Source organism: Pseudomonas sp. DY-1, assembly GCF_003626975.1.
Classification (GTDB): domain Bacteria; phylum Pseudomonadota; class Gammaproteobacteria; order Pseudomonadales; family Pseudomonadaceae; genus Metapseudomonas.
The window spans coordinates 2,367,519-2,479,486 of sequence record NZ_CP032616.1; the positions used below are offsets into that span (position 1 = coordinate 2,367,519).

General features: G+C 63.6%; 102 protein-coding genes and 3 pseudogenes (1 of these 105 only partly in view). 46 read left to right on the forward strand and 59 right to left on the reverse strand.

Going from position 1 to position 111,968, the window contains the following annotated elements; translation table 11 throughout:
• Positions 1-13: 13 nt before the first annotated feature.
• Together D6Z43_RS11275 and D6Z43_RS11280 are read right to left on the reverse strand one after the other, a co-directional pair.
• Positions 14-1,543: a serine/threonine-protein kinase gene (locus D6Z43_RS11275; RefSeq protein WP_120652118.1), complete on the reverse strand. Its 1,530-nt coding sequence runs from the start codon at positions 1,541-1,543 to the stop codon at positions 14-16.
• Between the two features lie 2 nt (positions 1,544-1,545).
• A complete protein-coding gene (locus D6Z43_RS11280; RefSeq protein ID WP_120652120.1) occupies positions 1,546-2,313 on the reverse strand; it encodes a PP2C family serine/threonine-protein phosphatase in 768 nt (255 codons plus the stop codon).
• Positions 2,314-2,564: 251 nt separating this feature from the next.
• Here D6Z43_RS11280 and D6Z43_RS28340 point away from each other — a divergent pair, with 251 nt between their 5' ends.
• On the forward strand, positions 2,565-2,696 hold the full coding sequence (locus D6Z43_RS28340; protein ID WP_256660989.1) for a hypothetical protein: 132 nt from the start codon (positions 2,565-2,567) through the stop codon (positions 2,694-2,696).
• 57 nt (positions 2,697-2,753) lie between these two features.
• On the opposite strand, the gene D6Z43_RS11285 is transcribed toward D6Z43_RS28340, so the two are convergent.
• A complete protein-coding gene (locus tag D6Z43_RS11285) occupies positions 2,754-3,623 on the reverse strand; it encodes a universal stress protein (RefSeq protein WP_120652122.1) in 870 nt (289 codons plus the stop codon).
• A 263-nt stretch (positions 3,624-3,886) separates the two neighbouring features.
• Positions 3,887-4,645, reverse strand: a complete 759-nt coding sequence (locus tag D6Z43_RS11290) for an SDR family NAD(P)-dependent oxidoreductase (RefSeq protein WP_120652124.1) — start codon at positions 4,643-4,645, stop codon at positions 3,887-3,889.
• A 129-nt stretch (positions 4,646-4,774) separates the two neighbouring features.
• On the opposite strand from D6Z43_RS11290, the gene D6Z43_RS11295 reads away from it, so the two are divergent.
• Complete coding sequence (locus D6Z43_RS11295; protein WP_120652125.1) at positions 4,775-5,683, forward strand: LysR family transcriptional regulator; 909 nt, start codon at positions 4,775-4,777, stop codon at positions 5,681-5,683.
• On the opposite strand, the gene D6Z43_RS11300 is transcribed toward D6Z43_RS11295, so the two are convergent.
• Positions 5,671-5,997 (reverse strand): diguanylate cyclase domain-containing protein, encoded by a 327-nt coding sequence (locus D6Z43_RS11300; protein ID WP_256660990.1) that lies wholly within the window; start codon positions 5,995-5,997, stop codon positions 5,671-5,673. The two genes, D6Z43_RS11295 and D6Z43_RS11300, sit on opposite strands and share 13 nt — an antisense overlap.
• A gap of 177 nt (positions 5,998-6,174) precedes the next feature.
• Between D6Z43_RS11300 and D6Z43_RS11305 the strand changes: the two genes are divergently transcribed.
• From D6Z43_RS11305 to D6Z43_RS11320, 4 genes are all read left to right on the forward strand, one after another.
• The gene (locus D6Z43_RS11305) at positions 6,175-6,681 is read left to right on the forward strand and encodes a cytochrome C (protein ID WP_256660991.1); all 507 of its coding nucleotides are present in this window, start codon (positions 6,175-6,177) and stop codon (positions 6,679-6,681) included.
• A gap of 277 nt (positions 6,682-6,958) precedes the next feature.
• Positions 6,959-7,168, forward strand: coding sequence for a cold-shock protein (locus tag D6Z43_RS11310; protein ID WP_120652128.1), 210 nt, complete (start codon positions 6,959-6,961; stop codon positions 7,166-7,168).
• 94 nt (positions 7,169-7,262) lie between these two features.
• Positions 7,263-7,442: a hypothetical protein gene (locus tag D6Z43_RS11315; RefSeq protein WP_028626729.1), complete on the forward strand. Its 180-nt coding sequence runs from the start codon at positions 7,263-7,265 to the stop codon at positions 7,440-7,442.
• A 186-nt stretch (positions 7,443-7,628) separates the two neighbouring features.
• The gene (locus D6Z43_RS11320; protein WP_120652130.1) at positions 7,629-8,183 is read left to right on the forward strand and encodes a magnesium transporter; all 555 of its coding nucleotides are present in this window, start codon (positions 7,629-7,631) and stop codon (positions 8,181-8,183) included.
• Between the two features lie 61 nt (positions 8,184-8,244).
• On the opposite strand, the gene D6Z43_RS11325 is transcribed toward D6Z43_RS11320, so the two are convergent.
• A complete protein-coding gene (locus D6Z43_RS11325) occupies positions 8,245-9,168 on the reverse strand; it encodes a LysR substrate-binding domain-containing protein (protein WP_120652132.1) in 924 nt (307 codons plus the stop codon).
• Between the two features lie 127 nt (positions 9,169-9,295).
• Between D6Z43_RS11325 and D6Z43_RS11330 the strand changes: the two genes are divergently transcribed.
• Complete coding sequence (locus D6Z43_RS11330) at positions 9,296-10,231, forward strand: DMT family transporter (protein ID WP_120652134.1); 936 nt, start codon at positions 9,296-9,298, stop codon at positions 10,229-10,231.
• 32 nt (positions 10,232-10,263) lie between these two features.
• Here the strand turns inward: D6Z43_RS11330 and D6Z43_RS11335 are convergent, their stop codons facing one another.
• Entirely contained in the window at positions 10,264-11,178 is a 915-nt protein-coding gene (locus D6Z43_RS11335; protein WP_120652135.1) for a c-type cytochrome domain-containing protein, read from the reverse strand.
• A 284-nt stretch (positions 11,179-11,462) separates the two neighbouring features.
• Between D6Z43_RS11335 and D6Z43_RS11340 the strand changes: the two genes are divergently transcribed.
• Positions 11,463-11,786 (forward strand): hypothetical protein, encoded by a 324-nt coding sequence (locus D6Z43_RS11340; protein ID WP_120652138.1) that lies wholly within the window; start codon positions 11,463-11,465, stop codon positions 11,784-11,786.
• Between the two features lie 46 nt (positions 11,787-11,832).
• Here D6Z43_RS11340 and D6Z43_RS11345 read toward each other — a convergent pair whose 3' ends face one another.
• Both D6Z43_RS11345 and D6Z43_RS11350 read right to left on the reverse strand, forming a co-directional pair.
• Positions 11,833-12,093 (reverse strand): DUF3509 domain-containing protein, encoded by a 261-nt coding sequence (locus D6Z43_RS11345; RefSeq protein WP_120652140.1) that lies wholly within the window; start codon positions 12,091-12,093, stop codon positions 11,833-11,835.
• A gap of 256 nt (positions 12,094-12,349) precedes the next feature.
• A complete protein-coding gene (locus tag D6Z43_RS11350) occupies positions 12,350-13,186 on the reverse strand; it encodes a S1 RNA-binding domain-containing protein (RefSeq protein WP_120652142.1) in 837 nt (278 codons plus the stop codon).
• A 268-nt stretch (positions 13,187-13,454) separates the two neighbouring features.
• On the opposite strand from D6Z43_RS11350, the gene D6Z43_RS11355 reads away from it, so the two are divergent.
• The gene (locus D6Z43_RS11355; protein ID WP_120652144.1) at positions 13,455-15,788 is read left to right on the forward strand and encodes an LTA synthase family protein; all 2,334 of its coding nucleotides are present in this window, start codon (positions 13,455-13,457) and stop codon (positions 15,786-15,788) included.
• Between the two features lie 68 nt (positions 15,789-15,856).
• On the opposite strand, the gene D6Z43_RS11360 is transcribed toward D6Z43_RS11355, so the two are convergent.
• Positions 15,857-16,525 (reverse strand): TetR/AcrR family transcriptional regulator, encoded by a 669-nt coding sequence (locus tag D6Z43_RS11360; protein WP_120652146.1) that lies wholly within the window; start codon positions 16,523-16,525, stop codon positions 15,857-15,859.
• A gap of 81 nt (positions 16,526-16,606) precedes the next feature.
• Here D6Z43_RS11360 and D6Z43_RS11365 point away from each other — a divergent pair, with 81 nt between their 5' ends.
• Positions 16,607-17,710, forward strand: coding sequence for a DUF2855 family protein (locus tag D6Z43_RS11365; protein WP_120652147.1), 1,104 nt, complete (start codon positions 16,607-16,609; stop codon positions 17,708-17,710).
• Positions 17,711-17,716: 6 nt separating this feature from the next.
• Here the strand turns inward: D6Z43_RS11365 and D6Z43_RS11370 are convergent, their stop codons facing one another.
• Together D6Z43_RS11370 and D6Z43_RS11375 are read right to left on the reverse strand one after the other, a co-directional pair.
• Positions 17,717-19,009, reverse strand: a complete 1,293-nt coding sequence (locus D6Z43_RS11370) for a phospholipase (protein ID WP_120652149.1) — start codon at positions 19,007-19,009, stop codon at positions 17,717-17,719.
• A 178-nt stretch (positions 19,010-19,187) separates the two neighbouring features.
• On the reverse strand, positions 19,188-20,225 hold the full coding sequence (locus D6Z43_RS11375; RefSeq protein WP_371924417.1) for a haloacid dehalogenase-like hydrolase: 1,038 nt from the start codon (positions 20,223-20,225) through the stop codon (positions 19,188-19,190).
• 238 nt (positions 20,226-20,463) lie between these two features.
• Here D6Z43_RS11375 and D6Z43_RS11380 point away from each other — a divergent pair, with 238 nt between their 5' ends.
• Positions 20,464-21,441, forward strand: coding sequence for a zinc-dependent alcohol dehydrogenase family protein (locus D6Z43_RS11380; RefSeq protein WP_120652153.1), 978 nt, complete (start codon positions 20,464-20,466; stop codon positions 21,439-21,441).
• A 164-nt stretch (positions 21,442-21,605) separates the two neighbouring features.
• Here D6Z43_RS11380 and D6Z43_RS28345 read toward each other — a convergent pair.
• The 3 genes and pseudogenes from D6Z43_RS28345 to D6Z43_RS11390 form a co-directional block, all read right to left on the reverse strand.
• Positions 21,606-21,857: pseudogene (locus D6Z43_RS28345) on the reverse strand (DUF1294 domain-containing protein); the annotation flags it as partial.
• Between the two features lie 105 nt (positions 21,858-21,962).
• Positions 21,963-22,067, reverse strand: a pseudogene (locus D6Z43_RS28350) (DUF4124 domain-containing protein); the annotation flags it as partial.
• 2 nt (positions 22,068-22,069) lie between these two features.
• On the reverse strand, positions 22,070-23,401 hold the full coding sequence (locus D6Z43_RS11390) for a DEAD/DEAH box helicase (RefSeq protein WP_120652157.1): 1,332 nt from the start codon (positions 23,399-23,401) through the stop codon (positions 22,070-22,072).
• Positions 23,402-23,539: 138 nt separating this feature from the next.
• On the opposite strand from D6Z43_RS11390, the gene D6Z43_RS11395 reads away from it, so the two are divergent.
• Positions 23,540-24,085 carry a dihydrofolate reductase family protein gene (locus tag D6Z43_RS11395; RefSeq protein ID WP_120652159.1) on the forward strand — a complete coding sequence of 182 codons (546 nt, stop codon included), beginning with the start codon at positions 23,540-23,542 and terminating at the stop codon, positions 24,083-24,085.
• Complete coding sequence (locus tag D6Z43_RS11400) at positions 24,082-24,483, forward strand: NUDIX domain-containing protein (RefSeq protein ID WP_120652161.1); 402 nt, start codon at positions 24,082-24,084, stop codon at positions 24,481-24,483. The genes D6Z43_RS11395 and D6Z43_RS11400 overlap by 4 nt, the downstream gene beginning before the upstream one ends.
• Here D6Z43_RS11400 and rarD read toward each other — a convergent pair.
• The 3 genes from rarD to D6Z43_RS11415 form a co-directional block, all read right to left on the reverse strand.
• Complete coding sequence (rarD, locus tag D6Z43_RS11405) at positions 24,454-25,350, reverse strand: EamA family transporter RarD (protein WP_120652163.1); 897 nt, start codon at positions 25,348-25,350, stop codon at positions 24,454-24,456. The genes D6Z43_RS11400 and rarD overlap by 30 nt on opposite strands.
• 314 nt (positions 25,351-25,664) lie before the next feature.
• Positions 25,665-26,264 carry an FMN-dependent NADH-azoreductase gene (locus D6Z43_RS11410; RefSeq protein ID WP_120652165.1) on the reverse strand — a complete coding sequence of 200 codons (600 nt, stop codon included), beginning with the start codon at positions 26,262-26,264 and terminating at the stop codon, positions 25,665-25,667.
• Positions 26,265-26,426: 162 nt separating this feature from the next.
• Positions 26,427-26,741 (reverse strand): 3-phosphoglycerate kinase, encoded by a 315-nt coding sequence (locus D6Z43_RS11415; RefSeq protein ID WP_120652167.1) that lies wholly within the window; start codon positions 26,739-26,741, stop codon positions 26,427-26,429.
• 109 nt (positions 26,742-26,850) lie between these two features.
• On the opposite strand from D6Z43_RS11415, the gene D6Z43_RS11420 reads away from it, so the two are divergent.
• The 6 genes from D6Z43_RS11420 (at position 26,851) to D6Z43_RS11445 (ending at position 31,981) form a co-directional block, all read left to right on the forward strand.
• Positions 26,851-27,777: a LysR family transcriptional regulator gene (locus tag D6Z43_RS11420; RefSeq protein WP_120652169.1), complete on the forward strand. Its 927-nt coding sequence runs from the start codon at positions 26,851-26,853 to the stop codon at positions 27,775-27,777.
• Positions 27,778-27,790: 13 nt separating this feature from the next.
• Positions 27,791-28,600 (forward strand): alpha/beta fold hydrolase, encoded by an 810-nt coding sequence (locus tag D6Z43_RS11425; protein WP_120652171.1) that lies wholly within the window; start codon positions 27,791-27,793, stop codon positions 28,598-28,600.
• Entirely contained in the window at positions 28,594-29,148 is a 555-nt protein-coding gene (locus tag D6Z43_RS11430; RefSeq protein WP_120652173.1) for a peptidylprolyl isomerase, read from the forward strand. The genes D6Z43_RS11425 and D6Z43_RS11430 overlap by 7 nt, the downstream gene beginning before the upstream one ends.
• 58 nt (positions 29,149-29,206) lie before the next feature.
• A complete protein-coding gene (locus tag D6Z43_RS11435; protein ID WP_120652175.1) occupies positions 29,207-31,039 on the forward strand; it encodes an ABC transporter ATP-binding protein in 1,833 nt (610 codons plus the stop codon).
• 141 nt (positions 31,040-31,180) lie between these two features.
• Complete coding sequence (locus D6Z43_RS11440; RefSeq protein ID WP_120652177.1) at positions 31,181-31,447, forward strand: DUF2790 domain-containing protein; 267 nt, start codon at positions 31,181-31,183, stop codon at positions 31,445-31,447.
• 249 nt (positions 31,448-31,696) lie between these two features.
• Positions 31,697-31,981: a DUF2790 domain-containing protein gene (locus tag D6Z43_RS11445; RefSeq protein WP_120652179.1), complete on the forward strand. Its 285-nt coding sequence runs from the start codon at positions 31,697-31,699 to the stop codon at positions 31,979-31,981.
• On the opposite strand, the gene D6Z43_RS11450 is transcribed toward D6Z43_RS11445, so the two are convergent.
• The 5 genes from D6Z43_RS11450 to D6Z43_RS11460 form a co-directional block, all read right to left on the reverse strand.
• Positions 31,982-33,109, reverse strand: a complete 1,128-nt coding sequence (locus D6Z43_RS11450; protein WP_120652181.1) for a GNAT family N-acetyltransferase — start codon at positions 33,107-33,109, stop codon at positions 31,982-31,984.
• Between the two features lie 102 nt (positions 33,110-33,211).
• Positions 33,212-33,328: a cytochrome c oxidase subunit CcoM gene (gene ccoM / locus D6Z43_RS28560; protein ID WP_280359762.1), complete on the reverse strand. Its 117-nt coding sequence runs from the start codon at positions 33,326-33,328 to the stop codon at positions 33,212-33,214.
• Positions 33,329-33,567: 239 nt separating this feature from the next.
• Positions 33,568-33,723 carry a hypothetical protein gene (locus tag D6Z43_RS27905; RefSeq protein WP_162945836.1) on the reverse strand — a complete coding sequence of 52 codons (156 nt, stop codon included), beginning with the start codon at positions 33,721-33,723 and terminating at the stop codon, positions 33,568-33,570.
• Positions 33,723-34,316 (reverse strand): alpha-ketoglutarate-dependent dioxygenase AlkB, encoded by a 594-nt coding sequence (locus D6Z43_RS11455; protein ID WP_120652183.1) that lies wholly within the window; start codon positions 34,314-34,316, stop codon positions 33,723-33,725. The genes D6Z43_RS27905 and D6Z43_RS11455 overlap by 1 nt, the downstream gene beginning before the upstream one ends.
• A gap of 42 nt (positions 34,317-34,358) precedes the next feature.
• A complete protein-coding gene (locus D6Z43_RS11460) occupies positions 34,359-34,655 on the reverse strand; it encodes an aspartate-semialdehyde dehydrogenase (RefSeq protein ID WP_120652185.1) in 297 nt (98 codons plus the stop codon).
• 155 nt (positions 34,656-34,810) lie between these two features.
• Here D6Z43_RS11460 and rapA point away from each other — a divergent pair, with 155 nt between their 5' ends.
• On the forward strand, positions 34,811-37,660 hold the full coding sequence (rapA, locus tag D6Z43_RS11465) for an RNA polymerase-associated protein RapA (protein WP_120652187.1): 2,850 nt from the start codon (positions 34,811-34,813) through the stop codon (positions 37,658-37,660).
• 85 nt (positions 37,661-37,745) lie between these two features.
• On the opposite strand, the gene D6Z43_RS11470 is transcribed toward rapA, so the two are convergent.
• Complete coding sequence (locus D6Z43_RS11470) at positions 37,746-39,074, reverse strand: MFS transporter (protein ID WP_120652189.1); 1,329 nt, start codon at positions 39,072-39,074, stop codon at positions 37,746-37,748.
• A gap of 288 nt (positions 39,075-39,362) precedes the next feature.
• Between D6Z43_RS11470 and D6Z43_RS11475 the strand changes: the two genes are divergently transcribed.
• Positions 39,363-41,564: a bifunctional diguanylate cyclase/phosphodiesterase gene (locus D6Z43_RS11475; protein ID WP_120652191.1), complete on the forward strand. Its 2,202-nt coding sequence runs from the start codon at positions 39,363-39,365 to the stop codon at positions 41,562-41,564.
• Positions 41,565-41,572: 8 nt separating this feature from the next.
• On the opposite strand, the gene mnmH is transcribed toward D6Z43_RS11475, so the two are convergent.
• From mnmH to D6Z43_RS11495, 4 genes are all read right to left on the reverse strand, one after another.
• Positions 41,573-42,679: a tRNA 2-selenouridine(34) synthase MnmH gene (mnmH, locus tag D6Z43_RS11480; RefSeq protein WP_120652193.1), complete on the reverse strand. Its 1,107-nt coding sequence runs from the start codon at positions 42,677-42,679 to the stop codon at positions 41,573-41,575.
• Complete coding sequence (gene selD, locus D6Z43_RS11485) at positions 42,679-43,713, reverse strand: selenide, water dikinase SelD (protein WP_120652195.1); 1,035 nt, start codon at positions 43,711-43,713, stop codon at positions 42,679-42,681. Before selD ends, mnmH begins: the two co-directional genes overlap by 1 nt.
• 161 nt (positions 43,714-43,874) lie before the next feature.
• Positions 43,875-44,660: a hydroxypyruvate isomerase family protein gene (locus tag D6Z43_RS11490; RefSeq protein WP_120652197.1), complete on the reverse strand. Its 786-nt coding sequence runs from the start codon at positions 44,658-44,660 to the stop codon at positions 43,875-43,877.
• On the reverse strand, positions 44,660-45,547 hold the full coding sequence (locus D6Z43_RS11495) for an NAD(P)-dependent oxidoreductase (RefSeq protein ID WP_120652199.1): 888 nt from the start codon (positions 45,545-45,547) through the stop codon (positions 44,660-44,662). The genes D6Z43_RS11490 and D6Z43_RS11495 overlap by 1 nt, the downstream gene beginning before the upstream one ends.
• A 125-nt stretch (positions 45,548-45,672) precedes the next feature.
• Between D6Z43_RS11495 and D6Z43_RS11500 the strand changes: the two genes are divergently transcribed.
• From D6Z43_RS11500 to phnE, 4 genes are read left to right on the forward strand one after another with little or no spacing between them, the layout of a single operon-like run.
• A complete protein-coding gene (locus D6Z43_RS11500) occupies positions 45,673-46,524 on the forward strand; it encodes a putative selenate ABC transporter substrate-binding protein (RefSeq protein WP_120652201.1) in 852 nt (283 codons plus the stop codon).
• Positions 46,521-47,327, forward strand: coding sequence for a phosphonate ABC transporter ATP-binding protein (locus D6Z43_RS11505; RefSeq protein ID WP_120652203.1), 807 nt, complete (start codon positions 46,521-46,523; stop codon positions 47,325-47,327). Before D6Z43_RS11500 ends, D6Z43_RS11505 begins: the two co-directional genes overlap by 4 nt.
• A complete protein-coding gene (locus tag D6Z43_RS11510) occupies positions 47,321-48,148 on the forward strand; it encodes an ABC transporter permease (RefSeq protein WP_120652204.1) in 828 nt (275 codons plus the stop codon). Before D6Z43_RS11505 ends, D6Z43_RS11510 begins: the two co-directional genes overlap by 7 nt.
• Positions 48,145-48,909 (forward strand): phosphonate ABC transporter, permease protein PhnE, encoded by a 765-nt coding sequence (phnE, locus tag D6Z43_RS11515; protein WP_120652206.1) that lies wholly within the window; start codon positions 48,145-48,147, stop codon positions 48,907-48,909. Before D6Z43_RS11510 ends, phnE begins: the two co-directional genes overlap by 4 nt.
• Positions 48,910-49,035: 126 nt before the next feature.
• On the opposite strand, the gene D6Z43_RS11520 is transcribed toward phnE, so the two are convergent.
• Together D6Z43_RS11520 and D6Z43_RS11525 are read right to left on the reverse strand one after the other, a co-directional pair.
• Complete coding sequence (locus D6Z43_RS11520) at positions 49,036-49,404, reverse strand: DUF5064 family protein (protein WP_120652208.1); 369 nt, start codon at positions 49,402-49,404, stop codon at positions 49,036-49,038.
• A 147-nt stretch (positions 49,405-49,551) separates the two neighbouring features.
• Positions 49,552-49,869 carry a DUF2288 domain-containing protein gene (locus tag D6Z43_RS11525; RefSeq protein WP_028626688.1) on the reverse strand — a complete coding sequence of 106 codons (318 nt, stop codon included), beginning with the start codon at positions 49,867-49,869 and terminating at the stop codon, positions 49,552-49,554.
• A gap of 306 nt (positions 49,870-50,175) precedes the next feature.
• On the opposite strand from D6Z43_RS11525, the gene D6Z43_RS11530 reads away from it, so the two are divergent.
• From D6Z43_RS11530 to D6Z43_RS11560, 7 genes are all read left to right on the forward strand, one after another.
• Positions 50,176-51,297 carry a branched-chain amino acid ABC transporter substrate-binding protein gene (locus D6Z43_RS11530; RefSeq protein WP_120652209.1) on the forward strand — a complete coding sequence of 374 codons (1,122 nt, stop codon included), beginning with the start codon at positions 50,176-50,178 and terminating at the stop codon, positions 51,295-51,297.
• A 115-nt stretch (positions 51,298-51,412) separates the two neighbouring features.
• Complete coding sequence (gene livH / locus D6Z43_RS11535) at positions 51,413-52,336, forward strand: high-affinity branched-chain amino acid ABC transporter permease LivH (protein WP_120652212.1); 924 nt, start codon at positions 51,413-51,415, stop codon at positions 52,334-52,336.
• Positions 52,333-53,589 (forward strand): high-affinity branched-chain amino acid ABC transporter permease LivM, encoded by a 1,257-nt coding sequence (locus D6Z43_RS11540; RefSeq protein ID WP_120652214.1) that lies wholly within the window; start codon positions 52,333-52,335, stop codon positions 53,587-53,589. The genes livH and D6Z43_RS11540 overlap by 4 nt, the downstream gene beginning before the upstream one ends.
• Complete coding sequence (livG, locus tag D6Z43_RS11545; RefSeq protein WP_120652215.1) at positions 53,586-54,353, forward strand: high-affinity branched-chain amino acid ABC transporter ATP-binding protein LivG; 768 nt, start codon at positions 53,586-53,588, stop codon at positions 54,351-54,353. The genes D6Z43_RS11540 and livG overlap by 4 nt, the downstream gene beginning before the upstream one ends.
• A 3-nt stretch (positions 54,354-54,356) precedes the next feature.
• On the forward strand, positions 54,357-55,058 hold the full coding sequence (locus D6Z43_RS11550) for an ABC transporter ATP-binding protein (protein ID WP_120652217.1): 702 nt from the start codon (positions 54,357-54,359) through the stop codon (positions 55,056-55,058).
• Positions 55,059-55,421: 363 nt separating this feature from the next.
• On the forward strand, positions 55,422-55,910 hold the full coding sequence (locus tag D6Z43_RS11555; RefSeq protein ID WP_120652219.1) for a phage infection protein: 489 nt from the start codon (positions 55,422-55,424) through the stop codon (positions 55,908-55,910).
• 268 nt (positions 55,911-56,178) lie between these two features.
• Positions 56,179-57,792, forward strand: a complete 1,614-nt coding sequence (locus D6Z43_RS11560) for an FMN-binding glutamate synthase family protein (RefSeq protein WP_120652221.1) — start codon at positions 56,179-56,181, stop codon at positions 57,790-57,792.
• 111 nt (positions 57,793-57,903) lie between these two features.
• Here D6Z43_RS11560 and D6Z43_RS11565 read toward each other — a convergent pair whose 3' ends face one another.
• The 6 genes from D6Z43_RS11565 to D6Z43_RS11590 form a co-directional block, all read right to left on the reverse strand.
• Complete coding sequence (locus D6Z43_RS11565) at positions 57,904-58,686, reverse strand: SDR family oxidoreductase (RefSeq protein ID WP_120652223.1); 783 nt, start codon at positions 58,684-58,686, stop codon at positions 57,904-57,906.
• Positions 58,687-58,768: 82 nt separating this feature from the next.
• Positions 58,769-59,824 (reverse strand): ABC transporter ATP-binding protein, encoded by a 1,056-nt coding sequence (locus D6Z43_RS11570; protein ID WP_120652225.1) that lies wholly within the window; start codon positions 59,822-59,824, stop codon positions 58,769-58,771.
• 13 nt (positions 59,825-59,837) lie between these two features.
• Positions 59,838-60,683: an ABC transporter permease gene (locus tag D6Z43_RS11575; protein ID WP_120652227.1), complete on the reverse strand. Its 846-nt coding sequence runs from the start codon at positions 60,681-60,683 to the stop codon at positions 59,838-59,840.
• Entirely contained in the window at positions 60,680-61,588 is a 909-nt protein-coding gene (locus D6Z43_RS11580; RefSeq protein ID WP_120652229.1) for an ABC transporter permease, read from the reverse strand. Before D6Z43_RS11580 ends, D6Z43_RS11575 begins: the two co-directional genes overlap by 4 nt.
• A 95-nt stretch (positions 61,589-61,683) precedes the next feature.
• Positions 61,684-62,787, reverse strand: coding sequence for a PotD/PotF family extracellular solute-binding protein (locus D6Z43_RS11585; RefSeq protein WP_120652230.1), 1,104 nt, complete (start codon positions 62,785-62,787; stop codon positions 61,684-61,686).
• Between the two features lie 342 nt (positions 62,788-63,129).
• Complete coding sequence (locus D6Z43_RS11590; RefSeq protein WP_120652232.1) at positions 63,130-64,593, reverse strand: aldehyde dehydrogenase family protein; 1,464 nt, start codon at positions 64,591-64,593, stop codon at positions 63,130-63,132.
• Positions 64,594-64,779: 186 nt separating this feature from the next.
• Here D6Z43_RS11590 and D6Z43_RS11595 point away from each other — a divergent pair, with 186 nt between their 5' ends.
• The 3 genes from D6Z43_RS11595 (at position 64,780) to D6Z43_RS11605 (ending at position 66,775) form a co-directional block, all read left to right on the forward strand.
• On the forward strand, positions 64,780-65,667 hold the full coding sequence (locus D6Z43_RS11595) for a LysR substrate-binding domain-containing protein (RefSeq protein ID WP_120655242.1): 888 nt from the start codon (positions 64,780-64,782) through the stop codon (positions 65,665-65,667).
• 443 nt (positions 65,668-66,110) lie between these two features.
• The gene (locus tag D6Z43_RS11600) at positions 66,111-66,392 is read left to right on the forward strand and encodes a peptidylprolyl isomerase (RefSeq protein WP_120652233.1); all 282 of its coding nucleotides are present in this window, start codon (positions 66,111-66,113) and stop codon (positions 66,390-66,392) included.
• Between the two features lie 170 nt (positions 66,393-66,562).
• Positions 66,563-66,775 (forward strand): DUF4287 domain-containing protein, encoded by a 213-nt coding sequence (locus D6Z43_RS11605; protein WP_120652235.1) that lies wholly within the window; start codon positions 66,563-66,565, stop codon positions 66,773-66,775.
• Positions 66,776-66,848: 73 nt separating this feature from the next.
• Here the strand turns inward: D6Z43_RS11605 and D6Z43_RS11610 are convergent, their stop codons facing one another.
• A complete protein-coding gene (locus tag D6Z43_RS11610; RefSeq protein WP_120652237.1) occupies positions 66,849-67,214 on the reverse strand; it encodes a hypothetical protein in 366 nt (121 codons plus the stop codon).
• Between the two features lie 558 nt (positions 67,215-67,772).
• Here D6Z43_RS11610 and D6Z43_RS11615 point away from each other — a divergent pair.
• Together D6Z43_RS11615 and D6Z43_RS11620 are read left to right on the forward strand one after the other, a co-directional pair.
• Entirely contained in the window at positions 67,773-68,060 is a 288-nt protein-coding gene (locus tag D6Z43_RS11615) for a hypothetical protein (protein WP_120652239.1), read from the forward strand.
• The gene (locus D6Z43_RS11620) at positions 68,057-68,611 is read left to right on the forward strand and encodes a LasR-specific antiactivator QslA (RefSeq protein WP_120652241.1); all 555 of its coding nucleotides are present in this window, start codon (positions 68,057-68,059) and stop codon (positions 68,609-68,611) included. The genes D6Z43_RS11615 and D6Z43_RS11620 overlap by 4 nt, the downstream gene beginning before the upstream one ends.
• A gap of 72 nt (positions 68,612-68,683) precedes the next feature.
• Here the strand turns inward: D6Z43_RS11620 and D6Z43_RS11625 are convergent, their stop codons facing one another.
• Positions 68,684-69,112, reverse strand: a complete 429-nt coding sequence (locus D6Z43_RS11625; RefSeq protein ID WP_120652243.1) for a hypothetical protein — start codon at positions 69,110-69,112, stop codon at positions 68,684-68,686.
• Positions 69,113-69,783: 671 nt separating this feature from the next.
• Between D6Z43_RS11625 and D6Z43_RS11630 the strand changes: the two genes are divergently transcribed.
• Positions 69,784-70,440 carry a hypothetical protein gene (locus tag D6Z43_RS11630; RefSeq protein WP_120652245.1) on the forward strand — a complete coding sequence of 219 codons (657 nt, stop codon included), beginning with the start codon at positions 69,784-69,786 and terminating at the stop codon, positions 70,438-70,440.
• A 137-nt stretch (positions 70,441-70,577) separates the two neighbouring features.
• Here D6Z43_RS11630 and D6Z43_RS11635 read toward each other — a convergent pair whose 3' ends face one another.
• Both D6Z43_RS11635 and D6Z43_RS11640 read right to left on the reverse strand, forming a co-directional pair.
• The gene (locus D6Z43_RS11635) at positions 70,578-71,468 is read right to left on the reverse strand and encodes a DUF2950 domain-containing protein (protein ID WP_120652247.1); all 891 of its coding nucleotides are present in this window, start codon (positions 71,466-71,468) and stop codon (positions 70,578-70,580) included.
• Positions 71,469-71,481: 13 nt separating this feature from the next.
• Positions 71,482-72,990 carry a DUF3300 domain-containing protein gene (locus D6Z43_RS11640; protein WP_120652249.1) on the reverse strand — a complete coding sequence of 503 codons (1,509 nt, stop codon included), beginning with the start codon at positions 72,988-72,990 and terminating at the stop codon, positions 71,482-71,484.
• Positions 72,991-73,167: 177 nt separating this feature from the next.
• Between D6Z43_RS11640 and D6Z43_RS28355 the strand changes: the two are divergent.
• A pseudogene (locus D6Z43_RS28355) lies at positions 73,168-73,304 on the forward strand (cytochrome c); the annotation flags it as partial.
• A gap of 317 nt (positions 73,305-73,621) precedes the next feature.
• Here the strand turns inward: D6Z43_RS28355 and D6Z43_RS11650 are convergent.
• From D6Z43_RS11650 to D6Z43_RS11720, 15 genes are all read right to left on the reverse strand, one after another.
• Positions 73,622-75,115, reverse strand: coding sequence for a TolC family protein (locus tag D6Z43_RS11650; protein WP_120652250.1), 1,494 nt, complete (start codon positions 75,113-75,115; stop codon positions 73,622-73,624).
• A gap of 52 nt (positions 75,116-75,167) precedes the next feature.
• Positions 75,168-87,815 carry an Ig-like domain-containing protein gene (locus D6Z43_RS11655; protein WP_120652252.1) on the reverse strand — a complete coding sequence of 4,216 codons (12,648 nt, stop codon included), beginning with the start codon at positions 87,813-87,815 and terminating at the stop codon, positions 75,168-75,170.
• Positions 87,816-87,914: 99 nt separating this feature from the next.
• Positions 87,915-88,526 carry a phage tail protein gene (locus tag D6Z43_RS11660; protein ID WP_120652254.1) on the reverse strand — a complete coding sequence of 204 codons (612 nt, stop codon included), beginning with the start codon at positions 88,524-88,526 and terminating at the stop codon, positions 87,915-87,917.
• A gap of 78 nt (positions 88,527-88,604) precedes the next feature.
• Complete coding sequence (locus D6Z43_RS11665; RefSeq protein WP_120652256.1) at positions 88,605-88,916, reverse strand: hypothetical protein; 312 nt, start codon at positions 88,914-88,916, stop codon at positions 88,605-88,607.
• Entirely contained in the window at positions 88,913-89,416 is a 504-nt protein-coding gene (locus tag D6Z43_RS11670) for a GNAT family N-acetyltransferase (RefSeq protein ID WP_120652257.1), read from the reverse strand. The genes D6Z43_RS11665 and D6Z43_RS11670 overlap by 4 nt, the downstream gene beginning before the upstream one ends.
• A 137-nt stretch (positions 89,417-89,553) precedes the next feature.
• Positions 89,554-90,561 (reverse strand): sulfotransferase family protein, encoded by a 1,008-nt coding sequence (locus D6Z43_RS11675; protein ID WP_120652259.1) that lies wholly within the window; start codon positions 90,559-90,561, stop codon positions 89,554-89,556.
• Positions 90,549-91,349 (reverse strand): aspartyl/asparaginyl beta-hydroxylase domain-containing protein, encoded by an 801-nt coding sequence (locus D6Z43_RS11680; RefSeq protein ID WP_120652261.1) that lies wholly within the window; start codon positions 91,347-91,349, stop codon positions 90,549-90,551. The genes D6Z43_RS11675 and D6Z43_RS11680 overlap by 13 nt, the downstream gene beginning before the upstream one ends.
• 24 nt (positions 91,350-91,373) lie before the next feature.
• Positions 91,374-93,470, reverse strand: a complete 2,097-nt coding sequence (locus D6Z43_RS11685; RefSeq protein WP_174235603.1) for an efflux RND transporter periplasmic adaptor subunit — start codon at positions 93,468-93,470, stop codon at positions 91,374-91,376.
• Positions 93,467-94,786, reverse strand: a complete 1,320-nt coding sequence (locus D6Z43_RS11690; RefSeq protein ID WP_120652263.1) for an efflux RND transporter periplasmic adaptor subunit — start codon at positions 94,784-94,786, stop codon at positions 93,467-93,469. Before D6Z43_RS11690 ends, D6Z43_RS11685 begins: the two co-directional genes overlap by 4 nt.
• The gene (locus D6Z43_RS11695) at positions 94,783-95,535 is read right to left on the reverse strand and encodes an efflux RND transporter periplasmic adaptor subunit (RefSeq protein WP_371924418.1); all 753 of its coding nucleotides are present in this window, start codon (positions 95,533-95,535) and stop codon (positions 94,783-94,785) included. The genes D6Z43_RS11690 and D6Z43_RS11695 overlap by 4 nt, the downstream gene beginning before the upstream one ends.
• 273 nt (positions 95,536-95,808) lie before the next feature.
• On the reverse strand, positions 95,809-96,630 hold the full coding sequence (locus tag D6Z43_RS11700; protein WP_120652265.1) for an aldo/keto reductase: 822 nt from the start codon (positions 96,628-96,630) through the stop codon (positions 95,809-95,811).
• Positions 96,631-96,707: 77 nt separating this feature from the next.
• Positions 96,708-97,115 (reverse strand): VOC family protein, encoded by a 408-nt coding sequence (locus D6Z43_RS11705; protein ID WP_120652266.1) that lies wholly within the window; start codon positions 97,113-97,115, stop codon positions 96,708-96,710.
• Between the two features lie 77 nt (positions 97,116-97,192).
• Positions 97,193-97,846 (reverse strand): hypothetical protein, encoded by a 654-nt coding sequence (locus D6Z43_RS11710; protein ID WP_120652267.1) that lies wholly within the window; start codon positions 97,844-97,846, stop codon positions 97,193-97,195.
• A 134-nt stretch (positions 97,847-97,980) separates the two neighbouring features.
• Complete coding sequence (locus tag D6Z43_RS11715; protein ID WP_120652268.1) at positions 97,981-99,381, reverse strand: amino acid permease; 1,401 nt, start codon at positions 99,379-99,381, stop codon at positions 97,981-97,983.
• A gap of 305 nt (positions 99,382-99,686) precedes the next feature.
• On the reverse strand, positions 99,687-100,355 hold the full coding sequence (locus D6Z43_RS11720; RefSeq protein WP_120652270.1) for a bifunctional 2-polyprenyl-6-hydroxyphenol methylase/3-demethylubiquinol 3-O-methyltransferase UbiG: 669 nt from the start codon (positions 100,353-100,355) through the stop codon (positions 99,687-99,689).
• 97 nt (positions 100,356-100,452) lie between these two features.
• Here D6Z43_RS11720 and D6Z43_RS11725 point away from each other — a divergent pair, with 97 nt between their 5' ends.
• A complete protein-coding gene (locus tag D6Z43_RS11725) occupies positions 100,453-103,560 on the forward strand; it encodes a transglycosylase domain-containing protein (protein ID WP_120652272.1) in 3,108 nt (1,035 codons plus the stop codon).
• A 231-nt stretch (positions 103,561-103,791) separates the two neighbouring features.
• Here D6Z43_RS11725 and D6Z43_RS11730 read toward each other — a convergent pair whose 3' ends face one another.
• Together D6Z43_RS11730 and D6Z43_RS11735 are read right to left on the reverse strand one after the other, a co-directional pair.
• Positions 103,792-104,097: a multidrug efflux SMR transporter gene (locus D6Z43_RS11730; RefSeq protein WP_120652274.1), complete on the reverse strand. Its 306-nt coding sequence runs from the start codon at positions 104,095-104,097 to the stop codon at positions 103,792-103,794.
• 10 nt (positions 104,098-104,107) lie between these two features.
• Positions 104,108-104,746: an FMN-dependent NADH-azoreductase gene (locus D6Z43_RS11735; RefSeq protein WP_120652276.1), complete on the reverse strand. Its 639-nt coding sequence runs from the start codon at positions 104,744-104,746 to the stop codon at positions 104,108-104,110.
• Between the two features lie 137 nt (positions 104,747-104,883).
• On the opposite strand from D6Z43_RS11735, the gene D6Z43_RS11740 reads away from it, so the two are divergent.
• The 3 genes from D6Z43_RS11740 (at position 104,884) to mdtI (ending at position 106,823) form a co-directional block, all read left to right on the forward strand.
• A complete protein-coding gene (locus D6Z43_RS11740; protein ID WP_120652278.1) occupies positions 104,884-105,765 on the forward strand; it encodes a LysR substrate-binding domain-containing protein in 882 nt (293 codons plus the stop codon).
• A gap of 375 nt (positions 105,766-106,140) precedes the next feature.
• A complete protein-coding gene (locus D6Z43_RS11745) occupies positions 106,141-106,497 on the forward strand; it encodes a multidrug/spermidine efflux SMR transporter subunit MdtJ (RefSeq protein ID WP_120652280.1) in 357 nt (118 codons plus the stop codon).
• Complete coding sequence (gene mdtI, locus D6Z43_RS11750) at positions 106,494-106,823, forward strand: multidrug/spermidine efflux SMR transporter subunit MdtI (protein ID WP_120652282.1); 330 nt, start codon at positions 106,494-106,496, stop codon at positions 106,821-106,823. Before D6Z43_RS11745 ends, mdtI begins: the two co-directional genes overlap by 4 nt.
• A gap of 297 nt (positions 106,824-107,120) precedes the next feature.
• Here mdtI and D6Z43_RS11755 read toward each other — a convergent pair whose 3' ends face one another.
• Positions 107,121-108,680 carry a sigma-54-dependent transcriptional regulator gene (locus D6Z43_RS11755; protein ID WP_120652283.1) on the reverse strand — a complete coding sequence of 520 codons (1,560 nt, stop codon included), beginning with the start codon at positions 108,678-108,680 and terminating at the stop codon, positions 107,121-107,123.
• 259 nt (positions 108,681-108,939) lie between these two features.
• Between D6Z43_RS11755 and phhA the strand changes: the two genes are divergently transcribed.
• The 3 genes from phhA to D6Z43_RS11770 all read left to right on the forward strand — a co-directional run bounded on the left by phhA (position 108,940) and on the right by D6Z43_RS11770 (position 111,386).
• Entirely contained in the window at positions 108,940-109,731 is a 792-nt protein-coding gene (gene phhA / locus D6Z43_RS11760) for a phenylalanine 4-monooxygenase (RefSeq protein ID WP_120652285.1), read from the forward strand.
• A gap of 108 nt (positions 109,732-109,839) precedes the next feature.
• Complete coding sequence (locus tag D6Z43_RS11765) at positions 109,840-110,196, forward strand: 4a-hydroxytetrahydrobiopterin dehydratase (protein ID WP_120652287.1); 357 nt, start codon at positions 109,840-109,842, stop codon at positions 110,194-110,196.
• On the forward strand, positions 110,193-111,386 hold the full coding sequence (locus D6Z43_RS11770; protein ID WP_120652289.1) for an amino acid aminotransferase: 1,194 nt from the start codon (positions 110,193-110,195) through the stop codon (positions 111,384-111,386). The genes D6Z43_RS11765 and D6Z43_RS11770 overlap by 4 nt, the downstream gene beginning before the upstream one ends.
• Before the next feature lie 116 nt (positions 111,387-111,502).
• Here D6Z43_RS11770 and D6Z43_RS11775 read toward each other — a convergent pair whose 3' ends face one another.
• Positions 111,503-111,968: the 3' portion of an IclR family transcriptional regulator gene (locus D6Z43_RS11775; protein WP_120652291.1), read on the reverse strand. Its footprint extends 323 nt past the window's final position; the window shows 466 of its 789 coding nt (coding positions 324-789); its start codon lies beyond the right edge, outside the window; its stop codon occupies positions 111,503-111,505.

Consider the following 111,968-nt stretch of genomic DNA (forward strand, 5'->3'; position numbering starts at 1 on the left):
CTGGAGTTGGCAGTTAGTTGAAAAGACGGTTCCAGAACTTCTTGATGGGGTTGCTCTCTTCCTGCTGGCGCGCCTGCTGTTGCGGCCGGGTCTGGCGGCTCGCGGCCACACGAGCTGCCTTGGCCTTGCGCACGCGTTGGTCGTGAACGGCACGCAACTCCAGCAGCGTCGGGTTCGTCGGCGCGACCTGCAGTCCGGCATCGATGTATTCCAGCGCGAGGGCGAACTCACGTCGCTGGTAGGCTTCTTCGCTGTGATCGACGAAGCGCTGTGCGACCTTCTCCAGCCCAGCCAGCGCCTGTTCGTTGCCGGGAGCCAAAGTCAGCACCTGCTGGTAATAGAACACCGCGTTATCCTGCTCGGGTTGCACCAGTTGGTCCTCGGCCAGGCGCTGCTCGGCCAGGGCCAGGATGTTGGCGACGCGCGCGGCAAGCACACGCTGCAGGCCGTCACCGGCCTTGGCATTGTCGTTGTCCAGGCGCAGCACTTCATGGAAGTAGAAGTCGGCGTTGTCGGCCGTCGGCTCCATCAGCTTGCCTTCGGCCAGTCGCTGCTCCCCCAGCTCCAGCAGGTCGGCGATCTTCATGCGCAGAACGACGTAATAACCGCCCCCCGTGGAGACTACCAGCAGCATGAGGCCGGCCAGCCCCCAGAGCAGGCCGCGGTAGCGCTGGCGTGCTGCTGACTTTTTCGCAGATGCGCCTACGGATACAACGGGTGCAATGCGGGTGAAATCGAGGTCGAGATCGCACAGTTCGGTCAGGCTTTCCAGCAACACCCGGCAGTCGGCGAAACGCTCTTCCGGGTCCTTGGCGAGCATGCGATCGATCAGGTGCTGGTAGTCGGACAGCCCCCGGCGCAGCAATGGCGGGTCCATCTGCACGTGGTTGAGCACGGTATCGGCGTAGCTTGCGCCGCGATACGGGTTCTCTCCGGTCAGCAGCTCCAGGAGGATCACGCCCAGGCTGTAGATATCGCTGCGAGCGTCCAGCGGCTGGCACTGGGCCTGCTCCGGGCTGCTGTAGGCAGGGCTACCGACGGCGACGTTGAACTGGGTCAGCTCGGTATCCAGCTCGAGGTCCTTGGCGATACCGAAATCGGTGAGCACCGCCGTGCCATCGTCGCGAAAGAGGATGTTGGCCGGCTTGATGTCGCGGTGTACCAGCCCCTTGTCGTGGACGACCGCCAGGGCGCCGGCGATCTGTCGGACGATGCGCAGGGCCTCCAGGGGCTCCAGCTCGTGCCCCTTGTGGCGGCCGAGTTCGCCACCGGCAAGGAACTCCATGGCGAGATAGGGCCGGCCATCGGGCAGGTGGTCGATATCGTGGATGGTGACGATGGACGGATGGCGCAGGGAGGCCAGCATGCGCGCCTCCCTGACGAAGCGATCAACCAGGGCTTCGTCGTCCAGCCGGTCCAGTACTTTCACCGCAACCTTGCGATTGAGGGACTCCTGGGTGGCGAGGTAGACCTCGGCCATCCCACCTTTGCCCAGGCGTCCGTGCACAAGATAGCCGGGGATATCGAGAAGATTGTCAGTCATGTTCAGGGTCTTCGGGATTTGAGCAACCGGCTCAGGAACGAATTGGACCTGCTTGCAGGCAAAGAGGTTTCCGGCGGCATCAGGCCGATCACGATGCAGGAGATATTATCCCGACCACCGGCATCGCACGCCTGCTCCAGCAATTGCGCGACCAGTTCGTCGAGGGTTTCGGCGTGGGCGCATCGGGCCTGGATCTGTTCGTCGTCCAGTTCGCCGCTCAGGCCGTCGCTGCACAGCAGCAGCAATTCGCCGGGCGCCAACGTGCCCAGCACGCGACCGACTTCAAGATCCTGGTGCACCTGGCCCAGACATTGAGTCACGACATTGCGCCGAGGATGCTGGCGAGCCTGCTGTACGGTCAGTTCGCCGGCGTCCACCAGCGCCTGCACCAGGCTATGGTCGTGACTCAGCCGCACGATTCCGGCAGCGCTCACCCGGTAGGCGCGGCTATCGCCGGCCCAGACCAGGTCGAATGCCGTTCCGTCGAATTTCACTGCGACCAGGGTGGTACCCATGCCAGAACCGCCAGCTGCCGCCACGACGGCGGCGTGGGCGAGCTGCACCGCAGCCTCCAGGTCCTGCCCGGCGGAGGTTGCGTCCCGCAACGTGGAAACCGCCACGGCGCTGGCCACTTCGCCGCGCTGGTGGCCGCCCATACCATCGGCGACGGCCCAGAGCCCCAGCTCCGGGGCGCAAAGCAGTGCATCTTCGTTGTGTTCACGCACGCAGCCGGTGATGGACTGCGCGGCGTATCCCAGTCGTTCGGACATTGGGCTCTCGGTTGCCGGCAAGCGTTGGTCCCGCATGATGCGGCGGCGGCCGGTCGATGTCACCGCCCGGTAGATGAAGTGTTAAGCAGTCGAACATTTTCCAAGGCATGCAGCCGAGTGCCAGGCGGCTATGCTGTTTTCATCGGTTCCGTAAACCAACCGGCTCGTGCAGCCCAGGAGGTGGTAATGGCCATTGAGCGCTTCAAGGCAGGGATGCGCTGATCCATTCACCCTCTCGCGGAGTAACCATCATGAGCAAAGGTCTCGATGCAAAACGCGCGGCGAAGAAAAAGCCGCAAAAGACCCTTCTGGAAAAACGCTCTGCCAAGCGCAGCAAGAAATCCGGTGCCGGCCTGCTCGGCAGTCATGCGCCGAATCCTTGAACCCTCCAGCGCAACGAAGACGCCCTCCTGATGGAGGGCGTCGTTTTATGGGTTGGGTCAGGCTGCGCGATGGCCGTCGGGCGCCGCCTCCTCCAACGCAGCCTCTGGCTTGATCACCAGCAGATCGCCCTCCAACCGATCGAGCACGGCCTCCGCCGTGTTGCCCACCAGCGCGCCTGCCAGCCCCTGACGGGCGACGGTGCCCAGCACGGTAAGCCCCGCCTCGAGTTGGTGGGCAATCTGCGGAATCAATGTTCGGGCCGGGCCTTCGCCAAGATGCAGGCAATGCTCGGGCAGCTCGTATTCCTCCATGAACCAGCGGCACTGCTCATGGCAATGGCGGGCGATGACCTGGTCGAGGGTCTGCTCCGGGTCGGCCTGGGGCAGCCTGGCCGGCGAATAGGCGCTCACCACATGCAAGGCGGCACCGAACAGGCCGCGGAGGAAGTTGGCGTGTTCCATTACATTGCCCTGCAACGCGACGTGTGCCGCGTCCTGGTGCTCGACATCCATGCCAGCGAGAACGGTGCCGCCTTCCCAGACGCGTCCCCCCCGGATCAGGAGCAGCGGTGTGGGTACCTGGCGCAACAGCTGCCAATCATCGGGAGTCATCAGCAGTTGGCTCAGGCGTCCAGCGGAACGGTGTTGCTTGATTACCAGGTCGCACGATTGGGTGCGACAGGCTTCCAGGATGGCGTTACTCGCACGATCAAAATCTACCCGTGCCACCGTACCTCGCGCATGCACGCCCGAGCGCAGGAGCCCGACCAGGTATTGGTCGAGTACCCCGGAGGAGCTATCGCTCGGATCGCAAAGCAGAAGGTTGAGGGTTGCGTCAAGCTTCTGAGCAATCTGCAGTCCCCGCTCGAGGGCTTCGGACTCGGAATCGAGGGGGATGACGACCAGGATTTTCTTAACCGAACGCATGGCAATCGTCCTCCGGTTGCGGAAACGCCAGTGCGGGCTGATCTCTATTGCCGAGTCATGGGACGAACGCCCGGCAGCCGGGGCTGCCGACGTCCTCAGTGGTCAGGAGTATGGCCTCCCTGCCTCGCCGGGCAAGGCAGGTCATCGCGGGGTAAAGTCCGATTGATTCCTGATCAAGGCCCGGAAGGAATAAGCACGCATTGAGCCGATTCAAGTTGCCGGGCGAGGCCTTCTCCCGTGATGAGCCGCTGCGCCGCACGCCCTCAGAGGAACATCCCACCCGACGCTTCCACCCGCTGCCCATTGATCCAGCGTCCCGCGTCAGAGAGCAGCATGGCCACGGCTGCGCCAATGTCTTCCGGCAGGCCGACGCGGCCGAGAGCAGTATTGCCGGCGATGAAGGCATTGACCTGGGAGTTGTCGCGCACCACGCCGCCGCCGAAGTCGGTCTCGATGGCGCCGGGGGCCAGCACGTTCACGGAAATCCCACGCGCGCCCAGCTCCTTGGCCTGGTAGCGGGTCAGCACTTCGATGCCGCCCTTCATCGCCGCGTAGGCGGCATAGCCCGGCAGCGCGAAGCGCGCCAGCCCCGTGGAAATATTCAGGATGCGTCCACCGTCGGCGATCAGAGGCAGGAGCTTCTGGGTGAGGAAGAACGGCCCCTTGAGCTGGACGTTCACCAGTTGGTCGAACTGTTCCTCGGTGGTTTCGGCAAAGCTGGCATGGATGCCGATGCCCGCGTTGTTCACCAGGAAGTCGAAATTGTCGCGGCCGAACTCGGTCTTCAGCAAGCGCCCCAGGCTGGCGGTGAAGGTTTCGAAGGTGGCGCTCTTGCTCACGTCCAGCTGGAGCATGGCGGCGTGTCCGCCGAGGTCCATGATCTCGCGGCTGAGGGATTCGGCGTCCTCCAGCTTGCTGTGGTAGGTGCCGATGATGTCGATACCCTGGGCCGCCAGGTGCTGCGCCATGCTTTTGCCGAGGCCTCGGCTGGCTCCGGTGATGAGTGCAATCTTGCGGGTCATTGCAGTGCTCCTGGTTGCAGGTGGTGGATGTGGTGAGGAGCTTATTGTCCGGCTTACATGCGATAAATAATCCGCTATCGGAATCACTGAGCGGCAAACCCGAATAATCCGGAAAGAGGCGCCACACGGATGAACAAGCTGGAGCTACTGAGAACCTTCGTACGGGTCAGCGAACTGTCAAGTTTTACCCAGGCCGCAGACAGCCTTGGCCTGCCCCGTTCCACCGTGTCTGACCAGATACAGGCGCTGGAAGAACTCCTGGGCACGCGCTTGCTGCAACGCACCACACGCAAGGTCCGGGCGACCCAGGACGGTCTTCTGCTGCATGAACGCAGTCGCGAGCTGCTGGCGCAGATGGACGAACTGGAGGGCTTGTTCCGCCAGGACGCCACAGCATTATCTGGCCGTATCCGGGTGGACATGCCCACTGTTCTTGCACGCAAGGTGGTGATGCCGCGCCTGGTCGAGTTCACCGACCTGCATCCGGGAGTCGAGCTGGAAGTCAGCAGTACCGACCGCCGGGTGGACCTTGTGCGCGAAGGCTTCGACCTGGTGCTGCGAGTCGGGCCTCTGCTGGACACATCGCTGGTAGCGCGCCCTCTGGGAGCCTTCCCGGTGGTGAATGTCGCCAGCCGTGCCTACCTCGCCACCCATGGCGTACCGCACTCGCTGGAAGATCTCGCCGGCCATCGGCTGGTGCATTACGTGTCGATATTGGGCAGTCGGCCCCCGGGCTTCGAGTACCTCGCCAGTGGCAGGGTCCACTACCTGCCCATGGCCGGCAGCCTGACGGTGAACAACGCTGAAGCTTACAGCGCCGCCTGCCTGGGCGGGCTGGGGCTGATCCAGGTGCCGCGGCATGGTGTGCGCGAATTCCTGGAAAGCGGCGAACTGGTAGCGTTCCTGCCGGAATTCCAGGCGCCGCCACTGGAAGTGACCCTGCTCTACGCCCACCGCCGGCTCCCCCGGCGCGTGCGCGCGTTCATGGAGTGGCTGGAACTGGTGGTTCAGGAACAGGCCGCGCCTCAGGGGGCGTAGGTAAAGCGGTTGCGACCGTTGTGCTTGGAGTCGTAGAGGGTCTGGTCGGCCTTGATGAGCGCCTGATTGAGGCTGTCGCCGGCGTCCAGCCTGCCCACGCCGACACTAATCATCACCGGGTTGGCTGCCGGTGCTTCCCGCACCGTCGTCAGGAGCACCTGCATGCGCCTCTGGACCTCTTCATGCGTGATGTCCCAGAGGTTGACACCAAACCCTTCACCGCCGAGGCGGGCGAATTCGAACTCTCCAAGCGCTTCGCGAACAATGAATCTGAAGTTGTTGTGCGGCAGCTCTGAGGCGAAGAAGAAGACCACGCAAGAAGCGCTAAGGGTCAGCCAGAGCGGCTACAGGTCATCGGGAATGCCCTCGATCAGCCAAGGCCCGATTGCCTTGATGCGGATCAAGCAACCCGCCCGGTGCGATGCCGTCCATCGCAACCACATCGGTGCTGCTATCGTTTTCGGGGTCGCTTTTCTCCTGTGGATGCCATCATGTCCCTGCCCTTCGCCACTCCCTGGGCGCAGTTCGGCGCCTTGGGCGTTCGTCTCATTAGATGGTTCGCCACCGCGCTCGCCTTCCTGGTGTTTCCGACCATGGCCGAGAGCGATGACGTCGCTCGCGGGCGCTACCTGATCCAGGTTTCCGGCTGCAACGACTGCCATACGGCAGGCTGGATGGAATCGTCCGGGCAAGTGGCCGAAGGCCAGTGGCTGACCGGTAGCCCACTGGGCTGGCGCGGTCCCTGGGGCACCACCTATGCGTCCAACCTGCGCCTGGTGGCGCAGAATCTCAGCGAGGCACAGTGGCTGGAACATGCCCGGCGGGAATGGCGACCTCCGATGCCCTGGTTCAACCTGCGCCGGATGGAGGACCGCGACCTCACGGCGATCTTCCATTACATCCGCAACCTGGGCCCGGCCGGCAGCGTGGCGCCGGCCTACGTGCCACCAGGGCACGCACCGCAGATGCCCTACGCAGAGTTCCCCGGAGTGGAGTGACGGATTTGCGACACCTGCGGATGTTGTGCCATTCGTCGATCGATCCTTGCGTGTTCGCAGAAGGGTTGCCTGGGCGACCTGATCAGACGGCTGGCGAATAAAAGGTTAGGCATTCCTCGAAAGCACAGGTATTGTGTCGAGCGCTGTGATGCATGTGTCACCGGGAAACGGTCTGTACTTTAGCGGTCCCTTCTTCATCGGTTGCCGACTCTCTGCACTCAGTGACAGGCTGGAACGGTCCAGCCCAGCAATAACTCAGTTTCTAGGAGACATTCCAATGTCCGAGCGCCAAACCGGTACCGTCAAGTGGTTCAACGATGAAAAGGGCTTCGGCTTCATTACCACCGATAACGGTCCGGACCTGTTCGTTCACTACCGTTCTATCCAAAGCGCCGGTTTCAAAAGCCTGAAGGAAGGCCAGAAGGTCTCCTTCATCGCTGTGCAGGGCCAAAAAGGCATGCAAGCCGACGAAGTGCAAGTGCTGTAAGCACAAGCCGATAAAAGAACCGGCCTTCGGGCCGGTTTTTTTTTCAGTCGTTCCGAATGGCCAACCATCGGCCACCACGTACAGAGAAAGTGAAATGCGCATCAAGACCTCCCATAGCAGCACCCCCAAGCCGCCGGCAGCAACCACCAGCAGCGAAGCCCTGGAAGCTCAGATTGCCGCCTTCCTGAACAAGGGTGGCGAGATCCAGGAAATCGCCAAGGGTGTCAGCGCCCAGGTCGCGCCGAGCCGCCATATCCGCATCGGCAACAAGTAAGACCCTCTGGGCGCCCCGGGGCGGACAGGTGCAAGACCTTCCGCCCGGCGCCACCGCCCTGCCGATGGGCGGATGCCGCTTGCAGCAAGACTCACCCGACTAAACTTCCAGACAGGCCGGCAGCGGCCGGAAACCGGGGGTAACGGTCGGACGGGGGCCCGGCGCCAGCCAGATGGGAGGTGTCCCATGCAGCGGCACTACTACATCAGCGACAACCTCAAGGACCTGGAAAAGGTCGAAGACGAGCTCGAGGCCCAGGGCATCGACCACGAGCAGATCCACGTGCTCAGCGAACGCGATGCCGACCTGGAGCATTACCACTTGCACGATGTCTCCTCCGTGATGAAGCGTGACATGGTGCACTCCGGCCTGATTGGTGTCGGCATCGGCCTCGCACTTGCGGCCCTGGTGATGCTGGTGGCCTGGCTCAGTGGCTGGACCGGTACGGCGGCCGGGTGGATTCCCTTCATCTTCCTCGCGATCGCGCTGTTCGGCTTCAGTGTCTGGGAAGGCAGCCTGTTCGGAATACAGACACCCAATGCCGTGGTTAAGCGCTTCCAGCGCACGCTGGACGAAGGCAAGCATGTGTTCTTCGTCGACGTGAAACCCACCCAGGAGCCCATCCTCGCCCGCGTCGTCAGCCACCACCCGATGCTCAGGACCGCTGGCACGGGCCAGGCCACGCCGGATTGGGCCGAGGTTCTGCAACACCGTCTGCATCAGTTGCGCAAGATGATGTAAACCTTCCTCGCGACGGCGGATGCAACGCTCGGCGTCATCCGCCGCTTCAATCCTTATCCCTTCAGCCCTGATCCGGCACCGTGCTGGCGCGCGCTTCCGCCAGTAGCCAGTCGATCAGGCGCCGCACCTTTTCCGCCGGTGGCGACCGGCGACTCCACGCCAGCCGATAGGCCCAGGGCGTCGGCAAGCGCCCCCTCTCGCCGAAAGGCAGTACCAGCCGCCCGTTGGCGATATCGTCGCAAGCCAGGGCAGTTGACCCCAGGGCGAATCCCTGGCCACTCACTGCTCCCTGGATGGCGTGGCCGATCAGGCCGAATCGCATTCCCCCCTTGATCGGCCCCGGCTCGCCAACATACGTGGAGAACCAGTCTTCCCAACTGGGCAGATGCAGATTGGCGGAGTTTTTCCAGTGGGTGTGGATAAGCCTTGCACCCAGCATGTCTCGAGGCTCGCGTATCGGGCCGAACTGCTCCAGGTAAGCCGGGCTGCAGACGGGGAAGAATTCTTCGAGAAACAGCAACTCGCTGGCGGGCATGGGCATATCGGTGGAGGTGAAGCGGATGGCCAGGGTGGCCTCGCCGCGCTCCAGGTCCACCAGTTGCTCGGTAGCCTCCAGGCTGAGGGTGATGTCCGGATTGCTGGCGGCAAACTGGTTGAGTCGACGCATCAACCAGTGGCTGGCGATGGACGGCGCACAGGTGATGTGGATGGGGCCTTCGTCCTGGCCGCGCAGCTCGTCCGCGCCACGGGTGAGCAACTCGAACGCCTGGGTGACCGTGGCGGCCAAGCGGTGTCCATTGTCATTGAGCGTGACGGTATTGCGCGTGCGGTCGAACAGGCTCACGCCCAGCTCACTCTCCAGCAGCCGGATCTGTCGGCTCACCGCTCCCGGCGTTACGGAAAGCTCCTGGGCGGCCTCAGTGAAATTGCGGCTTCGCGCGGCGACCTCGAAGGTGCGCAAGGCGATGAGCGAGGGGAGACGCATGGCGGCTTCGCTTTGAGTTCAAGTCAAAGCATGATGACAAATCATCGTTTGAATGCAAGGCGCCCGAGGACCGATCCTGCGCCCATTGGCGGCCTCTGCCGTGCCCCTTTGCCTTGTGAGTCGAACGATGAAACCCTCCCGCCTTCCCCTGGACTGGTTCGCCTGTGGACTGATGTTCGTCCTTTGCATCTGCTGGGGTTTCCAGCAGGTGGCGATCAAGCTGACCCTGGACGACGTTCCCTCCATCCTGCAGTTGGCCGTCCGCTCCGGCGGTGCTGCCCTGGTGCTGGGCGCGCTGGTGTTGTGGAAAGAAGGTCGCGGCGCCTTCACCGATGGAACCCTGCTGCCCGGAATCGCGGTTGGCACGCTGTTCGCCTTGGAATTCCTGTTCATTGGCGAGGGGCTCAACCACACCAGCGCCTCGCACCTGTCGGTGTTCCTCTATACGGCCCCCATGTTCGCCGCCCTCGGCCTGCATCTGATGCTGCCGGAGGAACGCCTCTCCCCCTTACAGTGGCTCGGCGTGATGGTGGCCTTCGGCGGCATCGCCACGGCCTTCCTCGGCCAGCCATCCGGAGCCCCCGGCAACGTATTGCTGGGTGATGCGTATGCGCTGTGTGGAGCCGTCGCCTGGGGTGCCACGACCCTGGTGATCCGTGGTTCGTCGCTTTCCGAGGCCAACCCGGTAAAAACACTCTTCTACCAATTGTTCGGCGCAGTCCTGTTGCTCACTGTCGTGGCCTTCAGTACGGGCAAGACCGATCTGCAACTGACCCATAAGGCAGTCATCAGCCTGGCGTTCCAAGTGGTGGTTATCGCGCTGGTGAGCTACTTGGCCTGGTTCTGGCTGCTTCGCCGCTACCTGGCGACCCGCCTGTCGGTGCTGTCCTTCATGACCCCGCTGTTCGGCGTGACCTTCGGCGTGCTGGTACTAGGGGAGACGATCGACCTGTCCTTCGCCATTGGCGCCACCCTGGTGCTGGGTGGCATCGTGCTGGTCAGTGGCGCCGAGTTGCTACGCGGTCGCCGGCAGCGCAAGGCGTTGGCCACTTCCGAGGCCTGACTGCCGCTGGGAAAGCGGCTTCGAGACGGCGTTCAGCGCCGACGGATGCGTTCCACCAGCACCTGGCCGTCCTGCCCCAGACGCCCGCGCACTTCCACGAAGTCCCCGACACCTGGCGACTTGTCGATACGAGTGCCAGGTCCGACGACCAGTTGCAAAGAATCCAGGGTCCAACCCTCTCCCAGCACGCCCTGCAGCCGCACCCGCGAACCCACCGGGCTGGGTGCCGGCTGGCCGTTGGTATCGCGGGCACCCTGGTCGATCCAGTCGACGATCAACTGGATTTCCTCATCGCTGAGAAAGGGCGGCCCGTCGTAGGGCATCTGTGGTTGCGACTGGCCACGAACCCGCCGTACCAGCTCACTGGCTCCCGAGGCGCCTGGTACCACGCGCAAGCGCTCGTGACGATCGAGGATGGCGGCGTAGGAGTTCAGTAGCAGGCCTTCCGGGGCAGAGCCCATCAGGCCGTAGGGGGAATGACACTTGACGCAGCGGCTGGCGAAGATCGGTGCCACATGTTCGTAGGTCACCGGCCGCCCTTCGGACGGACGCTGCAATGGCGCGGGCTCGACCATCGAATCCGCCGGCCGGCTTCCAGGCTGCAACCCGCCGACGATCCAGCCCTCGACCAGCGCAATCTCGCCGTCACTCAGGAAAGGCGGCCCGGTCATCGGCATGCGCGGCTGGCTCTGCCCCTTGAGGCGGCGGATCAGTTCGCTGCCTGCCGGATCGCCACTGACTACCACCTGCCGACTTTTGCTGCCCTTGAGCAGTTCTTCCAGGCTTGTCAGGCGCAGGCCGAGCGGAGCTCCATCGCCGGAATGGCACATCACGCAGCGCGCCTGGAGGATGGGCTGGATATCGTCGAAGCTCACCTCCTGTGCCTGGGCCAGGAGCGGAGCCAGCATCAGCGAGCAGAACTTGACCAGCCCCAGGACCTTGCCCATCTCGACCGAGCCTCAGCGTTGGTTGCCTCGCTAAGCCTAGTGAAACAACCCACTTTGCGCTGCCGCGTGGAACCCCGACCCAATCCGCCGGTCAGTCTATTCGAGGCCGGCGTGTGCCGACCCCAAGCCCCGGGCTCTAATCAGTCGCCGCTGTGGACCCCGGGGCTTTCCCCTGCGCGAAAGGTCAGAAACGTCCGTATACAGATTCGCCCGGTCCGCTAGTTTCCTCAGAGCGTGCCGTAGGCAATGATGGCCGCCGCGTGTCGCAATTGGAGAAACATCGCATGAAACCTGCCCCCCGCCTCACCGCCCTGCTGCTCGGTGCCGGACTTCTGGTCAGCCTCGCCGGCTGCGAGCTGGCCGAGGAGTCGGCCAACAAGTTGGCGGAGAAAGCCGAGGCAGCCGCCCAGGAAATCGCCCGGGAAGCCATCGGCGAAGCGGTCAACGAATTGAACAAGCAAGTGGACGAAGCCCAGGCCTCGGCAAAGGAGTTGCTGGGTGAACCGAAGAAGGACGAAGCCCGCGAAGAGCAACCGCGTGCGCCATCGAACAAGAATGAGGGCAAGGAAGAGGACGCCATGTTGCCACCCTCCGGCGTCGAGACCTGATCCCTGGCGAATCCGGCCGCGATTTCCCTGTCGCGGCCTACCGGCCTCAAGCGCGCAGGTAGCGCGGCAAGGGCTTCCTATGAAGTACCTTCAGTGACTCCACCGGCGGAACTTCACCATGCTCCAGCGCCAGGTCGCGCCGGAGCGTACTGACCAGCCAATCCAGTTGCGCCGTTGCCGCCACCACGCGCTGGAAAAATTTCCCCTCGCGCTCCAGCGTCAGCACAAAGCCCCCATCTGGCCGAGGCTTGGTGCTCAATTCGTATTCCGGAAAGGCGCCGATCAGCTTGTCAAAATCCAGATCCATGTCTTCTCTCCCAGAAAAAATGATTGCTCCTGCACCCAGTTTGCAGCGTGCATGCCAGCGCTATGACAACGGAAACACGAAATAAATCAGTCGGTTGCAATTTTTTTGAACAGTTTTTTCCATGCATTGCGCACGATTCGGGGGGATTTCAGCGTGCAATTTGCAAGACCCTTGAAATGCAAAGCCCCCGACAGAAGCGAACTCCTGACCGGGGGCTTTGTATTCAAGGCCGCTGCAAGCGCGGCCTCCGGGTAATTCAGAGCAACTCGATACGGTCGTCTTCGATGCGGATCAGACCCTGCTTGTAAAGGCCGCCGATGGCCTTCTTGAAATTGCCCTTGCTGGCGCCGAAACGCTGGCTGATCAGTTCCGGCGGACTCTTGTCGGAAAGCTTCAGCACCCCACCCTCCGCGCGCAGCGCGGCGATGATCTGCTCACCGAGGCCACTGACCGCCTCCACGCCCACCGGTTGCAGGCTCAGGCTGATCTTGCCATCGGGACGGACCTCCCGGATGTAGCCCTTCTCACGCATGCCATTGCGCACGAACTTGAAGACTTCGTTCTTGTGCAGCAGGCCCCAGTGCTTGCCGTCGATGATGGCCTTGTAGCCCAGGTCGGTCTTCTCGACCACCAGCAGGTCAACTTCCTGGCCAGGCTTGTAGTGTGGCGGGGTGATGTCCAGGTAGCGATCCAGGCGGGCGGTTGCGGTGATGCGGCGGGTACGCTTGTCGAGGTAGACGTGTACCACGCAGTAGTCGCCAACCTGCAGCGGGCGCTTCTCTTCCGAGTGGGGCAGCAGCAAGTCCTTGGGCAGACCCCAGTCGAGGAACAGGCCTATGCGATTGATCTCGGCCACCTTGAGGCTGGCGAAACCGCCGACCTGCACCTTGGGCTTGAGGGTGGTGGCTACCGGGCGGTCTTCGCTATCCAGATAAAGGAAGACATTCAACCAGTCACCCACTTCGGTGGGTTGGTCCTTGGGCACGTAGCGTTTGGGCAGCAGGATTTCGCCGTCCGGGCCGCCATCCAGGTACAGCCCGAAGTCGGTGTGCTTGGCCACCTGAAGTGAATTGAAACGCCCGATAAGTGCCATCTTCGCAACCTCTGTAAGTCGAGGCGGCATTCTACCTGCTGGCCGGCCGCCGGACCACGAGTGGCGTAGTCTGGAGCAGACACCACGAAGCCAGGCAAAACAGCCTTTCATCGCCCGATGCGTCGTAGAAAGCTCCCTGAATTTTCATTCTGCAAAACTGTCTACTGGTCGCTAGCACAACGATGTTTCAAAATCGTGTCGTCGCAAGCGCGACCATGTATTCCGGCATCACTAGACGGATTCTCACTGTCACATCTCAGGAGTTCCTGTGCGCCCATTCAGCCGTTGGCTGTCGCAATCCCTTTCGCTCGCAACACTTGGCGTGCTTTTTCTGGTGATTCCCCTCGCCAGCCGCTACTGGCTGGGCTGGTCCAATCCCTTCGGCTATCTCTCCGACCTCGCGTTCGGCAGCTTCCTGATCGTGCTGCTCTATGGCCGTTCACTGTTGCTGGCACTCCCGTTGATGCTGTTCTGGTGCATGCTGATCCTCGGCAATGCCGAGTTGATCGGCGCCGTTGGGCGCATGCCGGAAACGAGCGACCTCAAATACCTGCTCGACCCGCAGTTCGTCAGTCACTCCACCCAGGGCGGCGGTATCACCCACCCGTACCTGGGCCTTGCGCTGGGTGCCAGCCTGCTGGCCTGCCTATTGTGCTGGCGACGCGGGCACCGCCCGCTGAACTGGAAGTGGTTCGCCACGCCAGCGGCCTTGCTGATGGGGCACGTCGCCCTGCAATCCGTGCAGCCCAGCGACGCCGACCAGTGGAAACAATTCAACCTGCCGCACAAGCTCATGGCCAGTGCGGTGAATGTCGGCCAGCTTGCCGTCGAGGACTGGCTCGATGGCGACAAGCCCGACGTTCCGCCGGACATCGCCGGGCTGGCGCGCCTGGACCTGGGCGGCACGCCGCTGCTCTCAGGCCCCGGTCGTGCGCGCAACGTGCTGGTGATCACCCTGGAAGGCATCCCCGGCACCTACATCGCTGCCAACCGTGCCGCGATCAACAGCAGCTACCAGGATTCGCTGATGCCCAAGCTCAGCGCCTGGGCCGAACGCGCCATGACCACGCCGGACTATGTGCTGCACAGCCACCAGACCATCCGCGGTCTGTACGCCATGCTCTGCGGCGACTACAGCAAACTGGACTCGGGCACGCCCAAGGGCCTGGAGCTGCTGAACAACCCGGCCCGGGCCAAGGCCTGCCTGCCCGCGCAAATGCACCAGCACGGCTTCAGCACCCACTTCCTCCAGGGGGCCGGTCTGCGCTTCATGGCCAAAGACAAGATCATGCCGCAGATGGGCTTCGACAAGACTCTGGGGCGCGACTGGTTCCGCAACAAGGCCTATCTGGAATTCCCCTGGGGCATGGACGACAAGGCCTTCTTCGAAGGCGCGCAGACTTACGTGAAGCAACTGCGCCAGCAGAAGAAGCCGTGGATGCTCACCCTGCTTACCGTCGGCACCCACCAGCCCTACTCCGCCCCGGCCGAATACCTCATGCGCTATCCGGACGCCAAGAAGGCGGCGATCGCCTACCTGGACGACGCAGTGGATGCATTCCTCACAGGTCTGGAGAAACAGGGTGTCCTGAAGAACACCCTGGTGATCGTCACCTCGGATGAATCCCACGGCATCGAGAACGTTCGCCTCGCCTCGGCGTGGGGTTTCAACCTGGTGCTGGCTCCCGAGCAGGCCTCGCTACCGCCAATCAAGAGCGGCGTGTACGGGCATGTCGACCTGACCGCCTCGATTCTCGACTACTTCGGCTACCGGGTACCGCAGAACCTCTCCGGTCGCTCGCTCTTCCGCGACTACGAGACAGGCCGCGAGATCATGTCCTACACCAACGGCAAGCTGCGCTACCACGACGGCAAGCAGACCTTCACCGAGTGCGACTTCCGTCAGGTCTGCCGACGCTACCAGAGCGAGGGTTTCATCGCCGACGAGGCCCGCTACCAGGGCAGCTACAGCGGCAAGAAGGCCCGCCTGATTTCCCAGCGCGCGACAATGCTTGACCAGTCGCTGCAAGGCGGCAACCTCGGACAGGAATACCAGTTCGCGACCCGCGAACGGATTCGCCTGAAAGAGAAGGCCAAGGATGACTGGGCCGACAACCTGATCGGCGCCCAGTACATGGAATTGCCGAAGGACAGCCGCACCAGCGTGCAGATGACAATCAAGGTGCTGCGCATGGACAAGCAGGGAGCCCAGTTGCGCCTGAAGGCCAAGGAGTTCGAGCGCGACGTGGCCTTGCCGATCCCGGAAATGCCCCTGCTGAAACAGGGTAAGCCGCTGAAGGTCAATTTCGCCTTCGACAACCCCGAAGCGCGCAAGGCCTTCTCCTTCCACCTGCTGGCCGAAGGCCGGGGCGTGATCGAGATCAGCGACTTCCGGGTCAGCACCGAACCGCTGCCGCCGCCCACCCAAGCCGCCGAAAGCAACGGTCAAGTGGCACAGAAGCGCCCGCTGCACCCCATTACCACCCTCTTCGGCCTGCTTGCACGCCAACAGGATGCGATGGAGAGCGAGCTGGAGACTCCGGGTGAGGAGCGCGCGGTGCTGCCGGAAAGCACCGAACTGCGATTGCAGCAGTATCACTGAGTTGCGGAATCGGGCTCACAGGAAGGGCGGCTTGGCTGCCCTTTTTTCATGCTGATTGCCGCCTGAACTCAGAACGAAACCTGTGGCGCTGAATCCGACTCGGCACGGGCCGTTTCCATCAGGATGCGCGCGCAGCAGAGTTCTTCCATTTCCACCAACCAGGCCTCCACCTGCTGCGCCGTAAGCTGTGCAGTGAGACCGTAACGACGCCCGCCCCACACGGCTACGAACAGCGCATCAATGCTTTCCGGACGCGGTTGGCGCGGCATGTCGGAGCAGGCCGCCACCGCTTCGCGCCACTTGCCCGCCAGCTCCTGGTAAACGCGCTGGTGGTGCCAGGGTTCGGCGATGAGGCGCTCCAACTCCATCAGCTCGTTATCGAAGAATGGCCTCGCCTGCTCCTGCGAATGGCCACAAGAAAGTCGTACCAGACGTCGCACGCGGGTCTGCCAGTCGACGCCCGTTGCCAGCACCACTTCCCGCTCCAGACGCTGCAACAGCAGGTCGAGCTGGTGGCGGACATAGCCGGAAAGCAGGGCTTCCTTACTGGGGAAATAGTCGTAGAGCGTGCCTACGGCAACGCCGGTTTCCAGCGCGACTGCGCGGGTGGTCACGCCACTCCAGCCGCGTTGGCGAAGAATCCGAACGAAGGCTTCGTAGATGGCCTCAACCGTGAATCGGGCGCGTGCTTGCGAGGGCCGCTTGAGCGGCTTATTGCGGGGCTTTGCGGACTCCATGGGGATCTCTTGCGGTTTCCGAACCCGAGCCTGGAAGGCTCTTGCTAGCCTGTTCCAACCCCACCAACGCTGGAGCCGGAAATGTCGAATCGCAGCACAGTATCACGCCTGTTCACCCGTAAGGGTGCACTTGATCAGACACGCCTCGTGCAAAAGGAAGAAAGCCTGGAAGCGGCCGATGGCGAGATCGTCCTGCGCCTGGGCCTCTTCTCCCTCACCACCAACAACATCACCTACGCCGCCTTTGGCGACTCCATGCAGTACTGGCAGTTCTTCCCCACACATGAAGAAGGCTGGGGTCACATGCCGGTGTGGGGTTTTGCCGACGTGCTGGACTCAAAAGCAGCGGGCATCGAAATCGGCGAGCGCTTCTATGGATACTTCCCCATCGCCAGCCATGTCCGCATGCAGCCGGAACGGGTTACGCCGCGGGGTTTCTACGATGGTGCAGAACACCGCCGCAACCTCACCTCGGCCTACAACCAGTACACGCGCTGCAGTTGGGATAGCTATTACAGCCCAGAGACCGAGGCGCTGCAGATACTGCTCAAGCCGCTGTTCCTGACCTCGTCCATGCTGGCGGACTTCCTCGGCGACAACGATCTGTTCGGCGCCCGTCAGGTGGTGTTTTCCAGCGCCTCCAGCAAGACCGCCTATGGCACCGCCGCCTGCCTTGGACACCACGCCGGTCGCCAGTTGGTAGCCATGACGTCACCACGCAACAGCGACTTCGTGAACGCCCTCGGCTGTTACCAGCAGAGTTGCACCTATGACCAACTGGAGAGCCTGACGACGGACCAGCCCACCCTTTACGTCGACTTTTCCGGCGACCTCGCACTGCGCGCCCGGGTACACCGGCACTTTGGATCGAGCCTCGTATACAGCTGCTTCGCAGGCTCCGCCCAGACTCCGGAAGCCAACGCACTGAGTTGCCCCGTTGGCCCACAGCCGGAGTTCTTCTTCGCCCCGGTACAGATCCGCAAACGCAATGCGGAGTGGGGGCCGGAACAGGTCAGCCGGCACATCGGCGAGGGGCTGCTGAACTTCTACGAGCAGGTCAGTCGCTCGCCCCGCCCCTGGCTACGGGTGGTCGAGGGCCAGGGCTACGAAGCGGCTCAGGAGCTGATCGGCAACCTCTTCCACGGCCGGGTGGCCGCCGACGAAGGCCATGTGATCCGCCTCTGAGGTGGATCAGGGCAAGGTCGCGCGAGTGGCATTGCGGCTGTGCGCTCCGAAGTGGCGGATCAGCCGCACAAGCGCCTGGTTGAGCTGGACGTCCTCGGGCAGGGGCGCGAGCTGGTTGCCCTGGCTGAACCCGGACTGCGCCTGGCCACTCGCCAGCCAGTGACCAATGCGCTCATCGAAGTCATCGGCAGCATCGTAGGATTCCTGGGACACCACCAACCGCAGCGACTCTCCATCGAAGGGCGGGTAGTCATCGTCGGTACGGTTGTCGGCATAGGCGCGCAGCAACGGATTGTCGTTGCTGCCTTCGCGCAGCAGTTTACGCAGCCAGTCGGCCTGGTACTGCTCCACCTGGGTATGCCGGTTGGCCACCTGCTCGATGGCCGCCAGCTTGTCGCTGTCCAGACCCACCGCAGCCTTCAGGGCGATCCAGAACAGACGGGGCGTACCGTGCCCCGGCAATGCCTTGGCGTGATAGGGCTGGGTGAGATCCTGAATGTAATGCAGGCCCCAGCCGAGGAAGCGATAGCCCCAGTACGGGTGGCCGCTCTCGAAGGCGAAGCGCGCCAGTCCGAGGTACTGGTAGACCCGCACCTCGGGGTAGGTGCGCGACAGGTACGGCGCGGCCCGATAGATGAGTTCATCCTCGTGGTAATAACCGATGTGGAACGGCGCCTGGGACGAGTATTCGAAACGGGCATCGCCGAACGGCTGCTTGCCGAAGTTGTAGCGGGCGCCGACTTCACCGGGGTTGTCGCTGAACAGGTTGATGTCGTGACCGTAGTCCGGTTCATCGGCAGCACTGGCGACCACCGCCAGGGCCGGCAGGGTTTCGCCGGGCTGCACCTGGTAGAAACGCCATTCGCGCCACAGGCTGAGCTTGCGGAATACCAGCACGTCAGAGGCATCGAGGGACGTCCGACCGCTCCAGTCCATGCCCGGCAGGGCCTGGACAAAGTACGCCAGCTTGATCTCCGGGTTCACCCGCAGCGCCATCAGGAAGGCCTTGCGATGGTCGCCTCCGTGGGTTGGGATCCAGCGCAGGTCGTCGGGCCGAGCCGGGTAGTCCGGCAGGTTTTCCCGGAAGAACTCCTCCTGCTCGTCCAGCAGTTGCTCCAGGGCAACGCCCTCCTCTTCCAGGAAAGACTCCAGGCTTTCCACCTGCACCGGCGGCGCGTCCATGACCTGCGGCAAGCCGGCCAGCGCCAGAGCGGTGCCAAGGGCATGGTTGGACCAGGCCATGGCGGTGGATGGCAAGCCGAGGAGGCTCAGGCTGAGCGCGAGCGCCAGGTACTTCATCGATCACTCCGTGACTGGATTTCGAGCAAGGCCCGGCAGGGTAGCAGCCATGCCACACGGCTTCACTGTCCAGGCAGGACAGGCGGATTCACCAATCAAGCCGACAGGAGTGACTCTAGTGCATGAAACGAAGCGGCCGCCCGAAGGCGGCCGCTGCAGAATGATCGTGAACTGGCTGTCACTGGATCTCTTCGGGCACCACCACTACCCAGTTCTTGTCCGCCGTCACCGGCAGCCCTTGCTTGGCCTGGGCCTCGGCATTGCGCTTCTGCATCGCAGTGATCTGGTCCATGTACTTGGCCTTGCGATTGATCCAGAGGTTGATGCCGCCTTTGGCCACGTCAGTGCCGTGGAACATCATGTAGCCGTCGCTGATCGGCGTGTCGCCAGCGACCAGGATGGGTTTCTTCCACTCGTCGATGTAACTGAGGATGGCCGCGTACTTGCCAGACATCCAGGTAGCAGGAGTCCAGAGATACGGGGTCAGTTCCAGGTCTAGGTTGGCTTTCTCGTCATACTTGCCATCGGTGATCTGCATGCGGCTGGTGGTCACGGCACCACTCTTGCGGTCCTTCAACAGGGTGGTGACGCCGATGACGTTCTGCGGTTTGACGTTGTAGCCGTACTTCGGGTCCGAGGCGACCATGCGCACCAGCTCTTCGAGGGCCGCAGTCATGATGTATACCTCGATGCCGTTCTCGCTGAGCTTGTTCATCAACTCCTTCTGCCCGGTGAATATCTTCGGCGGGTTGATCTCGATGGACTTCACCTCATCCCCTTCGTAATAAGTGGAGGGAATCGGCTTGCCATAGGCCATCAGCTCATCGACGTACCCCTTCAGTTCACGCAGGGTGAAACCGGAGAACACTTGGGCGACCCAGGGATAGCAGACCAGATCGTCCACTTCGCAGAGCCGGTAGTAGTAGCTGTTCAGGCTTTCCTTGTGGCCCTTCACGTCCTTGAAAGGGATCAGCTTGAGCGAAGGATCGAGCTTTTCGCGGGTGAGCACGCCCTTCATCTCCAGGAACGGAAGCAGGGACTCCTCCAGGTCGTAGCGATAGCTCGTGTTGTCCATGTCGAACACGGCGAAGTTGCCTTGGTTGGCATGCTTGGCGATCAGTGCATCCAACTGCTTGGCGGCCGGCTCCGGCCAGTGCTTCAACTCGGTGGCGGCCTGGGCGGCTCCAGCCAGGCCTATGGACAGCACAACGGACATCAGTGTCTTGGCGATCTTCATCTTCTTGTTCCCTCGATGATTTGCGTGAGCGTGAGGAAGCCCCGAATCCTGCTTCGCCGCCGAACCTAGCAAAGGCGCTGCCTGTGGCCAGCCTCAGAACGACCTCCAGCGTCTTCATCGCGCCATCCAATCAGCCGTGGGAATAATGCTGGATTCAGTCGCCCTCGCCCGCCTGCGGCTAGACTCAACCTCCCCTCAAGCCGCCAGGAGAAGCGTCATGCTCAAAGCCGAATACAAGACCCGTGGCCCGGTGCCTCAGGATGTGATCGAGGCAGTGGAACTGGAACTCCCGCCGGTGGCCGCCGGCCAGGCGCTGGTGAAAGTACTGGCAGCCCCCATCAACCCGTCCGACGTGCTCACCCTCACTGGGGAATACGGCATGCTGCCACCACTGCCCGCCATCGGCGGTAACGAAGGCGTTGGCGAAGTGCTCGAAGTGGCCGCCGACGTGACGGGCCTCAAGCCCGGCCAGACCGTGCTGCTGCCGGTGGGCTGCGGCACCTGGCGCACGCATCTGGTCGCCGACGCCAAACAACTGATCCCGTTGCCCAGTGCCGATCCGCAGCAACTGGCGATGCTCACCGTCAATCCGCCCACCGCCTACCTGATGCTGCGCGACTTCGTCGACCTGCAGCCGGGCGACTGGGTGATCCAGAACGCCGCAAACTCGGGAGTGGGTAGCTACCTGGTCCAGTTGGCTAAGATTCGCGGATTGAAAACCATCAACGTGGTACGCCGCGAATCGGCGGTGGCCGGCGTGCAGGCCGAAGGCGGTGACGTGGTGCTGGTGGACGGCCCCGACCTGCCCAAGCGCGTCCGTGAAGCCACGAGCGGCGCACCGGTGAAACTGGGCATCGACGCGGTAGGCGGCGCCTCCACGGACCACCTCGCGGCCAGCCTGGCCGAAGGCGGCGTGCTGGTGAACTACGGTCGCATGAGTGGCGAGCCCTGCCAGGTGAACCCCGGTTCCTTCGTGTTCCGTGATGTGACCCTGAAGGGCTTCTGGCTGGCTCGCTGGTTCCGCCAGGCGACCCCGCAGCAGCAGATGCAGTTGTTCGGCGAACTGATCCAGCTAATAGCCACCGGCAAGCTCAAGGCGCGAATTGCCGCGACCTACGACATCAGCCGGATCAAGGAAGCCGTTGCCGCAGCAGCCGCGGGCGAACGAGACGGGAAGATCGTGCTGGTGCCCTAAGACGCCCCCTCGCCCAAGCCCTCTCCCCACTAGTGGGCGAGGGCGCGGTACGTGCCTTACCCGCACCTCGACGCTTTGCTTGTAGGGGCCAATTCATTCGCCAAGCGGGCCGCAGGTCCGCCGGGCTCGCCTCAATGCAACGCCCAGCACCCCAGCAATCCCAGATGCAAGGCCACGATCAGCCAGAACTTCACCTGGTAGGCGACCTTGCGGTTCTTGTGGCGGATCAACCTCTGGGCCAGCAGGCCGCCCGGCCAGCCGCCGAGGAGTTCGTACAGGTGAAGGCGGAATTCGGGAGTGCGTTGCGCTCCGGCCCTGGCGAATCGCTTGTCGCGCCAATAGGCAACGAAGCAGACCAGACTCATGAGCGCGTAGGTGAGCAGTAGCAGCTGCCACAGGCTGAGGCCATCCAGCCATGGAACAACCTGGCGAACGCTGGATTCGGCATGCTGCAGCAATCCCGTTACAGCTCCCGGATCGCCGCTCGCCAAGGGTTGCGAAGCATCTAGAGAAGCGCAGCCACGATCGGTGTACTGCACCACCCCATCAGGCTGTACGCAGCGATAGACCTCAGCCGATGCCGGGATCGCCGCGGGCAGCGAAGCCAAGGCGGCGACCCTACGCATCGTTACTCCGCAGCCGGTTTCTTGCGCTTGAGCGGCGCCAGACCGTCGTTGCTGACCACGCGAGATTCCTCGCGAGGCTTGCTCGGCTTGCGCTTGGGCGCGGCGGCTTTGGCAGGCGCTTTCTTGTCGCCCTTCTTGTCGGTCTTTTTCTTCTTGACGCCAGCGGCCTTGCCGGATGCCTTGACCTTCTTCGGACCGGTGTAGGTGCCTTTCAGCTCCTTGATGACCCGTCGCTCGAAAGTCTGCTTGAGGTAACGCTCGACGCTGGACATCAGGTTCCAGTCGTTGTGACAGATCAGCGAGATCGCCAGGCCCTCGCCACCGGCACGACCGGTACGGCCAACACGGTGTACGTACTCGTCGCCGGAGCGCGGCATGTCGAAGTTGATCACCAGGTCCAGGCCTTCGATGTCCAGGCCACGGGCGGCGACATCCGTCGCCACCAGCACCTTGGTGCCGCCCTGCTTCACGCGGTCGATGGCCAGCTTGCGGTCCTTCTGGTCCTTGTCGCCATGGAGCACGAAGGCCTTGTAACCGCCAGCCACCAAATGGCCGTACAGGCGATCGGCCTGGACGCGGGTGTTGGTGAAAATGATTGCCTTCTGGTAGGTCTCGTTGGCCAGCAGCCAGCGCGCCAGCTGTTCCTTGTGCTCAGGATGGTCGGCCGTGATGATCTGATGACGAGTGCCTTCGCTGAGCTGGTCGATGCTGTTCAGGCGCAGGTGCAGCGGATCGCGCAGCACCTTGTTGGCCACTTCGCGCAGGGCGTTGCCGCCGGTGGTGGCGGAGAACAGCAGGGTCTGGTCGCGGTTGCTGCACAGCTCGGTGATGCGCTGCATGTCTTCGGCGAAGCCCATGTCGAGCATGCGGTCAGCCTCGTCCAGTACCAGCACTTCCACTTCACGCAAGTCGAGGCTACCGGCATTGAGGTGCTCGATCAGGCGCCCAGGGGTGGAAATCAGGACGTCCGGCAGCTTGCGCAACAGCGCGGCCTGCACCTTGAAGTCTTCGCCGCCGGTAACCAGGGCGGACTTGATGAAGGTGAACTGGGAGAAACGCTCCACTTCCTTCAAGGTCTGCTGGGCCAACTCGCGGGTCGGCAGCAGGATCAGCGAGCGGATGCGTTCGCGCGGCTTGGCCTCGCCGATCAGTCGGTTGAGCAACGGCAGGACGAAGGCGGCGGTCTTGCCGCTACCGGTCTGGGCAGTCACCCGCAGGTCGCGCCCTTCCAGGGCAGGCGGAATGGCCGCCACCTGCACCGGAGTCGGCTCGACGAATTTGAGTTCGGCAACGGCCTTGAGCAGACGTTCGTGCAGGGCGAATTGGGAAAACACAGGACTACCTCGATCGAAAGCGTAAACAGCTGCATAGGTTACCCGGAGTTGCGAGCAAACGCCCGATTTCCGAGCGATACAGCGACGGAATCGCCAAGCGGGCATAGGCTTTTCCCACCTGTTTTCCGGAGCCTCGTCATGCGCGCAGCGCTGATCTACTACGTAGCCGCCAGCCTTGACGGATATATTGCCCGTCCCGATGGCAGCGTCGACTGGCTGGAACCGATCGAGGCCTCGGGAGACGACCACGGCTTCCAGGCGTTCTACGACAGCGTCGACGGCCTGCTGATGGGACGAGCAACCTACGAAACCATCCTGGCCTTCGGCGGTGACTGGCCCTACCCGAGCAAGCCCTGCATCGTGCTGACCCGTAGCGACATGTCTCCCGCAGCGCCAGCGGTGCAGATCAGCCACGACACGCCAGCCCAGGCCATCGAGCAACTGACCACCGCCGGCTGCAAACGAATCTGGCTGGTGGGAGGTGGTTCGCTGGCGGGGACCTGCTACTCTGCCGGGCTGCTCGACGAACTGGTGGTCAGCTTCATACCGCTGCTTCTGGGCGCGGGTATCCCGATGTTCGCCACCGGCCTCGGGCGCCGCCTCCAGCTTCGCGAGCAGCGCAGCTTTCCCACCGGCGTGGTGCAGCTGCACTACCAACTCCTGCCGGAAGCCGAGACACCATGACCACCCTGAATATCGCCGCCGCATGCCTGCTGGACCCACAAGACCGCCTGCTGCTGGTGCGCAAGCGTGGCACCCATGCGTTCATGTTGCCGGGCGGCAAGCGCGAGGACGGCGAAAGTCCGCTGCAGGCGCTGCAGCGTGAACTATGGGAAGAGCTGCAATTGCGACTTGACGCATCAGCCCTGAATCCACTGGGCCGTTTCCACGCGCCAGCCGCCAACGAAGCGAACACCTGGGTGGACGCAGAAATCTTCGTCGCCCGTCTGCCCCACGGCGTGGAAGCGGCGGCCGAACTGGAAGAACTGGCCTGGTTCGAACCCGGCGAGCCTCAACCGGAGAACCTCGCCCCACTGCTGCGGGACCACGTGCTACAGGCCTTGTCGGGCCTGCTTGCGTAACAGCTTGGCGCTATCCCAGCCAATCAGCAGCACTGCCAGCCAGATCGGCAGGTAGGTCCAGAGCTGTGCGGGATTGAACGGTTCACCGAGGAAGGCCACTGCCACCGCGAACAGCAGCACCGGTTCCACGTAACTGAGAATCCCGAACAATCCAAGCGGGAGAAGTCGACTGGACGCCATCATCGCCGCAAAAGCCAGGGTGCCCAGTAACCCCAGACCGGGAATGAGCCACCAGAGTTGCGGCGCCTGGCTGAAAGCACCCGGCGGTGAGAAGTTCAGGATCAGCCAGATGGCCAGTGGCGCCAGCACCGCCATTTCCAGGATGAAACCGGACAATGCATCCAGCTTCATCCAGCGACGCAGCATGAAATACGGCGGATAACCCAGGGCGGTGACCAGGGTCAGCCAGGAAAACGCTCGCGTCAGCCAGAACTCGTGCAGCACCCCGATCAACGCAAAGATCACCGCCAGCAACTGCAGCGGCCGAAGGTGCTCGGCATAGAACACTCGCCCTGCCACCACCATCGCCAGGGGCAACAGGAAATAGCCAAGGGAAACCTCCAGCATCCGCCCCTGCAGGGGCGCCCAGAGGAAAAGCCCCCATTGCAGGCCGATCAGCACCGCCGCGAGCGGCAACGACGCCAACAGCAAGGGTTCACGACGCAGACGCCCGAGCACGTTGACAAAGGTGGACCACTGGCGCGTCAGCGCCAGCATCAGGAGCACTACCGGAATCGACCAGAGCACGCGCTGGGCGAAAATCTGCACGCCATCGAGCGGCGCCAGCTCCCGCACGTATCCGGGCATCAGGGCAAACAGGACGGACGCCGTCAGCGACAGCGCAACACCTCGACCGGACAGCCTCATGGCCGCCTCAGCAGGCAGGAAAGGGAGTGGAGCGAAATCATCTGGGGCCTCGCAAAGCAGCCGGCGAACATACGCCTTCCTTGCCGCGAGCGGAAGCTTATCAAGGGCGAAATCTGACCATCCGGGCAGGGCCGCCGCCCGCATTGTTGAAAACGGCATTGCGCCCTACCGGTGGAGGCGAACTCATTCGCCATCGAGGCCGACGACCTCCCCCAGACACCAACAAAAAAGCCCGACCTGTATCAGGCCGGGCAGGCAAGGTGCGCGCACGGAGCGTCAGCGCACCTGGAGGGAGCGAGGAGCGACGCGGTGAATCAGGCCACCTGGGCCAGTTGCGCCTTGGCCGAAGCCAGGCCTTTCTCCTGGAACTCGTTGCCCATGTTCAGCCCTTCGGCATGGATGAAGATCACGTCATGGATCCCGATGAAGCTCATGGCTTGGCGCAGATAGGGCTCCTGATGGTCCAGGGGGCTGCCGGAGTAGATGCCACCGCGAGCAGTCAGGACGAAAGCGCGTTTGCCGGTGAGCAGGCCTTTCGGGCCGGTTTCGGTGTACTTGAAAGTAACGCCAGCGCGCAGCACATGATCCAGCCAGGACTTCAGAGTGCTGGGGATGGCGAAGTTGTACATGGGAGCGGCCATTACCAGTACGTCGGCAGCCAGGAGTTCCTCGGTCAGCAGGTTGGAGCGCTGCAGGGAGGCTTTCTCACTGTCGCTCTGCTGGTCCGCGGGCTTCATCCAGCCACCCAGCAGGTCGGCGTCCAGGTGCGGTACCTGATCGACGGCGAGGTCGCGAACGGTAATTTCATCGGCCGGATGGGCGGCTTGCCAATTGGCGATGAAGTCCTGGGTGAGTTGGCGGGAAACGGAACCTTGCTGACGGGCGCTGCTTTCGATGACGAGTACACGGGACATTTGGGGCTACCTCCATCGGGGGGTTGATTGCGTCGATGGGGCGCAGATTATTTCGACAAGAATCGATTAAAAAGCGTAAATATCCGCTTCTAAGTATCAAGAAATTTGATTTGTAGCAGGAAGGGCACTAGGCTGCTTGCTGTGCCCGAATCCGCGCCCCGACTACTTGGGATTGCAGGTCAGCTTGATCCGCAGCTTGATAATCGCGCGGTTGAAGTTGGCCGTCAGGTAGGCGCTTTTGCCACTCTCGATGACAGCCTTGCGCACTTTGGGAGTCTCGGGTCCGTTGACGAACACCACCTTGCACTCTGCCGTGGTTCCACCGACGTTCTGGATGTTGATGGCGGCCAGGTTGTTGTCGATGTCCGTGGTGTCGTAGACGAGCTCGGCGCCGTTGTACTGCTTCTCCACTTCGATGGGGTAAGCGAAAGCCAGGGTTGGCAACACGACGAGCAAGGCACAGCACAGTTTTTTCATGGGCGATCTCCAGTGCAGAGAACGCCAGCTTAACAGAGCGCCGCAAGCGGAATCAGCGCCATGAGCGCGCGCAATCTGCCGGCATAAGCAGCTAGAGGAGCAGCTCCGCATGAAAGCCCCGCGCGTGACACTGGACCAGTGGCGAACCCTGCAAGCGGTCGTGGACCACGGCGGCTTCGCCCAGGCAGCCGAAGCGACCCACCGCTCGCAATCCTCGGTCAGCTATACCGTTGCGCGGATGCAGGAGCAGTTGGGTGTGCCCCTGTTGCGCATCGAAGGGCGCAAGGCGGTGCTGACCGAAGCCGGCGAAGTGCTGCTGCGCCGCTCGCGGCAACTGGTCAAGCAAGCCAGCCAGCTCGAAGAACTCGCCCACCATATGGAGCAGGGCTGGGAAGCCGAAGTGCGCCTGGTGGTGGACGCAGCGTATCCCAACGCCCGCCTGGTGCGTGCCCTCACCGCTTTCATGCCGCAAAGCCGGGGCTGCCGCGTGCGCCTGCGCGAGGAAGTACTGTCCGGCGTCGAGGAAGTGCTGCTGGAAGGCTCAGCCGACCTCGCAATCACCACGCTGGATATCCAGGGCTACCTGGGGGCCGGACTCTGCTCGGTGGAGTTCGTCGCCGTCGCTCACCCAGACCACCCTCTGCATCGTTTGCAGCGGGAGATCAGCTTCCAGGACCTGGAAAGCCAGTTGCAGGTGGTAATCCGCGACACCGGCCGCACCCAGCCGCGCAACGTCGGCTGGCTGGGCGCGGAACAGCGCTGGACGGTTGGCAGCCTGTCCACGGCCGCCAACTTCGTCAGCAGCGGACTGGGTTTCGCCTGGCTGCCACGACATCTCATCGAACGGGAAATAAAGGAAGGGCAGCTCAAGCCGCTTCCCATGGAACAGGGCGGTAGCCGCCACCCCGCGTTCTATCTATATGCCAACAAGGACAAGGCCCTGGGGCCGGCGTCGCAGATCCTGGTCGAACTGATCAAGACCTTCGACTCCGCGCCGCTGGACGCCCCCTTCGCCGCGCCACTTTCCAGCGTCTGACAGGAGTCCACGCATGTCCTACTTCGATAACGACGGTTGCCAACTGCACTACGAGGACTACGGCCGCGGCATGCCGGTCTTGCTGATTCACGGTCTCGGCTCCAGCACCCGCGATTGGGAATACCAGGTCCCTGCCCTGGCCGCCCACTATCGGGTAATCGTCATCGATGTGCGCGGCCACGGCCGCTCCGACAAGCCCAATGAGCGCTACAGCATCGCCGCCTTCGCCGATGACGTGACGGCGCTGATCGAGCACCTCAAGCTGATCGACGTGCATCTGGTCGGCATCAGCATGGGCGGGATGATCGGTTTCCAGCTCGCCGTCGATCACCCGGAACTGCTGCGCAGCCTGACCATCGTCAACAGCGGTCCCGAGGTGAAACCCCACTCGCCGAAGGAGTACCTGGAAATCGCCAAGCGCTGGACCCTTTCGCGCCTGCTCAGCCTCGATAGCATCGCCAAGGCTCTCGGCGGCCTGTTGTTCCCGTTGCCCGAGCAGGCTGACCTGCGCCGCAAGATCGAAGAACGCTGGCCGCAGAACGACAAACGCGCCTACCTTTCCGCGCTGAACGCCATCATTGGCTGGGGCGTACGCGATCGCCTGCAGCGCATCAAGTGCCCAACACTGGTGATCACCGCCGACCGTGACTACACCCCGGTCGCCAAGAAAGAGACGTATGTGAAGGAACTACCGAACGCGCGCCTGGTGGTCATCAAGAATTCCCGCCATGCCACCCCACTCGATCAACCCGAACGTTTCAACACCACCCTGCTCGACTTCATTGCTGAAGTGGAGCGCAAAAAGGACCAAATCCCATGCTGAAGAAACTCGTCCTGGGCGCCTGCGCCCTGTTCGTCTCCCTGAGCCTGATGGCCGCCGACAAGCCCCATGTGCTTCTGACCACCAGTGCTGGGGAAATCGAGGTGGAACTGGAAGCCGACAAGGCCCCTGTCAGCGTGAAGAATTTCCTCGACTACGTGGATGCCGGGTTCTACAACGGCACCGTGTTCCATCGCGTGATCCCTGGTTTCATGATCCAGGGTGGCGGCTTCGATACCGACATGAGCCAGAAGGACACCCGTGACCCGATCAAGAACGAAGCCGACAACGGCCTGCGCAACCTGCGTGGCACCCTCGCCATGGCTCGTACCCAGGCGGTGAATTCGGCCACCAGCCAGTTCTTCATCAACCACAACGACAACGCCTTCCTCGACCACGGCAGCCGCGACTTTGGCTATGCGGTGTTCGGCAAGGTAGTGCGTGGTATGGATGTAGTGGACCAGATCGCCAATGTGCCCACCGGCAATCGCGGCATGTTCCAGAACGTACCGCTGCAGCCGGTAGTGATTCTCTCCGCCAAGCGGCTCTGACGCTCTCGACCCGGGAAGGAAGCCCGGGTCGACCGCTTATCCTTCGGATGGATTCGCCATGCTATTCCAACGCTTCGAGCGTCTGATCGACGTCTTTCGTCAGGCGCCAGACGAAATGCCGCCGCGCAGCGTCCTGCGCTTCTACGTCTATTACCTGCGCCAGGTATGGCCGATCTTCAGCGCCCTGCTGCTGGTGGGGCTGATCGTTGCCCTGATCGAAGTGGCACTGTTCAGCTTCCTCGGCCGCCTCGTCGACCTGGTCCAGGCCACGCCGGTGGGAGAACTCTTCCAGCGGCATGGTGCAGAACTGGCCTGGATGGCCGTGGTGACACTGATCCTGCGACCGCTGTTCAACAGCCTGCACGATCTGCTGGTGCACCAGAGCATCACGCCCGGGCTGACCAACCTGATCCGCTGGCAGAACCACCGCTACGTGCTGAAACAGAGCCTAGGCTTCTTCCAGAACGACTTCGCCGGGCGCATCGCCCAGCGCATCATGCAGACCGGCAACTCCCTGCGCGACTCGGCGGTGCAAGCGGTGGACGCCCTCTGGCACGTGCTGATCTATGCGATCAGTTCCCTGGTGTTGTTCGCCGAGGCCGACTGGCGCCTGATGATTCCCCTGGTGCTGTGGATAGCCAGCTACCTCTATGCGCTCTACTACTTCGTGCCGCGAGTGAAGCAGCGCTCCGTGGAATCCTCCGATTCCCGCTCGCGGCTGATGGGGCGCATTGTCGACGGCTACACCAACATCGCCACCCTCAAGCTCTTCGCCCATACCCGCGAGGAAGAGGACTACGCCCGAGAAGCCATCGGCGACCAAACCCGGAAGAGCCAGGCGATGGCGCGAGTGATCACCGCCATGGACGCCACCGTGACCATCATGGGCGGCCTGCTGATCGTCAGCACCTGCGGCCTGGCCCTGTGGCTTTGTAACCAGGGTCTGATCAGCGTCGGCGCCATTGCCCTGGCCACCGGGCTGGTGATCCGCATCATCAGCATGTCCGGCTGGATCATGTGGGTGGTCACCGGCATCTTCGACAACATCGGCCAGGTACAGGACGGCATGCAGACCATCGCCGTGCCGCGCCAGGTGACCGACCACCCGAACGCTGCACCGCTGCGGGTAGAGCGAGGCGAAGTGCGTTTCGAGCACATCGCCTTCCACTACGGCAAGGGCAGCGGAGTGATCGAGGGCCTGGACCTGGTGGTGCGGCCTGGCGAGAAGATCGGTCTGGTCGGCCCCTCCGGTGCCGGCAAGTCGACCCTGGTCAACCTGCTGCTGCGACTTTACGACCTGGAAAGCGGACGCATCCTCATCGACGGCCAAGACATCGCCCAGGTAACCCAGGAAAGCCTGCGGGCTCAGATCGGCATGGTCACCCAGGACACCTCGCTGCTGCACCGTTCGATCCGCGACAACCTGCTCTATGGCCGCCCCGGCGCCAGCGATGCCGAACTGCTGGATGCGGTGCAAAAGGCCCGCGCCGGCGAATTCGTCCCACAGCTTTCGGACGCCAACGGTCGGCGCGGCTTCGACGCCCATGTCGGCGAACGCGGCGTAAAGCTCTCCGGCGGCCAGCGCCAGCGCATCGCCATTGCCCGCGTGCTGCTCAAGGACGCCCCCATCCTGATCCTCGACGAGGCCACCTCTGCACTGGACTCTGAAGTGGAAGCCGCCATTCAGGAAAGTCTGGAAACGCTCATGCACGGCAAGACGGTCATCGCCATCGCCCACCGTCTGTCCACCATCGCGCGCATGGATCGCCTGGTGGTGCTGGACAAGGGGCGAATAGTGGAAAGCGGCAGTCACTCGCAGTTGCTGGAGTGCGGTGGTCTCTACGCGCGGCTCTGGCAGCACCAGACCGGAGGGTTCGTCGGCGTGGAATGAGTACCAGCCGCGTCGCTCCATCGACGCGGCTGATCTCTAATACAAGGCGCTTCGATTTCAACCTGGCGCATCTGGCTGGTCATATGGACCCCGTATCCGGTTTCACCTCAAACCCACCATGGAACCCGAGAGGATCAGCCCATGAAGATCGCATCCGCCGTCAGCGCCGTGCTCGCCAGCCTCGCTCCAAGTGTGTTCGCCCAGGACCACCATCGTGACGTAGGCGCCGGCATTCCCGCAGTCGACTATCACTACGGCATGGAACTGGACGTGCAGCGCGTCCTTTATCGCACCGACGCAACACAGCGTGCAGGCGTGGTTCCGGTAACCATGGTCTACGAGGACAGCCAGGGCGACCTGCACAAGGTTCGTTTCCTCGAATGGGGCAGCCATACCAGCAACAGCTGAGAAAAATGAGCCGGGCGCCCCTTCTCCGGGTACCCGGCTTCTCGTACATGGCACCGCGGTACGAGGTAGACCACGATCAATTTTTTCAGGAACTGCGACAAACGGTCGCAACCCCTCAAGCTTGGGCAATTGCGAATGATCAAAAAACGCTCAGACGAGGCACTCGGATCGTGGGCGCTGAACTAACCGTTTTCAGTCGGTCAGATTAAGTCCCTTGTAAGCGAAACCCAACAGAGGAAAACAAGCCTTATGAAAATGGCCTCGGTTGTAAGCGCCCTGCTCACTAGCCTCGCGCCCAGCGTATTCGCCCAGGATGGCCCCCAGAATCAAGGCTCCGGCATCGCGCCGGTGGATTACCACTACGGGATGGAAGTCGATATCCAGAAAGTGCTGCACCGCACCGACACCTCCCAGAAGACCGGTGTAGTGCCCGTCACGCTCGTCTACGAAGACAGCGAGGGCGAAGTCCACAAGCTCCGCTTCCTCGAGTGGGGTGGCAGCACCGCCACTCCCGACCTCCCCCAGATCGGCTGATCAATCCTGCCGATATGGCAGCAAGCCTCGCGCCTCCTCGGCGTAGGCCAGCACGCCAACCCGCTCCTGCACTAGGAAATCACCCACAGCAGCCCGCAAGCCGGGGTGGGCGAGCCAGTGCCAGGAGCGGGTGATCACTGGCTCGAATCCCCGAATCAATTTGTGCTCGCCCTGAGCACCCGCATCGAAGCGCTGCAGACCCGTGGCTATCGCCTGATCGATTCCCTGGTAGAAACAGGTTTCGAAATGCAGCCTGTCGAACTCCGCCAGACAACCCCAATATCGCCCGTAGAGGGTGTCTCCGCCCTGTAGCGAAAATGCCATGGCCACTGGCCGGCCTGCCTGCAGCGCCAACACCACGTGAATGGCTTGCGGCATCCGCTCCGCCAGCAGGCTGAAGAAGGTTCGCGTCAGGTATGGCGCCTGGCCCCGCACCCGGTAGGTGTTGGCATAGCAGGCGTAAACGAAATCCCAATCCGCTTCATCCAACTCCCGGCCTTGGCGCCACTGGAACTCGATCCCCTGCCCCGCTACTTGTTCGCGCTCTTTGCGGATCTGCTTGCGCTTGCGTGAACTCAACGCGTCGAGGAAATCCTGGAAATCCCGGTACCCGTGGTTGCGCCAGTGAAACTGGCAACCCAAGCGCTCCAACCAGCCTTCGCGCCCGCGCAAATGGTGGTCGGCAAAAGAGTCGGTGAAGTTGATATGCAGTCCGGACAAATTGTCAGTGGCTACATCGACGACTACCGCATCAAGCAGTTCGCTCGCTGCGGCGTCATTCACCGCCAGCACGCGCGCGCCTCCCACCGGGGTAAAGGGCACGGCCGCTAACAACTTGGGGTAATAGGGGATGCCCGCGCGCTGGCAGGCATCGGCCCAGGCCCAGTCGAATACGTATTCGCCATAGGAATGGCTCTTCAGGTAAGCCGGCAACGCGGCACGCAACTCGCCCTTCGATCCGCGCAGCAAGTGGTGGGCAGGATGCCATCCGCTGCGACCACCCACGCTGCCGCTTTCTTCAAGGGTGGATAAAAAGGCGTGGCGCACGAATGGCTGATCGTCCGGCAGAAGGGCATCCCACTGCTGCGGGTCGAGTTCATTGAGGCGGGAAAGGGGCTGGATCGACATGGCGCCAGTCTGGCGCGGGCTGCGGAGGAAGAAAAGTGGGGACAAAAAAATGGGCGACCGAAGTCGCCCGAGGTGCCTTGCGTGCCTGTAAACCCAGAAAACTCAACGCGGCTTGCGTTTGTGCGAGTCCTTCCAGATGAAGTAACCAACACCGGCGAAGAAAGCGACCATGAGACCGACGGTGCCTATACCGGCGAGAACCACTGTATCGACGAACATGATCTGCCTCCTGCGTTGTGGCGTTGTTGCTTCGATGGGTTCAAGTTACCCGCACGGCAGGGAGGAGAAATTGATCTGGATCAATAGCCCTGGAGCGCCCGCGGCAAGCCTGCCAGGGCACTGATCCAAGTCAATTTTCGGAGCATCTGGCAGGAAGCGGGAGGGGCAAAACGAACAGTGGGAGCGAATTCATTCGCGAATGAATTCGCTCCCACAATGGGCAGGAAAAGGAGCGGTTCTCAGCGTTTCTTCGGTTTCTTCGGCTTCTTGCCCTTGGACAGTGGCATGGCTTGTTCGAAGGCCTTGCGCATGTCGTTCAGACGCTTGTCGTGGACGTCATGGATGCGCTTGTCGCGCTCGGCGCCGAAATCGATCAGGTTGTCGTCGTTGCTCATCAGCGAATCCATCGGAAGGTGAGGTTGAGACGGGGGGCGCAAGCGGTACGGGTCTTCGCCACCTGGTGCTGCCAATGATGCTGTGTCGGCCCACTCATGACCAGTAGTGCGCCATGGCCAAGTTCCAGGGAATGTTCGATGCGATTGCCACCCTTGCGCCGCAGGTCGAAGCGACGGGTGCCGCCCAGGTTGAGCGAGGCGACCAACGGATTGCGGCCAAGCTCGGGCTCGTCATCGCTGTGCCAGCCCATGGAGTCCTGACCGTCACGATAGTAGTTGAGCAGCACGCCATTCAGGGGCTGCCCCACCGCCGCCACGATCCGCGCGCGAATCTCCGCCAGCAACGGCGTCCAGGGCAGCGGCTCGTGGGTCAGGCCGGAATAGCGGTAGCTGGCCTCGGCATCACCGTACCAGGCCACCAATCGGGGAACCGGATAAAAGCGGCCATGCAGATGAACCTGTGGCTGCTCCCAGGCAGTCTCGGCCACCAAACGCGCCAGCCAGTCACTGGCCACGTCCGGAGAAAGGAAGTGTGGCTCGTAGTGCAGCTCGGCGTTTGGCAACTGAAGGGGAATATCGTCGAACAGATCCACCGGTATAGGCTTCAGGAATCAAGACGCCTCATTTTGCGCGCCTCAGACCTCCACATCCACCCATAGCCCCTGACGTGGCAGCTCCTGGAGAACGGCCTGATCTTCCTCGGCGACCTCTCCGGCCGCCAGTTCCTGGGGCGAATAACCTCTCCGCTGACGACGACGCTGCTCTTCGCGCAGCAGTTCCTCGGCCTCCTGGGGATGGCGCTTGTCCAGGCCCACGGCGCTTTCCTGCGCACTCTCCTGCATGGGAGTGACGGGCGCGATGTCAGGACGCGGCTTGACCACGTCCTGTTGGGCCGTGACGGGGACCAGGCCCTGCGGAATGGGTGGCAACATGATCGCGCCCTCCTTTGGTCAGTCTGTCGGCCACTTGGGGGGTTTCTTTACCGGCGCTCGCTAAACTTCTGCGGATATACGGCCCGTATCCGGCGTCGCCCTGCGCCTTCGGTTCCGTTAACATACGCGGCTTTTTTCAATTCAGGGAGACACGCATGGCGCAGCAGTATCAACCGGGGCAACGCTGGATCAGTGACAGCGAAGCAGAGCTTGGGCTCGGAACCATCCTGACATCGGATGGCCGGCTGCTCACCGTGCTCTACCCGGCCACTGGCGAGACCCGCCAGTACGCGCTGCGCAATGCGCCGCTGACCCGCGTGCGCTTCGCTCCGGGCGACGAGATCACCCACTTCGACGGCTGGAAGCTCAATGTCCAGGAAGTCGAAGATATCGATGGGCTGTTGATCTATCACGGCATCACTGCCCAGAACGAACCTCGCATCCTCCCGGAAACCCAGCTGAACAACTTCATCCAGTTCCGCCTGGCCAACGATCGCCTGTTCGCCGGGCAGATCGACCCGCACAAGTGGTTCGCCCTGCGCTACCACACGCTGGAACACCGCTCGCGCCTGCTGCAATCCTCCCTCTGGGGTCTGTCCGGCGCCCGCGCCCAGCCGATCGCCCACCAGTTGCACATTGCTCGTGAGGTAGCCGACCGCGTTGCGCCGCGCGTACTGCTGGCCGACGAAGTAGGCCTGGGCAAGACCATCGAAGCCGGCCTCGTCATCCACCGCCAGCTCATCTCCGGCCGCGCCAGCCGGGTACTGATCCTGGTACCGGAGAACCTCCAGCACCAATGGCTGGTAGAAATGCGCCGTCGCTTCAACCTGCAGGTCGCCCTGTTCGATGCCGAACGCTTCGCCGAGAGCGATGCCAGCAACCCCTTCGAAGACAGCCAGTTGGCTCTCGTGTCCCTGGAGTGGCTCAAGAGCAGCGACCGCGCCCAGGATGCAGCCTTTGCCGCCGGCTGGGACCTGCTGGTCGTCGACGAAGCGCACCACCTGGTGTGGCATCCGGAGCAGGCCAGCCCTGAGTACCGTCTTGTGGAGCAATTGGCCGAGGTCATCCCCGGTGTCCTGCTGCTCACCGCCACCCCGGAACAGCTGGGTCTGGAAAGCCACTTCGCGCGCCTGAGACTGCTGGACCCGAGCCGTTTCCACGACCTGGAGGCCTTCCGTGCGGAAAGCGCCAACTATCGCCAGGTGGCCGAAGCCGTCCAGGAACTGCTGGACCAGGGCCGCCTGAGCGCCAAGGCCGAAGCAACCATCAAGGGCTTCCTCGGCGAAGAAGGCGAAGGTCTGCTGCACGCCCTTGCCGGTGGCGACGAAGAAGCCGCACCACGCCTGGTGCGCGAGTTGCTCGACCGTCATGGCACTGGCCGCGTGCTGTTCCGCAACACCCGCGCCGCCGTGCAGGGCTTCCCCGAGCGCCAGCTGCACCCCTACCCGCTGCCCAACCCGGTCGAGTACATGGAGCTGCCTATCGGCGAGCACCCTGATCTCTACCCGGAAGTCAGCTTCCAGTCCCAGCAGGACAACAGCGACGAAACCGAACGCTGGTGGCGCTTCGATCCGCGCGTCGAATGGCTCATCGACACCCTGAAGATGCTGAAGAAGTTCAAGGTGCTGGTGATCTGTGCCCACGCGGAAACCGCCCTGGACCTGGAAGACGCGCTGCGCGTGCGCTCCGGCATCCCGGCTACCGTATTCCACGAAGGCATGAGTATCCTCGAGCGCGATCGCGCCGCCGCCTACTTCGCGGACGAGGAATTCGGTGCCCAGGTGCTGATCTGCTCTGAAATCGGCTCCGAGGGCCGCAACTTCCAGTTCGCCCATCATCTGGTGCTGTTCGACCTGCCGGCCCATCCGGACCTGCTGGAACAACGCATCGGCCGCCTCGACCGGATCGGCCAGAAACACACCATCCAACTCCATGTGCCCTATCTGGAAACCAGTCCGCAGGAGCGCCTGTTCCAGTGGTACCACCAGGCATTGAACGCCTTCCTCGCCACCTGCCCTACCGGCAGCGCCATCCAGCACAAGTTCGGACCGCGTCTGCTGCCGATGCTCGAAGGGGGTGATGACAGCGCCTGGGATGCCCTGGTGAGCGAAGCCGAAGCCGAGCGCAAACGCCTGGAAGGTGAAATGCACAACGGCCGCGACCGCTTGCTGGAACTCAACTCCGGTGGTGCCGGCGAAGGCGAGCGCCTGGTCGAGGACATTCTCGACCAGGACGACCAGTTCGCCCTGCCTCTTTATATGGAGTCTCTGTTCGAAGCCTTCGGTGTCGACAGTGAAGACCACTCCGAGAATGCTCTGGTGCTCAAGCCTGGCGAGAAGATGCTGGACGCCGGCTTCCCCCTCGGCGACGACGAAGGCGTGACCGTCACCTACGACCGCGACCAGGCCCTGTCCCGCGAGGACATGCAATTCCTCACCTGGGAACATCCCATGGTGCAGGGCGGCATGGACCTGGTGCTCTCCGGCTCCATGGGCAACACCGCGGTGGCGCTGATCAAGAACAAGGCGCTCAAGCCCGGCACCGTGCTGCTGGAACTGCTCTATGTCAGCGAAGCCGTCGCCCCGCGTGCCCTGCAACTGAGCCGCTTCCTGCCACCCAAGGCCCTGCGCTGCCTGCTGGATGGCAACGGTAACGACCTGGCGTCCAAGGTGGCCTTCGACACCCTCAACGACCAATTGGAAAGCGTGCCGCGCGGCAGCGCCAACAAATTCGTCCAGGCCCAGCGCGACGTGCTCGCAGCGCAAATCAACGCCGCCGAAGCCAAGATCGCCCCGCGCCATGCCGAGCGCGTTGCCGAAGCCAAGCGCCGTCTGAAGGCCGAACTGGACGAAGAACTGGCCCGCCTCACCGCACTTCGGGCGGTCAACCCGAGTGTGCGCGACAGCGAGCTGGAAGCCGTCCGCCACCAGCGTGACGAAGGCCAGCAACTGCTGGACAAGGCCGCGCTGCGATTGGAGTCGATCCGGGTGCTGGTAGCGGGGTAATTGGCCGGTCCACTCCCCCACAGGAGAGAACCCCACTAACAAGAAGGCCCGTAGAAATGCGGGCCTTCTTGCTTACGGAGTACTGTCAGGCCGCGGCTGCCACCATCCCCTGGCGCATGTTCGCCGCATCGCGCACGAAGCAGCGTGCCGCCTGGCACAGCGCCAGCATGGTCAGGGTGAGTGCCACCGGCACCAGGAACATTGCGTTATGCAGCCCCACGGCCTTGAACGTCTCGTTCATTTCGCTGGCACCGGCCGCCAGCATCGCCGCCTGGGAGTAATGGTCCGACAGCAGCCCCACCACTACCGGGCCGAGACCGCCGCCGAGCAGGTAGAGACCGGCAAAGAACAGCGCCATCGCGGTAGCCCGCAGGCGCGGCTCCACCACATCCTGGATGGCGGTGTAGACGCAGGTATAGAAGTTGTAGGCGAACAGCCAGCCCAGGCTGAACACTCCTACGAACAGGCCGATCTCGATGCGTCCGGCGAACAGGGCATAGCCAGTGCAGACAGCCGCCACCGCCATGCTGAATGCCGCCAGCAGAAGACGGCCACGTTCAGACTTCTGATGCACTTTATCCGCCACCCAGCCCCCCAGGGTCAGGCCAACCAATCCGGTCAGGCCGGTAATGATGCCGGTGGCGACTGCCGCCTGCTCGAGGGGCATCAGGAAGTAGCGCTGCAGCATCGGCACCATGAAGGAGTTGGTGGCGTAAGTGGCGAAGTTGTAGGTCAGGCCCGCAACGGTCAGCCACCAGAATGTGCGGATCGCCAGCACCCGGCGTAGCGGCTTGTCCATTGGGGTTGCAGTGGACACCTGCACAGCCTCGGCGGCGCCACGGGCAGGTTCCTTGATGAAGAACATGAAGATCGCCAGGATGATCCCTGGCACAGCGGCGATGAAGAACGGCGCACGCCAACTGTCGAAGGCCTTCACCATCGCACCGATGGTAAAGAACGCCAGCACCAGCCCCAGCGGCAAGCCCAGCATGAAGATGCCCATGGCACGGGCACGCTTGTGGGCGGGGAAAAGATCACCGATCAACGAGTTGGCAGCCGGCGCGTAGCTGGCCTCGCCAATGCCCACCCCCATGCGTACCAGCAGGAAGCTCCAGAAGTTCCAGGCCAGGCCGTTCACGGCCGTCAGGCCGCTCCACACCGCCAGGCCCCAGCCCATGATCTTCCTCCGCGCGCCAGTGTCGGCCATGCGTCCAAGCGGCACGCCAGCTATCGCATAAACCAGGGTGAAGGCAGTGCCGATCAAGCCCAGCTGGAAATCGCTCAGGCTCCACTCGTGGCGCACCGGCTCGATGATGATGGCCGGGATGGTCCGGTCGAAGAAATTGAAGAGGTTGGCCAGAAAAAGCAGGAAGAGCACGCGCCAGGCATTGGCCGCTTGAAGAGATTGCTGCATGAGTCGGTCTCGTTGTTGTTGTAAGGCGCCCGGATAACCGCAAGCCGGGGTCCAGGCTGCAATCTAGAGCGTGCGGCCGGCCACTGTCTGCGAAAATTCGTGGGATTTATGTAACCCGATGCTGCCGGGACGAACAGCCCTGCTGGCCGGTCATCCCTCGCGAACTACCGTTCAGCGCCAAGGTACGATCGTCTCAGGAAGCGGCCAACCGCTGGCTATACTGAAGGCACGGTGCCAGCAAGCACTCCCTCCCCCGAATATTCAATAGTCTGCATGGGAACGCCCTCTATGGACTGGCTGGGTCTGCGCTTCGGTACCGATCTTCCTGCGGACGGCCAGATCCTCCTGGCTTGCACCCATAACAGCTGGTTGGTGTTGCTGGCCTTCCTCGTCGCCTCAGGCGCCGGTTACTGCGCGTTCGACATGGCTGAACGAGTGGCCCATGCGCAGCAACCGGAAACCCGGCGGCGCTGGTGCTGGCTTGGGGCCTGGTGCCTTGGGGGCGGCATCTGGGCGATGCACTTCATCGCCATGCTGGCCTTCGAAGCGCCTATCACCATCGACTACGACATCCCCACCACCACGCTCTCGCTGGTCATGGTGGTTTCCGCCTCACTGGTGGGCATGTACACCCTCGGCCGGACCAACGTCGAACCCCGCCACTACCTCGCGGCGGCACTGGCAATCGGCCTTGGCATCACCCTAATGCACTACAGCGGCATGGCCGCGATCCGCTCGGTGGCGACCCAGTACTATCACCCCGTCATGGTCGTCGTATCTGTGGGTGTAGCCGTGGCCGCCAGCCTGGCTGCCATGCTGCTTTCCGCATTCTTCCGTGAGCGCAGCGAAGGCCACCAACTGCTGAAGATTCCCGCCAGCCTGGCCATGGGCGGCGCCATCTGCAGCATGCACTTCACCGGCATGCTGGCCCTGCAACTGGCGGTTCCCGCGGGCACCGAACTTCACCTCAAACAAGCCGACAATGCCTTACAGCTCGGCCTCAGCCTCGCGGTGATCGCTGGCATGGTGCTGGTGTTCGCCCTGTGCGTGGCCTGGGCCGACAAGAAGCTGCAACGCAAGGAACGTGACCTGCAACACGTCAACAACCTGCTGCGGGAACTGGAGCAGGTTAAGGTCAAACTGCAGAACGTCGCCCATTACGACGCCCTCACCAACCTGCCCAACCGTCGTGCATTCAACGATTTCTTCGTCGAGAAGCTTCAACAGCACGCCCAGTACAAGCAACCGCTGGCCGTAATGTTCCTGGACGTGGACCATTTCAAACGCGTCAACGACAGCCTCGGCCACGACGCCGGAGACGAGTTGCTCAAGGTCGTGGCAGAGCGGGTACGCAGCGTACTGCGCCGGGAGGATGTCATCGCGCGCCTGGGAGGAGATGAGTTCTGCGTGCTGGCCAGCCTCGGTAGCCTGATGGAAGCCAAGGCGCTGTCCCAACGCATCATGCACCGCATGAAGGAGCCCATCACCCTGGCCGGGCGCAATGTCACCATGACCACCAGCATCGGCATCAGCCTCTTTCCGGATGATGGCGAGACCTGCGAGGAACTGCTCAAGCACGCCGACCTCGCGCTCTACCAGGCCAAGAGCAGCGGTCGCAACAACCTCCACTTCTTCAGCCACCACCTGAAGCACAAGGCGACATTCGAGCTGCAACTGGAGGAAGAACTGCACCTGGCGCTGGCCAGGGATCAGGGCCTGTTCCTCAACTACCAGCCCATCCTGGACCTGAACAGCGGCCAGGTAACCAAGCTGGAAGCCCTGGTGCGCTGGCAGCATCCACAACTTGGCCTGCTCTCTCCCGACCGCTTCATCGGTGTGGCCGAAGCCAATGGCTTCATCGCCGAACTGGACGGCTGGGTGCTGCGCCGCGCCTGTCGCGACCTGGCCAGCCTGGCCGCCAAGGGATTCCACGACTTGCGAGTGGCGGTGAACTGCTCGGCGCTCAACCTCAGCCGCAATGAACTGGCGGACGAAGTGCAGCGTGTCCTGGAGGAAAGCGGGCTACGGCCGCAAAGGCTGGAGCTGGAGGTCACCGAAAACGCCCTGATGTGCAACGTCAACCAGGCGCTGTACCTGCTGGAGCGCATTCGCAGCCTCGGCGTGAGCATTTCCATCGATGACTTCGGCACCGGCTATTCATCCCTGGCTTACCTGAAGCGACTGCCCCTGGATACGCTCAAGATCGACCGTTCCTTCGTCATGGACATCCCCGGCAGCCATGCCGACATGGAGATCGTCCAGGCCATCATCGGCATGGCCCACACCCTGCATCTGCACGTGGTGGCCGAAGGGGTGGAGACTCGCGAACAGCTGGAGTTTCTCCATGGCCAAGGCTGCGACTACATCCAGGGCTACCTGCTCAGTCGCCCACAGTCGCTGGAGGCCATCGAAGCCTTCCTGCGTAGCTCCTACGGACTGAGCGGCAGCAATGTGCTGCCACTGCGCCCCAAGGACTCCAGCCCGGCCTGAAGTCGCGGTCAGCGGCGCGCCGACTGGCGATGACGCAAATACTCGAGGACGGCTGCCTGTTCGCCGGCGAACTCGATCCGGGTCGACTTGCTTTCGCGCTGGAAGGCATACATCGGGTCGTAATACTCGCGCAGCAAACCTTCGATCCAGCCACGATGCAGCTCCACATTGCCGGTGGCTTCCTGCTCGGCAAGGGCAGCCTCCATCAATGCCGACAACCGCTGGTGACGTTCGCCGCCCAGGCGCCGGAGGATATTGTCCAGGCTCTGGCGCATGCGCTCGGCGAAGCGGGTGAAGCCGTGTTCGTCTCCGTGGGTGGCGATGAACTCGGCACAGAGGTTGACCACGTAATCCCGCAGGATACGCTCCACCCGGTCGTCGAAACTGTCATCGAGCCAGACCAGCGGGTATTGCTGCATGCCCTGGTACAACTCCAGCGGCACCGAGCAGCTACCGACGATGCGCCCCTCGTCTTCCAGCACGAACTGTTCATGGCCGGCGGCGCGCTTCTTGAGGATGTCGATGGCCAGTGCGTTTTCGAAATCGATTTGCGCGGGCTGGGGAGTCGCGCGCTTACCGAAGCTCGAACCTCGGTGGTTGGCGTGGCCTTCGAGGTCCAGGCTGTTGGCCAGATGCGCGATCACATCGGTCTTGCCAGTGCCGGTCAGGCCGCCCACCAGCACGAAATCGCACTGGTTGACTGCGTCCTGGGTCGTTTCCAGGAGAAAGGTCCGCATCGCCTTGTAGCCGCCTCTCACCCTCGGATACTCGATCCCCGCTTCCGTCCTCAACCACTCCTGCACCAGCTGCGAACGCAGACCGCCCCTGAAGCAGTAGAGGTAACCCTGTGGATTAGCGCGGGCGAAGGCAGCCCAACCCTCGATGCGCTCCGCCTTGGTCGCGCCGCTCACCAGCTGGTGGCCCAGGGCAATGGCCGCCTGCTGGCCATGCTGCTTGTAGGACGTCCCCACTTTCTGCCGCTCGATGTCGGTCATCAGCGGCAGGTTGACCGTATGGGGGAAGGCGCCCTTGGAGAATTCCACCGGGGCGCGGGCATCCATCATCGGCAGGTCATCGAGGAAGATTTCGCGGTAATTCGAGGTGTCCGGACGCATCAGAACACCTCGACCGCGAGACTCTGTCGCTCGTGCAACTGGCCGATGGGCGCCAGTTGCAGGCCGAGCTCCTCGGCCACGGCCAGAAACTCCGCCTCTCCTTCCGGCGCCACCGCCACCAGCAGGCCGCCGCTGGTCTGTGGGTCGCAGAGCAGAAGTTTCTGCACTTCTGCGAGCGGCGCCAGGCGGTCGCCATAGCTCTCGAAGTTGCGCAGGGTCCCACCGGGCACGCAGCCGCGTTCCAGGTAGTACTCCACGCCCGGCAGGCTGGGCACCTTGGCGTAATCGATACGGGCGGTCAGGCCACTGCCGTCGGCCATTTCCACCAGGTGGCCAAGCAGGCCGAAGCCTGTGACGTCGGTCATCGCCTTGACGCCGGCGAGCTTGCCGAAGCGACTGCCAGGCTTGTTCAGCGTGCACATCCAGTCGCGGGCCAGGCCCACGTCGGCTTCGCGCAATTTGCCCTTCTTCTCCGACGTGGTGAGGATGCCGATGCCCAGGGGCTTGGTCAGGTACAACTTGCAGCCAGCGGTGGCGGTGTCATTGCGCTTCATGTTGCGCTTGTCCACCACGCCGGTGACGGCCAGGCCGAAGATCGGCTCGGGGGCATCGATGGAGTGCCCACCGGCCAGCGGGATTCCCGCCTCATCGCACACCGAACGACCACCCCGAATCACTTCGCGGGCGACTTCCGGCGGCAGCACGTTCACCGGCCAGCCGAGGATGGCAATGGCCATCAGCGGGTCGCCGCCCATGGCGTAGATATCACTGATGGCGTTGGTGGCAGCGATACGGCCGAAGTCGAAGGGGTCATCGACAATCGGCATGAAGAAGTCAGTGGTGGAAACTACGCCGCGCTCATCATCCAGCGCATAGACCGCCGCATCATCCCTGGAGGCATTGCCTACCCAGAGTTTCGGGTCGAGGTTCTGTGCGCCGCTGCCGGCAAGGATCACTTCCAGCACCTTGGGAGAAATCTTGCAGCCGCAACCAGCTCCATGGCTGTACTGGGTGAGGCGTATGGGGTCGGTCATGGTTCTCTCTCTGAAACAATTCGATCGGGGTATCTGTAGGAGCGACTTCAGTCACGAAGGACTGCACAGCAGTCCCGTAGGCGTTCACCAGCGGGCAGCCCACTCGCATCGCGAATGAATTCGCTCCCACTCGCGCACGTTCCACATAGATTCTCGTGGGCTCAGGCCAGCCTGGCCTTCCAGTCCGGCAGCCAGCCCAGAGTGTCGGCAGTGACGCCGGTGGGCTTGTACTCGGCTCCCAGCCACCCGGGGTAATCATCTTCCTGCAGGGCACGCATGGCAGGGCCGAAGTCGGTGTTGCCCGTGCCCGGCTCACCGCGGCCGGGGCAGTCGGCGAACTGCACATGGCCGATGCGACCAGCCAGCAGGCGAATACCCGCCGCCGCGTCCACGCCCTGCCGGGCCATGTGGTAGAGGTCGTACTGGGCACTGAGGTTGGGGTGGTCGACATCGCGCAGCAACCGGTCCAGTTGCTCCGGGGTGTTGATCAGGAAACCAGGCATATCCAGCGGGTTGATCGCCTCGCACACCACGCCAATATGCAGCACCGCAAAGGCTTCAGCTGTCTTGCGCAGGTTGGCCGCAAGGCAGGCCAAGGCTCGATCACGGCTGACGCCCTCGGCCTGCCGCCCTGCCAGCACATTGACGAAGCGCGGGCGAGTCATGGCGGCGTAGCTCAGTGCCTGCGCCAGCGCATCGTCGAACTGCTCCTGTCGATCCGGCACGGCCGCGAGGCCAGGGCCGCCATCCATCAGGTCGCCAGCCGGCAGGTTGAAGAGGACCAGCGGCAGGCCGGCTGCTTCCAGCACTTCCTTCATGCGGATCGCCGGCAACTCGTAGGGGAACTGCACCTCGACGCCGTCAAATCCGCAGACGCGGGCGGCTATGACACGCTCAATCAATGGGCGATCGGTGAACAGCAGGGACAAGTTCGCGGCGATCTTCATCAATGATTCTCCCGATACATTTCCACCAGCGTAGCCGGATCGCGTTCCAGATTGCCCTGACTGCCGTGCAGGCGCATCAGTTGGGCCGCCAGGCCACTGAGCGGCGTTGCCGAGTCGTGCTCGCGAGACAGGCGCACTGCGGTATCCAGATCTTTCAGCAGGGTGCGCACGTGCCATTTGATGGGTTCGAAATGGCTCGCGGCCATCTGCGGCGCGAGGATCTGCAGCGGCTTGGAATCCGCGAAGCCACCGGCCAGCGCCGTGGCGATCAGGCTCGCATCCACACCGGCCTTTTCCGCCAGGGCAACCACTTCGGCAATTACCAGGGCGTTGCAGGCCACGATCATCTGATTGCAGACCTTGGTCACCTGGCCGGCTCCGACCGCACCCATGCGGGTCAGTCGCTGGCCCAGGTGGGCGAGGATCGGCCGCACCCGCTCCACATCGTCTTCATGACCGCCGGCCATGATCGCCAGGGTGCCAGCCTCGGCACCGGGCGTACCACCGGATACCGGCGCGTCCATCCAACGCATGCCGGTACGAGCCTCCAGATCGGCTGCCATCTCGCGGGTGGCGGCAGGTTCCAGGCTGGAGAAATCCACCAGCAATTGTCCCGGCTTAGCGCCTTCAAGAATGCCGCCCTCACCGAACACCACCTTGCGTACCACGCGGGTGTCCGCCAGGCAGAGCATCACAATGTCCGCCTCGGCGCACAGTTCGGCCGGTGCTTTCACGCGGCGTGCACCCAATTCAACCAGAGGCGCGCACTTCTCTGGCGAGCGGTTCCATACGGTCAGCGGGTAACCGGCGGCCAGCAGGCGGCGGGTCATGGGCAGGCCCATCAGGCCGATGCCGGCGAAAGCGATGGAAGGCAGGGAATCGGTCATGCCGAAGCTCCAGGCAATTAGCGAAACGCACATCTTAAACGCCTGGCCAGCAACGTGAAGCTACCAAGCCGCCGGGCGCTCACTATAATCCGCCTGCCTTTTCCGCTATTGAACCGGAGAATCCTATGTTCAAACGCTCTCTCGCCCTCGTGGCAGGCATCGCACTGTCTTTTTCCGCTGTTGTTTCCCAGGCCGCCGACGTCCTCAAGGTCTCGGCCATTCCCGACGAAGCGCCAACCGAACTGCTGCGCAAGTTCAAGCCGCTCGGTGCGTACCTCGAAAAACAACTGGGCATGAAAGTAGAGTTCGTTCCCGTGGCCGACTATGCGGCCGTGGTCGAATCCCTCGCGGCCGACCGTTTGGACATGGCCTGGCTCGGCGGCTTCACCTTCGTCCAGACTCGCCTGAAGACCGGCAACGCCATCCCCCTGGTGCAACGCGAGCAGGACGAGAAGTTCACTAGCAAGTTCATCAGCGCCGACCCGGCAGTGAAGTCCCTGCAGGACCTCAAGGGCAAGACCTTCGCTTTCGGCTCGGTTTCCTCCACCTCCGGCAGCCTGATGCCGCGCTACTTCATGCAGAAGGACGGCATCGTGCCCGAGCAGTTCTTCTCCCGAGTTGCCTACTCCGGCGCCCACGACGCCACAGTGGCCTGGGTCCAGGCCGGCAAGGTCGATGGCGGCGTGCTCAACGCCAGCGTCTGGCAGAAACTGGTGGACGCCGGCAAGGTCGACACCAGCAAGGTGAAGGTATTCGCCACCACCCCGACCTACTACGACTACAACTGGACGGTGCGCGGAACCCTGGACCCCGCCCTGGCCGAGAAAATCAAACAGGCCTTCCTCGCGCTCGACCCAGCCAATCCGGAACACAAGGCGATCCTCGACCTGCAGGCCGCCAGCCGTTTCATTCCGACCAAGCCCGAGAACTACAAAGGCATCGAGGAAGCCGCACGCTCGGCCGGCCTGTTGAAGTGAGCCTGTCGCTGCATGGCGTGGATCTGGTCCACGCCAACGGCCAACCTGCACTCCGGGGCATCGATCTCACTGTCGGTAGCGGTGAAAGGGTAGCCATCATCGGCCCATCGGGCGCCGGCAAGACCAGCCTGCTGCGCCTGCTCGCCACCAACCTGAAACCCGCCGCCGGGCAGTTCCAACTGCTCGGCGCGACGCCTTGGTCGCTCTCCGCGCGGGAGCGCCAGCGCCTGCGGGCGCGCATCGGTCTGGTGCACCAGGCGCCGCCCTTGCCACCACGCCAAAGGGTGGTCACCGCAGTACTGGCTGGCAAGCTCGGCCAATGGTCCCTGGGCAAAGGCTTGCTCAGCCTGGTGCATCCCCTGGACAGCACCGGCGCCCAGGCCGCCCTGGCACGGCTGGATCTGGCCGATAAGCTCTTCGAGCGCTGCGACCAGCTCTCCGGCGGCCAATTGCAGCGCGTGGGCATCGCCCGCGTGCTCTACCAGGCACCCGAATTGATCCTCGCCGACGAGCCGGTTTCCGCAATGGACCCGGTGCTCGCCGATCACACCCTCGACGTACTCTGCGCCGACGCCAGTCGCCGTGGCGTCACGCTGCTGGCGAGTCTGCACGCCGTGGAGCTGGCACTGAAACATTTTCCGCGCATCATCGGCGTACGCGACGGCCGTGTTGCCTTCGACCTCCCGCGGGAAGCTGTCAGCCAGGCTGACCTGGATACCCTCTACGCCAACGAGCAACTGCACGGCGACACCCCATCCTCGCCGCCCATAGCGGCCCCCGTGCTGCACATTCCGCGATGCTGAAAGCCACACCACGCGACCCCGCCGCGCTGCCCCGCCTACTGCTCACCCTACTGGCCCTGGCGCTGCTCTGGCCTGGGCTGGAACTGAGCGAACTGAACCCGGCAGTGCTGCTGGATGAGGGCAACGCCCGCACCATGGGGCAATTCCTGTCGGCCTTCTGGCCACCCGAGCACGGCGAGGAGTTCCTTCATCTGTTAGGTCGCGCCACGCTGGAAACCCTGGCCATCGCCACCGCAGGCATGAGTCTGGCGCTGCTGATCGCCCTACCCGCCTCCCTCTGGGCCAGTCGAGCCCTTTCGTTGTCGGCCCTGCACCGCGGCGGGCGCCCAGCCTGGTGGGCGCAGGCGTTGCGCTGGCCGGTGCGCGGCCTGCTGATTTTCCTGCGCAGTGTTCCGGAAATCGTCTGGGCACTACTGTTCGTCCGCGCCGTGGGCCTGGGCCCCACCGCCGGGGTGCTGGCCATCGCCATCACCTACAGCGGCATGCTCGGCAAGGTCTACGCGGAGATCTTCGAGTCCGTCGACCCACGCCCCACCCGCGCACTGCTTGCCGCCGGCAGCCCACGTCTGGCGGCGTTCGCCTATGGCGTACTGCCCAACGCAGCGGCAGAAGTGATTTCCTACACCGTCTACCGCTGGGAGTGCGCAGTGCGCGCCTCAGTCGTGATGGGCTTCGTCGGCGCCGGCGGCCTGGGCCAGCAGATGGACCTGTCGATGCGCATGTTCGCCGGCGGCGAAGTTGCCAGCATGCTGCTGACCTTCCTCGCCCTGGTGCTGTTGGCCGACCAACTCAGCCGCTTCCTGCGCGGGAGATTCGCGTGAGGCCGGGCAATATCCTGGTGATCGTCGCCTTGCTGGCGGCGGCAGTCGCGTCCTTCGTGTGGCTGGGCGTCGACCTTGGCGCCCTGGTCAGTGGCGACGCCCTGCACCAGATGGGCAGCTACGCCATGCGCTTCCTCCACCCGGACTTTTCCACCGCACACCTCAAGGCCATCGGCTGGGGCGCCCTGGAGACGCTCGCGATGTCGGCCCTCGGCACGCTGCTGGCGGCGCTGCTGGGCCTGCTCATCGCCCTGCCTGCCGCCGGCCGCTTCGGCAGCCTGGCCCAAGGGACCGCGCGCCTGCTGCTGAATGCGCTACGTGCGGTGCCTGAACTGGTTTGGGCTGCGCTGATGGTCCTGGCTGCCGGCCTGGGTCCGAACGCCGGTACCCTGGCCCTGGCCCTGCACACCGCCGGCGTGCTGGGCCGGCTGTTCGCCGAGGCCCTGGAAAACACCCCGCCCGAACCCGCCGAAGCCATCCGCCTGAATGGCGGCGGACGAGTTGCCGCCTTCTGCTACGGCACCCTGCCGGGGGTCTGGCCGCAACTGGTGGCCTACATGCTCTATCGCTGGGAGAACAACATCCGCATGGCCAGCGTGCTCGGCTTCGTCGGCGCCGGAGGGCTGGGGCAGATGCTCTACATGAGCCTGTCCCTGTTCCAGGAAGCCCAGGCGGCCAGCGTGATCCTGGCAATGCTGATTCTGGTACTGGGAGTGGATGCCCTGAGCGGCTGGATGCGCCAACGCTGGGTCAGTGCATAGATAGTGCGAACACAAAGTGGATGCCTTGTGGGGGCGATTCCACCCCCACAGAAACAACAAAGGAGGCCAAAGGCCTCCTTGATGGAAAGGTGTAAACCGCAAGGCGGCTTACATCCGGAGCAAGGATCAGAACCCGTCTTTCTCGAGATGGTCGAAGTTCACCTTCTCACCGGGTTCGGCACCCAGCACGCGGCGGATATCTTCGAAGATCAGGTCGTATTCCTTGTGATTACGCATGATCAGCGTGTTGTTGGGGCTCAGGCCATTCTTGACCGCCACCTTGGAAACCACGGCAGCGAAGTTGAATGCCGTGTCGCGGTGCATCTCGAACTCCTCCTCGAAAGGCTTGCCCGCGATCTCGCCCACCATGCGGAAGTGCAGCATGGTGCCTTCCTTGGGGTTAGGACGAGCTTCGTAATAAAGGTCGATGGAGAATTCCTGCTGCCCAGGAATACCGGGAATATTGGCCCGGTGTACATGGCCTGGTTCGAACATGATGACACTCCCTGTGGATATCAAAGAGAAGTAGAAGGTGGGTTGAGTCTAGCTCGCCCCACCGATTTCGCCGCTGCCCCTGACCGGTGCAGTACCGGGCATGCGGCACACTCCTGGAGCCCGTCCCTGGGCTCCATCCGTGCTCCGTCAGTGACGGGTCGGCGCTTCGTCCCGCTCCTGGATCAGAACCCAGGGGGCCACCACCACAGCCCAGAGCTTCGGATCGCGGGCCAGCAGGTCCTGGGCACGGTCTTCCTCCACCTTGCTGAGCTTGCCGGCGGCCAAAAAGGCCGCGACCTGCGCCTTGTCGTCTTCGGCCACGGCCAGGGCAACGGCCACCAGGTCTTCGGCGCCATCGACCCAGAGCAGCGCGCCACGGGCGAAGAAGGGCTGTAGCTCTTCCCAGGTAATGGCGGCGGTTTCGCCAAGCAGCTTGGCATAGAGGGTGCTAGCGTTATCGTTCATGGCTTGTTTTGTGTTGGTTGGTAACGAATGGATTTGGGGGGGCGCAATGATAGCGTCGAGCAACATTCAGACAAGCACGCCTTGACGACGCCAGCTACACCCGAGACACGCCGTATTTCTATACGTTTGTTTCGATTAAGCGACACAAGATCATTCCGCCATCAAAACCCGACTTTTCAAGCCGCAAATCGGCAATCTACACTGTTCCGGTACAGTTGCCGGGGGGGTGTTGGCGGGGTGCAATTCCCTGTCCCGTAGCTTCGGCAATCAGGACAACAACAATGAAAAACACAAGAGTGGAGCACTATGAATAAGGCTACCAAGCAGATTTCCAAACTGTTCGCCGCCATGGCTCTCGCCGGTGTCGCCAGCTACTCCGTAGCAGCTGACACCATCAAGATCGCCCTGGCTGGCCCGGTGACCGGTGCGGTTGCCCAGTACGGTGAGATGCAGTTCATCGGCGCCAAGATGGCGATCGAGCAGATCAACAAGGCCGGCGGGGTGAACGGCTCTCAGCTCGAAGGCGTGGTCTATGACGACGCTTGCGATCCGAAACAGGCTGTTGCCGTAGCCAACAAGATTGTCAACGACGGTATCCATTACGTAGTTGGCCACCTCTGCTCCAGCTCCACCCAGCCCGCGTCCGACATCTACGAAGACGAAGGCATCCTGATGATCACCGCGGCTTCCACCAGCCCGGACATCACCTCCCGTGGCTACCAACTGGTATTCCGCACCATCGGCCTGGACAGCCTGCAAGGCCCGACCGCCGGCAACTTCATTGCCGATCACGTCAAGCCGAAGACCGTTGCCGTCATCCACGACAAGCAGCAGTACGGCGAAGGCATCGCCACTGCCGTCAAGCAGACCCTGGAAAGCAAAGGCGTGAAAGTCGCCCTGTTCGAAGGCATCAACGCCGGCGACAAGGACTTCTCCACCATCGTTTCCAAGCTGAAGCAGGCCGGTGTGGACTTCGTCTACTACGGCGGCTACCACCCGGAACTCGGCCTGCTGCTGCGTCAGTCGGCTGAAAAAGGTCTGAAAGTACGCTTCATGGGTCCGGAAGGCGTGGGCAACAAGGAGCTCTCCGCCATCGCTGGCCCGGCTTCCGAAGGTCTGCTGGTAACCCTGCCGAAGTCCTTCGACCAGGATCCGAAGAACCAGGCCCTGGTAGACGCCTTCAAGGCCAAGAACGAAGACCCGAGCGGTCCGTTCGTGTTCCCGGCCTACGCCGCGGTACAAGTAATTGCCGAAGGCATCAAGAAAGCCGGCGAAGACGACACCACCAAGGTAGCTGCCGCCCTGCGCGCCAACTCCTTCGCAACCCCGACCGGCAACCTGGCCTTCGACGAGAAGGGCGATCTGAAGGACTTCAGCTTCGTGGTGTACGAGTGGCACAAGGACGGCACCAAAACCGAAGCTAAATAAGCTTCCCGCCTGAACGCAAAGCCCACTGCTTAGGCAGTGGGCTTTGTTTATCCGTGTTTTACGGGCTCCGCTGCGCCACAAGCGCCGCTTTTCGTGATGCCCGAGGAGTTAGGGAATGCCTGATCTCTACCACTATCTGCAACAGCTGGTTAACGGTCTCACCGTTGGCAGCACTTATGCCCTGATCGCCATCGGCTACACCATGGTCTACGGCATCATCGGCATGATCAACTTCGCCCATGGCGAGGTCTACATGATTGGCTCGTACGTAGCCTTCATCGTGATTGCCGGGCTCACCATGCTCGGTCTGGAAAGCCTTCCGATCGTCATCGTCGCGGCCTTCGCCGCGAGCATCATCGTTGCAAGCGCTTACGGTTACAGCATCGAACGGGTCGCCTACCGCCCCCTTCGCGGCAGCAACCGCCTGATCCCGCTGATCTCCGCGATCGGCATGTCGATCTTCCTCCAGAACGAAGTACTGCTGACTCAGGACTCCAAGGACAAGGCCATCCCCAACCTGATTCCGGGCAACTTCGTGTTCGGCGAGAGCACCATGAATGGCGTGGTGATCTCCTACATGCAGATCCTGATCTTCGTCGTCACCTTCCTGGTCATGTACGGTCTCACGCTGTTCATCTCCCGTTCGCGCCTGGGCCGTGCCTGCCGCGCCTGCGCTGAAGACATCCGCATGGCCAACCTGCTGGGCATCAACACCAACAACATCATCGCCCTGACCTTCGTCATCGGCGCCACCCTGGCCGCCGTGGCCGCGGTGCTGCTGGGCATGCAATACGGCGTGATCAACCCGCATATCGGCTTCCTCGCCGGTATCAAGGCCTTCACCGCAGCCGTGCTGGGTGGCATCGGCAGTATTCCGGGCGCCATGCTCGGTGGTCTGGTGCTGGGTGTAGCCGAAGCCTTCGGCGCCGACATCTTCGGCGACCAGTACAAGGACGTCGTGGCCTTCAGCCTGCTGGTTCTGGTCCTGTTGTTCCGGCCGACTGGCATCCTTGGCCGTCCGGAGGTGGAGAAGGTATGAACACTCGACTCAAAACGGCGTTCTTCAGCGCCCTCCTGGTGCTGGCCGTCGCCTACCCCATCCTCGGCCTGAAACTCAGCGTCGTTGGCGTGGGCCTGGTGGTCACCGGTGCCGACACCCCCACCCTGCTGGCCATCGCGGCATGCGCCGTGGCCATGTTCTTCTGGCAACTGATGCGTGAAAAAGTCCAGGGCGCCTGGGCTGCTGCGCCCAAGCTGCCGGGCATGTCGAAGAAGACCAGCAACTTCCTGACCCTGCCCTCGACCCAGCGCTGGTTCATCCTCGGCCTGATCGTGCTGGCCCTGGTCTGGCCGTTCTTCGGCTCCCGCGGCGCCGTGGACATCGCCACGCTGATCCTGATCTACGTGATGCTCGGCCTTGGCCTGAACATCGTGGTCGGCCTGGCAGGTCTGCTGGACCTGGGCTACGTCGGTTTCTACGCCGTCGGCGCCTACAGCTACGCGCTGCTCTCGCACTACTACGGCCTGGGCTTCTGGGTGTGCTTGCCGATCGCCGGCCTGATGGCGGCCTTCTTCGGCTTCATCCTCGGCTTCCCGGTACTGCGCCTGCGCGGAGACTACCTGGCCATCGTGACCCTCGGCTTCGGCGAGATCATTCGTATCCTGCTGCGTAACATGACCGAGCTGACCGGCGGCCCCAATGGCATCAGCAACATCGACAAGCCAACCCTGTTCGGCCTGTCGTTCGAGCGCCGTGCCGAAGAAGGCCTGCAGACCTTCCACGAGTACTTCGGTTTCGCCTACAACTCGGTGAACAAGGTGGTCTTCCTCTACCTGATCGCCCTGCTGCTGGTGCTGCTGACCCTGTTCGTGATCAACCGCCTGCTGCGCATGCCGCTGGGCCGCGCCTGGGAAGCCCTGCGCGAGGACGAGATCGCCTGCCGCGCGCTGGGCATGAACCCCACCGTGATCAAGCTCTCCGCCTTTACCCTGGGCGCCTGCTTCGCAGGCTTTGCCGGCAGCTTCTTCGCCGCGCGCCAGGGCCTGGTGACGCCTGAGTCCTTCACCTTCATCGAGTCGGCGACCATCCTCGCCATCGTGGTGCTCGGTGGCCTGGGCTCCCAGTTGGGCGTAATCCTTGCGGCCATCGTGATGATCCTGCTCCCCGAACTCATGCGTGAGTTCAGCGAGTACCGGATGCTCATGTTCGGCGCTCTGATGGTGCTGATGATGATCTGGCGCCCGCAAGGTCTGCTGCCGATGCAACGTCCCCACCTGGAGCTGAAACAATGAGCCGCCCGATTCTCGAAGTAAGCGGTCTCACCATGCGCTTCGGCGGTCTGCTGGCCGTCAACGGGGTGGGGCTGACCGTACAGGAAAAACAAGTCGTCTCCATGATCGGCCCGAACGGCGCCGGCAAGACCACCGTGTTCAACTGCCTGACCGGTTTCTACCAGCCGACCTCCGGCAGCATCCGTCTGGATGGCGAGCAGATCGAAGCCCTGCCGGGCCACAAGATCGCCCGCAAAGGTGTGGTGCGGACCTTCCAGAACGTACGCCTGTTCAAGGAAATGACGGCGGTGGAAAACCTGCTGGTCGCCCAGCACCGCCACCTCAACACCAACTTCCTCGCTGGCCTGCTGAAGACTCCGGGCTTCCGCAAGAGCGAACGCGAGGCCATGGACTACGCCGCCCACTGGCTGGATAAGGTCAACCTGACCGAAGTCGCCAACCGCCCGGCCGGCACCCTGGCCTACGGTCAGCAACGCCGCCTGGAAATCGCCCGCTGCATGATGACCCGCCCGCGCATCCTCATGCTCGACGAGCCAGCCGCCGGCCTCAACCCACGTGAGACCGACGACCTCAAGGCGCTGATCGCCATGCTGCGTAACGAGCACAACGTGACCGTGCTGCTGATCGAGCACGACATGAAGCTGGTGATGAGCATTTCCGACCACATCTACGTGATCAACCAGGGCACCCCCCTGGCCGACGGCACGCCGGAGCAGATCCGCAACAACCCCGACGTGATCAAAGCCTATCTGGGGGAGGCCTGAGCCATGCTTACTTTCGACAAGGTTTCCACCTTCTACGGCAAGATCCAGGCGCTGCACAGCGTCAGCATGGATGTGAAAAAGGGCGAGATCGTCACCCTGATCGGTGCCAACGGTGCCGGCAAGTCGACCCTGCTGATGACCCTGTGCGGCTCGCCGCGCGCGGCCAGCGGCAGCATTCGCTTTGAAGGCGAAGAACTCGTTGGCCAGGAATCCTGCGACATCATGCGCAAGAGCATCGCCGTCGTGCCGGAAGGTCGCCGCGTGTTCGCCCGCCTGACCGTCGAAGAAAACCTGGCCATGGGCGGCTTCTTCACCGCCAAGGGCGACTTCCAGGAGCAGATGGACAAGGTGCTGCACCTGTTCCCGCGCCTGAAAGAACGCTTCGAGCAGCGCGCCGGCACCATGTCCGGCGGCGAACAGCAGATGCTCGCCATCGGCCGCGCGCTGATGAGCAAGCCCAAGCTGCTGCTGCTCGACGAGCCTTCGCTGGGTCTGGCACCGATCATCATCCAGCAGATCTTCGACATCATCGAACAGCTGCGTAAGGACGGCGTGACCATCTTCCTGGTGGAACAGAACGCCAATCAGGCGCTCAAGCTGGCCGACCGTGGATATGTGCTGGAGAACGGCCACATCGTCATGCAGGGTAGCGGCGACGACCTGCTCAACGACCCCAAGGTCCGCGACGCCTACCTCGGCGGCTGACGACTTCGCGGTACAAGAAACGGCCCCTCGCGGGCCGTTTTCTTTTTCCGGCATTCGGGAGCATTCGCGACTGCAAGCCGTACAAACATAGGATCAGGAATCCCGAATCGTTAGGCTTCGCAGGCCCTGCACCAACCTACCCAAGCCCCCTGCTGCTGCCTAACCCCTTGTGGACGCGCCGAACAGAACCCGATTGCTTCGAGAGCGACACAAAACAACACAAGTCATTGATATTTATAAATTTAATCAACCATCAATGGCGTTAATGATCGCTATCGGGCGTGATCACTTTTTAATCACCCCCCCATCCGTAAGATTGGCTCCGTACCCAGTTTCCAGCCCCCCCTTCGAGGAGCCCAGATCATGAAAACTCAAGCCATCGCCGCACTGTTCATCGCCACCCTGAGCAGCTCTGTTTTCGCTCTGCAGTCCTCCTCCCAGGCCATCGACCCGGTTGCCGCTGAAGGCAGCTTCATGGTCCTGGACCGCGTTGCTGAAGGCGGCTCCGACCGTACCGGTGCCAACCGCATCGCCGAAGGTGGCTCCGACCGTACCGGCGCCAACCGCATCGCCGAAGGCGGCTCCGACCGCACTGGCGCCAACCGCATCGCCGAAGGCGGCTCCGACCGCACCAATTCCTTCCGCGTCGCCGAAGGTGGCTCCGACCGTACCGGTGCCAACCGCGTCGCCGAAGGTGGCTCCGACCGCACTGGTGCCAACCGCATCGCCGAAGGTGGTTCCGACCGCACTGGTGCCAACCGCGTCGCCGAAAGCGGCTCCGATCGCACCAATGCCTTCCGCGTTGCCGAAGGTGGTGCCGACCGTCTGCTGCAAGCCCAGCGCGTAAGCTGATCAAAAACTCGCTTCGAACCCTCAAAGCCCGGCAGATGCCGGGCTTTTCGTTTTTGGGAGCAAGTGAATGCAATGCGTAGGTTGGTCCGGGTCACGCTGGTCGAGCGCAGCGAGGCCCAACACAAGAAGCCAGCGGAATCCCGAATCGTTGGGCTTCGCAGGCTCAGCACCAACCTACATCGATTAAGGTCTTGTCCCTGAGCCCCGGCAAGGCAATTACCGCGCATTCGCACTACGCTGTGCCGGTACCTGCAATCAAGGAGTCCGCATGAGCCTTTCGCTGCTGAGCCGCTACGCCTTCTTCACCTTCTGCGTCCTGTTCACTCTCTTCAGCCTGCCCTTCATCGGTCACGAATGGGTATGGCCTTTCACCTTACTGGGTGCGGCACTTAGCGCGCTGGGGGTGTTCGACCTACTTCAATCGCGCCACGCCGTGCGGCGCAACTACCCGATCCTCGGCAACATCCGCTACCTGGTCGAGGGCATCCGCCCGGAGATCCGCCAGTACTTGCTGGAAGCCGACGACGACCGCCTGCCGTTCTCCCGCGCCCAGCGCTCGCTGGTCTATGCGCGCGCCAAGAACGAAGGCGGCGACAAGCCCTTCGGCACCCTGATCGACGTCTACCGCGCCGGCTACGAATTCATCGGCCACTCCATGCGCCCGGCGCCGCTCAGTGACCCGTCCAGCTTCCGTGTGGTGGTCGGCGGGCCCCAATGCACCCAGCCCTACTCGGCCTCGGTCTTCAACGTTTCGGCCATGAGCTTCGGTTCGCTCAGCGCCAACGCCATCCGCGCACTCAACCGTGGCGCCAAGCTCGGCAACTTCTATCACGACACCGGCGAAGGCAGCATCAGCCCCTACCACCGTGAGAACGGTGGCGACCTCGTCTGGGAACTGGGCAGTGGCTACTTCGGTTGCCGCACCAGCGACGGCCAGTTCGACCCGGAGCGTTTCGCAACCCAGGCGCGCAGTCCGCAGGTACGGATGATCGAAATCAAGCTCAGCCAGGGCGCCAAGCCAGGGCACGGCGGCATACTGCCCAAGCACAAGGTCACCGAGGAAATCTCCCTCACCCGGGGCGTGCCCATGGGCGAAGATTGCGTCTCCCCCTCACGCCATAGCGCCTTCTCCACCCCCATCGAAATGATGCAGTTCATCGCGAAACTGCGAGAGCTTTCGGGCGGCAAGCCAGTGGGCTTCAAGTTCTGCCTGGGGCACCCTTGGGAGTTCATGGGCATCGCCAAGGCCATGCTGGAAACCGGCATCCTCCCCGACTTCATCGTCGTCGACGGCAAGGAAGGCGGCACGGGTGCGGCGCCTCTGGAATTCACCGACCACATCGGCGTGCCCCTGCGTGAAGGGCTGTTGTTCGTGCACAACACCCTGGTGGGACTGAACCTGCGAGACAAGATCAAGCTCGGCGCCAGCGGCAAGATCATCAGCGCCTTCGACATCGCCAGCGTGCTGGCCATAGGCGCCGACTGGGCCAACTCCGCACGCGGCTTCATGTTCGCCATTGGCTGCATCCAGTCGCAGTCCTGCCACACCAATAAATGCCCCACCGGCGTCGCCACCCAGGACAAGCTGCGCCAGCGCGCCCTGGTGGTGCCAGACAAGGCACAGCGGGTGCAGATGTTCCACCGCAATACCTTGAAAGCCCTGGCCGAAATGCTCGCGGCCGCCGGCCTGGATCACCCCAACCAGTTGGAACCCCGCCACCTGGTGCGACGCGTTTCGGACAAGGAAATCCGCCTGTTCTCGCAGATTCACCTTTTCCTCAATCCAGGCGACCTGCTCAAGGAAAAGATCGAGGCGGACTTCTACGAACGCATGTGGGATATGGCGCGGGCCGACAGCTTCGAGCCGTCGTGCGCGTGGTGAGAATTGTGGGGCCGCTTCGCGGCCCTTGGCGATTGAAATCGCCCCTACAGGAATGGACGTGCCTCGTGTAGGGGCGAATTCATTAATCAAGCCGGCCGAAGGCCTACCCAATCAACCTTTCAGCACGCCGCCATCGACCGGAATCAGCGTTCCGGTCACATAGCTGGCCAAGGGACTGGCCAGGAACGCGGCCATCGCACCGAACTCCTCCGCCGCGCCATAGCGGCCCACCGGAATCGCCGCCTGCTCCTCGGCCATGAGGCTGGATACCGACGTGCCGCTGCGCTCTGCGGCGCGCAACAGCAGGGTTTCGGTGCGCTCGGTCCAGAACGAACCGGGCATCAGGGTATTCACCGTCACGCCATCGGCGGCCACTTCTGCCGATAGCGTCTTGCCCCAATTGGCCAAGGCGCTGCGTAAGGCGCTGGACAGCACCAGGCCAGGAATGGGCTCCACCACACTGGTGGACGAAATCATCAGGATGCGGCCAAACCGTCGCTGGCGCATGCCGGGGAGGAAAGCGTTCACCAGCGCCATGGTGCTCAGCAACATGGCATCCAGCTGGCGATGCCAGAGCGACGGATCGAAATCCACCGCGTTGACCGGCGGCGGCCCACCGTTGTTGGCGATCAGGATGTCCGGTGCGCCGACAGCCGCCACTATCTGTTCGATGGCCATGTCCACAGCGCCCAGGTCGTTCAGGTCAACCGCCACCGCCTGGGCTTCGCCGCCCGCCTTGCGGATACGCTCCACCGCCAGTTCCAGCTTGGACAGGTTGCGCGCCAGCAGGCAGACCCGCACGCCTTCCCTGGCCAAGGCCTCGGCCACGCCGAAGCCCAACCCGGAGCTGCCACCGCACACGAGGGCGCTGCGGTTTTCAAGTTGAAGGTCCATGGTCAGTACTCCACTTCCAGATTCACCCGCCAGTGTGCGCCTGGAAGCGGTGCAGGCCAATGCGCAGCCGAAGCCTGCTGACTCATGCCGAAAGCACCCGGCAGGCATGCTCTGGAATGGTCACCGACACCGGATTGCCAATGGCCAGGCCGATGTCCTGGCAAGGCGTGGTCAGCGCGGTGAGGGAAACGCCGGAGCACTCCACCGTGGTCTCGATGGTGGCACCGATGTCCCGTACGAAGGTCACCGTACCCGGCACGCTGTTGGCGCCGCCGGCCTGGGGTGCCGACAGCTGCAGGTCCTCCGGGCGCACCAGCAGCTTGATCGGCGCACCGGCCTGGATGCTGTTGCAGATCGGCGCCTGGATCGCTGCGCCGCCGGGTAGGCCGACTCGCCCGCTGCCCAGGGCAGTGGCCGCAAAGATGTTGCCGGTGCCGATGAAGTCGGCGACGAACTCATTGGCCGGATTGCGGTAGATCTCGATCGGCGTGCCCACCTGCTGCACCCGATGCTCGCCCAGCACCACCACTATGTCGGCCATGGTCATGGCTTCACGCTGGTCGTGGGTGACCATGATGGTGGTGATGTTCAGCCGCTGTTGCAGCTGGCGAATCTCGATCTGCATCGACTCGCGCAGCTTGGCGTCCAGCGCCGACAAGGGTTCATCCAGCAACAGCAGCTTGGGGTGCGAGGCGATGGCGCGGGCGATGGCCACGCGCTGGCGCTGCCCACCGGAAAGCCGAGACACCGGCCGGTCGACCATTTGCTGCAACTGGATCATCTGCAGCAGCTCGGCCACCCTCGCCTGCTGCTCAGCCTTGGGCACATTGCGCAGGCGCAGCGGGTAGGCAATGTTCTCGCCGACCGTCATGTGCGGGAACAACGCCAGTGACTGGAACACCATGCCGAAGTTGCGCTGGTGCGCCGGCGTGTAGCCGATGTCCTGGCCATCCAGGTGGATATGCCCGGAACTCAGGCTCTCCAGGCCGGCGATCATTCGCAGCAGGGTGGTCTTGCCGCAGCCCGAGGGGCCGAGGAAGCACACCAGCTTGCCCTCCGGCAGGTGCAGGTTGACGTCGGTCACGGCGCAAATGGAGCCGTAGCGTTTTTCGACATTTTGCAGAATCAGTCCAGACATGCTTCACCTCGACTCAGAAAGACACGCCGCCATCGCCAACCAGCTTCTCAAGCGCCCAGATCAGGGCGAAGTCGATCAGCACGATCAGCACGGCAAAGGAAAATACGGTGGGATCGAGGGACGACACGGTGCGGCTGTACATCCAGATCGGCACGGTCATCACATCGATGTTGTAGAGGAAGTAGGTAACGGTGAACTCGTTGAACGACACGATAAAGGCCAGCAGCATCCCGGCCAGGATGCCCGAGCGCATCAACGGCACCACCACATCCCGGATCGCTCGCAGCGGCGACGCGCCGAGCATCTGCGCGGCCTCCTCCACTTCGGTGCCGATGGAAACCATGGCCGCCGTGCAATTCTTCACTACGAAGGGCAGCGCGAGGATCACGTGGGCGATCACCAGCCGCGAGGTATCCATGTGGAACGGCAGGCTGTCGAACACCAGCAAAAGAGCCAGCCCCAGTACCACCATGGGGAACACCAGGGGCAGCGACATCAGCTGCAGCGCCACGGCCTTGCCACGGAACTCGCAGCGGGTCAGCGCGTAGGACGCCGGCACCGCGACCAGGGTGGCCAGCACCATGGTCAGGCAGGACACCAGCAGGCTGGTGGTCAGCGCCTGGCCCAGGCTCAGCACATCACTGGCATCAGGCGAGACGAAGGTGCGCCAGGCTGCTTCGTACCATTGCAGGCTGTAGCTCGACGGCGGGAAGTCAAGGTTCGACGCGCCGCTGAAGGACATCACGATCATGGTCAGGATCGGCAGCACCGCCAGCAGCAGGATCACGCCGGAGAGGATCATCGCGAAGCGGCCGGTTTCCCCCGGAAGCGCTGCGTGGGAACGGAACGGATTGCTCATTGCGAAGCCTCCAGCATGCGGCGGCGACGGCCAGTGACGTACTCGGAGAAGGTCATGATTGCCAAGGTGGTGACGATCAGCACCACGCCAGCGGCGGAGGCCGCGGGCCAGTTCATCAGCGGCGCGATCTGGTCATGCACCATCACCGCCAGCATCGGCACGCGCCGCCCACCGAGCAGCAGCGGCACCACGAAGCTGCTGGCGTTGTAAGCGAACACCAGCGTGGCGCCGGTGAAGATGCCCGGCAGGCTCATCGGCAATACCACCTGGCAGAACACCCGCACGCGGCTGGCGCCCAGGGTCGCGGCAGCCTCTTCGTAGGTGCGCGACACGCCGCGCATGGCGCTGGCGATCGGCAGCACCGCCAGCGGGAAAGCCGTCTGCACCAGCCCCATCAACACGCCGGTCTGGTTGTAGAGCAGCATCACCGGCCGGTCGATCAGCCCCAGCCCCATCAGGGCCTGGTTGAGCATGCCAGCCGGACCGAGGATCACCAGCCAGCCGTAGCTTTGCAGCAGCAGGTTCACCAGCAACGGCAGGAGCACCGCGGCCAGGAACACCCGGCGCAGGAAAGGCGACTGCAAACGCGACATGCAATAGCCCACCGGAATCGCCAGGGCCACCGCGATCAGCGCGCTGAACAGCGCCAGGCGCAGGGTCAGCAACAGGGACTTCAGATAGTAGGGCTCAGCCAGTTGGGCATAGCTGGCCAGGCTGAACCCGCTCCACTCGGCCCCCTTATCCCCGATGCTCATGCGCAGCACCAGCAAGCTGGCGGCCACCAGCACGGCCAGAAAGAGCATTGAAGGGGTAAGGAAGAGCCAGGCCCGAACAGTAGGGGAAACCGCCTTCGCCGGACGCAGCGGTGCCGCGCCGACCGGTTCGGTCAGATCAATGTGTTCCATTTCGCTCGTCTCGTCAGAACAGGGAAACCACGCGCCCGGGCAGGCGGCCGAAGGCCAGCCGCCCGGCGCGACTCACGGCAGGCGCCGTGGCTGCATCAGGAAGAGAAGATTTCCGTGTAGCGGCGAATCCACTGGTCGTGGACTGTGGCGAGGAAGGCGTTGTCGTGCATGATCGCCTTCTCTGCGATCTGCTCCGGCGTAAGGATGAAGGGGCTCTTGCGCGCCTCGGCGGAGATGATCGCCTTGGAGTTGACCGGACCATTGAAGATGTCTTCGGCCATCTTGCCCTGCACCAGCGGGTCCAGCGAATGGTCGAGGAAAGCGTAAGCCAGGTCGGTATCACCCGGACGGTGCTTGGGCATGACCGAGAGCATCAGGTCGGTGTAGAAGCCTTCCTTCATGCCGAAGGTGGCGCCCAGGCTGTAGGCGGGATCGCGGATCTGCTTGGGGAAGAAGGCCGGGGCGTAGAGGCCGCCCATGTCAAGGGAGTTGGTGCGGAACAGCTCGGCGATCTGGTTGGGGTTCTCCCCCAGGGTCATCACGCGGTCCTTCAGCTCTTCCAGCTTCTTGAAGCCCGGTTCGATGTTATGCACATCACCACCGGCCAGCTTGGCCGCGATGATGATCAGGTCCATGGCCTCGGTCCAGTTCGGCGGCGGCAGGAACAGACGGCCTTCGTAGGTCGGGTCCCAGAGCGCGGCGTAGCTGTCCGGCACGTCCTTCACGGTGCGCGTGTTGTACACCAGGCTGTTGCACCACAGCAGGTAACCGATGCCGTGGCCGTTGGCGCCAGTCTGGTACTGGGCGGGCACATCCTTGAGGTTGGGAATGCGGTTGAGGTCAGGCTTCTCCAGCAGCCCGGCACTGGCCAGGCCTTCGGCACCTACCCCGGCGAGGGTGATGATGTCGTACTGCGGGCGATCACCACCGGCCTTCAGCTTGGCGACCATTTCCGAGGTGCTGCCGGTGCGGTCGGCGATCACCTTGGCGCCGGTCTTGGCCTCGAAGGTGGCCGCGATATTGCGCAATGCCGCAAGCCCGGTGTCGTCCGACCAGGTCAGCAGTCGCAGGGTCTTGCCCTGGAAGCGGGTATCGCTGGCGCTGGCCCGGATGAAGGGCATCGAAAGGGTGGCGGCGGCCACCGAAGCGACACCCACCGTCTTGATGAAATTTCTTCTGCTCAGATCATGCTCGCCCATTGAGGACTCCTCTTGTTCTTGTATGGAGCTGCGGCAGCGAAGTGCCCGGCGCGGTCATCCTGCGGCGCACCGCATAGCGCAACAATCGAAAATTCGTCATCGGAGCCATGTCTTCCATGCATGGCTGGAGAGCAGACATGACAAAGCCGCCCGAGGGCGGCCTTGTTGGGTTTCATGCGGGTCGTTTTGGGGGCGAATTCATTCGCGATGGGGTTCGCAGCGGCCTCTCAACCCACTGTGGGGCAGTGCCTTCGGCCTGCTCGGCGATTGAAATCGCCCCTACAGGGGAAGGCACAGCGAATTCATTCGCGATCGAAATCGTTCCCGCAACGAAGGCAGGTGTCAGACCGCCCGCACCACGTGCTTGATTTCCTGGAAGGCGGAGAGCCCCCACGGGCCGAGCTCGCGGCCGATGCTGCTCTGCTTGTAACCACCCCATGCGGTCTGCGGGAAGATCACCTGCGGCGAGTTGATCCACACCATGCCGGCCTGCAGGGCATTGGCCACGCGCTCGGCGGCATCAAGGTCGCGGCTCACCACGCTGGCCACCAGGCCGAACTCGCTATCGTTGGCCAGTTCGATAGCCTCCTCCTCGGTGGCGAAGCTGCGTACGCAGAGCACCGGGCCGAAGATTTCCTCGTTCCACAGGGCGCTGTCTCGAGGTACATCGGCAAACACGGTAGGCCGCAGGAAGTAACCGCGCGCAAGCTCCGCCGGACGCTCGCCACCGCACACCAGGCGCGCACCGGACGCGATGCCGCGCTCGATATGGCCACGCACGCGCTGGTATTGCGCCTGGTTCACCAGAGCACCCATCTCCACATCCTCACTGAAGGGGTCACCCACCTTGGTGGCCTCGGCGCGAGCCTGCACCTGCGCCAGGAAATCCGCCATCAGGGGAGCGGCGACCAGCACGCGGCTGGTAGCCGAGCACATCTGGCCCGCGTTGAAGAAGGCACCGCCACACGCCAATTCCACGGCCAGCTCCAGGTCGGCGTCCTGCAACACCAGCAGCGACGACTTGCCGCCCAGTTCCAGGCTGACGCCCTTCACGGTTTCCGCCGCACGCTGCATCACTTGCACACCCACGGCATTGCTTCCGGTGAAGGACACCTTGGCCACCTTCGGATGGGACGACAGCGGCGCGCCAACCGCCAGGCCAGTGCCGCACACAATGTTGAGCACGCCAGCCGGCAGGCCGGCTTCGTGGATGATGCGCGCCAGTTCCAGTTCCGGCAGCGGCGTCACTTCAGAGGGCTTGAGCACCACGGTGCAACCGGCGGCCAGGGCCGGGGCGAGTTTCCAGGCGGTGGTCACCATGGGGAAGTTCCACGGCACGATCAGGCCCACCACGCCATAGGGTTCGCGGCGCAGTCGTGCGGCGAAGTCTTCGGTGGGCAGCTCAACCGGGCGGTCCTGCTGGGCATCAAGACCCTCCGCGAGGCCGGCGTAGTACTCGAAAGTGCCGATCACGTCATCAACATCGATGGCAGCTTCGAAAAGCGGTTTGCCGTTGTTGGCGGACTGCAGCTGAATCAGGGTTTCGCGGCGTTGCCGCACGCCCTCGGCAATACGGCGCAGCACAGCACCGCGCTCGGCACCGCTGCTGCGGGCCCAGGCTGGGAAGGCTTTGCTGGCGGCCTGTACAGCCAGCTCGACACTGGTGGCATCACCGCTGCCGATAGTCGCCAGTGGAGCTTCGGTGGCCGGGTTTATCACCGCCAGTTCGGCGCCACCGGTCAGCCACTGACCATCGATGTAAACGCCTGCGAGGGTTTCGGTGTAGGTCGGGAGAGTGTTCTGCATTGCGTAATTCCGTCGATTCTGGCCGCCGAACCTGCAATCGGCGCGGGTGACAGTGAGCGCCTTGCCGCTGAATGCGCGGCAGCAAGAGCTGGGGCAGGTAGGATGCGTAATTGGACCCGTCGGGCGGCGGCCATGACAAGGCAAAATTCGTCATACTTGCCATGTCCTCACGTCATGGCTGCCCTGATGAAACGCCTCCCACCCCTGCCTGCGCTGCACACCTTCCTGGTCACTGCCCAATGCTGCAACTTCACCCGTGCAGCCGAACTGCTGCACCTCACGCAGGGCGCCGTGAGTCGGCAGATTTCCGGGCTGGAAAGCCATCTGGGTTACCCACTGTTCCAACGCCAGGCGCGCGGGCTCAGCCTCACCACCCAGGGGCGAGAGCTATTGCCGCGCATTCAGCAGGTCTTCATCCTGATCGACGAGGCCGTCGAACAAGTCGGCGCAAAGCGCGAAGCCCTGCAACTCAAGGCCCCCACCTGCGTAATGCGCTGGCTCCTGCCGCGCCTTATGCGCTGGCAGGCAGAGCGCCCGGACGTGCCGGTGGAGCTGACCACCACCGTGCAATATGGCGTGGATTTTCGCCGGGAAGAATTCGACGCCGCGGTGATCTACGGCACCCAGCCCGGCAGCGCCCAGGTCGCCCACCACCTGTTCGATGAACAGCTCACGCCCGTGTGCTCCCAGCAGTTGATGGATGGCCCCATACCACTGGCCAGCACCGCCGACCTGGTGCTGCACACCCTGCTTCACCCCACCCGTGACGACCAGGACTGGAAAACCTGGCTTCTGGCCGCCGGAGCCACCCTCGACAAACTTGGGAGCGGGCACCACTTCGACACCCTAGACCTGGCCCTGTCCGTCGCCACCCAAGGCAATGGCGTAGCCCTGGGCGACTGGGCGCTGATCGGTGAAGACCTCGCTACCGGCCGTCTGGTGGCGCCCTTCGACCTCAAGGTCCCCACCGGCGGCGCCTACTTCATGGTCTACCCCGAGCGCCCGGCGCCCAGCCCGCAGCTGCTCGAACTGGTGGACTGGCTGGTCGCCGAGGCTCAAGCCGGGCAAACATAACAAGGCATGCCAAAGCCGCCGCACCGTAAAAGAGCACATGCCGAGCACCAACGCCCGAACCCATTGGGCGCGTTGACATGAAGCGCCATATCGCTTGCCCGCCCGGCGCAGCACCGGGTGTCCGCCCACTCCAGCCACCCGCCAGCCTTACAGGTTTGCTCTTTCCACTAACAATGGGAGGGTTGACCCATAGCTACATTCCCCGGCCCCCCGGGAGACGACTTCGCCTTCGCCTGACCGGGGTCCGGCCAACTCCCCCTGCGATTTCCCCTCTCCCTCCGTGAGAGGGGCCGGGGGTGGGGGAAGCAACCTGTGGGGGCGAATTCATTCGCCAATCGATCCGCAGGATCGACCTATCCACTCCCCACCCCCGACCAAGCACCTTGAATCAGCCGCCAATTCCGCTAGGCTCTGCCCCCTCAATGTTATGAGGAGTACCCACCATGGCACGCGCCACCGCCCGCCACATCCTGGTTTCCACCGAAGCCAAGTGCAATGAACTCAAAGCTGCTATCGAAGGCGGCGCCGATTTCGCTGAAATCGCCAAACAACACTCCACCTGCCCCTCCAGCCGCGATGGCGGCAACCTCGGCTCCTTCGGCCGTGGCCAGATGGTCAAGGAATTCGACACCGTCGTATTCAGCGCCCCGCTGAACGTCGTGCAAGGCCCGGTGAAAACCCAGTTCGGTTATCACCTGCTGGAAGTCACCAGCCGCCAGGACTGATGGTTCCAAGGCGCCGCCGTTCGGTGGCGCCCACTCTCTCCGCTCTCCCCCGCCCCCCCGCATCGTTCTCCTCCTGCCTCGATCAGCAAGTGGCCCGGTCATGTTTCCAGCGGCACGTTCAGTCCTGAACTAACGTAGTTACGCCCGAAAACATTCAAAGGAGTTTCACCATGTCGGAAGACACCAAGGTAAAAGGACCGGCCTCGTACTTCCCCTCCATCGAAAAGAAATACGGACAGCCGATTGCCCACTGGCTGAATCTGCTGGAAACGGTGAACGGAAAGAAGCACATGGAGATGGTGGCCTGGCTCAAGGCTGAACATGGCATGGGCCACGGGCATGCCAATGCGCTGGTTGCGCATTACCTGGCTGCCGCGAAGTAACTTCAGCGAACGAAATTTCTGCGCTTTACGACTTGCTGGCCAGCGGGTGCCGACCAGCAGTTCAGGTATGAGCTCAATACCCCCCGATGTCCGACCCGATGAATATCCCCAGCCTCGGGTCGTAATACTGAATCACGATCCGTGGGCTGCCGTAGTGTTGGTAGTAATAGGGCCGTTCGCCCAGGTAGTAGCCACCGTAGTAGCGGGGGGCGTAGATAACGCGCGGGCCGTGGTTGTGGTAGGCGCGGTGACGGTAGAAGTGTTTGTGGCCATAGCCGTGGCGGTTGCCCTTGAAGTGCTTGCCACCGCCGTGGCCGCCACCATTCCAGGCAAGCAGGGTTTCGCCAGAACTGCTGGGGGTTGGCCAGGGTTGCTGACCGAGGGCCAGCCCGCTGGCAGCGCAAGCCAGGAAGAAGATGAACGGTTTGAGGATACGCATGGCGAGCCCTCCTGCATGGTCCCCCCACGTTTCACCCCCGCACTCCCAGTATAGTTTTTGACCAGTTTCAATCCGGGCCGGACACTACCTTGCGTCGGCGGACCTGACCCCGGCGACGTACGGTGAAGGCCATTTCCTACAGCCTTTCCTGTGCGCCTAGCCCGCCGTCCTACAGAGAAATTTCCCACAGACATTTAGCCTTGAGCGCCTACAAACGCGCCGCTTAGAGTCCCGCCTCGTCACGGTCAATCCCGTGACCTGGGCGTAGGAACCCGGAACTCAATCAAGACACGGTCGCGACATGGCTGCTGGAACAGGCGTTGAAGCTGTCCAGTACACCTATGGCGGGCCGTGCGAGGAGGCCTCCTGGCCTATCCGGTTCTTGGTTGCCGGTATTCCTACCCTTGCACGGCCCCGCCACCCAACCCGTAGGAAGGTTGCAGGCAGGTAACGACGGCCCAACCAAGGTGCTTGCCATGGATAGCAGATACCCACCTTTTACCCACGCGCACCTCCGCGCCACCTCCCGAATTACCACCTCCGCCCTGGAGGTGCGCCATGCCTGACTTCAAGGCCTTTGCTCCTCCCTCCCAGCCCTATTCCGACGTGATGTTCTTCAACGCCGGCGCCAGTCCTGCCCACCTGTTCGAAACCGCCCACCAGCGCATGTCCGCAGCGCTGGATCTGTTGCAACTGGTGGAGCAAGCGGAGAACGGCGATTTCGTGCAGCGTGAGGCCGCGCGGTTGTCCTTTGCGGTGGGTTTGTTGCTGGGAGATGCGCGGTCGCTCTACGAGGCTGCGCATGAGCGGGTAATCAAACCGGGCGACAGGGAGGCGGCGACGTGAGCCGTACCGCCTATTTTCCGCTGCTTTCCGACTTCAGCGAGCAGGTGCAGGAGGTGAACGCATGTTCGCCTCCGGGGGACTTTCGAGAGTTGGGCTGCTATCGATTGGTGCAAGCCAGCGCAGCCGTCGACAGCCTGCTCGCGGCGCTCACGCCCGAGAACCGGGCCGATGGAGAGCCCTACCTGCGGTACCTGCAACACCTGCTGCTGGATGCCTACCAGATGATCGAGCTGTCGGCGCAGGTTGCCGAGGAGGACCAGGCATTGCTGGAGGCCCTGCAACGGCCCATCAGTCGTCGTATTCCATCGACTGAGCATTGCCGGGAACTGCCTCTGGTTGGCTGGCGCTGGAAGCATCGGCAGACAGTGTTGGCTGGGATGGCAACAGCCGAAGCCTGTCTTGCGCAGGGCGCGAACGCGACGCCTTGGGCGGCATTGGCGGAAGGACGCAGCCAGTGGCGCGGCGAGCGGGCCAGGGCGGCATTCGAGTTGGGTTTCATGATGCGGATGTATCAGCGGGTCATGGCGTCGAACGCCAACCATCGTGAATGAAACGCAGCACTTGGACGCCACCAGTTGTGAGGCGGGCGGAAAAGTGAGGGGTTTACCGGATTCGGCTTGCACCTACAGCCGAGGCCAGGCCTGAAGGGTCCCGGTCAGGTACAGCCCGCCGAGCATCAGGCAAGTCGCCGAACTGACGATCCAGAAACGGGCACCGTTGTAGCCGGGTCTGAACCGGGCAATGGCCAGGCCTGCCACCCCGCGCAACAGCAGGACGACAGTGATCGCGAACAATACGAAGCGGGGAGCCGGCAGGGCGGGGAGCATGCCTGCGCCGGCCAGTGCGTACAGCGCCCAGATCACAAGCACGAGGGTGATCGCGCCGGTGATCAGGGTCGGCTGCCACCGGCCCTCGCGCGACAGGCGGACCATCCTTTCACCGGCCCCCATGGCGTCGTACCAGGCTGAACCGAAAACGATGCAGCCGAAATGCAGGGCGGCGGCGAGCAAGGTGCCCGCAGCAGCCAACAGCAACCATCCGTTGTCTTCCATATTGAGCCTCCGGAATCGAAGCCTGATGTTGGCGGTGCACCAAGATGGGCGCAATGCGGCGGGAGACCGCAGAAATGCAAGGCTAGCTGCTTGGGCGTTGGGGATATGCAGCCTACGGGATTAAGCGCTCCTCCTATCCACCATTCGGTGTCGACACGAAGCTCAATTTTCCGAGCGACGAATTGGCGGGTATCGCGTCGCGCCACCACATCCTGTCGGCGCTGATAAGCGGCAAATCAGCCACCAGATGACTAGTTTGCCATCCATCCACATTGGAAATTTCGCCGGTGTCCAGAGGGGTTTCGGGTGCATCGGAAAACACCGGTTTAGAGGCGATCCCTCACTTTTCGTAGGGCTGTTATAACCGTCGCCCGCGCTGCCGCCGGTCGGGGTTTTGATCGTTTTTTGAACAAAAACCGGATGTTGCGATTATTATGCCCCGGCGATCAGGACACGACTTGCCATCAACACCACTGATGGCGCGCCTGACTTCTACATAAATTCGGAACGACTCCACAGTGCATGAGAGTTCATGTACGGGGGATTTTTCGTCCCTGAAAAAGGCCAATGGTAGGCCCTCGTTCGCGGTTAACGGCGAACACTCGAATCCATAATTCCAATGCCGCTGTTGCATCAGTACAGCCGCTCAAATCGTTAGAAAGAGGTAAACCATGGAGCTTTTTCATCTTGTTGCTTCCCTGTTCCAACAGCCGGCAACCATGGAGCTGACTCGCATGGGCGTGGTCTACGCCCACCTCATCGCTTGCTGCGTGGCCATCGGCATGGTGCTGACCAGCGATATCGCCATGATCAAGCAACTGTTCCAGGGCCGTGACTCAACTGCTGCCGACAAAGAACATTTGCATGCGCTGAAGAAGACCGTGCTGCTCGCACTGGCGGCGCTCTGGGTCACCGGTATCGGCATCCTGGCGCTGGATTACTCGCAGAAGGGCGCGATGTACTTCCTCAACCCGAAACTGCAGGCCAAGATCCTGGTCGTCGCGCTGCTGACCCTCAACGGCTGGGTACTGCACAGCGTGGTGATGCCTGCGATGGACAAGGCCGGCAGCCTGCTCAAGCTCGACATCAATGCCCGTAGCCTCGCGCTGTTCTCGGGTGTCGTTTCCGGGGTGTCCTGGTTCTATGGCGCGATGCTGGGTATCGCCCGTCCGCTGAGCTGGAAATACTCCCTGACCGAAATCATGGTCGCCTACCCGGTACTCATCTGCCTCGGCTTCGTCGCGATGAGCCTGCTGGTGAAGTGGGCCGCCAACCGGACCGCCACTCGCGCTCCGGCTGGAATGACCCCCGCGCTCGCTACCTGCTGAGCGTGGGCGGGCAAGGACGCCCGACCTTATTGAAAAAGCCGCAGGGGCCAATCAGGCCCCTGCGGCTTTTTTCTTTTCTTGCCTGAATCCTGGCGACTGAAAATGGCCTCACTTCCAAGCCGATTCGGCCGATGTCTTCAAGGCGTATCGTCGGTCTTGACTTCATCCCAGCTGCTGTCCGGGTCGAAGGTCTTCATGGCTTTGGCAAGTTTTTCGCTCTCGGGGCCCAGGTCCTTCTGAAACACCTGGCCTTCGTGACTGATCATGAAGCTCATCACGCCGCTGTCGCCGTACTGGGCCGGCCAGGCGACCAGGGCGAAGCCGCGGCTCATGGCTTTGCCGAGCATGTAGCCGTAGGCGCCGCCAGGTGCCGAGGGCCCTTGCGCAGTGAGGATGCGGAAGTGATAACCGTGCCAGTCATCTCCTTTGGTCTGGCCGCCGAACAGTGGTCCAAGTGGGCTCTCATCGGTGCCGTCTTCGTCGGCCCAGTAAAGGCCGTCGTGCTTGCCGTCGCTGCTGATGAACCGCTGCGCGTACTCGAGCACACCGTCGCCATTGCGATCGACTTCGGCATAGTCCATCTGCGCGTCGTGGTAAGCCTCCGCAGCCTCTATGGCCGACAGCTCGTTGCGACCGATGCGGCGCAGGCGGATTTCCTCACCGCCAGCCTTGGCGTCGAACCTCCAGCCTTCCTTGCCCTGGACAATGGGAATGGGCAGGGTCCAGGGATCGTTGCCGACCACCAGATGCGCGCGCCCCTTGGTGGCGGTGTCGATACTGTGCTTTTCGCGGTAGTGGCGGAGGAAAGCATCAACATCCTTGCGTTCGATGCCTTTGGTGGGGATGTATTCCTGCCAGTTGGCGCCCAGCAACGCGGCCAGGCGGTTTGCGTCGGCCTTCTCGGTGCCAAGGGCAGCGACGAAGGATTCGGCCGCTGCGTCCGGGGTCTTGAAGTACTCGTTGGCGCTGACGCCGAAGGTGCAGGCGACCAGCGACAGCATTGCAAAGATGCGGATTGCACGAATCATGTGCTGTCTCCTTTCAGCGCCGACGGCCACCACCGCCACGGGACGGTGCGTGGGCTGGACGTTGTACCTGGCGGCCTGCGGCCGACTGGTGCGGACGCGAAGCGGAAGCCCGGCTGACCTGCCCCCGGTTTGCCGCTGCGCGCGTCTGCGACGGCTGTCGCGCTCCTGCAAAAGCGTTATTGCGCGGTCCTTGCCGGGCAGAGGCATGTTGCTGCCGTGCCTGCTGCCGCACTTGCTGGTTGTTCTGCGCACGCGGGCGCTGCTGCTGCCGATTTGCATCGGCGCGCTGACGCTGCTGCACGGCACCTTCTGCGCGCTGGCGAGCCTGCGGATCGTTGCGTATGTCACGGGTAGCAGCCTGGGCGCGTTCGCGAGCCTGCTGGTTGGTACGGGCCGGAGCCTCGATGCCGCGTTGCTGAAGGCTCTGGCGGGCTTTCTGGCGTTCGGCGGTGCGGTTGGCGTCATAACCACGCAAGGCCTCGCGCTGCTGACTGCCATTCAGGCGCAGGCCGTTCTGTTGTCGATTGATGTTGTCGCGATAAGGCACGCCCTGACGGTTGATGGGGTTGTGGACGAACTTGTTCTGGTTACGGTTGATCTGCCGATTGGAGTTGATGTTGTTGTAGCGGTTGACGTCGATGTCGACATCGCCGCCCCCCCAGTCACAGTCGCCCCAGAGTGAGTTGACAATGCCGACGCCGACGCCGAAGGCCAGGCCAGTCGCCAGGCCGGTGGCGATTGGATAGCCGTAACTGGGCGGCGGCGGATAGTAGGGAGGTGGATAGGACGGATAGGACCAGGTGCCATAGACCACAGTGGGGTTGTAGCTGGGAACGTAGACCACCTGCGGATTGCTGGGCTCGATGACGATTGTCTGGTTGCTCGAGGCAGGCTGCACCACGGTGGTGGTGGAGGTGCTCGGCGCTGGCGCCTCCTGGACGGTGACCTTCTGCTGCTCGTTGGACTCCAGGTTGCCGGCAGCCTGGGCCTGGCGACGCAGGCGCTGGACGGAATCCATCACGTCGTTGGGTTGGGCGAGGAAGGCATCCCCCACCCGTTGCACCCAGGCAGGGTCCTGGCCGAGGGTGGCAAGCACCTGAGGAAAGGCCACGAGTGACTGGACGCTAGGGTCCCATGGCTGGTTGGCCACCTGTTTCACGGCGTCATCACCCTTCGCGTCCGGGTGCGCCTTGGACCAGGCGACCGCATCGGCCACATTGCCCGGATAGGTGGCAGCCATCAGCACCTGAGCCAGCAACGAATCCGGGTAGAGGGCGATCGGCGCCATCATCTGGTCAAGCTCTTCGGTCTTGAACACCGCCTGGGGCGCGGCTGGTTGGGCGGCCGGTGCGGCAGCTTGGGCAGGTGCGGCTTCGGGCGTGGATTCGGGCGCGGCGGAAACACCCGCGCTTGGGCCATCGCCATCTTCAGCGGCGGAGATGCCGGCGTCCGTGGCGGCGAAGGCTGGGGGGAAAGCCAGCAGGGCCAGCAGAACGGCACTGAAACGGGTGCGGTTGGGCATGTTGCGTCTCCCGCAAACGGAGTGGTTGTCCTTGAACCCGGCAAAGGCATGCGCCCTACCGCTGCCGTTTGGGAACGATAGACCAGCCACGGTCGGCAGGCCGGAGAAGCTGACAGAAATGTAATCACCCGCCGTTTTCCGATGTGGCAATACGGCGTGCCGGGTTTCAGTTTCGCCGGCATCGCGCCGGACGGCATGCCCCGTGGGGCAAGAGCATGGGCGACGAGCACATCTGGGGGATGGTGGCCTTCCTCCAGCCATTGCCGCAGCTCGATGCCGACAGCTATCGCCAATTGGTAGCCAGCAGCGACGGGCGGTGGAAGTGGCTAAAGACGAAGGGCATGGGCATGCAGAGGGACATACCCATTAGTGGTAGCGGCACCCCGGGTTCGCGAACAAGTTCGCTCCTACGGGGCAGGACTGCGCCTGCGGTGAGTCCAGAGTCATCCCTCTCCAATTCAGGGGTGAAGAGGCATGCTTGCTTAAGCACCGCGTCCGTTGCCGATGAACGCCTGAACGCGACGCGACGCGACGCGAACAGGCTGGGGCGCAGGGCGGGTGCCGGGGGTGAGGGAAGTTACCGGCCTGCTTGGTGCCGACGCTTTTCGCGAATGAACTCGCGCCCACCCTCTTACTTCACGCCGATATTCCCGCTCTCCCATCGCGATTCGCCGGTCTCCAGCGCGTTGGCGATGGTGGCGAGCTTGTCGTCCGGCAGGGATTCGGGCAGCGGGTCGACGCCTGCGCTGACGAACAGCTGCGCATAGGCGTTGCGCAGTTCGGCATAGGACAGGTCGCGATTGAGCTGAGCCTGAAGGGTGTTCAGTTCTCCCTGAATCAGGTCCAGCTCGCCGATGCTCTGGGTCTTGTAGCGATTGCGCAGCTGTTCGGCGATCTGCCCGTCCAGCCTGGCCAGTTCTTCGCTGGTCTGGAACTGTCGCTGGGCCTCGTGGAAGTTGGCGTTGGCCACATAAAGCTGCGCCAGCACCGCCATGGACATCGCCTGGCGTCGGGCGGCTGCGACGGACTCGCCTGCCTTGGCAACGTCGATAGCGGCCGGGCCGGAGAGGACGTTGAACAGGTTCCAGGTGACCTTCACGCCGTAGTCGGCCCAGCTCTGGTTCACCAGGAAGGAGTTGCTGTCGTAATGGCCGCCAGCGGAGAACTCCAGGCCCGGCAGCAGACGCAACATGGCCTTGCGGGTTTCGGCAGCGCTGATGCGCGCCTGGTAGTCCTGCTCGCGCAGTTCCGGGCGGCTGGCCAGGGCTTCTTCTTCCAGGCGGTTCATATCCACCTTGAGCTCCGGCACCTGATAGTCGTCAGTGGCGGCCAGAGTGAAGTCGGTGTTCAGCGGCAGGTTGATCAGCGCGGCCAGCTCGGTCTTGGCCAGAGACAGCGCGCGGCGCTGCTCTTCCAGCTGTCGGGTGGCTTCGATCAGTGCCCGCTGGTAGCTCATGGCCTGCACCGGGTCGCCGATGCGCTCCGAGCTCATGCGTTGGCTGCTGGCGCGAGCCTCATCGACGCGTGCCATCAGGCTGTCGATCTGTTTCAGCAGGCGGTCGGCCGCCACGGCGCGCCAATAGGCCGAACGCACGTCCTGGATGATGGTGTGGACCACCTTGCGGCGGCGCTCCTGGACGATCAGGCGCTGGTCGGCCTGCTGCTTGGCGCTGACGTAGCTGACGCCGAAGTCGAGCACGTTCCACACCATGGTCAGGTCGGCCACGCCACGGTCGCGGTCCTGGGAGGTGGACGGTTCCAATGACTGGGTGTTGGTCAGCACACTCTGGCTGCTGGAGGCGCTGACGTTGCTGCGCCCAGCGTAGCCGGCTTCCATGGCCATGCGCGGCAGCATGTCGAAGCTGGCCAGATCCACCTGGCGCTTGGCCAGGGCTTCTTCCATCACCTTGAGGCGTGCCTCCAGGTTGTACTTCACCGCGCGGGCCATGGCCTCGTGCAGGGTCAGGGGTCCGCTGAGGGGTTCCTGGTCCTTGAACATGGTCGCCAGGTCCTGGCGCGCACGCTGCTCGCTGACGCTACGGTCGATGGGCTGGCTGGTCACGGCACAACCGGTGACCGCCAGCGCCAGCACACTTACGCTGAAAAACTTCGCTGCTTTGCTCATCCTTGGGCCGCCCCCTAGACACGGCACTTACAGATTTCTAATTCGTTGTTCTTCAAGCCTGCGGGCGATCCGTCTGGATCTGTCCCAGTGCCATGGCCAGTTCCCTGACCTGACGCTGCTCGTTGTCCTTGATGTCCTGCAACTGCTGGCCGAGCGTGGGCGCCCCGAAGATGCCCTGGCCGCTCCCCCCGGAGCCGCCCTTCCATTGCTTGCCATCAAACAGCTTCATTTCTTCGGAATCCTGCGGCACGTCCTTGTCGAAGAAACTCGACAGGCTGCTGGTGCCGAACACACCGCCATCGCCCCCGCCGAAGCCGAGGAAGCCCGAGCCGGAGCCATCGCCAAAACCGTCGCTGCTGCCGAAGACCTGGGCGATGAAGCTGGGCGCCAGGGCTCCCTGGTTGATGAAGATATTGCCCAGGGTCGGAATGCCACTGCCCAGCGTCGGCTGATCGAACAGCGGCGGCGGAATGAGCGGCGACGTGAACGGCGGCGGTGGCACGTTGGGCTGCACCGGGTCGAACGGTACCGTCGGTTCCGGCGGCACGATGACCGGCGGGTTGTGACGGAACTCCGGATCGCCATCGCTCTGCGGAACGCTGTAGGTCTGCGCCGTCAGCCCGCTGAGCATGGCGTTGCCTGCGGTATCGGTGATCAGCGTGCCGGTGGTGTTCAGGCCGAGGCTGAGAGTGCCAGCACCTGCGACGTTGCTGACCGTGACCAGGAATGTACGGCTATCCACCTGCACCAGCGATTGCAGGGTGCCGGTGACATTGCCGGTGGTCACCAGGTTGAAGTCGCCGATGTCGATGCCGCTAACGTTCTCGTCGAAGGTCACGGTGTACTGCACGCTGCCGGGTGTGGGCAGCGGCGTGACTGTCGCGCTGGCATTCGGCGCCGTGGTATCGACGATCACACCGCTGGTGTTGCCGACGCCATTCAGCGTCAGGTTCATTGCATTGCCGATGGCATCGCGCAGGGTCGCACCGTTGGCCACCAGGCCAGTGACGGCAATGCCGTTGGCGTCGTTGTCGCCGGCGCGAACCGTGTACTGGAACACCAGCATGTTGCTACCCGAGCCCGCCACGTAGTCGGCGAAGACGGTAGTGCCGCCCATGTCGATGGCCAGGCGCGGAACGCCGTTGACGATCACCGCTTCGCTGGCGTTGACCACGAAAGTCAGGGTGTCACCGGCGTTGTAGGACACGCCGACCGGCACGCTGACGCCGGTGACGGTGGGCACATCGCGGTCGACGCTGTACACAGCGCCGACCAGGCCGCCGCCGACGGCGTTGCCGGCAACGTCGACGATGCCGGTACCGGAACCGTTGAGGTTGAGCCCCAGGGTACCGGTGCCGCTCACGCCGCTGACAGTGAGCTGATAGGTGCGGGCGTCGATCTGCACCAGGCCGGTCAGGCTGCCGCCTGCGCTGCCGGTGGTCACCAGGGTGAAGTCGCCGAGGTCCACACCGCTGACGTCTTCGCTGAAGGTCACGGTGTAGCGCACGCTGCCGGCATTGGTCGGCGACGGATCGACGCTGACGATGCCGCTCGGGTTGGGTGCAACGGTGTCGACGATCACGCCACTGGTGTCGCCAACGCTGTTCAGCGTCAGCGTCATGGCGTTGCCAGCGGCGTCCAGCAGGCTGCCGCCATTGCTGGCCAGACCGGTCACGGCGATGCCGTTGGCGTCGTTGTCGCCCGCCTGGATGGTGTACTGGAACACCAGGGTGCTGGTACCGGAACCGGCCACGTAGTTGGCGAAGACCGTGGTACCGCCCATGTCGATGGCCAGGCGCGGGACGCCATTGACGATCACCGCTTCGCTGGCGTTGACCACGAAGGTCAGGGTATCGCCGGCGTTGTAGGACACGCCGACCGGCGCGCTGACACCGGTGACGGTGGGCACATCGCGGTCGACGCTGTACACAGCGCCGACCAGGCCGCCGCTGACGGCGTTGCCGGCAACGTCGAAGATGCCGGTACCGGAACCGTTGAGGTTGAGCCCCAGGGTACCGGTGCCGCTCACGCCGCTGACAGTGATCTGATAGGTGCGTGCGTCGATCTGCACCAGGCCGGTCAGGCTACCGCCTGCGCTGCCGGCGGTCACCAGGGTGAAGTCGCCGAGGTCCACACCGCTGACGTCTTCGCTGAAGGTCACGGTGTAGCGCACGCTGCCGGCATTGGTCGGCGACGGATCGACACTGACGATGCCGCTCGGGTTGGGTGCGACGGTGTCGACGATCACGCCACTGGTGTCGCCGACGCCGTTCAGCGTCAGGTTCATCGAGTTGCCGATGGCATCGCGCAGGGTCGCACCGTTGGCCACCAGGCCAGTGACGGCAATGCCGTTGGCGTCGTTGTCGCCGGCGCGAACCGTGTACTGGAACACCAGCGTGTTGCTACCCGAGCCCGCCACGTAGTCGGCGAAGACGGTAGTGCCGCCCATGTCGATGGCCAGGCGCGGAACGCCGTTGACGATCACCGCTTCGCTGGCGTTGACCACGAAAGTCAGGGTGTCACCGGCGTTGTAGGACACGCCGACCGGCACGCTGACGCCGGTGACGGTGGGCACATCGCGGTCGACGCTGTACACAGCGCCAACCAGGCCGCCGCCGACGGCGTTGCCGGCAACGTCGACGATGCCGGTACCGGAACCGTTGAGGTTGAGCCCCAGGGTACCGGTGCCGCTCACGCCGCTGACAGTGAGCTGATAGGTGCGGGCGTCGATCTGCACCAGGCCGGTCAGGCTGCCGCCTGCGCTGCCGGTGGTCACCAGGGTGAAGTCGCCGAGGTCCACACCGCTGACGTCTTCGCTGAAGGTCACGGTGTAGCGCACGCTGCCGGCATTGGTCGGCGACGGATCGACGCTGACGATGCCGCTCGGGTTGGGTGCAACGGTGTCGACGATCACGCCACTGGTGTCGCCAACGCTGTTCAGCGTCAGCGTCATGGCGTTGCCAGCGGCGTCCAGCAGGCTGCCGCCATTGCTGGCCAGACCGGTCACGGCGATGCCGTTGGCGTCGTTGTCGCCCGCCTGGATGGTGTACTGGAACACCAGGGTGCTGGTACCGGAACCGGCCACGTAGTTGGCGAAGACCGTGGTACCGCCCATGTCGATGGCCAGGCGCGGAACGCCATTGACGATCACCGCTTCGCTGGCGTTGACCACGAAGGTCAGGGTATCGCCAGCGTTGTAGGGAATGCCCACCGGCACGCTGACGCTGCCCACCACCGGCACTACGGCATCCACCCGCACACCCGTGGTGCTGGCGACATTGTTGAGGGTGGTGTTGGCGTCATTGCCCACGCCATCGCGCAGGGTGCCGCCGTTGGCCTGGATGGCGCCACCGACGCTGATGCCATTGGTATCCAGCTGGCCGCTGCTGACGGTCAGGCGGAACACCAGGGCGGAGGTGCCGGAACCGCTGAGGTAGTTGGCGAAGACCGTACCCCCGCCGTCCAGGGTGATGGAGATGCGCGGCGTGCCGCCAATGGTGTCAACGATCACCGCTTCGCTGAGGTTGACGGTGAAGTCGAGGTTCTGCCCCGCCACATAGGTGCCGTTGGCCGGCACGCTGACGCTGGTGACTTGCGGCGCCACACCGTCGATGACGATGCCGTGCTGCCCGGCGATGGAGTCGGCGCCGCCAGTGGTCGGCAGCGTCAGGATGGCGGTGGCGTTACCGGCATTGCGGATGCTGCCACCGTTCAGCGCCAGGGCGCCGGTGGACTGGTAGTCCAGGTCAGCGCTGAGGTCACCCGCCTGCACGGTGTAGCTGAAGGTCAGGGTGTTGCTGCCCGAGCCGGAAACGTAAGTGGCGGCGCGGTCCAGCAGGCCGGTTTCCAACAGCAGCGAGGGCACGCCGCCGGACGTATCGACGATCACCGTCTGGTCGAAGCTGATGGTGACGGTAATGACGTCGCCTACCTTGTAGCCGCCATCCGGGTTGCTGACGCCGATGTCGGTGATCACCGGGTTGATCGGGTTGACGGTGATGGCGAGGGTGTCGGTGTCGGTCTGGGCCCCGCCGCTGCCTGTGCCCCCCAGATCGCTGGTGCTGATCTGAATACTGGCCGGCCCGTTGTAGCCGGTGGTTGGGCTGAAGGTCAGGCCGTTCAGGGCGTTGTTGATATCCGCCAATGTGCCGGTGAAGGTCATGCTGCCGTCGGCGGTACCGTCGCCGTTGCTGAAGCTGAGACCACTGATACCGCTCAAGGAAATCAGGCCGTTGGTTGCAGTCAGGGTGACCTGCAGGGTGCTACCTCCGACGTCCACATCGCTGATGCTGATCAGGTTGCCATTGCCGGTGTTGAACACCAGGTTCGCGTCCTGGTTGACGCCCTGCCCCACCGGCAGGCTGTTGACCGGTGCATCGTTAACCGCACTTACCGCCAGGGTGACGGTGGTGCTGGAGGCTTCGGAGGTGCCGGTGCCGGAGTTGCCTGGATCGGTACCCGTATTGCCGCCATCGTCGATGCCGATGGTCAGGGTCACGTTGGCCGTGGCATTGGCTGCGGCGGTGAAGCTCACGCCATTGGCTGCGATGAAGGCATTGATATCGCTGATGCTGCCCACGAGGGTCAGGGTACCGGTGCCGGAACCGGCCACGGTCACGCCGCTGCCGCTGATGGCGCCCAGGCTGCCGCTGGCCACGCTGAAGGTCACGGTGAGGCTGCCAGTGCTGGCATCCACGTCGCTGAAGGAGATGCCGGTCAGGGCCTGGGCAACATCTTCGGTGACGCTAATGGAACCCGGGGCAGTAATGACCGGTGCATCGTTGACCGCCACCACGTTCACGGTGGCCGCAATCGCGAGGCTGCTGGTATCCACCCCGCCATTGCTGGTGCCGCCGCCGTCGCGAATGCTGGTCAGGGTGACCAGGCGGCTGCCGGCAGCAGGCGCTTCGCTGCTATTGCGATAGGTCATGCCATCTATCACGCCTTGGGCACTTGCAGTGCTCAGACCGGCATGGGTCAGGGTGATGGTAGCGGTGCCGCCCACCAGGCTGACGCTGTAGCCGATGCCATTACTGGCGGTCGTGCCACTGGCGCCGTTGACCAGTAGGACGTCGGTACCGTCGATGCTCAGGATCTCGCTGGCGCCATTGGCGAGGTTGCTGACGGTCAGGGTAAGGCCGGTGATGCTCTGGCCCGCTTCGACCGTGCCGATGCTGATGCCGCTGAACAGATCGACGGCGGCGCCATTCTCGGTATAGGTGGGGTTGCCACCGGTGGCGGTGGCGGTTGGTGCGTTGTTGACCGCCACCAGGTTGACCAGCGTACTGCCGACAGCAGTGGCGCCCAGTTCATCGGCGAAGGTCCAGCTCAGGGCGACGCTGGCGACCGGGTCGTTGGAGCTGTTGGCATAGGTCAGTTGCTGGAGGATGTGGTTCACGTCCGCCGTGGTCGGAATCTCGCCGTTGGCGTCGGTGAAGGTCAGGGTCAGTTCGCCGCTCGTGCTGGTGTCGAAGCTGCCGATCACCTGGCCGTTCTTGACCAGGTTGCTGCCCACCAGGGTGATGCCGTTGCCATCGAGGAAGCCGAACAGGTCGCTGGCATTGGCGCCGCCATTGCGCACCACGACCAGGGAGGCACCGTCGTAGTTGCCGCTGCCACCGTTGAGCAGGTCCAGGTCCGCATCGGACACGCTGGCATCGGCATCGATCACGATGGCCGCACCACCCTCGGTGTAGCTGCCGCCACCATTGACGTTGCCCAGCACCGGCGGTGCATTGGCTTCCACTGCACCGATATCGACTGCGCTGCCAGTGGCCCGCACGTTGCCTATGGCGTCGATCGGCAGCACCTCGGTGGTATTGCCATCGTCATCCAGGTCATAGGTGTCGAGCGGCAGGCCGGCATTGCTGCCAGCGTCGAGCAATGCACTGCCCGCCTGGGGCTTGTGGGTCTGCACCGATCCGCCGTTATTGGCCAGGTTACCCAGCAGCAGGTTGGCGGTGCCCTGGTTGTTCAGTACACCGCTGGCAGTGGTGATGCTGACGTTGCTGCCGAAGTAGCTGTTGGTGGCGGTCTCGACTGTCGAGGCCACGTCGTCTGCGATACCGCCCGTAGCCAGCGGCGAACCGCCAATTGCCGCGGCGGCACCGGCACCGGAGGTGTTGCCGGCGACCACGGTGTTGACCAGCGTGTCGGTGCCATTGGCATGAATACCGCCACCGCTGCCGGACGCGGCGTTGCCGACCACTGTGGTGTTGTAAATGAAGGACGTACCGCTGGTGACACGGATACCGCCCCCCAGCGAGCCGGCGCCAAGGGCGGCGTTGCCGCTGAAGGTGCTGTTGATGATCGTCAAACCGCCAGTACCCCCGAACTGGAGGCCACCGCCGTGGGCGCCAGCGCCGGTGGTGGTGTTGCCGGTGACGGTGCTGTTGAGCATCGTCAGCGTGCTGCCAGTCCCCACCACACGAAGACCGCCGCCGAACGTATTGCTGGTATTGCCGCTGACAGTGCTGTTGACCATCGTCAGGTTCGCGCTACTCCCAAAGATGCCGCCACCGCCGAGGCCACTATCCGCGCTGTTGCTGACTACCGAATCACGAAGGGTCACGCTGGAGCCGAAGCCGATATTGAGACCAGCGCCGCCCCCGGCCGTATTGCCCTGTGTCAGCACCAGGCCGGAAATCTCGACGCCGGCGAGGCTGTTACCGACTTGCACCACCCGACTGGCGCCGTTGGCGGAGAGGGTCACATCAGCGACGCCGTCATCGTTCAGGTCACCGTCCAGGCGCAGGTTGCTGTAGTTGATGTCGAGCTGGCTGCCGCCAAGGACGATAGTGCCGCCCTGGTTGCCGGCCAGCGCGCCATTCAGGTCGAAGGTAATGGTGTCGCCCGCGCGCGCCCAGAACAGCGCTTCGCGAATGCTCAGGCCACCGCCGTCAGCCTGATCGGCCGCCATGTTGCTGGACGCAGTCTGGTCGTCACCGGAATCCAGGTTGGACGTCACCAGCAGGGTGCTGTTGTTCACGGTCACGGCGACGCTGTCGCTGTCGATGTTGCCGGCGGCATCGGTGGACTGGATGCTGATGCTGGTAGCACCGGCCGCTGCCGGGGTGTAGACCAGTCCCTCCAGCGCCGCGTTAATCTCTGCTGCCGTGCCGCTGATGGTCACGGCGCCGGTGCCATTGTTGCTGATGATCGCGCCGCCACCGGTGGTGGCACTGAGGGTGCCGCTGGCCACCGAAACGACGGTGGTCAGGTTGCCACCCTCGGTCACGGTCAGGGCATTGCCGTTACCGCTGCTGAACACGATCGGAGTCACGGTGTTGGTGACCTGCGCGCCCGGCACTGCGTTCAACGGAGCCTGGGTATCGACGGCATAGTTGTTGGAGTCGGTGCTGCCGATGCCGGTATTGCCAGCAGCGTCGATCACACCGGTGTTGTCCAGGCTGATGAGATTGCCGCTGTCTTCGACGTTGGCGCTCGGGGTCAGGGTGGCAGTCCAGGTGGTGCCGCCATCCGCCGAACTAAGGTTGCTCAGGCTGCCATTGGCGACGGTGAAATCGGCCAGATCCAGCCCCGTCACCGCTTCGTTGAAGGTGATAGTGACGGTAGTGGTTTCGCCCACAATCAGCGAGGTATCGGCCACCACGATGGTCGCGGTAGGACGCAGGGTATCAATGGCGTAGTTGTTGGAATCGGTGGTGCCGGAACCCGTGTTGCCGGCCTGGTCGGTGTAGCCGGTGTTGTCCAAGTTGATCAGGTTGCCAGCGTCCTCGACATCGGCCGTCGGCGTCAGGGTGGCGGTCCAGGTGACGCCGCCATTGGACGAACTCAGGCTGCTGAGCGTGCCATTGGCGACAGTGAAGTCGGCGGTGGTGAGGCCCGTCACCGCCTCGCTGAAGGTAATGGTGACGGTGCTGGTTTCGCCTGCGTTCAGTGCGGTGTCGGCCACAACGATGGTGGCTGTTGGGCGCTGAGTGTCGATGGCGTAGTTGTTGGAATCTGTGGTGCCGGCACCGGCGTTGCCAGCCTGATCGGTGTAACCGGTGTTGTTCAGGGTGATCACGTTGCCGGCGTCCTGGACATTGCTATCCGGCGTCAGGGTGGCGGTCCAGGTGATGCCGCCGTCCGAGGTGCTGAGGTTGCTGAGTGCGCCGTTGGCCACGGTGAAGTCGGCGGTGGTGAGGCCCGTCACCGCCTCACTGAAGATGATGGTGACGGTGCTGGTTTCGCCAGCCCTCAGTGCTGTGTCGGCAACCACGATGCTGACGGTAGCCGGCGCGACGGTCTCGACCACCGCGACCGTTACATCGGCATTGCTGGACGTGGCGCCATCGCCGTCATTGACGGTGATGCGGACCGTACGGTCGGCCTGGCCGATGCCGTTGGTGGCGTTGGTGTTGTTGTAGCTGAGGTTGCGAATCAACGCCTGGACGGCCGCTGCATCGGCCGAGCTGTTCAGGCTGATGACCAGATCGGCCCCGGCGCTGCCGCCGGTGAAGCTGCCGATGATGGTCCCCTGGTACGTCACGTTGCTGCCGGAGACGCCGATCTGCCCCGCGCCGGTGCCCTGGTTGCGAATGCCGAGCACATCCTCGCCGGCTACGCCGTTGGTGACGATGGACACGGTGACGTTGCCGCCATCGAAATCGGGCGAATCGGAGTCAGTGACGGTGGCGTTGCTGCCGCCGTCGAGCACGACAGTGCCACTGCCCTGGGTGAAGGTGACGCTGTCGCCGTTGAGGCTGCCGACAACAGGCGCTGCGTTGATCGGCGCCGTCAAGGTGAAGTCGTTCCCGGTGCCGCCGATGTAGCTGGCGGTCAGTACCGTGCTATTGCCACCCGCGGTGGTGGTAGCGCCCTCGGCCAAGCCGCTGAAGGTACCGGTGACGGCATCGGCGGCATCGTTGGCGATGATGGTGTAGGTGTCGCCGTTGCCAGGTGCATAGCCGTGATTGACAGCCAAGGTCGCGCCGGAAACGTCCACTGCGCCAGTGACCACCAGTTGATCGAAGCCGGTACCGGCAGTGGTGCCGTTGATATCCACTGCCAGGGTGCTGCCGGTGGCCATGCCCAGGTTGCCGTTGATGGTCAGCGCGCCTGTGCCGGAATTGCCGGGAGACAGAATGCCGCCGCTCTGGATGGTCACGGCGCCGCCCAGGGTGCCGCTGCCGGCCAGGGTTCCACCGCTGGCTACGGTGGTGGCGCTGGTGGTGCTGCCATTCACGGCAAGCGTGCCCGCCGACACCGTCGTGGCACCGGTGTAGTTATTGGTTCCCGACAGGGTCAGTGTGCCGGTGCCCGTTTTGGTCAGGCCGCCCGAGCCGCTGATGGCGCCGGAGAGGGTGGCCGCCGCGCTGGACGCCAGGCTGGCCGTACCGGCCAGGCCGATGGCGTTGTCGATCGTGGTGTTGCCCGTGATGCTCAGCGTGGTCCCGCCGAGCAGGCTCACGGCGCCGCTGCCCAGGTTCTGGTCACCGGTAATGCTCAGGGTGCCGGCTCTCACTTCGGTAGTGCCGGTGTAAGTGTTTGTGCCACTGAGCGTCAGGGTGCCCGCCCCGAACTTGCTGAAATTGTCACCGCCGCTGATCACACCCGACAGGGTGACCGCGCTGGTGTTGGTGAACGAGATATTGTCCCCCAGGACAATGTTGTTATCGATGGTGGTCGCACCGGTCACCGTCAGCGCCCCGCCGCTGTTCAGGTTCACCACACCACTGCCCAGGTTGGCATCACCGGCAACACTCAGGGTGCCCAAACTCACGGTTGTGGAGCCCAGGTAGCTGTTGGTTCCCGACAGAGTCAGCGTACCGGCGCCTGATTTGTTCAAGTCGCCGCCACCACTGATGGCGCCAGACAGCGTTGCCGCTCCGCTGTTGTTGATGGTGGCGAAGCCATTGAGCGTGATGGCGTTGTCGATGGTAGTGGGGGCCGTGACCGCTAGCGTGGCGATGTTGTTCAGGACGACGCCGCCGCTTCCCAGATTGCCATCGCCACTGATAGACAGAGTGCCCCCATTGACCGTGGTCGTCCCGGCGTAGTTGTTGCTACCGCTGAGCCGCAGGATGGCCGCCGCGGTTTTAGTCAAGCTGCCGGAACCGGAAATCACGCCGCTGAAGTCGGCAATATTGGCGCCGCCGCCACCGCCGACGCTGATCGTGCCGCCGCCCGCCCCCAAGGTGACCGCGTTGGCGACCGTGGTGGTCGTCCCTGCCGCGCCCGTCACAGTCATGGCCAGGGTGCCGCCGTCCAGGGTCAGGCTCCCACTCGACAAGCGCGAGCCGGTATCGGCATTGAGGGTACCGCCGGTTACCGACATGGCACCGGACCAACCACCGTTATTGCTGGTGGAGCCAAGCACAAGCGTGCCCGCGCCGGCCTTGGCCAACGCGCCAGTGCCTGCCAGGGTGCTGTTGAGAGTGACGCTGCCACTGGCGTTGGTGAAACCTGTGGTGGTGCCGCCGCCCAGGGTGATGGTGCTGCCAGTGATGATCAGGCCGGTGGCCGAATCGCCATTGAAGCTCAGGCTCTCGCCCAGGCTCAGGCCACTGCCAAGCGTGATGGTCTGGCCCGCCACGCCGCTGCCGAGAATGATGGTCTGCGTACCCGTTGCATCAGCCGCCGCAATGGCTACCGCCTCACGCAGGCCCACGCCATCGCTGGCGCCGATGGTGGCGGTATCACTGGTGTTGGTGACGTAGATAGTGTCGCTGGTGACCGTGACGTTCGCCGTGGCGGTGGAGGCGCCATCGCTCAGGGCGAACTGGACGGTCGCGTCGCCGGCCGGCGTATCGCTTCGGTAGGTGACGCGCTGGGCCACATTATTGATCAGGGCGGTCGTGGCAGTGGTGTCGCTGCTGGTGAAGGTGATCGTCAGCACGCCGCCAGCGGAGGTGAAGGTGGCGAAGGTCTGGCCACCCGACTGCAAGTTGCTGCCGCTGACCGTGAACAACGCACCCGCAGTGTTGAAGTCGAAGGTATCCGTAGTAACGGCTGTACCCGAGCGCTGCACAGTCAGGCTCCCGCCCGCCCAGTTGCCGTTGCCGCTATTGAGCGCGCCCTTCTCGATATCGCTGAATGCAGCGTCGCTGCCCGAATCCAGCGTGACCGTGCTGCCGACTCCTGCCCAGGCGACACTGTCACCGTTGACGTTGCTGATGCCAGGAGCCGAGTCGATCACGATGTTCTTGTTGGCGCCCAGCGAGCCGGCAGCGCCCGGTGACGCCAGGGTCAGGGTGGCATTGTTGGCGGCGGCATCACGAATGGTGCCGCCGTTGAGGGCCAGGGCGCCGGTGCTGAGATAGTCCAGGTCGGTGTTGGTATCGCCCGCCTGTACCGTGTAGTTGAAGGTCAGGGTGTTGGACCCGGAGCCGCTGCTGTAGTTGATGACCCGATCGATGGCGCCAGTTTCCAGGGTGAGCCGGGGCGTACCGGAGACCGTGACCACCTCGCTGAAGGTCACGGTGATAGAGATCACGTCTCCCGCTTTGTAAGTACCATTGGCCGTACTGGAACTGACGGACGTCACCGTTGGCGGCGTGGTATCGGGGATAACAGCGTCGCTGAAATCGATGTCGTCGATGTCGACGTCGAGGTCAGCTCCGGTGATCCTGACTTCGTCGATGTACTCCCAATTGCTGTCGCCGCTGACATTGAAGGTCGCGGTGCCCGACGATACATCGACGACTTTGGTATCGATCAGCAGACCATTGCGATAGGCGCTGATGGTGAACGAGTTGTCCGTGCCAAAACCTCGGTCCACGACAAAACCGTTCAGTTTGAATTCCGACCCATCCTGGGTCTTGAATCCGACTTCCGTAGAGGTGTTGGGGCCCGTGCTCCTGTATGCGAGGACATGGTCTGCGCCGCCCGCGATGAAACCGTTATTGACGATCGAAATGTGAATGCTGTCGTTATTGAAGTAGGTGACCCCGCCGATCGTGACGCTGTTGCTCCCCTGGCCCGCGAGAGGAAGCGCGTCGAAATTCTGGTCCGCGGGCGTCGCCAGCAACCCGTTGTAGGTCTCCAGACCAAGCAGCGCGCTGGCTTCGACAGTGCCCTGGCTTCGCTCCAGGGTCCAATCACCGCCCAATCCGGCCGCGCCCGTCATATTGTCCGAGGCGGCGACATCCGCGCCAGCTGAGCTGGCCAGGGTCTGGACAAAATCGATGCCCGCGCCGCCATCTCCCACTCGGCAGCCATAGACCAGGATGTCGCCATCCTGGTCGAGGGATTGGCCAATGGCATCGAGCAACTCGCTACGAGCGGCCAGATCGCCACTGTCCAGCCAGTCGTTACCCAGCTGGATCTTGCCCACATCACCGTGACTTAGGATGTGAATGGCATCGATGCCGCTGCGACCGTCGAGGTAGTCAGCAATCTGCTGCAGCCCGTCCTTGTTCGCATCCAGCACCACGACTTCGGTGCCCGGTTTCAGGCCGCTGACGAGCTGCTGGTAATTCCTGACATTGCTGTCGACGAAGACCACTTCCTGGCGATTGTCGGAGGTGCCCGACGGCGTCGCGGCCAGGTTCTCGCCAGCGCTGTCGTGCTGGGTGGCATCCGCCTGGGAACCCTGGTCACTGGAGGCATCGGCAGCAGGTGCAGCATCCGCCGCTTCCACCGCGGTAGCAGCGACTGCGCCGTCGAACATCATTCGGGCTTCGAGCGCCAAGGCAAGCGCCGAGCGAGCCGGCTGAGCGGCCACTTGCTCGCGAGCAGTCTTCTTCCGCCACATGGAACACCTCCTACTGCCATTCAACTAGGGGGGAAGACGAGCCTCGCCTTCCCCCCCTGTACTGTTACAACTCCAGCAAGCCGCCTGGGCGGGCCGGGGTCAGTTGCGCGACGGGAAGATGCCCTCGAGCGCGATTACGAAATTGGTGCCCAGGAACGGGTTGCGGATCGCCAGGGGCTGGCTGCCGCCGCTGATGCCGATGTTGATGCCCGGCATGTCGCCCAGCACGCTGACATTGAACGGTGCCAAGGTGGTATCCGGGGTACCGGTGGCGTAAAGGCTGCCAGCACGGCCGGCAGCCGCGATCGGGCCCAGGACAGTGGTCGGCCCTGGATTGGCCTGGGTGGTGCCGGTGGTCGCAGCAGGAATGGAGGCCTGACCGGACGCACTGATCGAGTTGCTGACGGGCGTCGCGGTGTGGGTGTGGGCCGGCATCTGGTTGGAGAGAATGGTCACGTTCTCCGTCCCGCTCACTTCACCGATGTCGATCGGGTTCAAGCCTGGGCCCTGCCCCTGCCCCACCGGGCTGCGGCCGCGATAGTCCGGCAGGCCGAAGGTGACCTGGCCATTGCCGCCGTACAGGGTGCCGAGCAGCGAGAACAGGGCGGAGTTCTGCGCGATGGACATCACTTGGCCCTGGCATAAGGCCCACCCACGGGGGGCGAAGTTGAAGCCGACCATACGGATTTCGCCGAGGAAGGGATCACTCATTGCTGTTGCTCCTTGTTGATGCCGCCCAGGCGGCAGGGTGCGCATCGATGCGCGGACAACTCTTTGATCCGGACTGCCCTACAGGGCCTTGCGGCAGTGGAACACTGCCTGCAACAAATGGTGTTCACCGTCCTCGTCCGGCCCGATGGGACTCAGCATCACCGTCCATTCGGCATTGCTGGGGCTACGCAACCGATAGCTGTGTTGTGGCATCTGGATGCCCACCGGCTGCGCGAAGATGGCGCTGTAGCATTCATGGCGCGAGTTCATCGCCTGGCCCTCGCTGACCTCGATCAGCATCACGGCGACGCCTTCGCCGCTCTCCCAGCTCAGCTGCCATGGCTGATGAAGCTGCTGTTCGAAATCCTGGCGAGTCGGGATCAGGCTCATGCGGAAGCTTCCTGTGCGAGTGAGGTCCTGGCGCTGCGCTGCATCTGCAGATACACGCGGTTATTGCCCGTGACGACGAAGCCGAAACGGCTGTACAGACGCGTGGCCGGGTTACCAGGCTCAACGAAAAGGCGGATCGCCTTGCCGGTCTCATCCGCCTCGTTGGTCAGGGCCTGTAGATAGCGCGTGCCGATACCTTGCCCGCGCCAGTCGGGCAAAAGGGCGATATCGATCAGATTGAGAGTGTTCGGTCCACGGAAGACGTACAGCCGGCCGATGGCCTGACTCCGATGGCAGATCAGCGAGAACTGCGCATCGTGGTAGTGCTCCTGGTAATAACGGTGCTGGGCGTCGAATTGCTGGGCGAGGAAGGCATCGATGGCGGGCTGGCTCCATCCAGTGGAGGCCATTTCATCGGCACGGGTCGTCGAGTAAAGCTCCCGCAGGAACGCCATGTCGGCATTCGCTATGGGGCGAAGATTCAACTCCAGAGTTGGCATGAGACCGTGCGTCCTTGCTGACTGCCCCCAGCAGGGCAAGCCGGCATCCTGTTATTTTGCTATCACGCGAGATCAACGTCGGAAGAGTATCTCAAGGTGCAGGCCACTAGCCACCGTTTAGTTAATAATCAATAGGACTAATTTCTAACCTCTGTATGAAGTGTCTGCTCTATACACCGAATACGCTCCAATCCTTCGTACGAATCGTCCGCCCAACGTTCCACGGCTGCGCGTACTTCGCCGCTGGCCTCATCACGCTTGCGCTGGCTGTCGGCGCTGAACCACATGGCCGGCTGCTTGGCATCGAAGGCCGCGATATCCCGCAGCTTCGGCGTATCGGCTTCGCCGAGGCCAAACACGGGAGCCAGGCGGTCCCAGAGCGCGTCAGGCAGCTCGTTGTAGTTCACCGGAATGCCTCCCTGGGCTCGGCACAGCTCGAGCCCTTGCTCGAGAATGCGTCCGATCGTGCGGCTGGTGTATTCCAGGGGCGACATGGCCGCGATGTCCTCCCCGGCGAAATCCAGAGCTGACGGCCCGAGCAGCCCCGGCACCCGATGCATGCCGGGCTGGCGCAGTTGGGAAACGACGATTTCCAGCGGATCGCGGTACAGAAAGATGCGCGGCGTATTCGGGTAAAGGTCTCGTAGCAGCGGCGCTTCGAACACGTTCCAGGCATCCAGCTTGACCATCAGACGCTGCTCGCCCCCGCAACGCCGCTGGCCATAGGCCGACATCAGCGCTGCGATCCATGCTGGCTGCTGCGACGAAGCCGCAGGATCGTGGAAATGCGCGCGCAACAGGCTATCCAGCGGCGGCGGTTCGGACAGCACGACATGCCGCTCAAGGCTCGCCAGCATCTGGGCCATCAGGGTCGAGCCGCAGCGGGAGGCATGAAAGATCAGAACACTCGGCGCAAATCCCGGACTGGAGATTTGCCAGTCCAGCAGCACATCCAGTCCTGTTTCGCGGCGGAATGCCTGGTTGAAAGGCAACCGTAAGGCCAGGTCAACGTCGTCACGAAAGAAAGGCCGAGTAAGCCGCTGCTCGCCGAACCAGCACCAGTCCAGGCGCCACTCGCCGTCGCGTTGCCAGGCGCGGACCGGCAGCCAGCCGTGAAGATCACCGTGTGAATTCATGCTTTCCATTGCTCACTCCACGCCTGCTTGCCCAGGCGCATGGCGGCACGGACGTCCGCCTCGGAAAAATGCAGGCCGCACGCGGCGGCCAGTTCGACGGTTTCCCGCAAGAAGTCGCGAACCTCGGTCAACGACCGCAGTCGCTGGGCAAGGCTCGCGTCCTGCTCCACCAACTGGCGGAATCGTGCAAAGTCCTGCCCCGCCCTACCCTGTTGCAGCGTGGGAGTGGTGGGCAGCCCCTGGTCGATGGCAGCAACCATCCAGTCATTGGGCTGGCAGTCCAGCACCATATGGATGCGCTCCCCTGGCCCCGGGTTATCCACCCGATGCGGGCGTGACAGGTCAAGAAACCAGCACTCGCCAGGCTGCATGGGCACCTGCAGGCCATCGACGAGGAACTCCACGCCAGCCGGGCTCAGCAGAGGGACGTGCAGACGCACGTCACTGCCTGGCTGGCCCAGATCCAGGTCGCGATGCTCATGGATGCGCGACCCCGGTCCCAGGCGAAGCAGGCGCGCGCTGCGCACTGTGGTGTGGAAGGTGCCGAGCAGTTCATTCCAGGCCACCTCGCGCTGCCACCAGGTGCTACGGACGGGTGAGCCCAGACCTGGCGCCAACGGCAGGGGCGAATCCTCGGGGGTAATCAGTGCGACGCCACTCCAGTCGCCTTCGTAGTAACCGGTATTGAAGTGGCTCTGCCACGCGTCAGACTCGATGCGCGCCAGGGCTTCCAGCAGCGGGGCCAGTTCGAACCTCAGCGGCAGGCGCGAGCAAATTGGCAATGGGGGGATTGGCATGGAACCGTCCTTGCTCCTTGGAAATCAGAAACCGCTTTCCCTCACACCCAGCGCCGCCAGCCTTCTCCAGGCGAAGCCCAGCAGGGACTGGCCCTCCCCATCCAGCACCACGACGCCACGCAGGGGTTGTGCCGGATGGATGGAATCGTCCAGCAGGCTGAGGCGCACACCGTACTGGGCCTGCACTGGCTCCGCCCGGTGCTGGGCGTCGCGGCGCACGGCAATGGGGCCGTGGTGATCGGAACTCAGGGCCTCCAGTTCCAGATAGGCCACGCCCGTGGCATCCACCTCGTCCAGGCGCACCGACAACGCCGGCCGCGCCGGATCGTCGGCGATGAAGCGGCCTTCGGCACCGACCTGTACCCGCCAGAGTTCTTCTTCGGCCAGATATCCGCGCAGACGCAGGCCCGCTTCAACCACGCGCGCCATGGGTTCACGTGGGCTGAGCCAGCGACCTGGCGTGAGGTCCGGCAGCAGGTCGCGCACCACGCCAGTCTGGGGCGCACGCAATTGCAGGCGTTCGCGCTGCGCGGCCAGCCCGCGGTATTCGGCCACCGCTTCAGCCAAGCGCTGCTCAAGAATGCCGGCATCCGCGGCCGTCTCGCTGCGTCCCGCCTGGCGGCGCAGTTGCAACTGGAGAATCTCGATCTCGCGGCGGACGATCGCCTGGCGGGAGTCCAGGTCTGGGGACTCCAGTTCAAGCAGGAGGTCGCCCTGCTCCACCGCCTGACCATCCTCCACATGCAGCGCCTTCAGCCGCGCCGCCACGGGGGCGTGCAGGGCGGTTGCCCGCGAGGCCTCCAGCAACGCCGGAACCTCCACCGAACTGCGCCAAGGCAACGCCAGCAGGATCAGTACCAGCAACAGGCTGGCAGCGGTCAGCAAGGCCTTGCGAGGCTCGGCCTGATCGCGGCGCTGCCACCACTCGGTCCACTCGCGCCAGATTGGCAGACCGATGAACCAGACCAGTTCCACCAGCATCAGGAAAATGCCCAGCACCTTGAAGAACAGGTGATAGACCGCCAAGGCGATACCGAAGAACAGCACCGCGCGCCACAGCCAGGAGCCATAGCCCCACACGATCAGGCGTCGCGCCATGGCCGGCTGCCAGGGTTCGGGCGCCGGCTCGCCATAACCGAACAGGGCCTCGCGCAGGCGCCAGCGGCACAGGGCAAAAGCTCGCGCCTGGAGGTTTTCCACTCCCCAGAGATCGCTGAGCAGGAAATAGCCGTCGAAGCGCATGAACGGATTGAGGTTGATGATCACCGTAGTGATCCAGGTGGCGCTGGCGAGCATGAATGCCGAGGTGCGCGCCGGTCCGTCCGGCAGTAGCGACCAGGCCAACAGCGCGAGCACCGCCAGCACCAGTTCGGCGAGCACGCCGCCGGCACCGATCAGCAACCGCGAGCGGCGGTCATTGACCCGCCAGGCGTCACTGACGTCGGTGTAGAACATCGGCAGCAGAACCATGAACGCCAGGCCCATGCTCTGCACCCGGCAGCCGGCGCGCTTGGCCATGAAGGCATGGCCGAACTCGTGACAGAGCTTGGCGAAGGTCAAGGCGACGCCAAAGGCCAGGGCGCCGCCAAGGCTGAATAGATGGGGGAAGGTCGCGATGAAGCGCTGCCAGTCCCGCGCCACCAGGAACAGGCCGAGGGCGAACACCAGCGGCAGGCCCCAACGCATCAGCCAATGGCCGTTACGCTCGAGTACGGGCCAGGCGCGGTTGAGGAACGCGTCGGGCCGCCATAGCGGAATACGGAAGAACAGATACTGGTGCAGCACGCGGTTCCACAGGCTCTGCTTTGCGGCAACAGCCTTCATCCCATAGCTGGCGCGCTGCTCCTCGTCCAGGGCCGCGATCAGATCGTGGCCTCGCAAGAACCGCAACAACTCCTCCACCTCCGGCGAACCCAGGGGCAGACCGGGTTCGGCGTTGGCCGCGTCCAGCACCCGTTGCGGGTCGCCCAGGGCCCAGTGACGCAGCAGGCGCACGGCGGCCGCACCGAGCTTGAAGTAGCGACCGCGCAGGGGGTCGGCCAGGGTCCACTGCGGCGCGCCATCCAGCCCGGGGGCGGCCGGCGACAACTGCAGGTCGGAGCGCAGTGCGGGCAGCATCAGAAGCCCAGGCTCTGTCGAGCCGCGGCCAGGGGCCGACGCAACAGGTAATAGGCAAGCGGCGCGCGATCACCGAAGAGTTTGGCCGTGCCGCGCAGGCCGATGCGCGGCGGGGCGTCAATGAAGGCAGCATCGAGGCGGTAGGCCAGTTGGCCGGCGGCGGTGGTCTGGGCCTCGTAGGCGGCACGTTCCAGACGAGCGCTGTGGCGGTTGAGCGGATCGCTGTCGAGGAACAGCGCCACTTCGGCCCCCGGTTGCAGGGCGATGGCGTCGCCCACTGGCAGCTCGATGCGCAGTTCGGCCTGGGCCGGATCGGCAATCTGCATCAACCGTTCACCGGTCTGCACCGGCTTGCCGGTGAGGCGCTCGGCATCAGCGAAAACCGCAATTCCGCCGCGCTCGGCGCGTACTTCACTACGTGCCAGCAACTGACGGGCATAGTCGCGCTCGGATCTCTTCTGCTCCACCCGCGCCGCCAGCAGGTCGATGCGTGCGCTGGACTCCGCATCGGCAAAGGCACGCTGCGTGTTGGCCTTGAGCTCGGCTTCGGCGACACCAAGGGCGCGCTCGGCAACGTCCGCCTGGGCCTTGAGGCTGGTGGCATCGAAGCGCACCAGCAGGTCGCCTGCGGCCACGCTCTGGTTGGGCTTGACCAGGAACTCGGCGATCACGCCATCCAGCGGTGCCGCCACCACCCGGCCCCCCTGGGGCACCACTTCGGCGGGCGCCAGCACTGACTGACGTACCGGCACCAGGAGCAGCAGGCAGAGCCCGCCGGCGATGGCCATCAGCTTCTTCTTCGGCCAGCGCAGGCGCCAGGGTTTGCGCGGTTGCAGGGCCAGCCAGGCATGGGCGTAGGTGTCGCCGAGCTGGGTCAGGAGGGCCAGTTCGGCTTCATTGAATGGATGCTCGCGAGCCAGCCAGAGTCCACCGAAAACCTCACCCTGACGATCTTTCAGTGGAACCCAGCCAGCATGGGCGGCGGACAGCGCCTGCCAGTCGACGCGAGACTGTTGGTCGAGGGCTTCGGCATCGATGGCGGCGGTTTCATCGAGCCGTTCCTGACGGAGTAACTGCGCGGCGGCACGTTCGACGAATGCCACGAAAGGCGCGTTGGGTTCCACCAGGCTGATACCGGTCAGTGCCCGCACCTTGCCGGCAATCAGCAAAGCGGCATGACGGAATCCGAACAGGGCCTGGCCATCGTTGACCATGGCGAAGGCCAACTGCTCGGTAGTGGCCTTCTGACGGGCCTGTTGCTGCAGCCCGAGAAAGAGCGCGAACACGCGCTCGGCCGCACCCGGCGCGGCTGCGTTCATGGATTCTCCGGGAAGCGCGCGGTGCCGCTCATGCCAGCCAGCAGGCCCGGTGCGTCGGCTGGCAGACCACCGATCAGCAGAAGGGTCTGGCTGCCTTCGTCGATGCGTGCGCCAAGGCGCTTGACCACCGCGTGCAGCGGCTGGCCGGTTTCGTCGGGCACGAATTCGAAGGCCTGATCAGGCTTGAGCTTGTTCAGCCAGCGGGAAGGCACCAGCAGATGGATCTCCAGGGTGCGGTTGTCCACTACGTCCAGCAGCGGCGCGCCACTGGCGACGCTTTCATGGGGTTGGACCTTGCGCGCCACCACCTGGCCGTCGAACGGTGCCTTGACCTGGCAGCGCTGCACCTGCACCTGGTAGACCTGCGCCTCGGCCTGGGACTGAGCCTGGCGTGCTTCGGCCAGGGCGACCTCGAAGCGGCCCACCGAGTTGAGGGCGGCCAACTGCTGTTTGTTCTTCAGCTCCTCGCGGGCGGCGCGCACGGCGGAATTGGCGGCATTCAGTTGGGCCTGGTACGCGCTGCAGTCGAAGCGCACCAGTACCTCTCCCTTCTTGAATGCCTGGCCTTCGGCGTAAGGCATCTCGACGATGCGCCCGGCCAGTTCACTGGCCAGGACTGCCTGGTTGCGGGCCCGCAGGACGCCACGGGCTTCGCCGCCGGGGGACGTGGCCGTGGCCGTGGCGGGCGCATCGAGCAACGGGTCCTGCACGGGCGGTTCCTCGGCCCAGGAAACCGCGACCAGCCCCATCACCCCAAACAGCGTCCACAACGTACGTTTCATCAAGGCCATCCCTGGATAGAAGTGGGCAAGAGTCTATGAGAGCTGTAGGACAATAGGAATCTGGGACGAGGAATTATCTTGCCATCAGTCCGGATTCGCCGCCGAGTGGCGCCATGTAGGAGCTAGCTTGCTAGCGAATCCTGACCATTTCGCCAGCAAGCTGGCTCCTGCAGTTGGGAGCCCCTTCCTGTGGGCGAATTCATTCGCGAATAAATTCGCTCCCACAAGAAGCAGCAGGCCTCAGAGCATTTCCAACGGACGCTTGCGCCGTGGCGGCGGGAAGCTGTGGTCGATCAGGGCGAGGTCGTCGTCGCTGAGTTGGAGCTTGTGGGCCTCGGCGTTCTGCTTCAGGTGCAGCGGATCGACCGCCTTGGGGATAACGATCACACCGTCCTGGCGCAGCGCCCAGGCGAGCGCCACCTGGGCGGTGCTGGCCTGATGGCGGCGCGCGACTTCCTGCATCGCCGCATTACGCAGCAGTTTGCCGCCCTGCCCCACCGGGCTGTAGGCCATGAGCGGCATACCCTGTTGCCGCTGGAAAGGCAGCAGGTCGAACTCGATCCCGCGCGCTTCGGGGTTGTAGAGCACCTGGTTGGCGGCACAACCGGCGGGCAGTTCGTGAAGGTCATCAAGGTCAAGGTTGGACACACCCCAGCGCGCAATCTTGCCCTGCTCGCGCAGGCGCTCGAAGGCTTCCACCGTCTCCTCCAGCGGGTGCTCGCCGCGCCAGTGGAGCAAATAGAGGTCGAGATGGTCGGTACCCAGGCGCTTGAGACTCTGCTCGCACGCCAGGGCCGTGCCCCGGCGGCTGGCGTTCCACGGATAAACCTTGCTGACCAGGAAGACCTGCTCCCGCAGGCCGGCGATGGCTTCGCCCACCACTTGTTCGGCTCCGCCTTCGGCGTACATCTCCGCGGTATCGATCAGGCGCAGGCCCAGTTCCAGCCCCTGGCGCAGTGCCGCGACCTCGCGCTTGCGTTCACTGCGATTCTCGCCCATGTGCCAGGTGCCCTGGCCGATGGCGGGCACCTGGGTGCCGTCGGGGAAGGTGATGCTTTGCATGGCGTATTCCTCGGAATTCCGTTCAGTCGGGATTGCCGGCAGCTGGGGCGCGATCTTCCGGCAATGGACCGAGCGGCTCAAGCCCAGGGATCGTACGAACCAATGCTCCACAAGTGGCCTTCCGGGTCGCGGCAGGTGAAACCTCGCCCGCCGTAGTCCTCATCCTTAAGGGGCAGCACGATGGTGGCGCCGGCTGTCACCGCGCGGGCATGCACGCCATCGACGTCGGCCACCACCAGATAGATGCTCTGCGTACCCAGGCCGCCGGTTTCGTCGGGCTGGCGCATCAGTCGACCGTAGTCGGTGTCGCGCACGGAACCGAGCATGATCATGCCCTCGCCAAGGCTCAGTTGGGCGTGAGAGATGCTGCCGTCCTGCTCGGGCACCACCAGATGCTCGACGAAACCGAAGGTGTGGCAGAGCCAGGCGACGGCGGCGGGTGCGTCGCGGTAACGCAGGCAAGGAACGGCAGTGGAACCGGCCATGGCGATGATCTCCAGAAACAGTGATTGGCTTCAGCCTAGCTGCCCAATCGCGTCGCGCGGGACCGGCGGTCACACTATCAGGTGTACCCCTGACTCCAAGGTCGGGAGCGGAAGCGAATCGTCGGAAGTGGCGGTTTTCCGGGACGTTCGAGGGCACGGGAAAAGTCCAACTGGATGTCGCTGGACGGTTTGGGTACCGGCCCGGCGAACTTCAGGATGAACTGCCAGCTCCGCTGTGGCACCGCCAGTCGGTAGTCCAGCCCGGCGGGGGACTGGTTGATCGCCTGCAAACCGTCCAGAGGGAACTGACCCACATCGCGAACCATGATCAGGGATACCGCCGCCGGCTCAAGGACACGGCCGTCGACCCTTAGCACCACATGCTCGGGACGAAAGTGGAAGTCGGCAGTAGCCGGCTGGATTTCCAGCAGCAGGCGAATCCCGTCCTTCTCGTCATAGCGTGGCTTGTCGATGGGGTCATACATCACCGGCACCACGAACAGGATCACCTGGAAATCGTTCTGCTGGATCTGGTTGTGCAGATCCAGGGTCAGCGCGACATCAGTCAGTTGAATACGGCCACGCTCGTCGGCCGCCTGGTCTTCGACGAAGGCCGCACTCTCCACGCCCGAACGAAAGCCCGCGCACCCGGTCAGCAGCAGGCAAACGATCAGGATGCTCGCAAGCAAAGAGTTGCCGACGGTCAGAAGCCGGGAAGCAATACACAGCATGAACACCTCCTGGGGATACCGGCGCATGGCCAGTTGGCGAAGGATAGTCCGCTGATCGGCCGGTCGCTTCAAGCACCCCGAGAAAGCACCGGGCCCGCACATGGCGGGCCCGATGGTCATCGCGAAGGTCTTTGTCAGGCGGCGTCGCCAACGGGCTCCGAGGCCCTGGTCGGAGCCAGGTTGAGCGCCTTGTACAGCACCACCAGCAGCACCAGGAAGGCCGGGCCCACGTAGAGCGCGACGCGGGTGTCGGGGAAGTAGACCATCAGGCCCACCACCAGCACCAGGAAGGCCATGGCCAGGTAGGAGCTGAGCGGGAACAGCCACATGCGGTATTGCAGCTTGCCTTGTTCGGCGGGGGTGAGGCTGCGACGGAACTTCAATTGCGCCAGCAGGATCATCGCCCAGGTCCAGATGGCGCCGAAGGTGGCGATGGAGGTTACCCAGACGAACACTTTCTCCGGCACCAGGTAGTTGGCCAGCACACCCAGCAGCAGCGCGGCACCGGACACCAGCAGTGCGCGACGCGGCACGCCGTTGGACGTGACGGCGAAGGCCCGCGGCGCCTGGCCTTGCTGGGCCAGGCTGTAGAGCATGCGGCCGGTGCTGAAGATGCCGCCGTTGCAGGAGGACAGCGCGGCGGTGATCACCACGAAATTGATGATACCGGCGGCGGTCTTGATGCCCAGGCTCTCGAAGGTCATCACGAAGGGGCTGCCCTGAGTACCGATCTCGTTCCACGGATAGATGGAGAGGATCACGAACAGTGCGCCCACATAGAACAGCAGGATGCGCCAGAACACTGAGCCAATGGCCTGGGGAATGGTCTTCTGCGGGTTCTTCGCTTCGCCGGCGGTCAGGCCGATCATTTCCACACCGAGGTAGGCGAACATGACCATCTGCAGCGACATCAGCACGCCCTGCACGCCGTTGGGCATGAAGCCACCGTGTTCCCAGAGGTTGGAAATGCCGGTGGCGATACCGTCGTTGCCGAGGCCAAAGACGATCATTCCGGTACCGGCGACCACCATGGCGATGATGGTGACGATCTTGATCAGGGCGAACCAGAACTCGAACTCACCGAAGGCGCGCACGGCGATCAGGTTGATGCCGCCCATGCTGATCAGCGCCGCGAGGGCCCATATCCAGCGCGGCACCTCAGGGAACCAGACGCCCATATAGATGGCCACGGCGGTGATTTCCGCCACGCAGGTCACCAGCCAGAGGAACCAGTAGTTCCAGCCGGTGAGGAAACCGGCCAGTGGCCCGAGGTAATCCTGGGCGTAGCGACTGAAGGAGCCTGCCACGGGGTTATGCACAGCCATCTCGCCGAGGGCGCGCATGATCACCAGGATGGCAAGACCACCAATGATGTAGGACAGCATGATGGCCGGACCAGCCATCTGGATGGCCTTGGCCGAACCCAGGAAAAGGCCGACGCCAATGCAGGCGCCCAGGGCCATCAGGCGGATGTGACGCTCACCGAGGTCTCGGTGCAGCGATTCATGTTGTGGCTGATGATCAGCAACGGACATGCAGTGGTACCTCATTTTGTAGTTGTCGAGGAGTCAGCCGCGTAGCCGAAAAGCCGGGTCGTGGTAAGACCCTTGGCCGCCTGGAAGTCCCGTCCTTGTGGGGCTGAACAGTCCGGCGGGCGCAGACGCGTCCGAGATCGGCGGCGAGTCTTGCACAAAGACAAGGCAACGTCATGCCTACTTTTGGTGCACGAAAGTGCCGATAAGGGGGAGTGGAACGAAGTTCGCAGGATGGGTCGGGCGGTGCTCCGTTAGGAACGAAACCCAGCGCGACCGAACGATGGGTATCGCAAGCGCCTCCTTTCCTACTTCCTGGCCTCAAGCAATAGGGACAGCGGCTCGCCGGTATGCGGATGGACCGGCTCGCGCAAGGCCTCGATGCGGTAGCCGCTGACGAGCAGAAGCGCGCACCAGGATTCCAGGGTGCGGAAGTACCAGGGCATGGGCTCGGGGAACTCGCCTTCGAAGGCGGCGAAATCCTCGCGGCGCCAGCCATCTCTGTATCCCTGGTCACCGCGGGCCTGCCAGGGATGGACAGTCTGGATCAGCAACAGCCCATCGCTGGTGAGCTGCTCGCGCAATGTCACCAGCAACGGCTGCAAATGTTCCTCGAACAGCGAGAAGTTGCACACCACGGCATCGAAGCAGCCCAGTTGGCCCGGATCGGCCTGAAAAGTGGTGTAGTCCAGACAGCGGAACTCACCACCGGCCGCCTGCGCCGCCGCCACCAGTGGCGGAGATGCATCGATCCCCAGCACCGCCAGCCCGTGTGCAACCAGCGCACGACTCAGCCAACCTTCGCCGCAACCGAGGTCCAGCACCCTCAACGGCCGATGGGTCAGGACGGCGTCGACAATGGCCTGGTCAGTGGCCAACTGCCTGCTTTCGATGCGACTTTCTCGTACTGCACGTGTCCAACCAGAAGCGTTGGCGCGCCAGCTGTGGTCGAGTTGCTTCCGATTGTCGCCTGTCATTGATTCGCTCCTGTTTTTGCCGCCACTCCACCATGCAGCCAGCCGACTACCTACTAAGATTGCAAGCAAGAGCGGTAACAGGCCAGGCCGGTGGACTATGGGCGCAATATGGCAATCCGACGAAACCAGGAACGAGGTACCCCCAGGTAGTCTCAATGAATCCGGCGTTCCGCCGGAAAAGCCACCACGCCGCAGGCACCGCCTCCTGTTCTGGAGCATTTTCCTGGTGACCTGCGGCATCGTCGTTGCCGCCGCCACTCATGAAATGCAGACGTCGCGCTTCCAGGCACGAGAGCTTAGCCGTTACGCGGCGACCCTCAGCTACAAGCTCGAAGATGGCCCGAGCAAGGCCATCCGCTACCCCGGCGACGGCCCGTTCGACCGCCGGCTGGGCTACGCCTCCCTGCCGGAAATGCTCGAACGCCTGGAAAAACGCGGCTATGCAATCGAACAGCAGACACGCTTCTCCCCCGCGCTGATCAACTACGCCGACCGCGGGCTGTTCCCGCCCTACCGGGAAAAGAGCCAGGCCGGCATCAGCATCTGCGACTGTCGTGGCCTGCCCTTCTATCAGTTCAGCTACCCGCAGCAGCGCTACCCGGAGTTCGCGAGCATTCCACCACTGCTGGTCAACAGTCTGCTGTTCATCGAAAACCGCAAACTGCTGGACCAGGAAACGCCACTGGCCAACCCGGCGGTGGACTGGCCGCGCTTCTCCAAGGCCGCCCTGACCCAGGTAGGCAAGGCCATCGACCTGGACGGCCAGTCGGCCGGTGGCAGCACCCTGGCGACCCAGTTGGAGAAATACCGCCATTCACCGTTCGGTCGTACCGCCTCGGCCTCGGAGAAGATTCGCCAGATGGTTTCGGCCAGCGTGCGCGCCTACCAGGGCGGCCCGGAAACCCTGGCCGCGCGCGAACGCATCGTCCTGGACTACCTCAACAGCGTGCCGCTCTCGGCCGCGCCGGGACATGGTGAAGTGCACGGCATAGCCGACGGATTGCGGGTCTGGTACGGCGCCGATTTCAATCGGGTCAACCGGATACTGGGGAGCAAGGACAGCGATCTGGACGAACGCGGCCTGGCAATGCGCCAGGTGCTCTCGCTGTTCATCGCCCAGCGCCGCCCTTCCTATTACCTGTCCAGCGCCCATGAAGAGCTGAACGCCCTCACCGACAGCCATATCCGCGTGCTGGCTGGCGCGGGGATCATCGACACGCCACTGCGCGACGCCGCCCTGGGTGCCAAGCTTCGCTTCCGCAACTGGGTGGAAGAACCGGCGCTTCAGGCAGTGGAAGCGAACAAGGGCATCAGCGTGGCCCGGAGTCGCCTCTCGAGCATGCTGAAGATGCCGCTGTACGATCTCGACCGCCTCGATCTCACCGCCAGCAGCACCTTGCAGAGCGAGCTGCAGAACGCTGTGACCGACTACCTGCGCCAACTGGCCGATCCGGCCTTTGCCGAGCAGGTGGGGCTGTATGGCGAACGCCTGCTATCCCCGGAGAAAACCCGTGAAGTGCGCTACAGCTTCACCCTCTTCGAGCGCACCCCGTCCGGCAACCGCGTGCGCGTGCAGACCGACAACACCGACCAGCCCTTCGACATCAATGAAGGCAGCAAGCTGGAGCTGGGCTCCACCGCCAAGCTGCGGGTGCTCGCCACCTACCTGGAAAACGTAGCGACCCTGCACGAGCGCTACGCCGGCCTGCCGGTGGCGGAACTGCGCAAGGTTCCGGTCGACCCACTGGACTTCATCACCAAGTGGGCCATCGACTACCTGATCCAGACCAAGGATCGCAACCTCAGCGCCATGCTCCAGGCAGCCCTGGACCGCACCTACTCCGCCAGCCCCTACGAAGCCTTCTTCACCGGTGGTGGGCTGCACGCCTTCAATAACTTCCGCAAGGAAGACAACGGCCGTCGCCCCAGCCTGCGCGATGCCCTGCGCGAGTCCATCAACCTGCCGTTCGTGCGCCTGCTGCGCGATGTGGTGCGGCATGACATGTACCGTCCCGACGGTGGCAAGATGCAGCTCCTGTCCGACGACAAGGACCCGCGCCGCCAGGGCTATCTGGACCTGTTCGTGTCCCGTGAGAGCCAGACCTATCTGCGCCGCTTCTGGAACAAGTACCAGGGCAAGGACGCGGAGCAGCGCATGTCGACCTTCCTCGACGGCCTCAACCCCTGGGGCGCGCGGATGGCCGCCATCCACCGCTACCTGCAACCGCAGGCTGACCTGGCCACCTTCGCCGCGTTCATGCGCGAGCGGGTGCCCAAGGCCAACCCGCCGCTGACCGACAAGCGCGTGGAAGATCTCTACACCCGCTACGGGCCGGGCGCCTTCGATCTCAACGACCAGGGCTATGTGGCCCGGGTGCACCCGCTGGAGCTCTGGCTGCTCGGCTACCTGCAGGCGCATCCGCAAGCGACCTACCGCGAGGCCGTGGAGGCCAGCGGCGACGAACGCCGCGAGGTCTATGGCTGGCTGTTCAAATCCAAGCGCAAGTACGCTCGCGACAAGCGCATCCGCATCATGATGGAGGTGGAAGCCTTCCTCGATATCCACGAGCACTGGAAATCCCTGGGCTATCCGTTCGACCACCTGGTACCGTCCCTGGCCACCGCCCTGGGCAGCTCTGGCGACCGTCCGGCAGCCCTCGCCGAGCTGATGGGCATCATCCTCAACGACGGCGTGCGCCAGTCCACCCTGCGCATCGAGCAGCTGCACTTCGCCGCCAACACCCCCTACGAAACCCTGGTGGGCCAGCAGACCAGCGAGGGCAAGCGAGTCATGACCTCGGAGGTAGCGGCCACCCTGCGCGACGCACTCTCGAAGGTGGTGGAGGGCGGCACCGCTCGACGCCTGCAAGGCAGCTTCACCCTGCCCGACGGCAAACCGCTGGTCCTGGGCGGCAAGACCGGTACCGGCGACAACCGCATCCAGACCGTCACCCGCTGGGGCACGGTGAAGAGCTCAAAGGCGATGAACCGCACCGCCACCTTCGTCTTCTATCTGGGCCCGCGCCACTTCGGCACCCTCACCGCCTTCGTCGAAGGCAGCCAGGCTGACAAGTTCAGCTTCACCTCGGCTCTGCCCGTGCAGGTGCTCAAGGGCATGGCGCCCATCCTCCAGCCCTACCTCGCCCCCGGCCTGAACACCCAGTGCCAGGACCTGGCGCCGGCAGTGCAGGTGAGCAGGCGGTAAGCCCCTTGCGAATGGATTCGCTCCCACGGCCTTTCGTACTTATCGATCCACCATCGGTGTCAGACCTGGCCAAGCTGGTGGATGTGAAAAGCGACATCCACCCTTCGTGCTGAATTCATTCGCCACGCGGGACGCAGTCCCGCCGTAGGTTGGCGCAGAGCGCAGCGAAGCCCAACGCATCGTGGCTCCGGTCGAACGCCGATGTTGGGCCGCGCTTCGCTTGGCACCAACCTACCGAAGCCCCGACACTCCAGCGACGATCAGCACCACCGACACCAGCTTCGTCGGTGTGAGTGCTTCTCCCAGCAGGAGGAAACCCAGCAGCACCGTTCCCAGGGTGCCGATCGCGGTCCAGATTGGATAGGCGATGCTCACCGGCAGCACGCGCATGGACAGGGTCAGGAACCAGATCCCGGCCACCGCGGCCACCACCACCAGCACGCTAGGCCAGGGCCGGGTGAAACCTTCGGCGTACTTCATGCCCATGGCGAAGAGAACCTCGAAGAACGCCGCCACCAGCAGGTATATCCAGGCCATGACTGCGTCCTCAGAAGGTTTCCGCGAGGTCCGCCAGGGCCCGCTCCGCCCGCTGGTAGGACTGCTCGAACGCCTCGCCGCCGAACTCGTCGTTTTCCACCGCCACCACTGTCACGTCAGTGATGCCGATGTAACCCAACACTGTGCGCAGGTAGGCGTCGGCATGGTTCATGTGGGCATTGGCGCCGCCCGGACTGTAGCCGTGGTCACCACGGGTGGTGATGATCAGCGCCTTGCGCCCCAGCACCAGCGGGGTATAGGGATTGCCCTGCTTGTTCGGGTCGAAGTCGAAGGTGCGCCGAATCCGCACGATCTGGTCGATCCAGGCCTTGACCCCGCTGGGCACGCCGAAGTTGTACATGGGTGCGGAGATCACCAGGCGGTCAGCGGAGAACAGCTCATCCACCAGCAGGTCGCTCACTGCCAGGTCAGCCTTCATAACTTCGGTGCGTGCCTCCGGCTCCGGATGGAAAGCAGCGGCGATCCAGCCCTCGGTGACGGCGGGAATGGCCACTCGTCCCACTTCACGGCGTAACACCTGGCCGCTCCCCTGGCGCGCCTGCCAAGCCTTGAGGAAAGACTCCTGCAGACGACGGGAATGGGAACGCTCACCACGAGGGCTACCCTGCACAGAAAGAATCGTACTCATCTCAATCTCCTTGATGACTGTGCTTCCAGAAGCACGTTAATTGGCGGAAACTCAGGCTCTAAGCTAGTTACGCCAACCACTTCGGACAAATGAGGATTAATTCATTTGGATGAATTGGATTCATCCGTGGAGTTTTCATGTTTTCCAACCTGCCCCTGACCGCCCTGCGTACCTTCGAATCCGCCGCACGGCTTTCCAGCTTCAAGGCCGCTGCCGAGGAGCTGGCAGTGACGCCCACTGCGGTGTCCCACCAGATTCGCGGCCTGGAAAGCTGGCTGGGGGTACCGCTGTTCCAGCGCCTGCCGCGCAGCGTGCGCCTTACCGAATGTGGACAACGCCTGTTCGGCAGCCTTCACGGCGCCCTGCTGGAGGTCACCCAGACCCTCGACCAGCTACGTCCACAACGCAGCAGCGGCAACCTGACCCTATCCACCACACCGGCCTTCGCCGCGCTCTGGCTGATCCCGCGGCTCGGCCGCTTCTACGCCGAATACCCGGAAATAAGCGTGCGCCTGGACACCAGCAACAGCCTGATCGACCTGCACCAGGACGCCAGCGTCGATTTCGTGATCCGCTACGGCGTGGGTGAACACCCCAACCTGCACAGCCAGTGCCTGCTGGACGAATGCTTTGGCGTTTATGGATCACCTGCGCTGGTGAACGGGCTCGGCAGCGGCCTGCCAACACTGATCACTGTGCGCTGGCGCAACGCCCTGCTCTACGAACTGGGCTGGAAGGCCTGGTGCCAGGCCGCTGGCGAGGAACACCTGCTGGCAAGCGCACCGCAGCGGGAGTACGACGAGGAACACTACGCCTTGCAGGCAGCTATCGCAGGCCAGGGTCTGGTGCTGGCCAGCTCCATCCTGGTTTCGGAGAGCCTCGCCAGTGGCCTGCTGGTGCCATTCCGACCAGAAGTCAGCGTGACCGGCGCGGGTTACTCCACCCTTTGCGTGCCAGGCCGCGAACGCCACCCGCCGGTGAAGGCCTTTTTCGACTGGCTGAGTCGGGAGGTGGGATGATCCGGCCGACTGGCACACCTTGTAGGGGCGAACTTATTCGCCCCTACAAGATTGGTGCCCAGCGCCAACCGAACAAAATAATGAACACAACTTCTCCCTACCCTTCCCCGCGGCACGCCGCCACACCTTTGAATTTGCCTTCTATCGACCTGAACGGCTAATATTGCGTTCATTATGTTGAACACATCGCTTTACCCCTTCCACTTCGCCCGCCTCGCTTCCCGCGAGCGCCACTGGACCGGCGACCTGTAGCCCCTCCCCTCTCCTCATGCCGTGGAAGCGTCGGGTACGCCCCGCAATGCCATGGCCAGGATTTCCTGCAAACGCGTCATTCGCCTCCGGGCGAAGGGCTCTGCATGCCCAAGGGAGGGCACCATGCGTTCCTGGTTCTATCTGTTGGCCGCGATCCTTTTTGAAGTCGTCGGCACCACTTCAATGAAATTTTCCGCCGAACACGCCCCAGTGCTCGGCCACCTGTTGATGTACGGCCTGATCGGCCTGTCGTACTTCTTCCTCTCGCTGGCAATCAAGCGCGTGCCGGTCGGCGTGGCCTACGCCCTCTGGGAAGGCATCGGCATCGTGCTGATCACTCTCGTCAGCGTTACCTGGCTGGGCGAGAGCATCGGCCTGTACAAGGCGCTCGGCCTGACCGTGATGATTGTCGGCATCCTGCTGATCAAATCCGGCACCCGCGCCGCACCCGTGGCTCGCAGCCAGGAGGTGCTGGCATGAACGGCGTGACCTGGATTCATTTCGCCTGGCTCGGCGCCGCCATCGCCCTGGAGGTGCTGGCCAACGTACTGCTGAAGTATTCCGACGGTTTCCGTCGTCGGTTGCTGGGGGCCGCAGCGATTCTCTGCATCCTGCTGGCCTTCACGGCCCTGGCGCAGGCCGTACGCGGCATCGACTTGTCACTGGCCTATGCCATCTGGGGCGGCTTCGGCATTCTCGCCACCGTTGCGGTGGGCTGGACGCTGTTCGGCCAGCGCCTGGCCGGCCGTGGCTGGCTGGGATTGGGGTTGCTGCTGGTGGGGATGGCGTTGCTGAAACTGGCGTGAAGACTGGAATGTCCGGAAGACTGGCCCCGTCAGGTAAATCACGCGTCACAGATCCACCTTACGGGGCCAGGCCTGATCCGCAGCACCGTCGTTGGGTTTCGTTCCTCTACCCAACCTGCGACAACACCCAACCGTCGCGCCTCCCAGAAATTCCGGGCAAAAAAATGGGCGACCATCTGGTCGCCCGCCCAATCATTCCGGGAGAGGAATGTCAGAAACGCTTGTGTCCGCATCACGCAAGATTCAGACAGGACCCTTTTTACGCTCCGATATCTCCCCGGACCATTCAACGATGGTCTAACTCTCTTCCTTGCCCAATCCGTGCAACTTCAGTTTGTTGGCAATGGTGGTATGGGACACCCCGAGCCGTTTGCCCAGCAGGCGGCTGCTCGGATGCTCTGCGTAGAGCCGTTCAAGCACCGCCTTCTCGAAGCGGCCAATGATCACGTCCAGCCCGCCGTCCAGGGAGAAATCACCCAACGGCTGCGGCGCGCCATAGTCCGGCAGGCGAATATGTTCGGGACGAACGGTGCCGCCGTCGCACAGGGAGACTGCCTGGAACAGCACGTTCTCCAACTGCCTCACGTTGCCCGGCCAGTGGTAGTGGCCGAGTTTGTCCAGCACCTGCGGCGCCAGTTTCGGCAGACTGCAGCCGATCTGCCGGCTGGCCGAATCGAGGAAGTGCTCCACCAGCGGCGGCAGGCCATCCAGGCACTCGCGCAGCGGAGGTATGTGCAGCGACAGCACGTTGAGGCGGTGGTAGAGGTCCTGGCGGAATTCGCCCTTGGCGCAGAGCTCGGACAGGTCCACCTGGGTGGCGCAGATCACCCGCACATCCAGATAAACCTCCTCATCGCTGCCCACCCGGCGGAAGCAGCCGTCCTGCAGGAAACGCAGGAGCTTGGCCTGAAGGCGCGGGCTCATCTCGCCGACTCCATCGAGGAACAGCGTGCCGCCGGCGGTGAGTTCCAGCAGGCCCAGCTTGCCCTCCGGCCGCGCACCCTCGAAGGCACCGGGGCCGTAACCGAACAACTCGGTCTCAGCCATGGATTCGGGCAGACCGGCGCAGTTCAGGGCCATGAACGGCGACTGCCCGCGGGGGCTGGCCAGGTGGCAGGCGCGCGCCAGCAGTTCCTTGCCGGTGCCGGTCTCGCCCTCGATCAGCAGCGGCGCATCCAGCGGAGCCATGCGCCGGGCCTCACGCACCACCGCAGCCATCACTCTCGAACTCTGGAAAATACTGTCGAAGCCACGCAGCTCGTGCTTGCGGACGTTGTAGATGCGCTCACCCACGCGGTCAGCGCGATGCAGGGTCAGCACCGCGCCGGCCAAGGCTTCGCTTTCGTCATGCTCGGACTGTAGCGGCGCAATATCGGCAAGGTAGGTGTCGCCCTTGACCTTGATGCGCAGCCCGTTGATCCGCGCCTTGTTGGCGCGTACCAGTTCCGGCAGGTCGAAATCCTCGACATAACGCGCCAGCGGGATTCCCGGCACCTCGTCCACGCGCACGCCGAGCAACTGGGCGGCCGCGCGATTGGCCGCGACGATGGAGCCGCCCATGTCGATGGACAGCACCGGGAAATCCAGCGCGCCCAGCAGCGCGTTCAGCTCCAGGTGACGTCGCTCGCTGGGCATCAGGCCCACGCGCTTGACGCCGAATACGCCGGGAATGGCTTCCAGCTTAGGTCGCAGCGATTGCAGCTGCAGGTTGATCATGTTCGGGCAGAGCAGGTAGATCGCGTTTCCCTGGTCGCCACCGACTTCGCCGCGATTGACGTTGATGCCGTAATCGACGAGCAGGTTGAGGATGTCACGCAGGATTCCCACGCGGTTCTGGCAATGGACTTTGATACGCATCAGGCACCCCTGGCTCGGGCTTTTCCTTGGTTAGTCGACGAAAGAATCCGTTCTCGACCCTATTTTTCCGTCAAGAATATGTGACATATCGTCGCTCCGACAAGGCGATTCCTGGCGTTCCCGCCGCAACCGTAAAAATTTCCTTACGCTTTGACCGCACTACCTGGGGCTATGCAGGCCGCGCGCCTGCTGCGTTGCGGGCCCATCTGCGCTATCGATATGGCAACACAACAACGAAGCCCCATCCTCAGGAGGCCGAATGAAGACGACGCAGTACGTGGCCCGCGAACCCGATGCCAACGGTTTCATCCACTATCCGGAAACCGAGCATCAGGTATGGAACACCCTGATCACCCGCCAGTTGAAAGTGATCGAAGGCCGCGCATGTCAGGAATATTTCGACGGCATCGAGCAGCTCGGCCTGCCCCATGACCGCATCCCGCAACTGGGCGAGATCAACAAGGTGCTCCAGGCGACCACCGGTTGGAGCGTTGCCCGCGTCCCGGCGCTGATCCCCTTCCAGACCTTCTTCGAGCTGCTGGCCAGCCAGCAATTCCCGGTGGCCACCTTCATCCGCACGCCGGAAGAACTGGACTACCTGCAAGAGCCGGACATCTTCCACGAGATCTTTGGCCACTGCCCGCTGCTGACCAACCCCTGGTTCGCCGAATTCACCCACACCTACGGCAAGCTCGGCCTCAAGGCCACCAAGGAAGAACGCGTCTACCTCGCCCGCCTGTACTGGATGACCATCGAGTTCGGCCTGATGGACACCCCGCAGGGCCGACGCATCTATGGCGGCGGCATCCTCTCCTCACCGAAGGAGACGGTCTACGCTCTGTCGGGTGAGCCCGAGCACCAGGCTTTCGACCCGCTGGAATGCATGCGTACCCCTTACCGCATCGACATCCTGCAACCGTTGTACTTCGTGCTGCCGGATCTCAAGCGCCTGTTCGACCTGGCCCACGAAGACATCATGGCGCTGGTGCACAAGGCAATGGGCATGGGCCTGCACGCACCGAAGTTCCCGCCGAAGCCGAAAGCCGCCTGATCTATTCGTAGGTTGGGCCACAAGGCCCAACATTCATCGTCTGGAAGTCCACTCGCTGGGCTTCGCTGCGCTCTGCGCCAACCTACAAACGAATGCTGGAGAACGACTATGACCGCCCTGTCCCAAGCCCATTGCGAAGCCTGCCGCGCCGATGCCCCGCTGGTGTCCGACGAAGAACTGGCCGAGCTGATCAAGCAGATCCCCGACTGGAACATCGAAGTGCGTGACGGCGTCATGCAGCTGGAGAAGGAATTCCGCTTCAAGAACTTCCGCTATGCCCTGGCCTTCACCAATGCCGTCGGCGCCATTGCCGAGGAAGAAGGTCACCACCCGGGGCTGCTGACCGAGTGGGGCAAGGTCACCGTGACCTGGTGGAGCCACGAGGCCAAGGGCCTGCACCGCAACGACTTCATCATGTCCGCCCGTACCGATCAGGTGGCGGCGAGCGCAGAGGGCCGTAAATGAGCCACTTCGCCAAGGTCGGCCGGGTGCCCGGCGATCCCATCCTCGGTCTGATGGATGCCTACCGCCTGGACCCCAACCCGGCCAAGCTCGACCTTGGCGTGGGCGTTTACAAGGACGCCCGTGGCCTGACGCCCATTCCCCGTGCGGTGAAGCTCGCTGAGCAGCGCCTGGTGGATATCGAAACCACCAAGACCTACGTCGGTGGCCACGGTGACGCGGCCTTCGGTCGCCTGCTGCTGGACCTGGTGCTAGGCACCGGCAACCCGCTGGAATCCGCTGGCCGCGCCGGCGCCACCCAGACGCCGGGCGGCACTGGCGCCCTGCGCCTGGCGGCGGAGTTCATCGCCAGCAACCTGCCTGGTCGCGGCGTATGGCTGAGCGATCCAACCTGGCCGATCCACGAAACCATCTTTGCCGGTGCCGGTATCGCGGTCCGTCACTATCCCTACGTGGATGCGGCCAATCGCCTCGACGTGAGCGCCATGCTCGCGGCCCTGGAGCAAGTGCCCAAGGGCGATGTGGCGTTGCTGCACGCCTGCTGCCACAACCCCACCGGTTTCGACCTTGCCCAGGACGATTGGCGCAAGGTGCTGGAAGTGGTCAAGGCGCGTGAATTGCTGCCGCTGATCGACTTCGCCTACCAGGGCTTCGGTGATGGCCTGGAGCAGGACGCCTGGGCCGTGCGCCTGTTCGCCGAGGCGCTGCCGGAACTGCTGGTCACCAGTTCCTGCTCGAAGAATTTCGGTCTCTACCGCGAACGCACCGGTGCGCTGATCGTCTGCGCCACCGATGCAGAAAAGCTGACCGACGTACGCAGCCAGCTGGCCTTCCTCGCCCGCAACCTCTGGTCCACCCCGCCCGCCCATGGCGCCGCGGTGGTCGCCACCATCCTTGGTGACGCTGCCCTAAAGGCACAGTGGGTGACGGAACTGGAAGCCATGCGCTCGCGCGTTGCCGACCTGCGTCGCGGGCTGGTGGAAGCCCTGCAGCCTTATGGCCTCGCAGAACGCTTCGCGCACATCGGCGAGCAACGCGGCATGTTCTCCTACACCGGTCTCTCGCCTGAGCAGGTGGCACGTCTGCGTGCGGAGTTCAGCGTGTACATGGTGAGCACCGGACGGGCCAACGTCGCCGGGCTGGACTTCAGCCGCATCGCCGACCTGGCCGCAGCCATCGCCAAGGTCTGCTGAGCCAAGCGACACAGAACGCGTAGGAGCGAAGGGGACGCCTGGTTCTTGCTCGCGAAGGGTCCGCGAAGAATCATTCGCGAGCAAGCTCGCTCCTACAGCCGCTCCAATGAACCGCCCTACTCCGGCTGCTGGCCACCCATGCGCCGGCTGATGGCCTCTGCCGCCTGGTGCAGTCGTTCGGCGGCCGAGCCCTGGGTGTCGGCACGGAACACGCTGGCGGCGCCGACCACGGTGATCACGCCCGCCAGCTTGTTGCCGGTGGCGAACAGCGGCGCCGACAGCGCGTTGACCCCTGGCATCAGCAGACCGTGCACCGGATGCATCCCGGTGGCGCGGATCTGTGCCATCTGCTCCTGCAATTCAGCGCTGCCGGGCGCGCCCGGCTGGGACATTTCCTCGTCACGCAGGAAGGCTGTTTCACCTTCCGGCAGATAGGTGTTGAACACCATGCCGGTGGACGAGCCCAGCAATGGCAGCACCGAGCCCACCTGGGTGACCAGGGTCACCGCGCGCAAAGCCTGTTCGACGTGGACCACGGTCGGCCCCTTGTTGCCCCACACGGCGAGGAAGCAGGTTTCGTTG

Excerpts from the sequence above, each read along its gene's own strand:
- D6Z43_RS11275 (WP_120652118.1), bottom strand. The coding sequence starts at position 1,543 with ATGACTGACAATCTTCTCGATATCCCCGGCTATCTTGTGCACGGACGC.
- D6Z43_RS11280 (WP_120652120.1), bottom strand. The coding sequence starts at position 2,313 with ATGTCCGAACGACTGGGATACGCCGCGCAGTCCATCACCGGCTGCGTG.
- D6Z43_RS28340 (WP_256660989.1), top strand. The coding sequence starts at position 2,565 with ATGAGCAAAGGTCTCGATGCAAAACGCGCGGCGAAGAAAAAGCCGCAA.
- D6Z43_RS11285 (WP_120652122.1), bottom strand. The coding sequence starts at position 3,623 with ATGCGTTCGGTTAAGAAAATCCTGGTCGTCATCCCCCTCGATTCCGAG.
- D6Z43_RS11290 (WP_120652124.1), bottom strand. The coding sequence starts at position 4,645 with ATGACCCGCAAGATTGCACTCATCACCGGAGCCAGCCGAGGCCTCGGC.
- D6Z43_RS11295 (WP_120652125.1), top strand. The coding sequence starts at position 4,775 with ATGAACAAGCTGGAGCTACTGAGAACCTTCGTACGGGTCAGCGAACTG.
- D6Z43_RS11305 (WP_256660991.1), top strand. The coding sequence starts at position 6,175 with ATGTCCCTGCCCTTCGCCACTCCCTGGGCGCAGTTCGGCGCCTTGGGC.
- D6Z43_RS11310 (WP_120652128.1), top strand. The coding sequence starts at position 6,959 with ATGTCCGAGCGCCAAACCGGTACCGTCAAGTGGTTCAACGATGAAAAG.
- D6Z43_RS11315 (WP_028626729.1), top strand. The coding sequence starts at position 7,263 with ATGCGCATCAAGACCTCCCATAGCAGCACCCCCAAGCCGCCGGCAGCA.
- D6Z43_RS11320 (WP_120652130.1), top strand. The coding sequence starts at position 7,629 with ATGCAGCGGCACTACTACATCAGCGACAACCTCAAGGACCTGGAAAAG.
- D6Z43_RS11325 (WP_120652132.1), bottom strand. The coding sequence starts at position 9,168 with ATGCGTCTCCCCTCGCTCATCGCCTTGCGCACCTTCGAGGTCGCCGCG.
- D6Z43_RS11330 (WP_120652134.1), top strand. The coding sequence starts at position 9,296 with ATGAAACCCTCCCGCCTTCCCCTGGACTGGTTCGCCTGTGGACTGATG.
- D6Z43_RS11335 (WP_120652135.1), bottom strand. The coding sequence starts at position 11,178 with ATGGGCAAGGTCCTGGGGCTGGTCAAGTTCTGCTCGCTGATGCTGGCT.
- D6Z43_RS11340 (WP_120652138.1), top strand. The coding sequence starts at position 11,463 with ATGAAACCTGCCCCCCGCCTCACCGCCCTGCTGCTCGGTGCCGGACTT.
- D6Z43_RS11345 (WP_120652140.1), bottom strand. The coding sequence starts at position 12,093 with ATGGATCTGGATTTTGACAAGCTGATCGGCGCCTTTCCGGAATACGAA.
- D6Z43_RS11350 (WP_120652142.1), bottom strand. The coding sequence starts at position 13,186 with ATGGCACTTATCGGGCGTTTCAATTCACTTCAGGTGGCCAAGCACACC.
- D6Z43_RS11360 (WP_120652146.1), bottom strand. The coding sequence starts at position 16,525 with ATGGAGTCCGCAAAGCCCCGCAATAAGCCGCTCAAGCGGCCCTCGCAA.
- D6Z43_RS11365 (WP_120652147.1), top strand. The coding sequence starts at position 16,607 with ATGTCGAATCGCAGCACAGTATCACGCCTGTTCACCCGTAAGGGTGCA.
- D6Z43_RS11370 (WP_120652149.1), bottom strand. The coding sequence starts at position 19,009 with ATGAAGTACCTGGCGCTCGCGCTCAGCCTGAGCCTCCTCGGCTTGCCA.
- D6Z43_RS11375 (WP_371924417.1), bottom strand. The coding sequence starts at position 20,225 with ATGTCCGTTGTGCTGTCCATAGGCCTGGCTGGAGCCGCCCAGGCCGCC.
- D6Z43_RS11380 (WP_120652153.1), top strand. The coding sequence starts at position 20,464 with ATGCTCAAAGCCGAATACAAGACCCGTGGCCCGGTGCCTCAGGATGTG.
- D6Z43_RS11395 (WP_120652159.1), top strand. The coding sequence starts at position 23,540 with ATGCGCGCAGCGCTGATCTACTACGTAGCCGCCAGCCTTGACGGATAT.
- D6Z43_RS11400 (WP_120652161.1), top strand. The coding sequence starts at position 24,082 with ATGACCACCCTGAATATCGCCGCCGCATGCCTGCTGGACCCACAAGAC.
- rarD (WP_120652163.1), bottom strand. The coding sequence starts at position 25,350 with ATGAGGCTGTCCGGTCGAGGTGTTGCGCTGTCGCTGACGGCGTCCGTC.
- D6Z43_RS11410 (WP_120652165.1), bottom strand. The coding sequence starts at position 26,264 with ATGTCCCGTGTACTCGTCATCGAAAGCAGCGCCCGTCAGCAAGGTTCC.
- D6Z43_RS11415 (WP_120652167.1), bottom strand. The coding sequence starts at position 26,741 with ATGAAAAAACTGTGCTGTGCCTTGCTCGTCGTGTTGCCAACCCTGGCT.
- D6Z43_RS11420 (WP_120652169.1), top strand. The coding sequence starts at position 26,851 with ATGAAAGCCCCGCGCGTGACACTGGACCAGTGGCGAACCCTGCAAGCG.
- D6Z43_RS11425 (WP_120652171.1), top strand. The coding sequence starts at position 27,791 with ATGTCCTACTTCGATAACGACGGTTGCCAACTGCACTACGAGGACTAC.
- D6Z43_RS11430 (WP_120652173.1), top strand. The coding sequence starts at position 28,594 with ATGCTGAAGAAACTCGTCCTGGGCGCCTGCGCCCTGTTCGTCTCCCTG.
- D6Z43_RS11435 (WP_120652175.1), top strand. The coding sequence starts at position 29,207 with ATGCTATTCCAACGCTTCGAGCGTCTGATCGACGTCTTTCGTCAGGCG.
- D6Z43_RS11440 (WP_120652177.1), top strand. The coding sequence starts at position 31,181 with ATGAAGATCGCATCCGCCGTCAGCGCCGTGCTCGCCAGCCTCGCTCCA.
- D6Z43_RS11445 (WP_120652179.1), top strand. The coding sequence starts at position 31,697 with ATGAAAATGGCCTCGGTTGTAAGCGCCCTGCTCACTAGCCTCGCGCCC.
- D6Z43_RS11450 (WP_120652181.1), bottom strand. The coding sequence starts at position 33,109 with ATGTCGATCCAGCCCCTTTCCCGCCTCAATGAACTCGACCCGCAGCAG.
- ccoM (WP_280359762.1), bottom strand. The coding sequence starts at position 33,328 with ATGTTCGTCGATACAGTGGTTCTCGCCGGTATAGGCACCGTCGGTCTC.
- D6Z43_RS27905 (WP_162945836.1), bottom strand. The coding sequence starts at position 33,723 with ATGAGCAACGACGACAACCTGATCGATTTCGGCGCCGAGCGCGACAAG.
- D6Z43_RS11460 (WP_120652185.1), bottom strand. The coding sequence starts at position 34,655 with ATGTTGCCACCCATTCCGCAGGGCCTGGTCCCCGTCACGGCCCAACAG.
- rapA (WP_120652187.1), top strand. The coding sequence starts at position 34,811 with ATGGCGCAGCAGTATCAACCGGGGCAACGCTGGATCAGTGACAGCGAA.
- D6Z43_RS11470 (WP_120652189.1), bottom strand. The coding sequence starts at position 39,074 with ATGCAGCAATCTCTTCAAGCGGCCAATGCCTGGCGCGTGCTCTTCCTG.
- D6Z43_RS11475 (WP_120652191.1), top strand. The coding sequence starts at position 39,363 with ATGGACTGGCTGGGTCTGCGCTTCGGTACCGATCTTCCTGCGGACGGC.
- mnmH (WP_120652193.1), bottom strand. The coding sequence starts at position 42,679 with ATGCGTCCGGACACCTCGAATTACCGCGAAATCTTCCTCGATGACCTG.
- selD (WP_120652195.1), bottom strand. The coding sequence starts at position 43,713 with ATGACCGACCCCATACGCCTCACCCAGTACAGCCATGGAGCTGGTTGC.
- D6Z43_RS11490 (WP_120652197.1), bottom strand. The coding sequence starts at position 44,660 with ATGAAGATCGCCGCGAACTTGTCCCTGCTGTTCACCGATCGCCCATTG.
- D6Z43_RS11495 (WP_120652199.1), bottom strand. The coding sequence starts at position 45,547 with ATGACCGATTCCCTGCCTTCCATCGCTTTCGCCGGCATCGGCCTGATG.
- D6Z43_RS11500 (WP_120652201.1), top strand. The coding sequence starts at position 45,673 with ATGTTCAAACGCTCTCTCGCCCTCGTGGCAGGCATCGCACTGTCTTTT.
- D6Z43_RS11510 (WP_120652204.1), top strand. The coding sequence starts at position 47,321 with ATGCTGAAAGCCACACCACGCGACCCCGCCGCGCTGCCCCGCCTACTG.
- D6Z43_RS11520 (WP_120652208.1), bottom strand. The coding sequence starts at position 49,404 with ATGTTCGAACCAGGCCATGTACACCGGGCCAATATTCCCGGTATTCCT.
- D6Z43_RS11525 (WP_028626688.1), bottom strand. The coding sequence starts at position 49,869 with ATGAACGATAACGCTAGCACCCTCTATGCCAAGCTGCTTGGCGAAACC.
- D6Z43_RS11530 (WP_120652209.1), top strand. The coding sequence starts at position 50,176 with ATGAATAAGGCTACCAAGCAGATTTCCAAACTGTTCGCCGCCATGGCT.
- livH (WP_120652212.1), top strand. The coding sequence starts at position 51,413 with ATGCCTGATCTCTACCACTATCTGCAACAGCTGGTTAACGGTCTCACC.
- D6Z43_RS11540 (WP_120652214.1), top strand. The coding sequence starts at position 52,333 with ATGAACACTCGACTCAAAACGGCGTTCTTCAGCGCCCTCCTGGTGCTG.
- livG (WP_120652215.1), top strand. The coding sequence starts at position 53,586 with ATGAGCCGCCCGATTCTCGAAGTAAGCGGTCTCACCATGCGCTTCGGC.
- D6Z43_RS11550 (WP_120652217.1), top strand. The coding sequence starts at position 54,357 with ATGCTTACTTTCGACAAGGTTTCCACCTTCTACGGCAAGATCCAGGCG.
- D6Z43_RS11555 (WP_120652219.1), top strand. The coding sequence starts at position 55,422 with ATGAAAACTCAAGCCATCGCCGCACTGTTCATCGCCACCCTGAGCAGC.
- D6Z43_RS11560 (WP_120652221.1), top strand. The coding sequence starts at position 56,179 with ATGAGCCTTTCGCTGCTGAGCCGCTACGCCTTCTTCACCTTCTGCGTC.
- D6Z43_RS11565 (WP_120652223.1), bottom strand. The coding sequence starts at position 58,686 with ATGGACCTTCAACTTGAAAACCGCAGCGCCCTCGTGTGCGGTGGCAGC.
- D6Z43_RS11570 (WP_120652225.1), bottom strand. The coding sequence starts at position 59,824 with ATGTCTGGACTGATTCTGCAAAATGTCGAAAAACGCTACGGCTCCATT.
- D6Z43_RS11575 (WP_120652227.1), bottom strand. The coding sequence starts at position 60,683 with ATGAGCAATCCGTTCCGTTCCCACGCAGCGCTTCCGGGGGAAACCGGC.
- D6Z43_RS11580 (WP_120652229.1), bottom strand. The coding sequence starts at position 61,588 with ATGGAACACATTGATCTGACCGAACCGGTCGGCGCGGCACCGCTGCGT.
- D6Z43_RS11585 (WP_120652230.1), bottom strand. The coding sequence starts at position 62,787 with ATGGGCGAGCATGATCTGAGCAGAAGAAATTTCATCAAGACGGTGGGT.
- D6Z43_RS11590 (WP_120652232.1), bottom strand. The coding sequence starts at position 64,593 with ATGCAGAACACTCTCCCGACCTACACCGAAACCCTCGCAGGCGTTTAC.
- D6Z43_RS11595 (WP_120655242.1), top strand. The coding sequence starts at position 64,780 with ATGAAACGCCTCCCACCCCTGCCTGCGCTGCACACCTTCCTGGTCACT.
- D6Z43_RS11600 (WP_120652233.1), top strand. The coding sequence starts at position 66,111 with ATGGCACGCGCCACCGCCCGCCACATCCTGGTTTCCACCGAAGCCAAG.
- D6Z43_RS11605 (WP_120652235.1), top strand. The coding sequence starts at position 66,563 with ATGTCGGAAGACACCAAGGTAAAAGGACCGGCCTCGTACTTCCCCTCC.
- D6Z43_RS11610 (WP_120652237.1), bottom strand. The coding sequence starts at position 67,214 with ATGCGTATCCTCAAACCGTTCATCTTCTTCCTGGCTTGCGCTGCCAGC.
- D6Z43_RS11615 (WP_120652239.1), top strand. The coding sequence starts at position 67,773 with ATGCCTGACTTCAAGGCCTTTGCTCCTCCCTCCCAGCCCTATTCCGAC.
- D6Z43_RS11625 (WP_120652243.1), bottom strand. The coding sequence starts at position 69,112 with ATGGAAGACAACGGATGGTTGCTGTTGGCTGCTGCGGGCACCTTGCTC.
- D6Z43_RS11630 (WP_120652245.1), top strand. The coding sequence starts at position 69,784 with ATGGAGCTTTTTCATCTTGTTGCTTCCCTGTTCCAACAGCCGGCAACC.
- D6Z43_RS11635 (WP_120652247.1), bottom strand. The coding sequence starts at position 71,468 with ATGATTCGTGCAATCCGCATCTTTGCAATGCTGTCGCTGGTCGCCTGC.
- D6Z43_RS11640 (WP_120652249.1), bottom strand. The coding sequence starts at position 72,990 with ATGCCCAACCGCACCCGTTTCAGTGCCGTTCTGCTGGCCCTGCTGGCT.
- D6Z43_RS11650 (WP_120652250.1), bottom strand. The coding sequence starts at position 75,115 with ATGAGCAAAGCAGCGAAGTTTTTCAGCGTAAGTGTGCTGGCGCTGGCG.
- D6Z43_RS11655 (WP_120652252.1), bottom strand. The coding sequence starts at position 87,815 with ATGTGGCGGAAGAAGACTGCTCGCGAGCAAGTGGCCGCTCAGCCGGCT.
- D6Z43_RS11660 (WP_120652254.1), bottom strand. The coding sequence starts at position 88,526 with ATGAGTGATCCCTTCCTCGGCGAAATCCGTATGGTCGGCTTCAACTTC.
- D6Z43_RS11665 (WP_120652256.1), bottom strand. The coding sequence starts at position 88,916 with ATGAGCCTGATCCCGACTCGCCAGGATTTCGAACAGCAGCTTCATCAG.
- D6Z43_RS11670 (WP_120652257.1), bottom strand. The coding sequence starts at position 89,416 with ATGCCAACTCTGGAGTTGAATCTTCGCCCCATAGCGAATGCCGACATG.
- D6Z43_RS11675 (WP_120652259.1), bottom strand. The coding sequence starts at position 90,561 with ATGGAAAGCATGAATTCACACGGTGATCTTCACGGCTGGCTGCCGGTC.
- D6Z43_RS11680 (WP_120652261.1), bottom strand. The coding sequence starts at position 91,349 with ATGCCAATCCCCCCATTGCCAATTTGCTCGCGCCTGCCGCTGAGGTTC.
- D6Z43_RS11690 (WP_120652263.1), bottom strand. The coding sequence starts at position 94,786 with ATGAACGCAGCCGCGCCGGGTGCGGCCGAGCGCGTGTTCGCGCTCTTT.
- D6Z43_RS11695 (WP_371924418.1), bottom strand. The coding sequence starts at position 95,535 with ATGGGGCTGGTCGCGGTTTCCTGGGCCGAGGAACCGCCCGTGCAGGAC.
- D6Z43_RS11700 (WP_120652265.1), bottom strand. The coding sequence starts at position 96,630 with ATGCAAAGCATCACCTTCCCCGACGGCACCCAGGTGCCCGCCATCGGC.
- D6Z43_RS11705 (WP_120652266.1), bottom strand. The coding sequence starts at position 97,115 with ATGGCCGGTTCCACTGCCGTTCCTTGCCTGCGTTACCGCGACGCACCC.
- D6Z43_RS11710 (WP_120652267.1), bottom strand. The coding sequence starts at position 97,846 with ATGCTGTGTATTGCTTCCCGGCTTCTGACCGTCGGCAACTCTTTGCTT.
- D6Z43_RS11715 (WP_120652268.1), bottom strand. The coding sequence starts at position 99,381 with ATGTCCGTTGCTGATCATCAGCCACAACATGAATCGCTGCACCGAGAC.
- D6Z43_RS11720 (WP_120652270.1), bottom strand. The coding sequence starts at position 100,355 with ATGACAGGCGACAATCGGAAGCAACTCGACCACAGCTGGCGCGCCAAC.
- D6Z43_RS11725 (WP_120652272.1), top strand. The coding sequence starts at position 100,453 with ATGGGCGCAATATGGCAATCCGACGAAACCAGGAACGAGGTACCCCCA.
- D6Z43_RS11730 (WP_120652274.1), bottom strand. The coding sequence starts at position 104,097 with ATGGCCTGGATATACCTGCTGGTGGCGGCGTTCTTCGAGGTTCTCTTC.
- D6Z43_RS11735 (WP_120652276.1), bottom strand. The coding sequence starts at position 104,746 with ATGAGTACGATTCTTTCTGTGCAGGGTAGCCCTCGTGGTGAGCGTTCC.
- D6Z43_RS11740 (WP_120652278.1), top strand. The coding sequence starts at position 104,884 with ATGTTTTCCAACCTGCCCCTGACCGCCCTGCGTACCTTCGAATCCGCC.
- D6Z43_RS11745 (WP_120652280.1), top strand. The coding sequence starts at position 106,141 with ATGCGTTCCTGGTTCTATCTGTTGGCCGCGATCCTTTTTGAAGTCGTC.
- mdtI (WP_120652282.1), top strand. The coding sequence starts at position 106,494 with ATGAACGGCGTGACCTGGATTCATTTCGCCTGGCTCGGCGCCGCCATC.
- D6Z43_RS11755 (WP_120652283.1), bottom strand. The coding sequence starts at position 108,680 with ATGCGTATCAAAGTCCATTGCCAGAACCGCGTGGGAATCCTGCGTGAC.
- phhA (WP_120652285.1), top strand. The coding sequence starts at position 108,940 with ATGAAGACGACGCAGTACGTGGCCCGCGAACCCGATGCCAACGGTTTC.
- D6Z43_RS11765 (WP_120652287.1), top strand. The coding sequence starts at position 109,840 with ATGACCGCCCTGTCCCAAGCCCATTGCGAAGCCTGCCGCGCCGATGCC.
- D6Z43_RS11770 (WP_120652289.1), top strand. The coding sequence starts at position 110,193 with ATGAGCCACTTCGCCAAGGTCGGCCGGGTGCCCGGCGATCCCATCCTC.